Source organism: Rhodococcus cercidiphylli, assembly GCF_033042225.1.
Classification (GTDB): Bacteria; Actinomycetota; Actinomycetes; order Mycobacteriales; family Mycobacteriaceae; genus Rhodococcoides.
Window position 1 is genome coordinate 56149 of the sequence record NZ_JAWLKE010000004.1, and the last position, 89737, is coordinate 145885.

At 64.6% G+C, this 89737-nt stretch carries 93 protein-coding genes (1 of these 93 cut by a window edge); 52 read left to right on the plus strand and 41 right to left on the minus strand.

The genetic code is table 11. The annotated features are described in order from the left end of the window. The 3 genes from groL to R3P95_RS10705 all read left to right on the plus strand — a co-directional run. Nucleotides 1-861 carry the 3' portion of a chaperonin GroEL gene (groL, locus tag R3P95_RS10695; protein WP_094641012.1) on the plus strand. It extends 765 nt beyond the left edge of the window, so 861 of the gene's 1626 nt are visible here — the last part of the coding sequence; its start codon lies off the left edge, out of view; its stop codon occupies nt 859-861. A gap of 154 nt (nt 862-1015) precedes the next feature. Further along, the gene (locus R3P95_RS10700) at nt 1016-1807 is read left to right on the plus strand and encodes an RsiV family protein (RefSeq protein WP_317548336.1); all 792 of its coding nucleotides are present in this window, start codon (nt 1016-1018) and stop codon (nt 1805-1807) included. Nucleotides 1808-1837: 30 nt separating this feature from the next. Further along, nucleotides 1838-2740: an alpha/beta fold hydrolase gene (locus R3P95_RS10705; protein WP_317548337.1), complete on the plus strand. Its 903-nt coding sequence runs from the start codon at nt 1838-1840 to the stop codon at nt 2738-2740. Here the strand turns inward: R3P95_RS10705 and R3P95_RS10710 are convergent. The 4 genes from R3P95_RS10710 to R3P95_RS10725 are packed head-to-tail and all read right to left on the minus strand — an operon-like array spanning nt 2737 to nt 5965. After that, nucleotides 2737-3060, minus strand: a complete 324-nt coding sequence (locus R3P95_RS10710) for a putative quinol monooxygenase (RefSeq protein ID WP_068048178.1) — start codon at nt 3058-3060, stop codon at nt 2737-2739. The two genes, R3P95_RS10705 and R3P95_RS10710, sit on opposite strands and share 4 nt — an antisense overlap. A 46-nt stretch (nt 3061-3106) precedes the next feature. Continuing rightward, nucleotides 3107-4132: an NAD(P)-dependent alcohol dehydrogenase gene (locus R3P95_RS10715; protein WP_094641432.1), complete on the minus strand. Its 1026-nt coding sequence runs from the start codon at nt 4130-4132 to the stop codon at nt 3107-3109. Between the two features lie 5 nt (nt 4133-4137). Then, nucleotides 4138-4920: an iron-sulfur cluster assembly protein gene (locus R3P95_RS10720; RefSeq protein WP_262498440.1), complete on the minus strand. Its 783-nt coding sequence runs from the start codon at nt 4918-4920 to the stop codon at nt 4138-4140. A gap of 1 nt (nt 4921) precedes the next feature. Continuing rightward, a complete protein-coding gene (locus R3P95_RS10725; RefSeq protein WP_317548339.1) occupies nt 4922-5965 on the minus strand; it encodes an amidohydrolase family protein in 1044 nt (347 codons plus the stop codon). 153 nt (nt 5966-6118) lie between these two features. Between R3P95_RS10725 and R3P95_RS10730 the strand changes: the two genes are divergently transcribed. Both R3P95_RS10730 and ligD read left to right on the plus strand, forming a co-directional pair. Then, a complete protein-coding gene (locus R3P95_RS10730) occupies nt 6119-7579 on the plus strand; it encodes a helix-turn-helix domain-containing protein (RefSeq protein WP_317548340.1) in 1461 nt (486 codons plus the stop codon). An 18-nt stretch (nt 7580-7597) separates the two neighbouring features. Then, complete coding sequence (ligD, locus tag R3P95_RS10735) at nt 7598-8554, plus strand: non-homologous end-joining DNA ligase (protein WP_317548341.1); 957 nt, start codon at nt 7598-7600, stop codon at nt 8552-8554. Between the two features lie 106 nt (nt 8555-8660). Here ligD and argG read toward each other — a convergent pair whose 3' ends face one another. Together argG and R3P95_RS10745 are read right to left on the minus strand one after the other, a co-directional pair. After that, nucleotides 8661-10076, minus strand: a complete 1416-nt coding sequence (gene argG / locus R3P95_RS10740; RefSeq protein ID WP_068048189.1) for an argininosuccinate synthase — start codon at nt 10074-10076, stop codon at nt 8661-8663. 123 nt (nt 10077-10199) lie between these two features. Next, on the minus strand, nt 10200-10907 hold the full coding sequence (locus tag R3P95_RS10745; protein WP_317548342.1) for a FadR/GntR family transcriptional regulator: 708 nt from the start codon (nt 10905-10907) through the stop codon (nt 10200-10202). Between the two features lie 99 nt (nt 10908-11006). Between R3P95_RS10745 and aspA the strand changes: the two genes are divergently transcribed. From aspA to R3P95_RS10760, 3 genes are read left to right on the plus strand one after another with little or no spacing between them, the layout of a single operon-like run. Beyond that, nucleotides 11007-12446 (plus strand): aspartate ammonia-lyase, encoded by a 1440-nt coding sequence (gene aspA / locus R3P95_RS10750; protein WP_149406593.1) that lies wholly within the window; start codon nt 11007-11009, stop codon nt 12444-12446. A 4-nt stretch (nt 12447-12450) separates the two neighbouring features. Beyond that, nucleotides 12451-13890, plus strand: a complete 1440-nt coding sequence (locus R3P95_RS10755) for an amino acid permease (protein WP_317548344.1) — start codon at nt 12451-12453, stop codon at nt 13888-13890. Further along, the gene (locus tag R3P95_RS10760) at nt 13883-14767 is read left to right on the plus strand and encodes an asparaginase (RefSeq protein ID WP_317548345.1); all 885 of its coding nucleotides are present in this window, start codon (nt 13883-13885) and stop codon (nt 14765-14767) included. Before R3P95_RS10755 ends, R3P95_RS10760 begins: the two co-directional genes overlap by 8 nt. A gap of 45 nt (nt 14768-14812) precedes the next feature. On the opposite strand, the gene R3P95_RS10765 is transcribed toward R3P95_RS10760, so the two are convergent. Beyond that, nucleotides 14813-15619 (minus strand): MOSC domain-containing protein, encoded by an 807-nt coding sequence (locus tag R3P95_RS10765; RefSeq protein WP_149406596.1) that lies wholly within the window; start codon nt 15617-15619, stop codon nt 14813-14815. Nucleotides 15620-15640: 21 nt separating this feature from the next. Between R3P95_RS10765 and R3P95_RS10770 the strand changes: the two genes are divergently transcribed. After that, nucleotides 15641-16213, plus strand: a complete 573-nt coding sequence (locus R3P95_RS10770; RefSeq protein WP_068048205.1) for an isochorismatase family protein — start codon at nt 15641-15643, stop codon at nt 16211-16213. On the opposite strand, the gene R3P95_RS10775 is transcribed toward R3P95_RS10770, so the two are convergent. The 3 genes from R3P95_RS10775 to R3P95_RS10785 form a co-directional block, all read right to left on the minus strand. Continuing rightward, nucleotides 16210-16545 carry a cupin domain-containing protein gene (locus R3P95_RS10775; RefSeq protein WP_149406597.1) on the minus strand — a complete coding sequence of 112 codons (336 nt, stop codon included), beginning with the start codon at nt 16543-16545 and terminating at the stop codon, nt 16210-16212. The genes R3P95_RS10770 and R3P95_RS10775 overlap by 4 nt on opposite strands. Further along, complete coding sequence (locus R3P95_RS10780; RefSeq protein ID WP_317548346.1) at nt 16542-17783, minus strand: globin domain-containing protein; 1242 nt, start codon at nt 17781-17783, stop codon at nt 16542-16544. Before R3P95_RS10780 ends, R3P95_RS10775 begins: the two co-directional genes overlap by 4 nt. A gap of 83 nt (nt 17784-17866) precedes the next feature. Further along, nucleotides 17867-18469 (minus strand): hypothetical protein, encoded by a 603-nt coding sequence (locus R3P95_RS10785; RefSeq protein WP_317548347.1) that lies wholly within the window; start codon nt 18467-18469, stop codon nt 17867-17869. A 49-nt stretch (nt 18470-18518) separates the two neighbouring features. Here R3P95_RS10785 and R3P95_RS10790 point away from each other — a divergent pair, with 49 nt between their 5' ends. Both R3P95_RS10790 and R3P95_RS10795 read left to right on the plus strand, forming a co-directional pair. Next, on the plus strand, nt 18519-19931 hold the full coding sequence (locus tag R3P95_RS10790; protein ID WP_317548348.1) for a glucose-6-phosphate dehydrogenase: 1413 nt from the start codon (nt 18519-18521) through the stop codon (nt 19929-19931). A gap of 146 nt (nt 19932-20077) precedes the next feature. Next, the gene (locus R3P95_RS10795; protein ID WP_156516122.1) at nt 20078-20224 is read left to right on the plus strand and encodes a hypothetical protein; all 147 of its coding nucleotides are present in this window, start codon (nt 20078-20080) and stop codon (nt 20222-20224) included. A 68-nt stretch (nt 20225-20292) separates the two neighbouring features. On the opposite strand, the gene R3P95_RS10800 is transcribed toward R3P95_RS10795, so the two are convergent. Next, on the minus strand, nt 20293-20499 hold the full coding sequence (locus R3P95_RS10800; protein ID WP_269595093.1) for a PspC domain-containing protein: 207 nt from the start codon (nt 20497-20499) through the stop codon (nt 20293-20295). Between the two features lie 268 nt (nt 20500-20767). On the opposite strand from R3P95_RS10800, the gene R3P95_RS10805 reads away from it, so the two are divergent. The 5 genes from R3P95_RS10805 to R3P95_RS10825 all read left to right on the plus strand — a co-directional run bounded on the left by R3P95_RS10805 (nt 20768) and on the right by R3P95_RS10825 (nt 27314). Then, entirely contained in the window at nt 20768-22546 is a 1779-nt protein-coding gene (locus tag R3P95_RS10805; RefSeq protein ID WP_317548349.1) for a lipase family protein, read from the plus strand. Next, complete coding sequence (locus R3P95_RS10810) at nt 22503-23120, plus strand: hypothetical protein (RefSeq protein WP_317548350.1); 618 nt, start codon at nt 22503-22505, stop codon at nt 23118-23120. Before R3P95_RS10805 ends, R3P95_RS10810 begins: the two co-directional genes overlap by 44 nt. Nucleotides 23121-23384: 264 nt before the next feature. After that, a complete protein-coding gene (gene ppk2 / locus R3P95_RS10815) occupies nt 23385-24329 on the plus strand; it encodes a polyphosphate kinase 2 (RefSeq protein WP_188078699.1) in 945 nt (314 codons plus the stop codon). Nucleotides 24330-25287: 958 nt separating this feature from the next. Continuing rightward, a complete protein-coding gene (locus R3P95_RS10820; protein ID WP_094668700.1) occupies nt 25288-26121 on the plus strand; it encodes an alpha/beta hydrolase family protein in 834 nt (277 codons plus the stop codon). Nucleotides 26122-26243: 122 nt separating this feature from the next. Further along, nucleotides 26244-27314: an alpha/beta hydrolase gene (locus R3P95_RS10825; protein ID WP_317548352.1), complete on the plus strand. Its 1071-nt coding sequence runs from the start codon at nt 26244-26246 to the stop codon at nt 27312-27314. A gap of 3 nt (nt 27315-27317) precedes the next feature. Here R3P95_RS10825 and R3P95_RS10830 read toward each other — a convergent pair whose 3' ends face one another. Beyond that, entirely contained in the window at nt 27318-29351 is a 2034-nt protein-coding gene (locus tag R3P95_RS10830; RefSeq protein ID WP_283347788.1) for a prolyl oligopeptidase family serine peptidase, read from the minus strand. Nucleotides 29352-29466: 115 nt separating this feature from the next. Between R3P95_RS10830 and lpdA the strand changes: the two genes are divergently transcribed. The 10 genes from lpdA (at nt 29467) to R3P95_RS10880 (ending at nt 39518) form a co-directional block, all read left to right on the plus strand. Further along, on the plus strand, nt 29467-30882 hold the full coding sequence (gene lpdA / locus R3P95_RS10835; protein WP_317548354.1) for a dihydrolipoyl dehydrogenase: 1416 nt from the start codon (nt 29467-29469) through the stop codon (nt 30880-30882). A 225-nt stretch (nt 30883-31107) separates the two neighbouring features. Next, nucleotides 31108-31923: an MlaE family ABC transporter permease gene (locus tag R3P95_RS10840; RefSeq protein ID WP_317548356.1), complete on the plus strand. Its 816-nt coding sequence runs from the start codon at nt 31108-31110 to the stop codon at nt 31921-31923. Nucleotides 31924-32017: 94 nt separating this feature from the next. Further along, nucleotides 32018-32797: an ABC transporter permease gene (locus R3P95_RS10845; RefSeq protein ID WP_231893723.1), complete on the plus strand. Its 780-nt coding sequence runs from the start codon at nt 32018-32020 to the stop codon at nt 32795-32797. 2 nt (nt 32798-32799) lie between these two features. Beyond that, on the plus strand, nt 32800-33837 hold the full coding sequence (locus R3P95_RS10850) for an MlaD family protein (RefSeq protein ID WP_300521118.1): 1038 nt from the start codon (nt 32800-32802) through the stop codon (nt 33835-33837). Beyond that, complete coding sequence (locus R3P95_RS10855) at nt 33834-34841, plus strand: MlaD family protein (protein WP_317548357.1); 1008 nt, start codon at nt 33834-33836, stop codon at nt 34839-34841. Before R3P95_RS10850 ends, R3P95_RS10855 begins: the two co-directional genes overlap by 4 nt. Further along, the gene (locus R3P95_RS10860) at nt 34838-35848 is read left to right on the plus strand and encodes an MlaD family protein (protein WP_317548358.1); all 1011 of its coding nucleotides are present in this window, start codon (nt 34838-34840) and stop codon (nt 35846-35848) included. The genes R3P95_RS10855 and R3P95_RS10860 overlap by 4 nt, the downstream gene beginning before the upstream one ends. After that, nucleotides 35848-36957, plus strand: coding sequence for an MCE family protein (locus tag R3P95_RS10865; RefSeq protein ID WP_317548359.1), 1110 nt, complete (start codon nt 35848-35850; stop codon nt 36955-36957). The genes R3P95_RS10860 and R3P95_RS10865 overlap by 1 nt, the downstream gene beginning before the upstream one ends. After that, entirely contained in the window at nt 36948-37982 is a 1035-nt protein-coding gene (locus R3P95_RS10870) for an MlaD family protein (protein ID WP_317548360.1), read from the plus strand. Before R3P95_RS10865 ends, R3P95_RS10870 begins: the two co-directional genes overlap by 10 nt. After that, nucleotides 37979-38923, plus strand: a complete 945-nt coding sequence (locus R3P95_RS10875; protein WP_317548361.1) for an MlaD family protein — start codon at nt 37979-37981, stop codon at nt 38921-38923. Before R3P95_RS10870 ends, R3P95_RS10875 begins: the two co-directional genes overlap by 4 nt. A gap of 16 nt (nt 38924-38939) precedes the next feature. Further along, entirely contained in the window at nt 38940-39518 is a 579-nt protein-coding gene (locus R3P95_RS10880; protein WP_317548362.1) for a hypothetical protein, read from the plus strand. Here R3P95_RS10880 and R3P95_RS10885 read toward each other — a convergent pair. Continuing rightward, nucleotides 39515-40648, minus strand: coding sequence for a DUF4873 domain-containing protein (locus R3P95_RS10885; RefSeq protein WP_317548363.1), 1134 nt, complete (start codon nt 40646-40648; stop codon nt 39515-39517). The genes R3P95_RS10880 and R3P95_RS10885 overlap by 4 nt on opposite strands. After that, on the minus strand, nt 40645-41427 hold the full coding sequence (locus R3P95_RS10890) for a TetR/AcrR family transcriptional regulator (protein ID WP_317548364.1): 783 nt from the start codon (nt 41425-41427) through the stop codon (nt 40645-40647). The genes R3P95_RS10885 and R3P95_RS10890 overlap by 4 nt, the downstream gene beginning before the upstream one ends. A gap of 165 nt (nt 41428-41592) precedes the next feature. Between R3P95_RS10890 and R3P95_RS10895 the strand changes: the two genes are divergently transcribed. From R3P95_RS10895 to R3P95_RS10905, 3 genes are all read left to right on the plus strand, one after another. Continuing rightward, the gene (locus tag R3P95_RS10895) at nt 41593-42525 is read left to right on the plus strand and encodes an AurF N-oxygenase family protein (protein WP_317548543.1); all 933 of its coding nucleotides are present in this window, start codon (nt 41593-41595) and stop codon (nt 42523-42525) included. Beyond that, nucleotides 42522-43385: a diiron oxygenase gene (locus R3P95_RS10900; RefSeq protein ID WP_317548365.1), complete on the plus strand. Its 864-nt coding sequence runs from the start codon at nt 42522-42524 to the stop codon at nt 43383-43385. Before R3P95_RS10895 ends, R3P95_RS10900 begins: the two co-directional genes overlap by 4 nt. Before the next feature lie 103 nt (nt 43386-43488). Then, complete coding sequence (locus R3P95_RS10905) at nt 43489-44334, plus strand: SDR family NAD(P)-dependent oxidoreductase (RefSeq protein WP_317548366.1); 846 nt, start codon at nt 43489-43491, stop codon at nt 44332-44334. A gap of 46 nt (nt 44335-44380) precedes the next feature. Here the strand turns inward: R3P95_RS10905 and R3P95_RS10910 are convergent, their stop codons facing one another. Both R3P95_RS10910 and R3P95_RS10915 read right to left on the minus strand, forming a co-directional pair. After that, a complete protein-coding gene (locus R3P95_RS10910; protein WP_317548367.1) occupies nt 44381-45145 on the minus strand; it encodes a class I SAM-dependent methyltransferase in 765 nt (254 codons plus the stop codon). After that, the gene (locus R3P95_RS10915) at nt 45142-45702 is read right to left on the minus strand and encodes a carboxymuconolactone decarboxylase family protein (RefSeq protein ID WP_269595107.1); all 561 of its coding nucleotides are present in this window, start codon (nt 45700-45702) and stop codon (nt 45142-45144) included. The genes R3P95_RS10910 and R3P95_RS10915 overlap by 4 nt, the downstream gene beginning before the upstream one ends. 91 nt (nt 45703-45793) lie before the next feature. On the opposite strand from R3P95_RS10915, the gene R3P95_RS10920 reads away from it, so the two are divergent. Beyond that, complete coding sequence (locus tag R3P95_RS10920) at nt 45794-46723, plus strand: ABC transporter substrate-binding protein (RefSeq protein ID WP_149406613.1); 930 nt, start codon at nt 45794-45796, stop codon at nt 46721-46723. Between the two features lie 4 nt (nt 46724-46727). On the opposite strand, the gene R3P95_RS10925 is transcribed toward R3P95_RS10920, so the two are convergent. The 6 genes from R3P95_RS10925 to urtA form a co-directional block, all read right to left on the minus strand. Continuing rightward, nucleotides 46728-47396, minus strand: coding sequence for a GntR family transcriptional regulator (locus R3P95_RS10925; protein WP_149406614.1), 669 nt, complete (start codon nt 47394-47396; stop codon nt 46728-46730). Between the two features lie 11 nt (nt 47397-47407). Then, entirely contained in the window at nt 47408-48100 is a 693-nt protein-coding gene (gene urtE, locus R3P95_RS10930) for an urea ABC transporter ATP-binding subunit UrtE (protein WP_317548368.1), read from the minus strand. Then, on the minus strand, nt 48093-48923 hold the full coding sequence (gene urtD, locus R3P95_RS10935) for an urea ABC transporter ATP-binding protein UrtD (RefSeq protein ID WP_094613984.1): 831 nt from the start codon (nt 48921-48923) through the stop codon (nt 48093-48095). The genes urtE and urtD overlap by 8 nt, the downstream gene beginning before the upstream one ends. Then, on the minus strand, nt 48920-50011 hold the full coding sequence (gene urtC / locus R3P95_RS10940) for an urea ABC transporter permease subunit UrtC (protein ID WP_094687888.1): 1092 nt from the start codon (nt 50009-50011) through the stop codon (nt 48920-48922). Before urtC ends, urtD begins: the two co-directional genes overlap by 4 nt. Continuing rightward, the gene (gene urtB / locus R3P95_RS10945; RefSeq protein ID WP_037186827.1) at nt 50008-50892 is read right to left on the minus strand and encodes an urea ABC transporter permease subunit UrtB; all 885 of its coding nucleotides are present in this window, start codon (nt 50890-50892) and stop codon (nt 50008-50010) included. The genes urtC and urtB overlap by 4 nt, the downstream gene beginning before the upstream one ends. A 90-nt stretch (nt 50893-50982) precedes the next feature. Continuing rightward, a complete protein-coding gene (gene urtA / locus R3P95_RS10950; RefSeq protein ID WP_317548369.1) occupies nt 50983-52260 on the minus strand; it encodes an urea ABC transporter substrate-binding protein in 1278 nt (425 codons plus the stop codon). A 181-nt stretch (nt 52261-52441) separates the two neighbouring features. On the opposite strand from urtA, the gene R3P95_RS10955 reads away from it, so the two are divergent. The 3 genes from R3P95_RS10955 (at nt 52442) to R3P95_RS10965 (ending at nt 53829) form a co-directional block, all read left to right on the plus strand. Further along, a complete protein-coding gene (locus tag R3P95_RS10955; protein ID WP_068046235.1) occupies nt 52442-52654 on the plus strand; it encodes a helix-turn-helix transcriptional regulator in 213 nt (70 codons plus the stop codon). Beyond that, nucleotides 52651-53169 carry a hypothetical protein gene (locus tag R3P95_RS10960; protein ID WP_149406617.1) on the plus strand — a complete coding sequence of 173 codons (519 nt, stop codon included), beginning with the start codon at nt 52651-52653 and terminating at the stop codon, nt 53167-53169. The genes R3P95_RS10955 and R3P95_RS10960 overlap by 4 nt, the downstream gene beginning before the upstream one ends. Nucleotides 53170-53394: 225 nt before the next feature. Further along, complete coding sequence (locus R3P95_RS10965) at nt 53395-53829, plus strand: hypothetical protein (protein WP_068046230.1); 435 nt, start codon at nt 53395-53397, stop codon at nt 53827-53829. An 11-nt stretch (nt 53830-53840) separates the two neighbouring features. Here the strand turns inward: R3P95_RS10965 and R3P95_RS10970 are convergent, their stop codons facing one another. Next, a complete protein-coding gene (locus R3P95_RS10970; protein WP_317548370.1) occupies nt 53841-54887 on the minus strand; it encodes an agmatine deiminase family protein in 1047 nt (348 codons plus the stop codon). Beyond that, nucleotides 54884-55870: a nitrilase-related carbon-nitrogen hydrolase gene (locus R3P95_RS10975; RefSeq protein WP_317548371.1), complete on the minus strand. Its 987-nt coding sequence runs from the start codon at nt 55868-55870 to the stop codon at nt 54884-54886. Before R3P95_RS10975 ends, R3P95_RS10970 begins: the two co-directional genes overlap by 4 nt. A gap of 82 nt (nt 55871-55952) precedes the next feature. Between R3P95_RS10975 and R3P95_RS10980 the strand changes: the two genes are divergently transcribed. Beyond that, the gene (locus tag R3P95_RS10980; protein WP_317548372.1) at nt 55953-56570 is read left to right on the plus strand and encodes a TetR/AcrR family transcriptional regulator C-terminal domain-containing protein; all 618 of its coding nucleotides are present in this window, start codon (nt 55953-55955) and stop codon (nt 56568-56570) included. Between the two features lie 9 nt (nt 56571-56579). Here R3P95_RS10980 and R3P95_RS10985 read toward each other — a convergent pair whose 3' ends face one another. Genes R3P95_RS10985 through R3P95_RS11000 form a run of 4 tightly spaced genes read right to left on the minus strand, consistent with a single transcriptional unit; the run spans nt 56580 to nt 62346 of the window. Continuing rightward, nucleotides 56580-58097 (minus strand): APC family permease, encoded by a 1518-nt coding sequence (locus R3P95_RS10985; RefSeq protein WP_317548373.1) that lies wholly within the window; start codon nt 58095-58097, stop codon nt 56580-56582. Beyond that, nucleotides 58090-58944 carry a universal stress protein gene (locus tag R3P95_RS10990; RefSeq protein ID WP_317548374.1) on the minus strand — a complete coding sequence of 285 codons (855 nt, stop codon included), beginning with the start codon at nt 58942-58944 and terminating at the stop codon, nt 58090-58092. The genes R3P95_RS10985 and R3P95_RS10990 overlap by 8 nt, the downstream gene beginning before the upstream one ends. Before the next feature lie 28 nt (nt 58945-58972). Then, nucleotides 58973-60910, minus strand: a complete 1938-nt coding sequence (locus R3P95_RS10995) for a primary-amine oxidase (RefSeq protein WP_317548375.1) — start codon at nt 60908-60910, stop codon at nt 58973-58975. Beyond that, nucleotides 60907-62346, minus strand: coding sequence for a gamma-aminobutyraldehyde dehydrogenase (locus R3P95_RS11000; RefSeq protein WP_317548376.1), 1440 nt, complete (start codon nt 62344-62346; stop codon nt 60907-60909). The genes R3P95_RS10995 and R3P95_RS11000 overlap by 4 nt, the downstream gene beginning before the upstream one ends. A gap of 160 nt (nt 62347-62506) precedes the next feature. Between R3P95_RS11000 and R3P95_RS11005 the strand changes: the two genes are divergently transcribed. Next, nucleotides 62507-63502: an MBL fold metallo-hydrolase gene (locus R3P95_RS11005; RefSeq protein WP_262498446.1), complete on the plus strand. Its 996-nt coding sequence runs from the start codon at nt 62507-62509 to the stop codon at nt 63500-63502. Between the two features lie 6 nt (nt 63503-63508). Here R3P95_RS11005 and R3P95_RS11010 read toward each other — a convergent pair whose 3' ends face one another. After that, nucleotides 63509-64297: an LLM class flavin-dependent oxidoreductase gene (locus R3P95_RS11010; RefSeq protein ID WP_317548377.1), complete on the minus strand. Its 789-nt coding sequence runs from the start codon at nt 64295-64297 to the stop codon at nt 63509-63511. Nucleotides 64298-64330: 33 nt separating this feature from the next. Beyond that, a complete protein-coding gene (gene ramB / locus R3P95_RS11015) occupies nt 64331-65743 on the minus strand; it encodes an acetate metabolism transcriptional regulator RamB (protein ID WP_317548378.1) in 1413 nt (470 codons plus the stop codon). Nucleotides 65744-65890: 147 nt separating this feature from the next. On the opposite strand from ramB, the gene R3P95_RS11020 reads away from it, so the two are divergent. Beyond that, complete coding sequence (locus R3P95_RS11020) at nt 65891-66295, plus strand: SPW repeat domain-containing protein (protein WP_317548379.1); 405 nt, start codon at nt 65891-65893, stop codon at nt 66293-66295. Between the two features lie 173 nt (nt 66296-66468). On the opposite strand, the gene R3P95_RS11025 is transcribed toward R3P95_RS11020, so the two are convergent. After that, complete coding sequence (locus R3P95_RS11025; protein WP_317548380.1) at nt 66469-67317, minus strand: DUF559 domain-containing protein; 849 nt, start codon at nt 67315-67317, stop codon at nt 66469-66471. Between the two features lie 531 nt (nt 67318-67848). Here R3P95_RS11025 and aceA point away from each other — a divergent pair. The 4 genes from aceA to R3P95_RS11045 all read left to right on the plus strand — a co-directional run bounded on the left by aceA (nt 67849) and on the right by R3P95_RS11045 (nt 71677). Then, nucleotides 67849-69138, plus strand: a complete 1290-nt coding sequence (aceA, locus tag R3P95_RS11030) for an isocitrate lyase (RefSeq protein ID WP_037186862.1) — start codon at nt 67849-67851, stop codon at nt 69136-69138. 160 nt (nt 69139-69298) lie between these two features. After that, nucleotides 69299-70174, plus strand: coding sequence for a 3-hydroxybutyryl-CoA dehydrogenase (locus R3P95_RS11035; RefSeq protein ID WP_269595133.1), 876 nt, complete (start codon nt 69299-69301; stop codon nt 70172-70174). A gap of 90 nt (nt 70175-70264) precedes the next feature. Next, nucleotides 70265-70540 carry a hypothetical protein gene (locus R3P95_RS11040; protein WP_317548381.1) on the plus strand — a complete coding sequence of 92 codons (276 nt, stop codon included), beginning with the start codon at nt 70265-70267 and terminating at the stop codon, nt 70538-70540. A gap of 96 nt (nt 70541-70636) precedes the next feature. After that, on the plus strand, nt 70637-71677 hold the full coding sequence (locus R3P95_RS11045) for an NAD(P)-dependent alcohol dehydrogenase (protein WP_068046175.1): 1041 nt from the start codon (nt 70637-70639) through the stop codon (nt 71675-71677). 79 nt (nt 71678-71756) lie between these two features. On the opposite strand, the gene R3P95_RS11050 is transcribed toward R3P95_RS11045, so the two are convergent. Beyond that, the gene (locus tag R3P95_RS11050; protein WP_317548382.1) at nt 71757-72614 is read right to left on the minus strand and encodes a PPK2 family polyphosphate kinase; all 858 of its coding nucleotides are present in this window, start codon (nt 72612-72614) and stop codon (nt 71757-71759) included. Between the two features lie 33 nt (nt 72615-72647). On the opposite strand from R3P95_RS11050, the gene R3P95_RS11055 reads away from it, so the two are divergent. Next, the gene (locus R3P95_RS11055; RefSeq protein WP_317548383.1) at nt 72648-73109 is read left to right on the plus strand and encodes a PPOX class F420-dependent oxidoreductase; all 462 of its coding nucleotides are present in this window, start codon (nt 72648-72650) and stop codon (nt 73107-73109) included. A gap of 70 nt (nt 73110-73179) precedes the next feature. On the opposite strand, the gene R3P95_RS11060 is transcribed toward R3P95_RS11055, so the two are convergent. Both R3P95_RS11060 and R3P95_RS11065 read right to left on the minus strand, forming a co-directional pair. Beyond that, nucleotides 73180-74169 carry an iron-siderophore ABC transporter substrate-binding protein gene (locus tag R3P95_RS11060; protein ID WP_317548384.1) on the minus strand — a complete coding sequence of 330 codons (990 nt, stop codon included), beginning with the start codon at nt 74167-74169 and terminating at the stop codon, nt 73180-73182. Between the two features lie 16 nt (nt 74170-74185). After that, nucleotides 74186-74731 (minus strand): type 1 glutamine amidotransferase domain-containing protein, encoded by a 546-nt coding sequence (locus R3P95_RS11065; protein WP_188078704.1) that lies wholly within the window; start codon nt 74729-74731, stop codon nt 74186-74188. A gap of 62 nt (nt 74732-74793) precedes the next feature. Here R3P95_RS11065 and R3P95_RS11070 point away from each other — a divergent pair, with 62 nt between their 5' ends. Then, the gene (locus R3P95_RS11070) at nt 74794-74970 is read left to right on the plus strand and encodes a hypothetical protein (RefSeq protein ID WP_188078705.1); all 177 of its coding nucleotides are present in this window, start codon (nt 74794-74796) and stop codon (nt 74968-74970) included. Here R3P95_RS11070 and R3P95_RS11075 read toward each other — a convergent pair. Then, nucleotides 74967-75707, minus strand: coding sequence for a TetR/AcrR family transcriptional regulator (locus tag R3P95_RS11075; RefSeq protein ID WP_068046163.1), 741 nt, complete (start codon nt 75705-75707; stop codon nt 74967-74969). The two genes, R3P95_RS11070 and R3P95_RS11075, sit on opposite strands and share 4 nt — an antisense overlap. A 73-nt stretch (nt 75708-75780) precedes the next feature. Between R3P95_RS11075 and R3P95_RS11080 the strand changes: the two genes are divergently transcribed. The 5 genes from R3P95_RS11080 (at nt 75781) to R3P95_RS11100 (ending at nt 79847) form a co-directional block, all read left to right on the plus strand. Next, on the plus strand, nt 75781-77055 hold the full coding sequence (locus R3P95_RS11080; RefSeq protein ID WP_188078706.1) for a DUF445 domain-containing protein: 1275 nt from the start codon (nt 75781-75783) through the stop codon (nt 77053-77055). Between the two features lie 73 nt (nt 77056-77128). Then, on the plus strand, nt 77129-77596 hold the full coding sequence (locus R3P95_RS11085; protein WP_052047273.1) for a helix-turn-helix domain-containing protein: 468 nt from the start codon (nt 77129-77131) through the stop codon (nt 77594-77596). Next, the gene (locus R3P95_RS11090; RefSeq protein ID WP_149406630.1) at nt 77589-78377 is read left to right on the plus strand and encodes a heparin-binding hemagglutinin; all 789 of its coding nucleotides are present in this window, start codon (nt 77589-77591) and stop codon (nt 78375-78377) included. The genes R3P95_RS11085 and R3P95_RS11090 overlap by 8 nt, the downstream gene beginning before the upstream one ends. A 67-nt stretch (nt 78378-78444) precedes the next feature. Beyond that, nucleotides 78445-78738 (plus strand): DUF2516 family protein, encoded by a 294-nt coding sequence (locus tag R3P95_RS11095; RefSeq protein ID WP_068046153.1) that lies wholly within the window; start codon nt 78445-78447, stop codon nt 78736-78738. Between the two features lie 77 nt (nt 78739-78815). Continuing rightward, entirely contained in the window at nt 78816-79847 is a 1032-nt protein-coding gene (locus R3P95_RS11100) for an alpha/beta fold hydrolase (RefSeq protein ID WP_188078707.1), read from the plus strand. 3 nt (nt 79848-79850) lie between these two features. Here the strand turns inward: R3P95_RS11100 and purU are convergent, their stop codons facing one another. Together purU and R3P95_RS11110 are read right to left on the minus strand one after the other, a co-directional pair. Beyond that, nucleotides 79851-80735, minus strand: coding sequence for a formyltetrahydrofolate deformylase (gene purU, locus R3P95_RS11105; RefSeq protein WP_094641049.1), 885 nt, complete (start codon nt 80733-80735; stop codon nt 79851-79853). Nucleotides 80736-80748: 13 nt separating this feature from the next. After that, complete coding sequence (locus R3P95_RS11110; RefSeq protein WP_317548385.1) at nt 80749-81591, minus strand: class I SAM-dependent methyltransferase; 843 nt, start codon at nt 81589-81591, stop codon at nt 80749-80751. A gap of 59 nt (nt 81592-81650) precedes the next feature. Between R3P95_RS11110 and deoC the strand changes: the two genes are divergently transcribed. Next, on the plus strand, nt 81651-82304 hold the full coding sequence (gene deoC / locus R3P95_RS11115) for a deoxyribose-phosphate aldolase (protein WP_394855409.1): 654 nt from the start codon (nt 81651-81653) through the stop codon (nt 82302-82304). Nucleotides 82305-82365: 61 nt separating this feature from the next. Here the strand turns inward: deoC and R3P95_RS11120 are convergent, their stop codons facing one another. Then, nucleotides 82366-83112, minus strand: a complete 747-nt coding sequence (locus R3P95_RS11120; protein WP_317533399.1) for an LmeA family phospholipid-binding protein — start codon at nt 83110-83112, stop codon at nt 82366-82368. A gap of 110 nt (nt 83113-83222) precedes the next feature. On the opposite strand from R3P95_RS11120, the gene R3P95_RS11125 reads away from it, so the two are divergent. Beyond that, nucleotides 83223-83810: a type IV toxin-antitoxin system AbiEi family antitoxin domain-containing protein gene (locus R3P95_RS11125; protein WP_149406633.1), complete on the plus strand. Its 588-nt coding sequence runs from the start codon at nt 83223-83225 to the stop codon at nt 83808-83810. A 52-nt stretch (nt 83811-83862) separates the two neighbouring features. Here the strand turns inward: R3P95_RS11125 and R3P95_RS11130 are convergent, their stop codons facing one another. The 3 genes from R3P95_RS11130 to R3P95_RS11140 all read right to left on the minus strand — a co-directional run bounded on the left by R3P95_RS11130 (nt 83863) and on the right by R3P95_RS11140 (nt 85729). Beyond that, nucleotides 83863-84561 carry a class I SAM-dependent methyltransferase gene (locus R3P95_RS11130; RefSeq protein ID WP_262498447.1) on the minus strand — a complete coding sequence of 233 codons (699 nt, stop codon included), beginning with the start codon at nt 84559-84561 and terminating at the stop codon, nt 83863-83865. A gap of 143 nt (nt 84562-84704) precedes the next feature. Continuing rightward, entirely contained in the window at nt 84705-85208 is a 504-nt protein-coding gene (locus tag R3P95_RS11135; protein ID WP_032380350.1) for a DUF2505 domain-containing protein, read from the minus strand. An 11-nt stretch (nt 85209-85219) separates the two neighbouring features. Further along, nucleotides 85220-85729 carry a DUF2505 domain-containing protein gene (locus R3P95_RS11140; RefSeq protein ID WP_068046123.1) on the minus strand — a complete coding sequence of 170 codons (510 nt, stop codon included), beginning with the start codon at nt 85727-85729 and terminating at the stop codon, nt 85220-85222. Nucleotides 85730-85786: 57 nt separating this feature from the next. Here R3P95_RS11140 and R3P95_RS11145 point away from each other — a divergent pair, with 57 nt between their 5' ends. From R3P95_RS11145 to R3P95_RS11155, 3 genes are all read left to right on the plus strand, one after another. Next, the gene (locus R3P95_RS11145; protein WP_317533403.1) at nt 85787-86803 is read left to right on the plus strand and encodes a UDP-N-acetylmuramate dehydrogenase; all 1017 of its coding nucleotides are present in this window, start codon (nt 85787-85789) and stop codon (nt 86801-86803) included. A gap of 62 nt (nt 86804-86865) precedes the next feature. Further along, on the plus strand, nt 86866-88416 hold the full coding sequence (locus tag R3P95_RS11150) for an MBL fold metallo-hydrolase (protein ID WP_317548386.1): 1551 nt from the start codon (nt 86866-86868) through the stop codon (nt 88414-88416). Between the two features lie 84 nt (nt 88417-88500). Continuing rightward, nucleotides 88501-89697 (plus strand): L,D-transpeptidase, encoded by a 1197-nt coding sequence (locus tag R3P95_RS11155; RefSeq protein WP_317548387.1) that lies wholly within the window; start codon nt 88501-88503, stop codon nt 89695-89697. Nucleotides 89698-89737 lie beyond the last annotated feature (40 nt).

The following is an 89737-nucleotide window of genomic DNA, read 5'->3' on the forward strand; positions in this document are numbered from 1 at the left end:
GCTCTCTCCACCCTCGTGGTGAACAAGATCCGTGGCACCTTCAAGTCCGTCGCCGTCAAGGCTCCCGGATTCGGTGACCGTCGCAAGGCGCAGCTCGCCGACATCGCCATCCTCACCGGTGGCGAGGTCATCAGCGAAGAGGTCGGCCTCTCCTTGGAGACCGCCGGACTCGAGCTGCTCGGTCAGGCACGCAAGGTCGTCATCACCAAGGACGAGACCACCATCGTCGAGGGCTCGGGAGATTCCGACGCCATCGCCGGTCGCGTCAACCAGATCCGCGCCGAGATCGAGAACTCCGATTCCGACTACGACCGCGAGAAGCTGCAGGAGCGCCTGGCCAAGCTGGCCGGTGGCGTTGCAGTCATCAAGGCCGGAGCGGCTACCGAGGTCGAGCTCAAGGAGCGCAAGCACCGCATCGAAGATGCCGTGCGCAACGCCAAGGCAGCCGTCGAAGAAGGCATCGTCGCCGGTGGCGGCGTGGCACTGCTCCAGGCAGCGCCCGCACTCGACAACCTCAAGCTCGACGGTGACGAGGCAACCGGCGTGAACATCGTTCGCGTCGCACTGTCCGCTCCGCTCAAGCAGATCGCATTCAACGCAGGCCTCGAGCCCGGCGTCGTTGCGGACAAGGTCTCCAACCTGCCCGCAGGTCACGGGCTCAACGCCGCGACCAACGAGTACGAGGACCTGCTCGCTGCAGGCATCAACGACCCGGTCAAGGTCACCCGCTCGGCACTGCAGAACGCAGCGTCCATTGCGGCTCTGTTCCTCACCACCGAGGCCGTCGTCGCCGACAAGCCCGAGAAGGCCGGAGCGCCCGCTGGCGATCCGACCGGTGGCATGGGCGGCATGGACTTCTGAGTCCCTCGTTGCACTGAAGAAGCCCGGCACCTTTCGAGGTGCCGGGCTTTTTCGTGCTGCGGGGCTTCGAATCGGGTGCAACCAGCCGCGCTCAGCGCGGTCGGCTGCACCCGATTTGCAGTACTACCCGTCGGGTCTGTGGTTAGGGTCGGTCATGACTCGTATTCGCTCGATGACCGTCGCGTTGGCCGTGACCGTGGTCCTCGCGGGATGCTCCACCTCGGGAACTGCAACGCCGGAGCCCGCACCTCCCGCTACCGCGGCGACGACGGTGAGCGTCGAGCCGACCGCCACAGCAGCGCCCGAGCCCACCGAGAAGCCGGACGCCGCCGAGCCCTACGTTCTGGGCAGCACCCGCGTCGCCGGATCCACGGGGAATGCGACGTACGACGTGGCCATTCCGCAGCTCAGTGGTGGGGATCCCGCCGTCACAGCGGAGTTCAACGAGTCGATGCGAGCCGCGCTGCAGGATCAGATCGATCGCGACTACGGATACGAGTTCGCTCTCAGCGACGGCTACTCGACGGGGACGACCCACGTGGGGAGCCGCGTGATCAGTGCCGAACAGATCACCGATTGGATCGCCGTCCCGCCCGGAGCGCATGGCAACTCTCTGATTGCGACCGTGACGATCGACGCGGACACCGCGCAACCGATCTCCCTCGACGATGCGTTCACCGATCTCGACGCAGGTCTGGCTCGGCTCTCCGATCAGGCAGCGAGGATTCTTCCGACCACCCGGGCCGGCGAGAGCTTCGAGCGCTCGGGCATCGAGCCGACCGTGGCCAACTTCGGAAACTGGACGGCGTCACCGGAAGGTATGAACATTCACTTCGGTGACTATCAGGTGGGTTCCTACGGCATCGGCCTCGTCACGATCACCGTTCCATGGACGGATCTGTCCGATGTCCTCGCTCCCGGCATGCAGGATGTGCTGAGCAGCTGACCCTCTGCCCGACAATGCGAACATGGACCCATGATGATTCGCGCAGGGGTGCTGGACGTGGCCTACGACCGCCTCGGTGATCCGTCCGGTCGTTCGGTGGTGCTGCTGCACGGGTTTCCGTACGACCCGCGCTGCTACGACGACGTCGCGAGGCTGCTCGCCGATTCCGGTTACGACGTGGTGGTGCCGTACCTGCGCGGTTTCGGTCCGACCCGGTTCGTCGACGCGGCCACGATGCGCTCCGGTGAGCAGGCTGCGATCGGCCATGATCTCCGTGAGCTGATCCTCGCCCTGGAGCTGAACGAGCCCATCGTCGCCGGTTACGACTGGGGTGGGCGAGCGGCCTGCGTCGTTGCCGCGATGTGGCCGGAGCTGGTGTCGGGCTTGGTGAGCGTCTCCGGCTATCTGATCCAGGACATCGCCGCGGCGGTGTCGACGCCGGTGGCCCCGCACCTGGAGAAGCGGTTCTGGTACCAGTACTACCTGCACTCCGAGCGGGGTCGGGCCGGGCTCGCGGAGTACCGCGCAGAGATCGCACAGACACTGTGGACGGACTGGTCGCCCACCTGGCGGTTCGGGGACTCCGAATTCGCGGCCACTGCACCGTCGTTCGACAACCCCGACTTCGTCGACGTCTCCGTGCATTCCTACCGGCACCGCTACGGCATCGAGGTGGGGGACGCGGCCTACGCAGCGACCCAGGAGTTGCTGACCGAGCAACCGAGGATCACGGTGCCCACGGTCGTGATCGATCCGACCGAGGACACCGTCGCCTCGCTGTACGGCCGCCCGGACCACGCGGCGCACTTCGACGATCTGATCGACGTTCGTCAGGTCGATTGTGGCCACAACCCGCCTCAGGAACTACCTGGGCAGTTCGCCGACGCCATCGTGACGCTGGGCCAGGTGGTCCGGGATCGCGGCTCGAACTAGTCGACCGCGAGCTCGCCCAGTTCGTTCCAGTCGGTTCCGTCCACTTCCTGGCTGATGATCTTCGGCGTCTCCTGCAGGTACGGCGGGAGATCCTTCTGTGCCTGCTTGAAGTGATCCGAATTCACGTGCGTCGCACCGGCATCGGGGTCCTTGAAGGCCTCCACCAGGACGTACTCGGTGGGGTCGTCCAGGGTGCGCGACCAGAAGTACCAGAGGCACCCTTCCTCGGCTTGGCATGCTTCGGTGAAATCGCGTGAGATCTCGGGCCAGTTGTCGGCGTGCTCGGGCTTGATCTTGAACTTGGCGGTGATGAAGATCAACGGTGCTCCTCGTGGTCGAAGTGATGGTTCTTGCTACTACCCGTTTTCACGGTACGAGAATCGCGCGTCCGCGAACACGTCCGTTGTCGAGGTCGTCGATGGCGCTCTGGAAGTCGTCCAACGCATAGGTCTGCGTATGCAGGTTCACCGCGCCTCGCGCGGCGAGCGACATCAGATCGCACAGGTCGTTGTACGACCCGACGAGGTTGCCGACGATGTTCTTCTCCTCGGAGATCAGGTCGATCGTCGGTACATCGATGTTCTCGCCGTATCCGACGACGTGGTAGTCGCCGGCCCGTCTTGTCATCGCCAATCCTTCTGCGGTGGAACCACCTTCGCCGACGAAGTCGAGCACCACCTCGGCACCGAACCCGCCGGTGAGCTCCATGATCTGGTCCACCTGACTGCCGTCGGCGACCACCGCGTGGTCGGCACCCAAGGTGAGAGCAAGTTTCACGGCATCGGCGTTGCGGTCGATGACGATCAGTTCAGCGGGGGAGAGCGCCTCGAGAACCTGGATGCCGATGTGGCCGAGGCCGCCTGCACCGATGACGACACACTTGTCGCGTGGTGTCAGCCGTCGGGCCGCCTTTGCCGCCGCGTGATAGGCGGTCAGGCCGGCGTCGGCGAGTGCGGCCACCGCGGACGGCTCGAGCGAGTCGTCGATCTTCACCACTGTCCTGGCGTTGGTCCTCAGGTAATCCGCGTACCCACCGTTGGTGTCGATTCCCGGGAAATCGCTTGTCTCGCAGTGCACGTCGTCGCCGGATCGGCAGGCGCGGCACAGTCCACACGTGACCAGCGGATGCAGAATCACCTTGTCGCCCTCGGTGACGTTGGTGACGGCCGATCCCACCGCATGCACCCAGCCAGCGTTCTCGTGGCCGATCGTGTACGGCAATGTGACACCCGACTTTTCGGCCCACTGGCCTTCGAGAATGTGCAGATCGGTGCGGCACACGCCTGCTCCGCCGATCTTCACGATCACGTCCAGGGGACCCTGCACTTCGGGAATCGGGACCTCGGTCATCTCCAGCTTCCGGTGGTAGCCGACAACCTGGACGGCGCGCATCGTGCTCATCGTGAATGCTCCTGTGTAGTGCGTTGTGGGACAGCGACAGTGGTCAGGGGAATGAATGCGCCCTCTGCGCGTGGGACTTGCTGTTCCTCGGCACCGGGGTAGCGGGTCTGCAGCAGTCCGCGGCAGAAGTGCGCGTTGCCGTCGATCGACACGCGGGTGGCGCGGGCTCGCCGCATCACCATCGTCAGGTCCCCGGTGTGCGGGCGGCCGGCGTGATCGACCAGCGCCGAGGCGGCCGGATCCGTGCGAAGTCCGAGTGCCTCACGGCGGCGGAGCAATGCGTTCGACGTTCGGTCGTCCGCAAGATCCCCGAGCACGACCGTCGACAGATCGTTCTCGGTCGCATCGGGATTCGCCCGCAACCATGCTTTGAGCGAGCGTTCCATCGCAGCTACGTACGCCTTGCGGCGGAACGTCGCTCGTAGCTCGTCGAGGTTCTCCTCGGCTTCGTGTCCGAAAGTGCCGCGGTAGCCGGCGTCGGCGGCAAGGCCGGCGTTGATCTTGTCCGAGTCGTGGTGATCGTCGAGCTCGACCAGCACTCGCTCGGTCCATGGCAACGCCGTCAGCACGTCCTTGGAGTCTCCCGCCATCAGATACGCGAAGTTCGGTGAACAGAACGACGTCGGCAGCCGGAGATGAACATGCACGACGCCGTCGTCGACCTCGAGGGATCGGACGAACCCGAGATCGGTGATGGGCTCGTCCAATTCGGGATCGAGGACGAGTCCGAGAGCGGCGAACGCCTCGTCGTGCCTCGACAGGGTTGCAACTACCGACACATCACACCCCCGCGAGGTCGGCGCGTTCGGGTTGACGCGGTCCGGTCTCGGTTTCGTCGGCGTCGGGCAGCTGCAGCTCGGTGGGCACCGGGATGTCGTACATCTTCGCGGCGTTGAGCCCGAGCACCTTCTTCTTCTGCTCGATCGTGATGGGCGCGTATTCGTCGAGGGACTCGTGGATCTGGAAATCGACGAATCCTTCGACCAACCACTTGGGCGTCCACAGCGCGTAGTCGGAGGAGAAGAAGATGCGGTCCTCGCCCAGCCAGTACAGCAGCTCGCCCATGATCTGCCCGAAATACTTCGGACGCGTGTGCATGAACGGAATGGCCACGGCAAGTCCGGCGTACACGTTCGGTTCCTGGGTGGCGATCCAGCAGAAGTCTTCGAGCCGCGGCAGTCCGCAGTGCTCGACGACGAAGTTCAGGTCCGTGAAATCGGTGGCCACGTGGTCGACGTCCGCCACGTCGAAGGCATCACGGTCGAGCGGGCGGATGGTCGGGCCCTTGTGCACGTGGATGTTCTTGATGCCGACCTCGCGGCACACGTCGAGGTAGCGCCGCGTCCAGTCGTCGTCGAGCTTGTAGCCGCGGGAATCGCCGTTCCACTCGGCTGTGTAGAGCTTGACGCCTTTCAGCCCGAATCGTTCTGCGTCCGCGCGTAGCTGGTCGAGGCCACGCTCGCCGTTGCGAGGATCGAAGTGGTGGTTGTAGGTCAGCTTGTCCGGGTTGGCCGCAGCCAGTGCCGATGCTTCGTCGGTCTGGCCGAAGCCGCGGTGATAGAACTCGCCGAGGTGGGCCGGCTGGAAGATGGCGTGATCGACGTAGCCGATCTCGAACAGGTCGTGCATCAGCCGCTCACCGCCCTGGTAGAGGTACTCCTCGTAGCTCCACAGCTCGGATTCGGGGGACAGGTTGCGGTGGTAGTCGTAGAAGCAGTCGATGAACTGCTTGCCGTGGATGTTGCGCTGGTTCTCCGCGCGCGCATCCCACAGGGCGATGTGGGCGTCGACGATGAAGTAGTTCTCGCCGTTTTTCGTGTACATGCGGTGGGCCTCCCGAATTGCAGTGCGTGACGTGGGTCACGTTGATCTGTGCACGACGGTAGGGCTGTGGGGCCGCCTCGGGGGCCCCTCGACGTCTCAATTCGAGACGATCGGCGGGGTGAGATTGCGACATGCGAATGTAACGTGGGTCACATGGCTGAACCGGAGGGTCTCGTGCGAGCCCGACTCCACTCCGAGCCCCTCGCTGCCGTCTCCCACCGCCTTCTGGCGTCGTGGCATCGCAGCCAGCGGTACGGGGTCTCGCTCGACGAGGTTGCTCCCGTCTTCTCCGGAACGTACGACGGCGAATCCCTGTTCTATCGCTGCGGCCGGGAGGTGCTCGACGGTCTGCGCGACACGCTGGCGAACGAGCCGGTATCGATGATGCTGACCGACGCCGACGGTCTCGTACTGGATCGCGTCAGCGCGGACCGCGAGTTGCTGGCCGCGCTCGATCGCGTTCACCTGGCACCCGGGTTCTCCTACGCCGAGGATCAGACCGGCACCAACGGACTCGCACTCGCGCTGGCGGATCGGGTACCTGCGGTGGTGAAGGCGGACGAACACTACTCGCTCTCGTTGGCCGGGTACACGTGTGCGGCCGCTCCCGTTCTCGATCCACTGACCGGCCGGGTGGAGGGGTGTGTGAATCTCACGACGTGGTCGCAGTCGTCGTCGGATCTGCTTCTGGCCCTTGCTCAATCGGCGGCCGGAAACACCTCGGCGATGATGCTCGCACGGTCGCAGGGCCAGCAGCCCAGGCCCACACCGCGCGGTGAGGTCTTCCGGGTCGAGACCGCGCACAGCGGAGCAGGATCCGGCATCGTCGACGACCTCTCGCCGGCCTGGCGCAGTGCACTGGGCTCGGCGACATCGGCGCTGGCCGATCACGGTTCGGTGCTGATGGTCGGCGAGGCGGGATCAGGACGAGCTACCGTCCTGGCCCGAGCGCTGCGGACATCTCGGCCCCGCGGCCGCATCCTCAGCGCCGGTGCGCCCGCTGCCCGTGACGTCGAGGCCTGGCTCGACCTGTGGACCCCCGAATTGCCGAAACCCGATACCGCCGTGGTCATCCGCGACGTCGACAGGCTGCCCGCCCGTGCGGCAGACACGTTGGCGGAACTGCTTCGTCGTGCAGGGGCAGGTGTGCCGGTGACCGTCACGGCATCGAACTACGACGACGTTCCGCATGCACTCGCCGGATTGCTGCGCACAGTCGTCGAATTGCCTTCCCTGCGACATCGGCCCGACGACATCGCGCCGCTCGCCCTGCACCTCGCGGGCCGGGTACGCGGCCGGGCCGTCAGGCTGACCACCGCCGCCGAGCGGGCGCTGCGGGAGTACGCCTGGCCGGGAAACGTCGCGGAACTGGCGACGGTCATGCATCGGGCCGCGATCCGCGCAGACGTCATCGGCATCGAACACCTGCCGCCGGAGGTGCTGTCGCACACCACCCATCGACTCACCCGCATCGAGACATTCGAGCGCGACGAGATGATTCGCGTGCTCTCGCAACCCGGCATCACGATGAACGACGCGGCCGAGGAACTCGGCATGAGCCGAGCGACCATCTACCGCAAGCGAGACCGATACGGCATCACGCTGCGTTCGTGATCGCCTACGCTCGATCTCATGGCCAGTAGCTCACCGTCGATCGAGTTACCGGTCGGCGACCGCATCGTACGAATCTCCAACCCCGATCGGGTGTATTTCCCCGACAGCGGTGCCACCAAGCTGGATCTGGTGAACTACTACCTGAGCGTGGGCGACGGCATCGTGCGGGCACTGAGGGAGCGGCCCTGCATGATGCACCGCTTCCCCAAGGGTCTCGCCGGAGACAAGGTGCACCAGAAGCGCGTACCCAACGGAGCGCCGCCGTGGCTCGAGACGGTGCAGGTTACCTTCCCCCGCTACAACCGCACTGCCGACGAATTGTGCGTGACGGAGTTGGCGCACGTGGCCTGGGCGGTGCAGATGTCGACCGTCGAGTTCCATCCGTGGAACAGCCGCCGCGCCGACGTGGAGATGCCCGACGAGTGGCGCATCGACCTCGACCCGATGCCCGACTGCCCCTTCGACCGAGTGCGACGCGTCGCCGGGGTCGTTCAGGAGGTGTTGGAAGACCTCGGAGCCGTCGGCTGGCCCAAGACCTCCGGCGGTCATGGACTGCACATCTACGTGCGCATCGACCCGGCCTACGGATTCAAGGATTTACGAAGGGCTGCACTGGCTTTCGCGCGTGAGGTCGAGCGTCGCGCACCCGAGGACGTGACCACGACGTGGTGGCGCAAGGACCGCGACCCGTCGAAATTGTTCGTCGACTACAACCAGAATGCCCGCGATCACACCATCGCCAGCGCGTATTCGGTGCGCGGAAATCAACAGGCGACGGTCTCGACGCCGATCTCCTGGGACGAGGTCGCGAGCGTCGACCCGCGCGAGTTCACGATGTTCACGGTGCCGGCCAGATTCGCCGAGTTGGGTGACCTGCACGCCGGCATCGACGACGCAGTGTTCGCCATCGACGAGTTACTCGAATGGGCGGAGCGGGACGAGCATCAGGGCTTGGTCGAGCCTGCAGAAGACTGACCCCGCCGAACTCGCAGTTATGTACGGAAATCGGCGGAAATCCGTGCATAACTGCGAGTTCGGGCAGGAGTGGAGCCTGCGGAACGACCCAGTTGCGCAAGCAGTTCTAGTCGGTACCGGACTCGATGGCGGCGTGGTCGAGTGCCGAGGAGTCGACGGAGCTGTCGGGGCCGCTTGCTGCGATGGCGTCGGCTCCGCCTGCGGGCAGTTCGCCGATCAGGTCGCCCCAAGCGGTGAGTTGATTCTGCGCGGCGTATTGCTCGAGTTTGCTGCGTGAATCGGCGATGTCGAGGTTGCGCATGGTGAGCTGGCCGATGCGGTCGCCGGGGAAGAATGCCTGGCCCTGGCTGCGTTCCATCGACAGCTTCTCGGGGTGGTAGCTGAAGTTGCTGCCCTGGGTGTCGACGATGGTGAAGTCCTGGCCGCGGCGCAGCCGCAGTGTCACGCTGCCGCTGACGACGTTGCCGACCCACCGCTGCAGGCCCTCACGGAGCATCAGCGCCTGCGGATCGAACCAGCGTCCCTCGTACAGCAGGCGTCCGAGTCGACGGCCCTCGTTGTGGTAAGAGGCGACGGTGTCCTCGTTGTGGACGGCGTTGACGAGGCGTTCGTAGGTGATGTGCAGCAGCGCCATGCCGGGGGCCTCGTAGATGCCGCGACTCTTGGCTTCGATGATGCGGTTCTCGATCTGGTCGCTCATGCCGAGACCATGGCGACCGCCGATGGAGTTGGCCTCCATGACGAGGTCGACAGCGCTGTCGAAGGTCTTGCCGTTGATGCGGACCGGGCGGCCGCGCTCGAACTCGACGGTGACCTCCTCGGCGGCGATCTCCACCTCGGGGTCCCAGAACTTCACGCCCATGATGGGGTTGACGATCTCGAGCGAGGTGTCGAGGTATTCGAGGCTCTTGGCCTCGTGGGTGGCACCCCAGATGTTGGCGTCGGTGGAGTACGCCTTCTCGGCGGAGTCGCGGTAGGGGAGCGTGCGCTGGCTGAGCCACTGCGACATCTCGTGCCGGCCGCCGAGCTCGGCGACGAATGCCTCGTCGAGCCAGGGCTTGTAGATCCGCAGCTGCGGATTGGCGAGCAGGCCGTAGCGGTAGAACCGCTCGATGTCGTTGCCCTTGTACGTCGATCCGTCGCCCCAGATCGAGACGCCGTCTTCCTGCATGGCGCGGACCAGCATCGTGCCGGTGACCGCGCGGCCGAGCGGGGTGGTGTTGAAGTACGTCTGCAGCGACGAACGAATGTGGAATGCGCCGCAGGTCAGTGCAGCCAGGCCCTCCTCGACGAGCGGCTCGCGGCAGTCGATGAGCCGCGCTTGCTCGGCCCCGTAGGCCAGGCCGCGCTCGGGCACATCGGACAGATCCGGCTCGTCGTACTGGCCGATGTCGGCGGTGTACGCATACGGCACTGCGCCGTGCTCGCGCATCCACGCCACGGCCACCGAGGTGTCGAGACCGCCGGAGAATGCAATGCCGATTCGTTCACCGACCGGGAGAGAGTTCAATACCTTCGTCACGGCAGCAGCCTAGTAGGGGTCGTTCCGCGGGCTCCACTCCCGGCCTAGTAGGGATCGTTCCGCAGGCTCCACTCCCGGCCTAGTAGGGGTCGTTCCGCAGGCTCCACTCCCGGCCTAGTCGTACTACTGATCCGGCCTATCGGCGAGCGACTCCACTGCACCCCGGACCGCATCGAGATGCACGGTCATGGCGCGGGCTGCCGCGTCGTATTCGCCGGATCGGATGCCGTCGACGATCGCGTCGTGTTCGACGTTGGATTGCTGCTGCCGATGTGCGACGAGGTTGAGGGTCTCCGACTGCCGCGTCAACGCATCCCGAATATCGACGATGATCGCCTCGAATACGCGGTTCTTGCTCGCTCGCGCGATCGCCGTGTGGAACTGCGCGTCCAGCAGTACCCAGGCCTCGTGGTCGTCCTCGGAGCGCATCTCGTCGGCCAGACCGGCGAGCACCGTCAACTCCTCGTCGGTGCGACGCTCCGCGGCCCAGCCGGCAGCGGGAATCTCCACGTGCGGGCGGGCCTCCATGAGCTCGCGGGCGGCGTAGTTGCCGATGTCGAGGTCGCTTCCGACGCGGTCGCGAACGACGAAAGTGCCCAGGCCCGTTTTGGTTTCGGTCAGGCCGAGGGCATGGCAAGAACGTAGCGCCTCACGGATGACCGAGCGACTGACGCTGTGCCGGGTGGCGAGCGCGGCCTCGGAAGGCAACTTCTGCCCGACGGGGAGATCGCCCGACGCGATCGCCGAGCGGAGGTCGGCGAACACCCCCTCGGCTGCGCTCATTCGGGCATTCGTGGGCGCACTGACTGCCCAGCTGTCCGACAGGTTCATGACGCAATCCTAGCTTGGGGTTGACCGATGAGGTGTTCTGCGCCACACTCTACCTGTCAGACAGCCGGACAGCTGGACACCCCATCAAGGAGCGCAACCGTGGCCGATACCCGCATCGAGAAGGATCTTCTCGGCGAACGCGACATCCCGACGACTGCGTACTGGGGGATCCACACCCTGCGCGCTCTCGAGAACTTCCCCATCACCGGGCGTCCGATCTCCACCAACGCGCACCTCGTTCGCGGACTCGCAGCGGTGAAGTGGGCAGCTGCGTCGGCCAATCAGGATCTCGGAATTCTCGACGCCACCCGCGGGGAAGCAATCCGCACGGCGTGCCAGGAGATTCTCGACGGCCAGTGGCACGAGGAGTTCGTCGTCGACGTCATCCAGGGTGGTGCGGGCACCTCGACCAACATGAACGCCAACGAGGTCATCGCCAACCGTGCGCTGGAAATCCTCGGGCACGCCCACGGCGAGTACAGCATGCTGCACCCCAACGAGCACGTGAACGCGTCGCAGTCCACCAACGACGTGTACCCGACGTCGGTGAACATCGCGACCATCTTCGCGGTGCACGAGCTCATCGCCTCGATGAAGGTGCTGCGAGATTCGTTCGGCCGCAAAGCAAGCGAATTCGCCACCGTCGTCAAGATGGGCCGCACACAGCTGCAGGACGCGGTGCCGATGACTCTCGGTCAGGAGTTCGGCACCTACGCGATCATGATCGACGAGGACTGCTCGCGGCTCGAAGAAGCAGCACTGCTGGTGCACGAGATCAACCTCGGAGCCACCGCCATCGGCACCGGACTCAACGCTCCTGCCGGATACACCGAATCGGCCGTCGCGCATCTGCGGACGATCACCGGTCTGCCGCTGGTGACGGCAACGGACCTGATCGAGGCAACGCAGGACGTCGGCCAGTTCGTCCACCTGTCCGGTGTGCTCAAGCGGGTTGCGGTGAAACTGTCGAAGATCTGCAACGATCTGCGGTTGCTGTCGTCCGGTCCGCGGGCAGGCTTCAACGAGATCAATCTGCCTCCGATGCAGGCGGGTTCGTCGATCATGCCCGGCAAGGTCAACCCCGTCATCCCCGAGGTGCTCAATCAGGTTGCCTACGAGGTGATCGGGCACGACGTCACGATCACGATGGCGGCCGAGGCAGGACAGTTGCAGCTCAACGCATTCGAGCCGATCATCGTCAAGTCCCTGTCCGACGGTATGGCGCATCTGAGTGCCGCGTGCCGCACCGTCGCGCATCGCTGCGTGGACGGCATCACCGCAAACGTCGATCTGCTGCGTGAGCGCGTCGAGAACTCCATCGGCCTGATCACCGCGCTGAGCCCGTATCTCGGATACGTGGAATCGACTGCGATTGCCCAGGAAGCGTTGGTCAGTGGGCGCAATGTGGTCGACCTCGTACTCGAGAAGGGGCTGCTGGCCCGGGACGAGCTCGATCGGCTCCTGAGTCCCGAGCACCTCGCCAACCTTCGAGTGGCGCCGGTCGAGCATGCAGATGCTCCCGAGACGTCGACGAGGTGACGCGATGAGCACCGAGAACAGGAGTGTCGATACCCGCAAGGCCTTCACCGAGGAAGACCCCGGTTATCGAAAAGAGCTGGCCCCACGTCAGATTCAGATGATCGCCATCGGCGGTGCCATCGGGACCGGGCTGTTCATGGGAGCCGGTGGCCGCCTCCGCGACGCAGGTCCGGCGCTGGTACTGGTGTATGCGCTGTGCGGATTCTTCGCCTTCCTGATCCTGCGCGCTCTGGGCGAACTGGTGATGCACCGGCCGAGCTCGGGCTCGTTCGTCTCGTACTCGCGCGAATTCTTCGGGGAGAAGGTCGCTTTCGCGGCCGGCTGGCTGTACTGGATGAACTGGGCGATGACGGCGGTCGTCGACGTGACGGCCGTGGCGTTGTACATGAACTTCTTCAAGAAGTACTGGGCCCCGCTCGGCGACATCGACCAGTGGGTGTTCGCACTCGGGGGCCTGCTGCTCGTTCTCGGTCTGAACCTGGTGTCGGTGAAGGTGTTCGGTGAGCTCGAGTTCTGGTTCGCGCTCATCAAAGTCGTTGCACTGGTGACGTTCCTGTTGATCGGTACCTACTTCGTCATCTTCGGAACGCCCATCGACGGGCAGGAGCCGGGGTTGAGCGTGCTCACCGACAACGGCGGACTGATCCCCAACGGGCTGTTGCCTGCAATCGTGGTGATCCAGGGCGTGGTGTTCGCGTACGCCTCGATCGAGCTGGTCGGTACCGCTGCCGGCGAGACGCAGAACCCCGAGAAGGTCATCCCCAAGGCGATCAACACCGTCATCATCCGTATCGTCGTGTTCTACGTCGGCTCGGTGCTGCTGCTCTCGTTGTTGTTGCCGTACAACAGCTATCAGGCCGGTGAGAGTCCGTTCGTGACGTTCTTCGGAGCCATCGACGTCGAGGGTGCCGACGCGATCATGAACCTCGTGGTCCTCACTGCAGCTTTGTCCTCGCTCAACGCCGGCCTCTACTCCACCGGACGCATCCTGCATTCGATGGCGATCGCCGGTTCGGCTCCCGCATTCGCTGCGCGGATGAACAAGTCGGGGGTGCCGTACGGCGGCATCGCACTGACGTCGGTGGTGACGCTGCTCGGCGTCGTGCTCAACGCAGTGGTCCCGGCGCAGGCATTCGAGATCGTCCTCAACCTCGCCGCTCTCGGCATCATCAGCGCCTGGGCCGTCATCGTGGCGTGTCAGCTGAAGTTCTGGTCGCTGTCCAAGACCGGTGCGGTCACTCGACCTGCGTTCCGATTGTTCGGTGCCCCGTACACCGGATACGCAACGCTAGGCTTCCTGGCGTGTGTACTCGTGCTGATGGCCTTCGACAAACCGGTCGGTACCTGGACGGTGGCGTCGATCCTGCTCATCGCGCCGATGCTCGTCGGTGGTTGGTTCCTGTGCCGCAAACGAATTCGAGAGGTGGCGGCGCGCAGTGAGTAAGTTTGTCGCCCTGTTGACCACCGGTGGGACGATTGCCAGTAGTCGCGACGAGCACGGGGTTTCTCGTCCGGTCGCCGGTGTCGGGGTGGATGTCGACGGCGTCGCGGTGCGCGAGGTGATGTCGAAGGACAGCTCGGCCTTGGACTTCGCGGATCTCGACACCATCCGGACGGCGGTGGCGGACGCGCTCGCCGAGGACGGATGCGTCGGAGTGGTGGTGCTGCACGGGACGGACACCATGGAGGAGTCGGCGTTGTACGTCGATCTGTTCCACGACGACGAGCGTCCGGTGGTGTTCACCGGCGCTCAGCGCACTGCCGATCATGCCGATCCGGACGGCCCCGGCAACATTGCTGCGGCAGTGGCAGCAGCGCAGTCCGAGCGCGGTGTACTGATCGCCTTCGGTGGGCGCTTGCTGCCGGCGCGCGGTGCGATCAAGAAACACACCACCGAGCTCGACGCGTTCCGCTCCGCCGCATTGTCGCGACCGAAACCGTTGCCGTGGAAGCCCATTGCCGGGATCCGCGTGGACATCGTCGCGCTGTATCCCGGTGCCGACGGCCTGCAGGTCGATGCGTGCCGCCGGGCGGGGGCGTCGGGCATCGTGCTTCAGGCTCTCGGCTCGGGCAACACCAACGCCGGCGTGGTGCATGCGGTGAAAGAAGCGGTGGCTGGTGGGGTGCACGTGGTCGTCACGACGCGGGTGCCGTTCGGTGAGACCTCGCCGACGTACGGCGGCGGCGGGGGTGGACACGATCTGGTCGATGCAGGTGCGGTGTTCTCCCGGGAATTGCGGGCAGGGCAGGCACGGATCCAGTTGGCGGCGCTGATAGCAGCGGAAGCAAGTGCGATGGTTGTCCACAATTCGTTCTCGTAGACGGAAAGCCGTCTGCGAACGCACAGAGTGGACAATCATCGCGAGCTACAGCTCCGACTCGCCCCAACTCTCGACGCGTAGTTCGTCGCCGACGGTCACCGTGCCGTTCTGCAGCACGGAGAATTTCGACCCGAAGGCAACGCCCTTCTGTCGGCCGCGGCGGTAGTCACCCAGGGTGCGCAGCGGCTCGGGCCCGGTGCGCTCACCGGTTGTCTGCTCGACGGTGGTGACGGCGCACCGGATCGCCAGCTTGGTGTACGCGAGACGCGTGGGTCCGATGGTCACTTCCCGCACCTCGTCTTCCCGATGCGGTTCGTCCCAGCCGTCGACGACGATATTGGGACGAAATCGATTCATCGGCAATGCGGCGTCGAGTCGGGAATTGAGCCCGGCGAGCGTGGCGGTCGAGAGAATGTGGACTGCCGCACTGTCGGCGAATTGTGCTGAGCCGGGCGATATTCCGTCGGTGATCCGGCCGAGGTCGCGCGGCGCGGCGACGAGCCTCGACGGTTCTCCGATCACCTCGGTCAGCCAGCCCGCGACCTCGTCGCCCTGATCGATGCCCCGCATCGGCGCGCGGAACATGGTGATGTCGCGCGACTCGGAGTCGCGGTCGATGGCCACGGTCACCGAACCGATCGATGCGTGGTCGAGCGTCAGCGACCCGTCCGTCACCGAGCATCGAACGACCGCGAGGCCGGGGTCGCTCCGTTGACTGCGGAATGCGCCGTCGGCGTCGACGATCATGAATGCGCGATCGTGCTCGAGGCCGGTAGCGCTCACGTGGGCAGAATCCAACGCTGCACCTGCGCATCCCTTGACTGGGTAGGTCAGCAGAGACGACACGCGCACCCGTCGAGGATACTGGGATCCATGACTCGTGCGCTGTTGGTTGTGGATGTGCAGAACGATTTCACCGAGGGCGGCGCGCTGGCGGTGGCCGGCGGTGCGGAGGTCGCGCGCAGGATCAGCGCGTACCTGGCGCGCCAGGGCGACGACTACGACCTCGTGGTGTCCTCGCGGGATTGGCACGACGCGGAGGGCGACAACGGCGGGCATTTCGCCACCGATGCCGCACCGGATTTCGTCACCACGTGGCCGGTGCATTGCGTGGCAGGCACGGTCGGTGCCGAATACCACCCCGATTACGCGACCGGTTCGGTGGACGTGCACGTCTACAAGGGGCAGGGCAAGCCGTCGTACTCGGCGTTCGAGGGCGTCACCGAGGATGGGACACCCCTGGCCGAGATACTCGCCGCCAACGAGGTCACCGACATCGACGTCGTCGGGCTTGCGACCGACTACTGCGTGCTGGCCTCGGCCAAGGATGCCGTCGCCGAGAAATTCGACGTCCGCGTCCTCACCGACCTCGTCGCCGGGGTTGCTCCCGAGACCTCCGCCGCGGCCCTCGACGAGCTGAGAGCATCCGGCGCTTCGGTGGTCTAGGCCGACGCGACCACCGTCGTCAACAGCACGGCTGCGTCGGTCATGGCTCGCAAGGAGTGCGGTGCTTCGGGGACGATCAAGAAATCGCCGGACATTCCGCACCACACATTGCTGCCGCTGACCAATTCGACCCGACCGGACAGGACATGCACGGTGGCCTCTCCTGGGTTGTTGTGCTCGGACAGTTCGGCACCGGCAGCGAGCGCGATCAGTGTTTGTCGGAGAGCGTGGTCGTGGCCCCCGTACACCGCCACCGCCGCCCGACGCGACGAGGCGGCGGTGGCTGCCGCGATCTGCGTGCCGACGAGTGCGTCGAGCGGAACCTTCTTCATTCGGTCACGGTGACGGGAGACCACAGGTCCGGCCCGAACACCTCGTAGGAGGTGCGCTCCGGCGGTACGCCGCGCTGAAGGGCCGCGAGCCGGACGGCGCGCAGGAACGGCAACGGTCCGCAGCTGAGCACGTGGGTGTCCGCGGTGAAGGCGATCCGGTCGAAATTCATCAATCCGGTGAACGACGTCGAATCGTCCGCGTCGACGGTCTCGTACCAGGCGTGATCGACGACGTCGTCGAGTGCTTCGGCCGCAGTGGCGATCGCCTGTCGCAATGCGTGGTCGGCGCGGCTGCGGTCCGCGTGGGCCAGTATCAGCTTGCGGCCGGGCTGGGTTCGAGCGAGATGCTCGACGAGCGGCAGCACGGTGGTGATTCCGGCACCGGCCGTGGCGATCAGCAGCGGTCCTTCGCCGGTAGGTACTCCGAAATCACCTGCAGGACCGCTCACTTCGAGAATGTCGCCGACGTCGACGGCCTCCTGGAGGTGAGTCGAAACCTGCCCGGGCGGACCGTTCCGTACCTGTGCCACCGTGATCTGCAGGCGGGTGTCGGATGCGATGGACGAGACGCTGTACTGACGCGGTTGCCGCGTGCCGTCGGCGAGGTCGACGAACACCGTGACGTACTGGCCGGCCGCGAGTGCGGGAAGGGGAGCGCCGTCCGCGGGTTCGAGGACGAGCGAGACCGTGCCGGGGCTTTCCTGCGTGCGCCGCATCACGCGATACGGGCGCAGCGGATTGTGGGGGTCGATGTCTGCCGCTGCGTAGAGGCGCGCTTCGGTGGCGATGAGCTGCGTGGCGAACAGCCAGTAGACCTCGTCCCACGCGGCAGCGACGGCGGGAGTGACGGCAGCGCCGAGGATGTCGGCCACGGCACCGAGCAGGTGTCGGCCCACGAGGGTGTACTGCTCCGGGGTGATACCGAGGGTGATGTGCTTGCCGGCGATGCGGCGCAACACCGGCTCGAACGACGGTGCGTCCGGGTCGATCAGTTGCACGGCGTAGCCGACCACCGACGCGGCCAGTGCCCGACTCTGCTCTCCGGTTTCCTGATTCGCGCGATTGAACAGACGCCACAGCTCGGGGCGTTCGCCGAGCATCGACTCGTAGAAGCGGGCGCTGATCGTTTCGGAGTGTTCCGCGACCACACCGGCAGTGGCTCGGACGACGGCCTCGGCAGCGGGAGACAGAGCGGGGTGGGTGTCGGACGAGGGGCGGGGTGGTGCAGTGAGGGTCACGTCACCACCCTGGCCGCTGCGCTGCTGTCGCAGCAGCCCTTTACGTCCCGACGTCGAGGGACCTTCGTCCCTCGGGTGGCTTTCTAACTGTCGATCGTCGTGGTGATGGAGGTGACCGACGGTGCCGCCGGGGTGCTGCCGAATCCGAATGTCACCGGGGGAGTGACGGGGGTGAGCGATCCGAGGTCCTCGCCCTGCCACGATGCGGAGACGTCGGTGACGCGATGTTGGTGCCTGGCACCGTAGTACTCGCGTCGGCCCCCGCCTGCGCTGCCGCGGGTGCGGACTCCGCGCAGTACGACTCGGGCGATGGGGTCGCTGATCGCGCAGAACCACGGTGCCGTCGACACCGCGTCGGGGACGAGGCTCAATGCGCGACCGAGCACGGTCGGCCCGGCGACGCGGATCCTGATCGACAGGTCACCGGCCCGTACCGATCGCCATCCATTCGGCTCCGCTGCGAAGGTCACCGGGACCAGTTCGGTGGAGTCGAATGTGTATGTGGCGGTGACGAATTCGCGTACGCCCTCGTTGGGGGCGATCAGCAGGCGCTGTCCGTCCGCGAACTGGACCATGACGTCGGTGAATTCCCCGAGCGGCGAGCGCGTCCAATGTCCGACGACGATCCGCACCCCGGACGTCGTACCTACCCCGTAGATCTCACCGTGAAACCGTGATCTGGTCATCACACCGACTGTAGCCATGCTCGGCCCGGGTCGGTGCATAGTGGAGGTCATGGCGTCCTCGCAACCCACTGTATTCGTCCTGTTCGGCGCAACCGGAGACCTCGCGAAGCGAATGGTCCTGCCGTCGTTCTACCAACTCCATATCGAGGGCCTGCTGCCCGAGAAATGGGTCCTGATCGGCAACGGCCGCAAGGACACCTCCGACGACGAGTTCCGCGATCACGTCCGCAGCGTCCTCGACGAGTTCGCCGAGAACGTGGACGACGGCGATTGGTCCGAATTCTCCGAGCGAATCCGCTTCGCGGGCAACGGCTTCACCGTCGATGACCCCGGTAAGTTGCCCGAGGTCGTCGCCGAGGTCAAGAAGGATATCGGCGACGATGCCCAGCTGGTGCACTACATCGCTCTGCCGCCGAGCACCTTCGTCGATTACACGAAGGCCCTGGGTGCACACGATCTCGCCGAGGGTTCCCGGGTGGTCTACGAGAAGCCGTTCGGCACCTCTCAGAGCAATTTCGAGGAACTCGACAAAGCCGTTCACGAGGTCGTCGAGGAAGAGCAGGTCTATCGAATCGACCACTTCCTGGGCAAGGAAGCGACCCAGAATCTGCACGTGCTGCGGTTCGCGAACGGCATGATCAGCGGCATCTGGAACTCCGAGCACGTTGCGCAGGTGCAGATCGACGTCCCCGAGACCCTCGACATCGACGACCGCGCCGAGTTCTACGACGAGACCGGTGCCGTGCTGGACATGCTCGTCACGCACCTGTTCCAGGTCGCGGCCGAGGTGGCGATGGAACCGCCGGCGTCACTGAAGGCGGAGGATCTGCAATCGGCTCGGGAGACGGTGATCGGGCAGTTCCGGGCGTTGGACACCGACGAGGTGGTTCTCGGTCAGTACGACGGTTACCGCGACGTCGAGGGAGTCGACGACAATTCCGAGGTCGACACGTTCGTGGCGGCCAAGCTGTGGGTCGACACCGACCGCTGGCGTGGAGTGCCGTTCCTGCTGCGCACCGGAAAGATGCTGGGTGTCGGAGCGCAGCGGGTGTCGTTGGTGTTCCGCAAGCCCGCCGACAGTCCGCTCACCGAGCTGCCCGAGGACGGGGCGGTGCTGTCCTTCGACCTGTCCGGAGACGGCAGCATCGACATCGCCATGACGGTGAAGGAGCCGGGCCCGGATTTCGATCTGTCGGTCGGGCATCTGGCGTTACCGCTGAAGTCGGTGCCCGACGCCGAGCCGCTCAGCCCCTACGCGCGCCTGATCCTCGATGTGCTCAGCGGAGACCGATCGTTGTTCACCAGGCCGGACGGTCTGGCGCACGTGTGGGATGTCGCGGCTCCCTTGCTGAGCAACCCGCCCGAGGTGAAGAGCTACGAGCCCGGTTCGATGGGACCCGCCGAGGCGGACGCGCTCGCCGCACCCTGTGGCTGGTTGATCACCGGGAAGACCGAGGGCTGAGTCTGCATCGCGTTTCGGGGCCCGAAACAGTCGGTGGGTCCTTTTTGTCCGAAACGATGGACTGTACCGAGTTGCCGACGATATGTTTCTGACGCTCTTACATCACCCGTCAGACCCCCTCGACGTTTCTCGAAAGGCCTTTACCCATGTTCTTGGACCTCATCACCGATCTCCTGCCCATCCTCGGTGGCGGCGAGGAAGGTGGCCTCGGCGACCTCATCACCGGCGGACTGCTCGACGGCTTGCTCGAGGGACTCCTCGGAGACAGCACCGGTAGCTTCGGCTCCAGCTAGATTCGGTACAGATCGGCCCCGCGTCTCTGATCAGAGGCGGCGGGGCCTTTTCTGTGTCCGTCGCCGGGTCACGCCCGGAGCGGCATCAACATCAACCCCGCCAGGTAGATCAGCACGACGGTGCCGCCGGTCAGGACCGTGCCGGCAACGGTGGCGAGGCGGACGATGTTGACGTCCCAGCCGAAATATTCGGCAACGCCGCCGCATACACCTCCGATCATCTTCTGCGAACTGGACCGGGTGAATTCTCTGGGGGAACCGCTCTCGAATGTCATGGTGAAAAGTCTGCGTCATCAACGGCTTTCGGCGCATCGGGGATATCACCCATATCTACCCCGACAAACGGATCCGTTTGCGTTCCGAGGTGTTCCAGGACCTCGATCTGCGAATCCCTGCGCCCGTAGCCGTACCTGACTTACGCTGTGCGCCATGCGCCGTCGCCTGGGCAAGGCATCTTCTACCACTTCGATGCTGTTGACACTCGTCTTGGTGCTCGCGGCGTGCGGTCGCCACTCGGATGAGCCGTCGACGCCGGAACAGCCCGTGTCACAGGACACCTCGGTGTGCAGTGGTCCGATGGGTGTCGGTTCGCAAGTGCCCGAGGGTGCCGGAACCGGCGATCTGATCAAGTCCGAGCCGTTGAATCCCGTCGGCAAACAAGCCGAAGGGTTTCCGGTACGGGCGACAGTGTGGCGAATTCTCTACGTGTCGATGGGCGTCGACGAGACCGATCTGCAGTTGGTGTGCGGCATGGCGGCGATTCCCGAATCCGGTCCCCGGGTAGTCGATGGAAAGGCCGACATTCTGGCCTGGTCACATGGAACGGTCGGCTTGGATCAGCGGTGCCTTCCATCGAGCAGCCCCGAGAAGCTGTTCTGGGGACCGATGCCGGGCGGAATCGGCGCGGTAGGGATCGGGAACGAACTCGGCGAGTACGAAGGAACGCCCGACAACGGCGCACTGCAGTACGCGCTCGATCAAGGATGGTCGGTTGCCGCAACGGACTATCAACCGAACGACACGTATGTCGTCGGCCGGGTCGCTGCGGCAAATGTCCTCGATTCGGTACGCGCACTTGCCCAACTGGTCGAGGAGCAGCATGCGGACTCGGAGAAGATCGATACGTACGAGATGGTGACCTGGGGCCATTCGCAGGGTGGTCATGCCGCGCTGTGGGCCGGGCAGATGGCCGACACGTACTACTCCAGCACCTCGCCGTCGAAGCCGACTCCGACGATCGAACTTGCCGGCGTCGTCGGGTTGGCTCCGGCCTCCACTTTCGTCGCCGCGCCCGGTTCCGATGCCCGAGGCCTGGCGGACTGGGAGATGCACAAGACGATCGAAGTTGTCGGACTGCCGATACCCGCGCTCGAACTGCAGATCGGACCGGCGCTGTTCTCCTACATATTCGGGTCGTGGTCGAACTTCGCGACATCTGTGCCGATGTCTCCGGACGCCGCACTTCCGGCGTTCCCCGGGATCGGTGCGATCACTCCCGACGCCATTCTCACCGCTCAGGGGCAGCAGAGCGTCCGGACGATCACGTCGTTGTGCTTGGAAACCGAATCGAAGAAGGTACAGGCAGCAACCGCTCCGTACCGGGACGCGCGAACGAATCAGATGCTCGTGCAGTCGATCTGGAATCTGCCCGACCCGTACACGGTCGGTGAGTACTTTCCCGGTGGGCTCGACGCGGCCTGTGCCGCGCCGCCCGACGAAGGCATCGGTGCCTGGTGCGAGTGGATCACTTGGAACATGCCCGGTCCGCGTGGAACCAGCCCGTACCCCGAAGTGCCCATGTCCGAGGGAAAGCCCGTCCCGATCTTGATCGGCCAAGGCATGGACGACTCGATCATCCACTGCATGCCGGCAGAGGACGCAAGCGCGTCCGTTGTTCCGCCGGCATCGGACTGCATGAGTTCGGCGTTGTTCGACGACTTGTCGCCGTACTACTGCGACGCCGCCGGGCCGGTGTCCACTCTGCATCTTCTGGCCTACCGGAAGGACGGGTCGGCAAGCCCCGCCAGTCACCTGTCGATACCCGGACAGTTGTCGGCCGCCGACCTCACCAGAGACGGAACACGGACTCGTTTCGCCGGCTCCCCCGTGCAGGAATTCATGTCCGGGGCCTTCGCGTCGAGTCTCACGCCCGGGTGCGTCGAAACCGTTGTCAACTCCTGGATTCGGGCAACCGAGAGATGGAGCCCGTCGCATCACCGAACCGGTCGGTCACCCGGCCCTCGACAGAAAGCAGGGCCTCGCAATGAAACTCCTCGCCGTGACCGCGATTGCGTTCGCCACCGTGGCGCTCGGTGCGTGTAGCTCGAACAGTGCCGACGAATCCTCGTCCCGTTCGGCCACCGCCGCGTCGTCGACCACTCAGTCGGCTTCGTCGACGACGGCAAGCTCGGTGACGCCGCCACCCGAGCGCACCGGCAGTGCCGACGCGACCAGTGCCTCCGCGATACCGACCACGCAGCCGGAGGGACCGAACAACAGTGCCGACGCTCAGCTGAAGTACCTCTGCTCGACGGGTGAAGCGGACCGATCGCTGTGCGAGCAGTCGCGATACCCCTATCCGGCGTCCGTGGACAATGCATCGTCGGCAGCCGAGGCTCAGCTGAGGTACCTCTGCTCGACCGGAGAAGCCGACCTCGCGTTGTGCGGGCGGTCCGGATATCCCACGCCGCCTGCTGACTCGGGCACCTCGAACGCCTCGGCCCAACTCGAGTACCTGTGTTCACTCGGCGATGCAGATCCGGATCTGTGCGCCGCATCCGGATACCCGGTTTCCCCCGTCCTGGACGAGGGGACCACAGCAGCGGACGCGCAACTCGCCTACCTGTGCTCGACGGGAGAGATGTCCGAGGAGATCTGTCGGAAGGCAGTGGCGTGAAGCCGGCTGCTGTTCGATCGGGGGGGTTCCGGTATCGATCGAATCGGACCGTTCGCCGATCGATCGGTGCCGTACCAAGGTCCTGGACTTTTCTGACTCGAGCGCTGGACCTGGTTGTTCCTCGGTGGCTACGGTCGGTACTCGACGCCGCCGATTCCGTTCCGTCCCCCTTGCGGAGCGGTATCGGGGGCGCTGAAACCGGATGCATCGGGTGTTCACCGAATCGCCATCGGTCGGTCACCGATGAGCACTAACTTTCGGCACATGACCGACAATGATCTGCGCAACGGTGAGGCTCCACGCACGAACCTGAGCGACTTGCTCGACATCACCAAGGCGGTAGATCTTGCCGACACCTCGGGCTTCGCGGTCGACGACTCCGATGACGACGATCCGATTCTGCTGACCGTCCCCGACGGCCACGTCGTCGACACCTGGCGCGAGAACTACCCGTACGACGAGCGCATGACGCGTGCCGAGTACGAGCTCGAGAAGCGTCTGCTGCAGATCGAACTCCTGAAGTTGCAGATGTGGACCAAGGAGACCGGGCGACGGCACGTCATCGTCTTCGAGGGCCGAGATGCCGCCGGTAAGGGCGGCACGATCAAGCGATTCATGGAACACCTCAACCCGCGCGGTGCGCGTGTGGTTGCGCTGGAGAAGCCGTCGGCGCGCGAGTCGACCGAGTGGTACTTCCAGCGTTACATCGCACACCTGCCCGCGGCCGGGGAGATCGTCCTGTTCGACAGGTCCTGGTACAACCGGGCGGGCGTCGAGCGTGTCATGGGTTTCTGCACCGACGAGCAGCACGCCCACTTCGTTCGCCAGGCACCGCTGTTCGAGCAGATGCTCGTGGACGACGGCATCAGTCTGACCAAGTTCTGGTTCTCGGTGTCGCAGCACGAGCAGCGCACCCGTTTCGCAATACGGCAGGTCGACCCGGTGCGGCAGTGGAAGCTCTCGCCCATGGACCTCGCCTCGCTGGACAAGTGGGATGCGTACACCGCGGCGAAGGAAGAGAATTTTCGCGCCACCGATACCGATGTCGCACCGTGGACGGTCGTCAAGAGCAACGACAAGAAGCGGGCTCGCATCAACGCGATGCGTTTTGTGCTCAACAAGTTCGACTATGCCAACAAGGATCCCGAGATAGTCGGGGAAACAGACCCGTTGCTCGTGGGTCGCGCGAAAGACGTGATCGGCGAATAGTTTTCACTGTAGAACCGGTGAGATTTCCGGTGAACCGTTGCGGCATCATCTTTCCGGGGTCTCGAGTTGGTACCGGGTGCTGCGCCGAACCTTAGCGTGCGGTAAGAACGAGGGAGGTCGTATTACCTACGGCTGTACGTACACGCGAGCATCAGGAGTTCTCATGGGTTCAGCAGCACAGTTCATTTCCGACATCGCTTCGGGCGTCTACGACGGCATCGTCGACGCGATCGTCGATCAGATCGTCGGCGTGCTGACGTCGGGTAGCGCCGCTTAATCGTCCGTAGCGCGTCGCGGTCGCAGTCGGGGGCGGCCGCGACGTCTCGGCACCGTCACCGTTTTGTGATATCGCACCAAGATTTTCGACTTTTACTGTCATTTCCGTGTACAGAGCGTGACCTTCTGAGGTAGAAATCTTCTTGCAGAGATCATCGCGTGACACAAGTCACAGCAGATCTGCATACCCCCCTCGATGAAGGAGCAGTTCCATGTCCGCTGACCTCGGTGACCTTTTCGCGATCCTCCTCCAGCTGTTCTCCGGTATCAGTTCCTCTTCGGACTGACGTACCTCGGTTCCGTACCGTCGGCCTCGGTTTCGTGAGCACCCGGTCGGAGCCTCCAGCAAGGTCCACCCGCGACATAGGCGCGGTATTCGTGATGCCGGTTCGGCATCGAATCCCACTCTCTTCAAGGAGAATTCATGGAATTGCTCGCGATCTTGCTTCAGCTGCTCGCGCTGGGTAGCTCGGAAGGTAGCGGCTCGGGCACCATCGAGATTCCCGGTCCGTCCATCTGATCCACGACCATCAGCCGGGCTCGACGCGACGTCGGGCCCGGCTTTCGTGGTTCGAAGTAGTTGGATCGGTCGAGAAGTCCTGCAAGACTCGATGATTCGGTAGCGGTCTGATTCCCAGGGGCATCGGGGCGGGCCGGTGAGTCCTCGGCATAGGGTTGCCCGATGCAGACGGTTCCGATTCAGATGCCCGACGGTTCGACGGTGCCGGTCTCACTGTTCCCCGGTGAAGGCCGCGACGATGCGCCCGTCATCGTCGTTCTTCCCGGCCTCGGCATTCCCGGTGGTTACTACCGACTGTTCGCCGAGGCGCTTGTCGCGCGCGGCTTCCATGCCGCGATCGGCGACCTGCGCGGCCAGGGAGACAGTGTGCCCAAGCCGAGTTCGGCGAGTCGGTACGGGTATCAGGAGCTGGTGTCGGTCGACTTACCGGCGATCTTCGAGGTGGTTCGCGAGCAGTTCCCGGAGGCGACGCCGTACTTGCTCGGGCACAGCATGGGTGGGCAGCTCGGCTCGATGTACGCCGCGCGCATCAGGGGCAGGCTCGGCGGATTGATCCTGGTGGCGTCGGGCTCGCCGTATCACCGCGGTTTCGGTACGACTCGCGGTGTACCGCTGTACGTGGGCGCGGCGGCGATGGCGATCACCAGCAACATCGCCGGGTTCTGGCCGGGGGATCGCATCGGCATCGGCGGATTCGGTCGGCAGTCGCGGGTTCTGATCGACGATTGGTCCCGGTTCGCGCGCAGCGGGTCGATCGAGCCTGCAGGGGCCGACATGGACTACGAGGAACGGATGGGCCGTCTGACGCTGCCCGTGCTGGCGGTGACCATCGAGGGCGACGACCTCGCGCCTCGCGGCTCGATGGACAACCTCGTCCGCAAGCTCGCCCGTGCCGATGTCACCTCGGTACACGTCGACGAGCCACTCGGGCACAACGGTTGGATCCGTAACCCCACGGCGGTCGCCGACCTCGTTGCGGAGTGGATGCACAGGTAATTCGCTCGAACTAAATTTTGGTCGTTTCACACGCTATTCGTCATTTCTACCTACTTTCGGTTCGTTTTGGTGTAGAAAGTTTTTGAACCAGCAATTGTTCGACGACGATAGTGGGCACGACTATGAACGGCCAGGGGGATTCGGTAGGTCGAATCGGTGGTGGGGAGCGGTGTCGCCGATCGCGTGCGCTGCGCAGAGTCGTCGTCCTGTGCGTGGTGGCATGCGTCGCGGCAGTAGCGCACCCACACGCCTCCGCGGCCCCGGCCGACTCGGTGGCCGGTGCGACGGAGTCGTACGTGGTGCGCACCGAGGTGGCCGACGACACCGCCATGACGGCGTTCGTCCACTCCGCCGCGATGAACCGAACGATCCCACTCAAGATCCTGCGATCTCCTGATCGGACGACTCCGAGCCCCACTCTGTACCTGCTCAACGGCGCGGGCGGCGGACTCGACGGAATGGACTGGTACACCCAGACCGACGTCGTGTCGTTCTTCGCCGACAAGAACGTCAACGTGGTGACTCCCGTCGGCGGGGCCTACTCCTACTACACGGACTGGCAGCACGACGATCCGAGGCTCGGACGCAACCAGTGGGAAACGTTCCTCACGGCCGAACTGCCGCCGCTCGTCGACGATCTGTTGGATACCAACGGCCGCAACGCGATTGCAGGTATCTCGATGGCCGCGACCTCGGTCCTGAACCTCGCCGCTCACCACCAGGGGCTGTATCGAGCCGTCGGTTCCTACAGCGGATGCGCGTCGACCACCGACCCGTTGGGACGGGCATACGTCAAGACCGTCGTGTCCATGGCGCTCGGCGCGAACGTGACGAACATGTGGGGGCCGGACGACCATCAGGACTGGGTACGCAACGATGCGGTGGTCAACGCCGAAAAGCTGCGAGGCACAGCGCTGTACGTCTCCAACGGCAGCGGACTGGCCGGGGCATCGGACACCCTCGACGGCACCAATCCCAACGGGCCCGGCTTCGTGTTGCTCAACCAGATGGTCGTGGGCGGTGCCATCGAGGTGGCGACCGGAGACTGCACTCGGAGGCTGAAGACGGCCCTCGAGCAGCTCGACATCCCGGCCCACTTCGAGTTGCGTGAGCGCGGCACCCACTCGTGGGGCTACTGGCAGGACGACCTGCACGATTCCTGGCCGATGTTCGAGGACGCGCTCGCCGGCTGAGCGTCAGCTGCGAGCGAGGTGCCGCCACAGAAATTCGTAGGTCAATGCCGTCTTGAACGCCAACTGCGCATTGTCCGACGCCCCGCCGTGCCCACCTTCGATGTTCTCGTAGTAGCTCACGTCCTGACCGAGTTCGGCCAACCGAGCGGCCATCTTGCGTGCGTGTCCCGGATGGACGCGATCGTCGCGGGTGGACGTGGCGATCAGAATCGGCGGATACCGACGCTCGGATGCGGCGACCACGTTCTGGTACGGGGAGTACTGCGAGATGAACTCCCACTCGTCCGGGTCGTCGGGATTGCCGTACTCGGCCACCCAGGACGCGCCCGCGAGCAGCAGGTGGTACCGCTTCATGTCCAGTAGTGGGACCTGACATACCAACGCGCCGAACAGTTCCGGGTACTTCGTCACCATGATGCCCATCAACAGGCCGCCGTTGCTGCCGCCCTGAGCGGCCAACTGTTCGGTGGTGGTGATGCCTCGGGTGACGAGGTCGCGTGCGACAGCGGCGAAGTCCTCGTGCACCAGATGGCGTCCGGCGCGCAGTACCTGGGTGTGCCACGACGGTCCGTACTCGCCGCCGCCGCGGATGTTGGCGACGACGTAGGTGCCACCACGTTCGAGCCACGCGCGTCCGGTTGCACCGCTGTAGCCGGGTGTCATCGAGATCTCGAAGCCGCCGTAACCGTAGAGCAACGTCGGTCCGGGTCCGGAATCCGCGCGTCGGACGACGAAGTACGGGATGTCGGTACCGTCGTCGGACCGGGCGAAGAACTGCTCCACCGTCAGGCCGTCGGCGTCGAAGAACGCCGGAGCCTGTTTGAGGACTTCGAGCTCGCCGCCCACCGTGCCCACCAGCAGTGTCGCCGGTGTCAGGTAGCCGGACGACGAGAGGAAGTACTCGTCACCGTTCTCCTCGGCGTCGGTGCCGACGATCTCGGTGGACGTCAGGTCCGACAGCCCGTCGATCGTGCTGACGTCCCACTCCTTCGCGCCGGGGGTCAGCACGTGCAACTTCGTCCGTACGTCCTGCAGCGTCACCAGCAGCAGGTGATTCTCGGTCCACGCGTACTGGTGCAGTGACGTGTGCGCGTCCGGGGCGAAGAGAACCGTCAGAGCGATTGTGCCGGAGACGAACTCGTCGAAATCTGCAGCGAGCAGCGCGCCGGCCGGATAGGTTCGGTCGCCGACCGTCCACGGCGTCATCGTGCGGATCAGCAACCAGTTCTCGTGCACCGAGGTCGACGCGTCCGTCGGCGTCAGGATCCGGGTGAGGGCCGAACCGTCCAACACGTAGGTCTCGGAGTTGTAGAAGTCGGTGGCACGCTGGACGAAGTCGCGCTCGAATCCGGGGGTCCGGTCGTGCCAGGCGGAGATCGAGATGTCCTGTGCTGCACCCTCGTACACGGTCTCGGCGTCGGCGAGCGGGGTGCCGCGATGCCACCGCTTGGTGATACGCGGATAGCCCGATTCGGTCAGCGAACCGGGTCCGAAATCCGTTCCCACGAAGACGGTGTCGGCGTCGATCCAACCGACGTCGGTCTTGGCCTCCGGTAGGGCGAATCCGCCGTCCTCCGGGGCGCGAAAGGTGCGGGAGTCGAGATCGAACTCACGGACCACCGTCGCGTCGGCCCCGCCGCGGGAGAGCGTCACCAGTGCCAGTCGTTGATCGGGACGCAGCACCTGCGCGCCACCCCACACCCAGTTCTCGTCCTCACTGCCGGCCAGTGCATCGAGGTCGAGCAGCACGTCCCACACCGGATTCTCGGTTCGGTACTCGTCCATCGTCGTTCGACGCCACAGGCCGCGGACATGTTCGGCGTCGCGCCAGAAGTTGTACAGGAACTGCCCACGACGACGGGCGTACGGAATGCGGGCGTCGGTGTCGAGTACCTCGCGGATGCGGGACTCGGTGGCATCGAACGCGTCTCCGGCCAGTTCCTCGACGGTCACCCCGTTACGAGTGCGGACCCAATCGAGAGCCTCCTCGCCGGTGACGTCTTCGAGCCAGAGGTACGGGTCGTCCGAGATTGCCATTCCACAGTTCTAGCAGCAGATGCGCCGCCGGGTCGGTCGGCGCCCGCGCAGCTACCGGCTGGTAACGAAGACCAGGTCGAGACAGCGTCGGATGGCACGACTACGCTGGGGACTCGTGACCTCACACTATGACGTCGTTGTCCTCGGAGCCGGTCCCGGTGGGTACGTCGCCGCTATCCGCGCGGCACAACTCGGACTCAGCACTGCCATCATCGAGAAGAAGTACTGGGGCGGTGTCTGCCTGAACGTCGGCTGCATCCCCTCGAAGGCACTTCTCCGTAACGCCGAGCTGGCGCACCTCTTCACCAAAGAGGCGAAGCTGTTCGGCATTTCGGGTGAAGCGTCCTTCGACTTCGGCGCAGCGTTCGATCGCAGCCGCAAGGTCGCCGACGGCCGCGTCAAGGGCATTCACTTCCTGATGAAGAAGAACAAGATCCCCGAATACGACGGCAAGGGCACGTTCACCGATGCCAACACCATCGAGGTCGAGCTGACCAAGGGTGGCACCGAGACGATCACGTTCGACAACGCGATCATCTCGACCGGCAGCACCACCAAGCTGCTGCCAGGTACCGAGCTGAGCAAGAACGTCGTCACCTACGAAGAGCAGATCATGACGAAGGAGCTCCCGGGCTCGATCCTCATCGTCGGTGCCGGTGCGATCGGCATGGAGTTCGGCTACGTGCTCAAGAACTACGGAGTCGACGTCACCATCGTCGAGTACCTCGATCGCGCGCTCCCCAACGAGGACAAGGACGTCTCGAAGGAAATCGAGAAGCAGTACAAGAAGCTGGGCGTCAAGGTCATCACCGGCGCAGGTGTGCAGAGCATCGACGACGACGGCTCGAAGGTCACCGTCGAGATCAAGCACAACAAGTCCGGTGAGAGCGAGACCTTCACCGTCGACAAGGTGATGCAGTCCGTCGGTTTCGCGCCCCGCGTCGACGGATTCGGCCTGGAGAAGACCGGCGTGGAGCTCACCGATCGCGGTGCCATCGGCATCACCAACACGATGCAGACCAACGTGCCGCACATCTATGCCATCGGCGATGTCACGGCCAAGCTGCAGCTCGCCCACGTGGCGGAGGCGCAGGCGGTCGTGGCTGCCGAAACCATCGGCGGCGCAGAGACGTTGCCGATCGACGACTACCGGATGATGCCGCGTGCGACGTTCTGCCAGCCGCAGGTCGCGAGCTTCGGTCTCACCGAGGATCAGGCCCGCGAAGAAGCGCAGGCTCGTGGGTCCGACATCAAGGTCGCGAACTTCCCGTTCGCTGCCAACGGCAAGGCGCACGGCCTGGGAGATGCGACGGGCTTCGTCAAGCTCATCGCTGATACCGAGCACGGCGAGCTTCTCGGTGGCCACCTCATCGGACCGGACGTCTCCGAGCTGCTACCCGAGCTGACCTTGGCCCAGAAGTGGGACCTCACGGTCAACGAACTGGCCCGCAACGTCCACACGCACCCGACGCTGTCGGAAGCACTGCAGGAAGCGATCCACGGCCTCGCAGGGCACATGATCAACTTCTGATCTTCACCGCAAGAACCAACGGCGGCGACCACTTCGGTGGTCGCCGCCGTTGTCGTCGGTGCCCCTCGGCCCGGTCGCTTCTCGGAACCTTCACGCGGCCCGGCGAAGTCTGTGACTTGTCATAGCTCGGTAAGTGAAGAAAACGTCACTTGGTCGACGGTCGGCTGGTAATTTCCGTTCCTGCGCGGGGGAGTCGCGCCGAACAGGAAGCCGGGGGGTGGGGAATTGTCGTCGCCTACATCGACGCTCGCACGCGTCAGCGACGGAGTTGCCAATGGATTCCGGACGTTCGGCCGAACTCTGGAGCTGGGCGTACTGGCCTTCGTCCACCTCGTCCGCGACATCCTCACACTGCGACATCCGTGGCGCGACACCATCGATCAGGCCTGGTTCGTCGTCACCGTCACGGTGGTGCCGGCAATACTGGTATCCATTCCGTTCGGCGTCATCGTGTCCGTTCAGGTCGGCAGTCTCACCGATCAGATCGGTGCGACGTCCATCGCCGGAGCCGCGGGTGGCCTCGGGGTCATCCGCCAGGGCGCACCGATCGTCGCGGCACTGCTGTTGGGCGGTGCAGCAGGCGCAGCAGTGGCAGCCGATCTGGGTGCGCGCACCATCCGGGACGAGATCGACGCGATGTCGACCATGGGGATCGACCCGGTTCGCCGGCTGGTCACACCACGGCTGGCCGCCATCCTCCTGGTGGCACCGTTCCTGTGCATCCTCATCATCTTCATGGGACTGGCCGCGGGCTATGCGATCAACGTCGGTTTTCAGAGTGGGACGCCCGGTAGCTACATCAGCTCGTTCGCGTCCTTCGCCTCGGTGACGGATCTGGTCGTCGCCCTGGTGAAGACCGAGATATTCGGGGTCATCGTCATCATCGTGGCCTGCCAGCGAGGGTTGTCCGCCGCCCACGGACCGCGCGGGGTAGCCAACGCGGTCAACGCGTCCGTCGTGCTCGGTGTGGTGTCCGCATTCACCGTCAACGTCGTGATCACGCAGTTGGTTGCGATGTTCATGCCACAGAAGTTGGGCTGAGATGGCAACTCCTTCGCGCTACACCGTGCACGGCACCGCTCACCTCACACGTGGGGTGAGATACCTCGGGCGCAGGCCGTTCGACGTACTCGAAATGCTGGGCCATCAACTGACGTTCTGCGTCAAGGTTCTCGCCGCGATACCCCATACCGTCCGCTCCTATCGGCGTCAGATGCTGCTGATCCTCAGCGACATCACCTGGGGCAGTGGCAAATTGATCGTCGGTGGCGGAACCGTGTCGGTTCTGGTCGTCCTGGGTGTCGCGGTGGGTGCGTCCGTCGGGATCGAAGGATTCAACTCTCTCGGCATGGTGGGGATGGAGCCGTTGACCGGATTCATCTCCGCGTACGCGAGCACCCGCGAGCTGGCCCCGATGATCGCGGCCATCGGATTCGCGACGCAGGCGGGCTGCCGGATGACGGCCGAGATCGGGGCGATGCGCATCTCGGAAGAGATCGATGCCCTCGAAGCTCAAGGGATTCAGTCGATGCCCTTCGTCGTGACCACCAGGGTGATCGCGGGAATCGTCACGATCGTGCCGCTCTACCTGCTGACCCTCATTCTGAGCTACCTGTCGTGTGCCGTGGTGGTTCGCGTTGTCGGTGGACAGTCCTCGGGCACCTACGACCACTACTTCAGTGCATTCCTGCAGCCGGTCGACGTACTGTTCTCACTCCTGAAAGCCGCCGTGTTCGTCGTGACGATCATCCTGATCCACGGCTATCAGGGGTACTACGCCTCGGGCGGCCCGGAGGGAGTCGGGCGCGCCTCGGGCCGCGCCATCAGGGCCAGCCTCGTTGCCGTGGTGGTACTGGACATGATCATGACGCTCGTCCTGTGGGGATTCGACTCGGGCATAAGGATTTCGGGGTAGAGATGGCAGTTTTCGACGATCTGACGGGACGATCGGCCGGGCCGGCCACGCTACGCCTGCGCGGGCTGGCGGTGGCCGTTGCCGTGGCAGTGTTCGCAGGCGGCCTCACCGCCTACGCACGCGGGGCCTTCGATTCGCCCTTCGAGCTGACACTCGACGCAGCATCGGTCGGGGACGGTCTGACGCCCGGTTCGGAGGTGAAGTTCCGTGGTCTGTCCATCGGCACGGTCGACAACATCGAGACCGTCGGCTTCGGACGGCAGCGGCTGCAACTGGAGATCGATCCGAGCCAGGCCGGCGAGCTCACCGACACCATGCAGGCCCAATTCTCGTCGTCGAACGTATTCGGTTCCACTGCAATAGAATTGGTCTCCGACGGCACGGGTGCACCCCTGGCCGACAACTCGACCCTCGAAGTGTCGAAAGACCTGCGAGGCGCAACGGTGACCGGAGTCTTCCGGCGAGTCGCCGACCTCACCGAGGTTCTCGACACCGAGCAGGTGGACCATCTCCTGGACCTCATCGCGAACACTTCCGTCGAGGTGAGTCGAAACCTGAAGCCGTACTTCGACACTGCTCAGATGATGGCGAACAACCAGATCGACCCGCTGGCCTGGAAGCTGCATCGCGGTGCCGAACTGGGCGAAGGAATCGGCAACCTGGTTCCGCCCTTGCTCGATCTGGTGGTGGGAGTGGTGGACAAGAGCGTGTACGTCGAGGCACCCGCCGACCGAGCGCGAACCATCGCCGCCAACGACGGTCTGAGCGATCAGCTGATGATTCCGGTGGGCGACTTGCTGAAGGCGAACAATCCCAACCTGTCCAAGCTGCTGTCCACCGTGCTGGACCTGCTGGTGCCCATCACCGCGTCGATCGGCACATTGGCGCCCAGCTACGACCGAGTGCCGCAGGTGCTCGACGGTATCTCCGACGCATTTCCCGTCGTCGACGGGAAGCCTCAGCTGCAACTCGACCTGATAGTCGAAACCATGCCCAATCTGGCCGGAGCCGTTGCCGCACACGAGGAGGCGAACGGATGAAGAAGGTAGCGGGCCCAGCGGTCAAACTGCTCGTCTTCTTCACGGTGACCGCGGTGTGTGCGGTGATCATCGTCGCTGCTCTTCGCACCCCGGTCGGCGGACCGCTGTCGTCCTACGGCGCGGAGTTCGACGACGTGTCGGGCTTGTACGTGGGCGACGACGTGCGCATGTCCGGGGTGCAGATCGGCAAGGTGTCGTCGGTCGAACTCGACGGTGCCCTCGCGCGGGTCGAGTTCGAGATCGAGGACCGACGGCCGATTTTCGCCAACACCCAGGCTGCGGTTCGGTATCAGAATCTTCTGGGGCAGCGGTACGTCGAACTCGTGCAGAAGGATTTGGCGACCGGAGCCCCGTTGGCGGTCGGGGCAACCATCTCCAGGGATCGAACGATTCCGTCCTTCGACATCTCGAAGCTGTTCAACGGTTTCGAGCCGATCTTCGACACCCTCGACACCGCACAGCTCAATCAGTTCACCGAAAACATTCTCCGGATGGTTCAGGGTGACGGGTCCGGACTCGGTCCGGTCCTGCGCGACGTGGATCGCATCACCCAATTCGCAGTACAGCGTGAATCGATCATCGGGCTGCTGATCGAGAACCTCGGCCAGATCTCGGACTCGATCGGCGGCCAATCCGCCTCGGTCGCAGACCTTCTCGAACAACTGCACGGTCTGGTCTCCAAGCTCAGCACCCAGATGGACGGCGTGCTCGCGTCGCTGGATCAGGCCAATTACGGACTGCGACCGTTCGTGGGACTGATGGAGGGTCTCGAGCGGGCATACGACAACAGCTACGCGCCGGTCGACGGGGCACTGCGTCGAATGCTTCCGCAGACCGAACAGGTGACCGAGATGTTGGCACTCGCGCCGGGATTGCTGACGGGACTCAATGCGAGCATTCCAGACCCGGACGCACAGACGTACTCCTGCAGTCGCGGACAGCAGGACATCCCTGGGATCGGGCAGATCGTGCTCGGTGGACAGAATTTGGTGGTGTGCCGATGACCCGCGTACTACGCAAGGGCGTTCGTGACGAGCAATCGGAGAACAAAGCGCACTTCTTCTGGGGCGCGGTCGGTGTCGCGGCCTCTCTGGTCCTGCTCCTGATCGCGGCGGCGTTGTACACGATTCCGTTCGGCGAGCGGACCTACACCGCGGAGTTCGGCTCGGCAGCCGGGGTGAAGCCGGGCGACGAAGTGAGGATTGCCGGTATCGCGGTCGGGTCGGTGCGCTCCGTCGAGCTGGCCGGTGCTCATGTCGACGTCGAATTGAGCGTTCGCTCCGATGTTTTCGTCGGCGATGCGTCGACCGTCACGGTGAAGTTGTTGACCCCCATCGGCGGTCACTACGTGATGCTCACCTCGCACGGTGACGGCGAGCTCGGTTCGGCACCGATTCCGCCGGAGCGGGTCGAGCTGCCCTACGAACTGTCCGACGCGATCGAGTCGGCAACACCGCTGGTTCGCGACATCGACGGTTCGACGCTGCGGGAGACCGTGGCAGAGTTGGACAAGGCCGTCAGCGAACAGCCGCAGTCCACTCGCGCGATCGTGGACAACCTGTCTGCGCTCACCGACACGCTCGCCACGCGGTCCGATCAACTCGAGCGCGGGCTCGTCGTATCCGACGAGTATGTCGGTGCGTTGGCCGCCGATCGGGTCATGCTCACCGAACTCGTACGCGAGCTCGGCACTCTGACCAAAGGGTTCGGCGACAAGCGCGTCGAGGTCGTCAGTGCTTTCGACCTGCTCGGGAGAATGTTCGAGCTCTTCCACCGTCCCGTGGTCGCATTCGAGAAGGGGCTCGAGCCGTCGATCGTCCAACTCGAGGAGATCACGCAGAAGCTCTTCGCACAGCTGGGTGACGTGGACGGGGCGATCACGACCATGAAGGAAAGCTCGGACGGTCTCGCCGCTCTGATCGGCGGCGGGCAGGGTCCCGTGATCGACCAGTCGCAGGACACGGTCGTCGGTGTCGGCGTGTGCATTCCGTTGCCGGGGAGGGTGTGCTGATGAGACGCAGATCGGTACGCATCGCCGTGGCGGCAGCAGTCGTCGTCACGCTCGTCGGTTCGGTTGCGTCCGCCACATCGGTCATCGACCCCGGTGCGGGCAACTCCTCGCTGTGTGCCGAGTTCACCGACACGGTGGGGTTGTACGAGGGTAATTCGGTCATGATGCTCGGTGTGGTCGTCGGAACGGTGACACGCATCGAGAACAGCGACGCCGCGGTGGTGGTCACCATGGATATCGACGACAGCCTCAGGCTGCCCGCCGAGGTGGGGGCCGTGACACTGTCGAATTCGATCGTCACCGACCGGCACGTGGAATTCACACAGCCCTACATCGACGGTCCCGAGTTCGACCGGTCGAGTTGTATTCCGTTGGATCGCACCAGAACTCCACTGGGAATCAGCGACACACTCGACGCCGTGTCGGGTCTGGCGTCGGATCTGCTCGGTCCGGCCGACGCCGAGGGCAACCACGACGAGATCCTCGGCGACACCTTGCGTTCGGCCGACGATTCGCTCCGTGGCTCCGGTGCCCAGCTCAACGACAGTCTTCGGCAACTGGCGCAGCTGGTCGGCGATCCTGCCGACAAGGACACCACCGTGCGGCGTCTGATCGACAACCTCGACGGCCTGATCGACACGTTCGTGGTGAGCTGGCCCGAGGTGGCGAAGCTGCTCGACAATCTGAAGCGGGGGATGATCACGCTGTCGGAGTTCACCCAGTCCTTCGGCACCACGGTCGCTCTGACCACCGAGTTCATTCCGCCGCTGGCGCGCAACGTCGCGAAGTACGACGAGAAGGTCTACGCATTTCTCGACCAAGCGGTGCCGGTGGTCGACGTACTACTCGGGCGGGTGGGCGATATCAAGGACATCCTGGCGCAGGTGCCGACCGTAGGCGAGAACTTGATGACGATGTACGACAACGATTCCAGGAGCGGTCGGGTGATCTACCACCCGCCGCAGTTCGAGATCGACACCAATTCTCCCAACGAGGTCTGCGCTCTGCTCAACAAGTACAGACCGACGTGTTCGGCGGACCAGCAACGAGGCGATGTCATCGATGTCGGTTTGGTGCAGCTGATACTGGGTTCGGCGGGATGGCGATGAGGCGCGCGATCACCGGGCTGTGCTGTGTCGCCCTGCTGTCCGGGTGCAGCGTCGACCCGGCCGACCTGCCGATTCCCGGCAGCTACGTGGCAGGCGACAAGTACTCCTTGCGAATCGAATTCGCGAGCGTGCTCAATCTTCCGGAAAAAGCGAAGGTGATCGTCGAAGGCGTCGACGCGGGTGTCCTCGACACCGTCGAGCTGGTGGGGTCGACCGCCGTGGCGACGGTGGACCTGTCCACCGATGTGCAGCTGCCGTCCGACACCGTCGCCGAGCTTCGGCAGTCGTCGATTCTGGGCGAGATCTACATCTCGCTGCAGCCGCCGGCGGATTCGACTCGCGCCGGAGGGGGCGACGCCGGGCCGTACCTTCGAGACGGCGATGTCATTCCGGTCGAACGTACGGTTCCGGCCGACAACGTCGAGGACGTGCTGCGAGGAGTGTCGAATCTGGTGACCGGTGGTCACTACGTTCAGCTGCAGGAGGCGGTGAACAACGTCAACGCCGCGATTCCTCCCGATCCGGCGGAGATCGACAAGGTCAACAACGCGGCGCGGATCGCACTGACCGACATCGGCGACAACACCCCCGAGATCGATCGAATCCTCGGAGCGGCGGAGAAGGTGTCGAACACCGTCGTGACACAGCGAGACGGCGTCGAACGTGTCCTCGAACTCGGTCCGAGACGATCGGACGGACTGGCCGAGGTGCTGTTCAGCGTCGTCCACATGATCTTCACGCTGGGGTACATGTCGCAGAACATCGGTGACGTCCTCGCCGGTCCGTACCCGGAACTCGAGGGCGCGGTCGAGACGATCTCACCGGCACTGATCGCGATCTCCAATTCCGACTCCTCGGTACCGATGAACATGGAGAAGGCGAACACCCTGTTGCGCGAGCGGTTGATTCCCTACTTCGAGTCGACACCGAACATCGCAGTGCGCTCGGTCTCGACCGACGGCGGAGCCGGTGCACTGGCGGACGACATGATCGAGATCCTGCGCGGGATAGGAATCGTGCGATGAGGCCGGGCACAGTCGTTTCACTCCTCGCATTGATGGCCATGACGGTTGTCGGTGTCGTCTACCTGACGGTCGGCGTACTGGACATGAACCCCACACGGAGTACCAACCGCGTTGTGGTGCACATGGATACGTCGGGCGGTTTGATGGACACCTCGCAGGTGACCTCGCGCGGAATCCACGTCGGTCGGGTCGAGAGCATCGCGGTGGTTCCGGGCGGACTCGACGTCACTCTCGCCCTCGACGCCGACCATCGAATTCCCGCGGACTCGGAGGTGGTCGTTGCGAATCTGTCCGCTGCCGGGGAGCAGTACCTGGATCTACGCCCGCGAGGAACCGGGGGTCCCGACCTGGCGGACGGGGACGAGATCGGCAACGAGCAGGTTCGCGCGTCGATCACCGTCAGTGAGGCCCTGAGCCTGGGTGATTCCCTTGCTGCACAGCTCGATACGAACGCCGTGAAGGGGCTGACCGAGACCGCGTCGGCAGCGATCGACGGTCGCGAAGGAGATGTCGATCGCCTGGTGGAGGCCTTCCGATATCTGTCGGCGACACTGCGTGACAAGAGCGGTGAGATTCGAAGGCTCTACGACAACGCTCAACAGGGCGGACGCAACGCCTACGGTTACGGCCCGGTCATGACCGACGCGGCGCCGTGGGTCGGTGCGACGGGTTCGGGTGTGGCCAATCTGCTCGAGGGCTTCAACGACTACTCGTACGTCGGCGCGGACGTCTGGGACGATCCACTCGGCAAGATCGGCCCGAAGATCGATCAGTATCTGACGCCCCTGTCACCCGACCTTGCCCTCATCGCAACGCTTCTCAAGCCGTACACCGCGCCCATCAAGCCGATGCGAGTGGACGCCGGTTCCATCGTCGACATGTTGCAGGCCGTCTTCCCTCCGGGCGGACCGGCCGAACTGTCCGTCCAGATTCCGAACTGATTGGAGTGACCCCCTCATGGTCGAAGTAGATGCATCCGAAAAGAAGACAGAAGCAGTGCCCGAGGACAAGACAGCGACTGCGCCCGAGAACCCGACGCGGCGACGCCGAATCCGGTGGTCCGTCGTGGGTGCGGCAGTACCGGGGGCAGTGCTGGCGGTGGTCTTCGGCGTGCTGTGGCATTCTGCGGCAGGCGATCTGGCAGCCGAACGTGCACACGAGCAGGACCGGCAGATGGCACTGAACACGGCCACCGAGTACACCGCACGGTCGTTGACGTACGACTACCGCAACCTCGACGCATTCTTCGAAGGAGTCGACCAGGGGGCGTCGCAGTCACTGCAGGACAGGTACGACGGTGTCCGGGAAGCACTCACCGCGATCATGAACGAGTCCCAGGTGGTGGCGACCGGTGAGGTTCTCTCGGCGGCAATCGATTCCGAATCCGGTGGAGAGTACAAGGTGGCGGTGTTCGCCCAGCAGACGACGCAGAATGTACAGCAGCCCGACCCCGGCAACGTTCCGAATCTTCTGCTGGTGACGGTCACCGACCAGGACGGTCAGTGGATCGTCAGCGACTACGGTCCCAAGACCTAGATTCTCTGCGATGCGCGGGCATTGGTAGCGCTGACGAACTGCGCGAGGCCGCGCACCTCCTGCTCGATCTCGGTCATGCCGCCGGCCGAGAAGATCGACGTGAACTGGTCCTTCTCGAACATGCGCACGCCGAGACGCCCCGATACGGCACCGAGCACCGACTTGACCGGGGCGGCGCTGCGGCCGTAGCTGGTCATGATCGCGATGCGGCCGCCCGGTCGCAGAACACGGACGAGTTCCTCGACCACGTCGAGCGGTTGCGGGATCAGATACAGTGCGGCAAAGCAACATACGGCGTCGAACGTGTTGTCCGCGAACGGCAGCGTTCGTGCGTCTCCCCGCACGTAGGCGGCATGAGGCCCGCGGTTGTCTCGAACGGCGCGGCGGATCATCTGTTCGGAAATGTCGAACCCGACGGCGACACCCTCTCCGCTGAGGTGGTTCGAGAGGTACCTGGTGAAATTCCCGGGACCCGAGGCCACGTCCAGCACTCTCATGTCCCCGGACAGGCGCAGGTCCGCCGCGGCCTTGGCGCGTTCGGCGGACATCGAGATGCCGCCGACCCCCATCATGGCGACACCGGCAGGCCGCCACAGCTTTTCGTAGATGGACGCGACCGCCGGGTTGTTCATGGCGCGACTCGCAGCAGTCGGTGAGGGTGCGGGCGCACCGCCCAGCAGCTCCACGTAGCCGTCGGTCGTGTCGGCGGTGCCGCGCAACTCGGCAGGTTCGATCAGCGCCAGAGCGCGTTGCAGAGGCAGGGATTCGGGAGAGGGCGTACCCGCATCGATGGCACCGACGTCGCTGTCCCGGTCGGTCTCGGGCTCGACGGGATACGGCGGCATTCCTGTGCCCTGCAGGCGATATCGGCCCCAGAAGTCCACGTCGCTCACCAGTACCGCCGCCTCGCCGCTGTCGGTGCTGAGCCGGCCCTTGCGGCTGCTGCCTGCAGCGTCCATGAACTCTCGCAGCTCTTCGTGCGGCCGGACGCGGCCGTACCAACGAAAGATGCCGTCGACGGGTTGAGAGTGCCCGCGTAGATCGATCTGCACCTCGAACTCGGCTGCTGGGGTGTCGAACGCCAGCACTGCCGGGCCTCGGTAGTCGGGCTTTCCGGAAAGATCGCTCACAGGTTCTCGTTTCCTTCCTCGCGAACGAACGCAACGTGCAGGGGTCGATCGGATCGGATGTCGATGCCGGTGAGTGCACACGAGGACTCGACGAGACCGCGCACGATGGCGGCCAGATGTGTGGTGAACGCGTCGATGGACATGGCGGGCCGATGGTCGTCCGAACCTCCGAGCCACCAGTCCGTCGCAGTCGCCACGGCACCGAACGTCGAGTACGCGATCATCTCCACCGTCGCGGTGTCGACGCCCGGTCCTCGGACGGCGTCGGCCAGAGCTCGCGCCACGGTGTCGGATGCGGCACGCGCGGACTCCAACGCCGGGTCCGACGACGACGCCTCCGACTTTCGGCCGCTCGTGCGGGCCAGAAAGTGGCCGTGGACGAGGAAGCGAAACAGGTTGGGGTGGTCTGCGACCACCGAGGCATAGCCGGCGGCACTGCGATCGATGAGCTCGGTGACCGAATCCTCGAGCAGGTCCACCGTGCTCATGATGGTCTCCCACAGCATTGTCTGGACATGCTCGACTATTGCGGCGTAGAGATCGGACCGGTCGGCGAAATGCCGATACAGCTTGGGCTTGGCGGTGCCCGCAGCCTTCGCGATGTCGCCCATGCTGACGTTCGGACCGTGCTCGTCGATGGCGACCAGAGCGGCGGCGACGAACTCTCGTCGCACCGCGAGCCGGTGCTCACGCCAGCGTTCGGTGCGCGCATCGATCTTCTTGCACGGTGTCGAGCGCCGCCCATTCTCGGGGTTGACACGTCCGGTGACTTGAACCACACTTCGTACATTACCTACTACCGCCGGTACTGGCTACCGTGAGTTTCGGATAGATGTGGTCTCGGGGGAGTCGTCGATCGCGAGGGGGGATCGGTTGTGAAGCGTGCACTGTTCGGTGACGGAGTGGATGGCTCGGGGTCTGCGGCGGCAAGGCCGTCGACCAGGTTGGCGACCGAGGACTTGTCTGCGGCGGGGGCGCGGACGGTGGGACCACGGGACAAGACCGCGAGTCGGCTGCTGAAGTCGACTGCCAACAAGTTCTACGACGCCGAAGTAGACATCGACTGGGATTCTCCGGTGGTCGAAGGCCTTCGATGGATGCCAGAGCACCGCATCTCGCTCTACCGAACCAGGTTGTGGGACAAGCTGACCGAAGAGCAGCGTCGCGAACTGGGCCGGCACGAGATCGTCAGCATTCTCTCGTTCGGGATCTACGCCGAAGGGATGCTCAGTGCGAACCTGCTGCGAGTTTTCGGCAGAGGCACGTTCTCCAATCATTCGTTGTATTCGATAGCCGAGATCGGCGAGGAATCCCGCCATTCGATCATGTTCGGGAAGCTGATCGAGAAGACCGGGCTGACTCCGTATCTGATGCCCAAACCCGCCCTGCTCATGGGTAAGTTGGGGCAATTTCTGCCGCTGGGACCGGCAACCTACGGTGGAGTGCTGCTCATCGAAGAGGTGCTCGATCGGGCGCAGCGGGAAGCCCAGAACGATCCCGAGATGCAGCCGCACCTACGCCAGATGATGCGAATCCACGTCATCGAAGAATCACGTCACATCACTTACGCGCGTGAGGAAATGGTGCGCGCGATGAACGCGACGAACCGGGTGAACCGTGCCGTCCACCGCGTCATCCTCGCGACGATCGCCAATTTCACGTACTTGGCCCTCATCAACCCCAAGGTGTACAGATCCGTCGGTATCAACCCGATTCGCGGAATCGTCACCGCGATGGCCAGCCCCACCTACAAGACCAACATGCAGTTCTTCTCCGAGCCCATGATCCGCTTCTTCGCCGACGCCGGAATGTGCGACGGTGTCGTCACCCGTCGACTGTGGAAGATGACCCGCGCCATGCCGGACGATCTGGCATGAGTCCGAGATCGTCGGCGGTGCAGTACGATCCCCATGTCGATATCGACTGGGAATCCCCCTGGCAGAGTGAGGATTTCGCACTTCCTCCCGATTCGGTGACGTTGCACGGCACTCGGCTGTGGGCCAGGCTGGCCCAGCAGGACAAGCGCACCCTGGCCCTGCACGAGGCGGTGAGCAGATGGAGCACGGTGGCGTACCTGACGGCGATGCTGACCGGTAACCAACTCAGACGGGCAGCGGAGGAGGGGCTCAACAGCGCTGCGTCTCGCAATGCATTCGACGAGGTCGCGGGCAGTTCACGAACCACGATCACTTTCGGACGGCTGGTGCGCGCCACGGACGTGGCACCCTACAAGCCGCCACGGGGCACGACCACTGCCGTCAAACTGTTGGGCTTCCTGCCGCTCGGTGCGGCGTCGCACGCATCCACCCTGCTGGTCGAGGAGACCTTCTCCCGGTCGATGGCCGCTGCGGTGACGGATCCCGGCATCGAACCCCACGTTCGGCAGGCCGTGAAGATCCACCGGCTCGAGAGTGCCGACCGTTTTGCCTTCGCCCGCTCGGAAGTGGTTGCAGCTCAGAGCAAGTCGAATGCAGTGGCGCGCGCGTACAACCGCGTCCTCCTGGCCGTCCTGGCCAACGTGATTCTCCGTCTCGGTGTGTCGTTCGAGGTGTACCGCTCCATCGGCATCGGCCCCGTTCGGGGCGCGTTCGCGTCGCGGCGTCGACGAGCGGAGATCCGACGACGGGACTCCGCGAACACCGTCGCCTTCCTGCAGTCGGCCGGCATGCTCGACGGCACCGTCACCGCGGCGCTGTGGAGGCTGACCGGAGTTGTGCCGCCGAACCATCGACCATGACGAGTCACTGGCTCGGCACGGAGAAGTTCGACCCGGCCGAGTATCAATCCCTGCTCCCGACCGGAGCCGGTACCGACAAGCAGAACGCGGAAGAAGTGCGGACATGAAGAATTTCGAGAACAAGGTAGCCGTCGTATCCGGTGCAGGTTCGGGGATCGGTCGGGCGCTCGCGCTGAATCTGGCGAACCGTGGAGCACAACTCGCGCTGTCCGATATCGACGGAGAAGGACTGGGCGAGACCGTGGTCCTGTGCGAGAAGATCGGGGCCAGGACGGTGCCGTACCAGTTGGACGTATCGGACCGGGCTGCGGTCTACTCGCATGCCGACGCCGTCATCGCAGATTTCGGTCGGGTCAACTTCGTCGCCAACAATGCCGGTGTCGCGCTGGGTGCCGACGTGGTTGACATGACCTGGGACGATTTCGAGTGGGTCATGAACATCGACTTCTGGGGAGTGGCCAACGGCACCAAAGCTTTTCTGCCGGCGTTGATCGATTCCGGTGACGGCCACCTCGTCAACGTCTCGAGCGTGTTCGGCCTGATGGGTATTCCCGGCCAGAGCGCGTACAACTCGGCGAAGTTCGCCGTTCGAGGCTTCACCGAGGCGTTGCGTCAGGAGATGAAGGTCGCCCGACATCCCGTCGGAGTGACGTGCGTTCACCCGGGCGGCATCAAGACCAACATCGTGGCCAACGCCCGCGGAATGGACGATCTAGGCACCCCGGACGAGGCCTCGCGCCGCTTCCAGCAAATCGCGCTCACCACCCCGACGCGAGCCGCCAAGGTGATACTCGCAGGAGCCGAGCGAAACAAGCCCCGGGTGCTGATCGGCCCCGATGCCCGTGTGTTCGACGCGATTCCGCGCGTCTTCGGTCCGCGGTACCAGGACTTGCTCGCACCGCTCAATCGCCTCGGGGCGGCAGCCGGCAAAAAGGCCGCGAGAAGATGACCCCACCGGCCGGCTGAATTGGGGTCGTCCGGTTCGTCTCTGCCCGTTACTTTTTCGTGGCACTGACGAACTGGGCCAGCCCCCGGACGTCCTGCTGGACCTCGGTCAGTCCCGACGCCTCGAACACGTCGACGAACAGGTTCTTCGGGAACATCCTGACACCGGCCAGGCCGGTTCCGAAGCCGACGACGGTACCCAGCGGTGCCGGGCGAGGCTCGCAGCTGGTCATGATCGCGATGCGTCCACCCGGGCGCGCGACGCGAATCAGCTCGTCCAGCACCGTCATCGGCTGCGGAACGAGATACAGGGCGGCGTAGCAGCACACGGCGTCGAACGCGCCGTCGGCATAGGGCAGTCGGGCGGCATCTCCCCGCACGTACGCAGCGCGGGGGCCGCGGTTGTCTCGCACGGCGCGGGCGATCATCGCCTCGGAGATGTCGAATCCGACGGCGAGCCCGTCGCCGGTGAGAGCCTCCGAGAGGAACCTGGTGAAGTTGCCCGGGCCGCACGCGACATCGAGTACCCGTTGCGGTCCGTTCAATCGAAGGTCGGCAACGGCTTTCGCACGTTCGGCCGACATGGACATGCCGGCGACGCCCATCATCGATACACCGAACGGGCGCCACACCTTCTCGTAGATCGCCGCCACCACGCGGTTGTTCATCGCAATGCTGGCCGGCGACGGATTCGGTGCGGGCACGTTCGGCAAGAGTTCGACGTACCCGCCGTCGGTGCGCGCCAGCCCCCGCAGCACCTCGGGCTCGATCATCTCGAGTGCGCGGTGCAATGCGGTCTCGGCAGAGTCGATCATGGTCGCGGAGGCCGGTCGCCGTAGTCCCGCTCCACTCGCAGAACGCCGAGAGTGGTTGCCAGGCCGTCGTATTGAGTGACCAGCAGGACGAATTCGATGAGTCGTCGCTCGTCGAACTGGGTGGCGAGTTGGTTCCAGGTCGCGTCGGAGAGAATTTTGGTGGCGATGAGTTCGTCGACCGCAGTGAGGATGGTCCGATACCGCGTCGAGAGTCCCGGTGCGTCCGGTCCGGTCTTGATCAGCTCGAGCAGATCGCGGTCGATGCCCGCCCGCTTGCCCAGCCGGATGTGATGGTCCATCTCGTAGGCGGAATCGCGCAGGTGCGCCACGCGCAGGATCACCATTTCGGTTTCCTTGCGTGAGATCTTCCCGCCGGGCATCAGGTGGCCGCTGTAGAACAGCCATGCCCGATACAGCCCACCGGTGCGCCCGAGGGTGGTGAACAAGTGAGGATTGGGCACCCCCGCACCCTTGGCGATCACCTTGCAGATGACCCAGTTGATGGGCCCGAGGGTTCTGGCGGTACCGGACGGAATGCGTGGTGTGGTCACAGCCACACCGTACCGATTGCCCGGCCGGACGTCACCGGGTCGTAAAAGGCTAGGCTACCCTTCTTGTCATTCGGCACAACTTTTCCTCGGAGGACCCTTGACGAAGTCCCAGGCCCGCATCACGGCCCTCGCGCTCACCATCGCCGCCCTCGGAGTGACTGCGACGGCGTGCTCGTCCACCGACGCTGCCCCCGACAGCGCAGGCAGCGCCACGAGATCGATCGAGACCGTCCGGGGAACGGTCGAGGTTCCCGAGACCCCGCTGCGCATCGTCACCCTCGAGCCGGTCGAGCTCGACACCACCGTCGCCCTCGGCGTAATGCCCGTCGGCACCGCCGTGCTCAGCGAGACGAGCGGCGTGCCGTCGTACCTCGGTACCGAAGCGGCGAACATCGCGACCGTCGGTACGGTTGCCGAACCGACCATCGAGGACATCGCGGCCCTGCAACCAGATCTGATCCTGGGCACGGAGACTCGACACGCCGAGTACTACGACCAACTCGCCGCCATTGCACCGACGGTGTTCATGGCATCCCAGTCCGATCCGTGGCGCGAGAACGTCAGGTTCGTCGGGCGCACTCTCGGCAAGGAGAACGACGCCGAGGAACTGCTCACCGACTACGACGACCGGTGTGTGGAGATCTCCGAGGAATTCGACACTGCCGGGCAGACGGCACAACTGATCAGGCCGCGCAACGGTGAGCTGACCCTGTACGGGCCGTCGTCGTTCGCCGGGAGCACCCTCGAATGTGCCGGCTTCACCACTCCGCCGCGGCCGGAATGGGCGGACGAGATCTCTGTCGACATCTCGCCGGAGCTGGCGGCTCAGGCGGCAGCGGATCTGATCGTCGTCACCGCCACCGACCCGTCGGACCCCGCGGCAATTCCGGCGTCGATCACCGCCAACGCCTCGATCCTGCCGAACCCACACGCGGTGGACATGTCGTACTGGATCACCGGGGTCGGGCCCATGGGTGGGCAGACCGTGCTCGACGACATCGATCGGATTCTCTCGGGTCGCGGCTGACGCATCAGATCCGGACCGCGCCAGCCAGCGCCGCCGCCTGCTGCGCCCGCGCGACCACTCGATCGCGTGATGAATCGATATGGGCGAGTAGCAGTTCCAGTGCCGAGTCCAGGGTCCCGGCGAGCACGCGTTCGACGATGTCGATGTGTTGATCGATGGCCGAGACCACGGCTGCGGCGTCGAGTCCGCCGAGTATCCGAACCGGACGTACCTTGGCGTTCACGGTGCACAGCGCCTCGGTCAGAGCCGGATTACCCGACGCGGCCAGCAAGGTGACGTGGAAGTTCTCGTCCAGGGACACCAGATCGTCGGTGGTGCCGGGAGGGTCGTCCCGCAAACCGTTCCAGGTGTCCAACAGGTTCGACAGCGACGCCCGGTCGACGGACTGGGATGTCGAGCGCGTGATGCCGCGAGCCTCGAGAGTGGAGCGGAGCTCGTACAGATCGGGCAGGTCGCTCAGTCGCGGACGATAGGCGTGCAGCCCGGCGTCGTCGCGAGTGACGAGACCATCGGCCTGCAATCTGGCCAAGGCCTCACGCACCGGAGTGCGCGAGACACCGTACAGCTCGGCGAGACGCTCCTCGCCGAGCCGTTCGGTGGAACTGATGGCACCGGAGATCAGATCCCGGCGCAGTGACGAATAGACCTTCTCGCGAAGGTCCCTGCGCGGCACGATGTTTCCGGTCAGATCGCCATGGCTGCGCGGACGTCGGCCTCGGACTCGGCTCCGCCCACGCCGGTGGACGTGATGCGGCCGGCCTCGAGGATGTAATAGTTCTGCGCCGACTCCAGAGCGAAGCCGATGTGCTGCTCCACCAACAACACTCCGAGACCGCCGCGTCGAGTCAGTTCGATGACGGTGCGTTCGATCTCGGCAACCACCGACGGCTGGATACCCTCGGTGGGCTCGTCCAGGATCAACATTCGCGGTTCGGTGATCAGGGCCCTCGCGATCGCCAGCTGCTGGCGCTGCCCACCCGAGAGCAATCCCGCTCTACGACCGAGCAATTCCTTCAAAGCCGGAAACAGATCGAGTGCCTCGTCGATCAGCGCCTTGCCGCGCTTGCGGCCGTCGGCGACCACCTGCAGATTCTCGGCCGTCGTCAGCTGGCCGAACGACTGCTGGCCCTGCGGCACATAGGCGAGCCCGCGGGCGACGCGGGCGCTGGGGCGCAACGCGCTCACGTCCTCGCCGTCGAACATGACCTTGCCGGAATTGACCTTGAGCAACCCGACCGCTGCCCGCAGCAGGGTGGTCTTGCCGGCACCGTTGTGTCCCATCACGGCGGCGACACCGTCGGCCGGAACCGTCAGCGACGCACCGTGAATGACTTCGCTGCGGCCGTAACCGGTACGCACATCGACCAGTTCAAGCATGACCGGCTCCCTCTTCTGCGATTTGATCGAGTTCCTCGCCCGCAGCCGCGGTACCGAGATAGACCTCTTGGACCTTCGGATCCGCCTGCACCTCGGCCACCGTGCCCTCGGCCAGGACCCGTCCGGCTGCCAACACCGTCACCGAGGTGGCGAACATGCGCATGAAGTCCATGTCGTGCTCGACCACCACGACCGTCCGCTCACCGCCGATGCGCTGCAGCAGCTGTCCCGTCTCTTCACGTTCCTCGTGACTCATGCCGGCGACCGGCTCGTCGAGCAGCAGCACGTCGGCGTTCTGCACCAACAGCATTCCGATCTCGAGCCACTGCTTCTGACCGTGCGCGAGAATTCCTGCCGGCTTGTCCCGCTCGGCCGTCAGGCCGATGGTCTCGAGAGCCTCCTCGATCTGCGGCAGTACCGATCCTCGACGACGCAACATCGTCAGCACGGACCGACCGGACCCGGCGGCGATGTCCAGGTTCTGCAATACCGTCAGATTTTCGAAGATGCTGGCCGTCTGGAAGGTTCGGCCGATGCCCAGGCGGGCGATCTGATGCACCTTCTTGCCGAGCAGTTCCACGCCGGATTTGGTGACCGAGCCGGTCGCCGGGACGAGGCCGGTGATGGCGTCGATCAGCGTGGTCTTGCCTGCGCCGTTGGGCCCGATGAGGAAACGCAGATCGCCCTGCATCAGCGTCAGATCGACGTTGGTGTTGGCCTTGAAGCCGTCGAAACTGACTGTCAGGTCTCGGACTTCGAGGTACTGACTCGACATGCCGGCGTTGCCGCCGAACGTGGGTTGTGGACCTTCGACGTGGATCATCGTGCGAGTTCCTTCTCTGGCTCGTCGCTCGACTCGGGTTGGGGATCGGGTTGCTTCTTGCGTTTGCGCAGCGCGAACACACCGGCGACACCCGCCGGGAAGAACCCGACGACCACCACGAACAGCAGCCCCTGCGCGTACGTCCAGCCGGACGGGAACTGCTCGGACAGCGTGGTCTGAGCCCAGGCGACACCGAGCGCGCCGAGGACCGGGCCGAGAAGGGTGGTACGACCGCCGATCGCGACACCGATGAGGAACGCGATGGACGGGACGATGCCGACGTCGTTGGGGGAGATGATGCCGACGATCGGAACGAACAGCGCGCCTGCGAGACCCGCGAAGAACGCCGCCGCCACGTAGGCCACGATCTTGACGTTGGCGGGGTCGTAGCCGAGGAACCGCACTCGCTCCTCCTGGTCGCGTACCGCCACCAACAGTTCGCCGTAGCGCGAGTACATCAGCTGGCGGGTGATGGCGACGACGACGAGGAGTACGCCTGCAGCGATGAAGAACAGCATCTGCTTGTTGGCCGGGTCGTTGAGGTTGAACCCGAAGAAGGTGCGGAACCTGTTGAGGCCGTTGGATCCACCGGTGGTCTGCTGGCCGATGAGCAGAATCGCGAACGCTGCAGCCAGTGCTTGGCTGAGGATCGCGAAGTACGCGCCCTTGACCCGACGCTTGAACACGCCGAGACCGAGTACCAGCGCCACCAGGGCCGGCACGAACAGGATGCCCAGGATCGTGGTGATGGGTGAGGTGAACGGCACCCAGTACGAGGGCAGTTCACGAATTCCGGCGATCGACATGAAGTCCGGTACGTCGTCGCCGCGGAGATCGGCGTCGGAGATCTTCAGATGCATGGCCATGATGTAGGCACCGATACCGAAGAAGACACCCTGACCGAGGGTGAGCATTCCGCCTCGGCCCCATGCCAATCCGATTCCGACGGCCACGATGGCGTAGCAGATGAACTTGCCCAGCAGGTTCAGCCGGAAGTCGCTGAGGACGGCCGGAGCGACTGCGAACAACAGAATCGCGGCGAGCGCGAATCCCAGTAGAGCGCCGCGCTTGGCGATGAACTCGCTCATACCAGGCTCCTTGTCTTGACGGCGAACAAGCCCTGCGGTCGGGCCTGCAGGAAGATCACGATGAGCACGAACACGATGACCTTGGCGATCGAGGCCGTGGTGCTGTACTCGATGAACGAGTTGAGAATTCCCAGAGCGAAGGCCGCGATGACCGCGCCCTTGATCTGGCCGAGACCACCGACGACGACCACCAGGAAGGCGTCGATCAGATAGCTCTGTCCCACAGTGGAACTGGTGGAACCGATCAGGGTGAGTGCGACGCCGGCCACGCCGGCGAGTCCGGAGCCGAGGAAGAACGTCGAGATATCGGTCCTGCGGCTCGAGATGCCCGAGGTCTCTGCGAGATCGCGGTTCTGCACCACCGCGCGGATGCGTCGACCCATCGCGGTCTTCTTCAGCGCGATCGACAGCGCAACAACGGCGACGACCGCGAGGACGAGGATGAAGATTCTGGTCTTGGGCACCACGGCACCGAGGATGTCGACGCCGCCGGTCAGCCAACCCGGGGACACGACGTTGACCGCCGGTGCCCCGAAGATATCGCGAGCGAGCTGCTGCAGGATGAGCCCGACGCCGAACGTGACGAGCAGGGTGTCCAGTGGTCGGTGGTACATGCGCTGAATCAGCGTGACCTCCAACAACACTCCCATGGCGCCGCCGACGAGGAAGCCGACGATCAGAGAGATGAACAGTGATGCGCCGCCGGTGGAGACGATCTGCTGCACCACGTAGGCCGTGTACGAACCGGCCATGATGAACTCGCCGTGCGCCATGTTGATGACGCCCATCTGACCGAACGTCAGTGAGAGCCCGAGGGCGGCGAGCAAGAGAATGGATCCGATCGACAGGCCGGTGAACAACTGTCCGATCACGACGTCCATAGGGGAGCTCCTTCGGTGGTGCCTACGGCAGTGGTGCGGTTAGGTGCCCCAGAGGGCGCTCAACCGCACCACTGCCGCAGGCACTCTCGGTCAGTTGAGGTCGGAGGCCCAGTCGTAGGTCTCGAGGAACGGGTCGGGTGCAATGGGCTCGGGGGACTCCCACACCGTGTAGATCAGTCCGTCGGCGCGGATCTCACCGATGCGGGCGGTCTTGGAGATGTGGTGGTTGTCGCCGTCGATGACGACCTCGCCTTCGGGAGCGGCGAAGCTGACTCCGTCGGCCGCGGCCTGAACGTCCGCCACGGCAAAGGAATCGGCCTTCTCGACGGTGTTCTTCCACAGGTAGACCGAGGTGTACGCGGCTTCCATGGGGTCCGAGGTGGGCTTGTCGGCACCGTACTTCGCCTTGTAGTCGGCGACGAACTTGGTGTTCTCGGGGCTGTCGACGGTCTGGTAGTAGTTCCAGGCGGTCAGCTGGCCCTCGATGTTGCCCGCACCGATGCCGGCGACCTCTTCCTCGGCGATGGAGACCGAGATGACCGGCATGTCAGCAGCTTTGAGGCCGGCGTTGGTGTACTCGCGGAAGAACGCGACGTTGGAATCGCCGTTCAGGGTGTTGAACACCGCGTCCGCATCGGCCGAGCGGACCTTGTTGACGATGGTGGAGAAGTCCGTCGAGCCGAGCGGGGTGTAGTCCTCGCCCTTGATCTCGATGTCGTTCGCCGCGGCGTAGGCCTTGATCTCGCGGTTGGCGGTCTGCGGGAACACGTAGTCGCTACCGACGAGGTACAGCGACTTGACGCCCTGCTCCTTGAGATAGTCCAGCGCCGGAATGATCTGCTGGTTGGTGGTGGCTCCGGTGTAGAAGATGTTGTCCGACGCCTCGAGTCCCTCGTACTGCACGGGGTAGTAGAGGAGAGCGTCGTTGTCCTCGAACACGGGCAGCATCGCCTTGCGGCTCGACGAGGTCCATCCACCGAAAACCGCTGCGACACAGTCGCTGCTGATGAGCTTCTCGGCCTTCTCGGCGAACACCGTCGGCTCGGACGCGCCGTCCTCGGCGACGACCTCGATCTGCTTGCCGTTGACGCCGCCCGCTGCGTTGATCTGCTCGACGGCCAGTGCGATCGAATCACGCACCGTCACTTCGCTGATCGCCATGGTGCCGGACAGGGAGTTGAGCGAGCCGACCTTGATGGTGTCACCGGAGGTGTCGACACACGAGGCGGCAGAACTGCCGCCGCCGTCGGCAGAGGCGGTATCGCTCGCCTTGCTTCCGCAGGCGGTGGCAACGAGGCTCAATGCAGCCAGCGCTGCGGGAACGACCATGACGCGCTTGAAGGACATGCGCTTCGAGACAGCAGGCATCTACGGCCCTTTCGGAGGTTTTGTATACGGAGTTGTATTCGCGATTGCGAACAGTAAAGGGAAGATATTGCGTCGGTATGTTCTGCGGTCACGAGTCTGTTTCCCGCGTTACGTGGACGTAAATGCCGCAGGATGACAACTCCTCTTGACATTCTATGACAAGCAGAGTTGACTTTCTGGCATGTCCGGAACGAACAACGTTCGCGCACATCGCAAACAGGCACGGATCACCCAGGCAGAACTCGGCAAAATCTGCGGGGTGAGCCGACAGAGCATCGTCTCCGTCGAGGGCGGCGACTATGCGCCGAGCGTCTACCTGGCACTGCGATTGGCCCGTGCACTCGATACGACGGTGGAAACACTGTTCGGAAACGAAGGAGAGGCAGAATCATGAGCGCATTCGTCAGAGCAGCCCGATTCGTCGGCGACCTCGACGACGAGTTCTACGCCGACGAACTCCAACGCGACATCTGGAACGAGGCCTCGGCCGTCGGATTCCAGTCGCTGCTGTGGATCGGATTGATCTCGGCGGCAATCCTGCCCTATGCGGCGGGCGTGACCGGAGCGTGGGTGGCGTTGGGGATTCTGCTCGCGTTGATCGTCGCGTCGACGGTAGTGCAGGGATATGCCCGATCGAGGGGCGTCGAGGTGTATTCGGCGCAGGAGTTTCGTCGCCCGCGCCTCGCGATAGCCGTCGTTCTCTACCTCGTCGGTAGTCTCGGTGCAATCGTTCGACTGTTCGACACATTCGGCGACGGCAGTCTGGCGACGTGGGTGGGTCTGGCAACCGGTGCGGCCGCAGGAGCCTGCGTGTCCATCGTGATCGTCAAGCTGAGGCAGCGTCGGGTACGCAAAGCCGAGCTCGCCGCCGAGAAGGCCGAACTACAGGGCTTCGAGGAAACGGACTGACTCTCGTGTCCTTGATCACTCGCGCCGAGTATTACACGGCGCAAGGATACGTAAAGATATCGTTTCGAACAGTCCGCTCGCAGATCGGAGGAGCGAGAGGTATGTTCTGACCGATGACATCGAGATTCCCTGGATGTTCGCGGCTGTGGGTGGGCTGGTCGGAGGCGGGTTCGTAACGCGGACGATTGCGCCCCCGATGTAAAGAGAGGCTCGGGGTCGAGGCCGATGACGACGTGTGAAACCAATCCGTCTTCCATCGCGCCACGAAGCACCAACGAGACCACGTCGGACGTCCACCTTCTGGTGGAGCACGCTAACAGGGAAGTCGAGGCCGTGCGCAGAGACAAGAGTTACCTCAGACTCGTCGGGTCGAGCACGCCGCAGCCCACCATCGAGGCACTCGGCGGACCGAAGGCCATCACGGTCCACGTCGACAACGTCCTGCCGGGGCAGATGTGCGAAGTACTGCACAACGGGATGTTGTCGTTGAGTCAGCGCGTGATCGTGGACGAGAACGCCACCAGCATCACCATCACCACGTTCAACCTCAAGCCGGGCGAATACAACGTCTCACTGCGTCTCGACGGACGCCTGGACTGCGTGACCGAATCGCTCACCGTCACCGTCGGCGAAGAGCTCGAGGTTCGTCGCAGCTCGTAGGGCCCCACTTCTCACTCGAGATTCCTCGCCGCAGGCTGATGCTGGGTGATGCAGTGAATCCCGCCGCCTCGCTCGAACAGTGGCCTCGCATCCACGGTCACCACATCCCGGCCCGGGTACGCGTCGCGCAGGATCGCAGCCGCTTCGGCGTCGGACGGGTCGTCGTAACTGCAGGCGATCACGCCGCCGTTGACGACCAGATGATTGATGTAGCTGTAGTCGACGAAACCGTCGGCATCACGCAATGTCCGCGGAGCCGGCACCTCGACGATGTTCCAGTCCGCACCCGAGCCGTCGTGGGTGGCCCGCAAGGTGTCGACGATCAATGAACTGACCTCGTAGTCGGGGTGAGCCCGGTCGTGTTGCCGATGCACCAGCACTGTTCCCGGTGACGGAATGGCCGCGACGATGTCGACGTGTCCTCGGGTACCGAAACGCATGGAATCGCGCGTCAGTCCGCGCGGCAGCCAGATGACGTGCTGCGCACCGATGGTTCGTGCCAGTTCCGCTTCGATGTCGGCTTTCGACAGCCCGGGGTTGCGCCCCGGATCGAGCTGTACGGTCTCGGTCACCAGCACGGTGCCTGCGCCGTCGACCGCGATGCCGCCGCCCTCGTTGACGATCGGCGACGTGATTCGCTGCACAGCGGCGTGATTCGCAACGAACTCGCCGATACGACTGTCCTTGTCCCACTGCGCCCAGTCCTGCGCACCCCAGCCGTTGAAGACCCAGTCGACGGCCGCGACCGAACCGTCCTGTGCGTGAACGAATGTCGGACCGATGTCGCGCATCCAGGCGTCGTTCAACGGTGCTTCGACGATGTCGATGTCGCGCGAGAGGTATGTCGACGCGACGGCGCGTTCGGCCGGATCGACGACGACGGTCACCGGCTCGAACGCGGCAACAGCGTGTGCGACGGCCGCCCACGTGGAGCGGGCCTCGTGCTTGGCCGCCGGGTCGTCTCCGAGGGAGTAGCCCTCGCACGGGAACGCCATCCACACCTTGTCCTGCGGAGCGGTCTCGGACGGCATCGTGAATGTTCTTGCAGTGGTTGTCATTTGATCACCGGAGTCGCGGGATGTCCGTCACCGTACGGGGCGTCGGTGTTCACCGGCTCGGTGAGGCGGCTGTACGTGTCGGGTCTGCGTGTCAGTAGGAACGGAAAGAGCTCCAACCATTCTCGACGCTGATCGAGGTCGAGATCGGCGACGAGGACGGCTGATTCGTCTCGGGGTGCCTGAATCAGGATGCGGCCGAACGGATCGGAGATGAACGACGAGCCGTAGAAGGTGATCTCGCCTTCGTTGCCGCAGCGGTTGGGTACCACCATGAACAGGCCGTTCGAGATGCCGTGGCCGACGATGACGTGTTGCCACAGCGGTTGGGTGTCGAAGGCCGGGAACGACGGCTCGGACCCGATGGCCGTCGGATACGCGAGAATCTCTGCGCCGCCGAGCGCGTAACTGCGCGCGACCTCGGGGAACCATTCGTCCCAGCACGTGGGTAGGCCCACTCTCGCTCCACCGAGTTCCGCGGGGGAGTACACGGGATACGGGTCCTCGGCCGGACCGGCCCGGAAGTAGGTGTCCTCGTAATAGCCGGCCGAGATGGGGATGTGCAACTTGCGGGTTCTCGCCAGCAGTTCTCCCGTCGGCGAGACCATGATGGCGCTGTTGAACCCCAATCCGTCTGCGGCTTCGGACTTCTCGTACAGCGAGGCATGGACGACGATCCCGTTCGCGGCTGCGGCCTCGGCGGCGAGAGTGAACGTTGGCCCGGTCAGCAGATCCTCGGCTTCACTGCCCGGGTTGGCTCCGGCGCGGGTGTCGGCGGGGTAGCGCAACAGGGTGATCTCGGGCAGGAAGACGATCTTCGCCCCGAGGTCCGCGGCAGCGGCGATGGCGTCGAGCAGTTCGGCTTTCAACGCTGCGGCATCTGGGTTCCAGCGATGCTGCACCAGTCCGACGCGGAGCGGCGCGCGATCGGTCGGGGTGGTGCGGGTCAGAGCCTCGGGGGCGGAGAGGTTGGTGAGTGTCAGCATGCTGATCTCCTGTTAAAACGAATGTGATTCGTTAAGTATCGTGGATGTCTGCCTCGAACGCAACAGATACGGGAGAAATGCTGTGGGACGACCGTCGGCACCCCTGCTCGACCTCGATCGCATCACGACGGCGGCACTGACTCTCGTCGAAGAGTCCGGTGGATTCACCATGCCTCAGCTGGCCAAGAAGCTGAAGGTCAGTCCGTCCTCGCTCTACAACCACGTGTCCGGACGTGACGAGATCATCGAGTTGCTGCGGGGCCGGGCGATGTCCGAGGTGGCGATGCCGGAGGTCGGTGTGCCGTGGCGTGAGGCGCTCGCTTGGATCGCACGCGGCTACCGAAACAGTTACGGACGCTACCCGCGGCTGATTCCACTGCTGACGGCTCAGGCTGTGAACAGCAGCGCTGCGTTCGGGATGTACAACACGCTGGCGCGGGTGCTGACAGACGCCGGCTTCGTGCCGGGCGACGTGCTCCGCATCATCACCGTGCTCGACAGTTACGTGTTGGGTTCGGCGTTGGATCTGGCAGCTCCCGAGGCACCGTGGCTCAGCAGCCGCGACGTGGAACCGGAACTGAGAGCTGCCCTGGACACCGCGGGAGATCTGCGCGAGCGATCCGAGGACGCCTTCGAATACGGACTCCGAGCGCTGCTGGCCGGATTCGATCCCACGCCTGCGGACATGCTCGACGGCTGACCGAGGCCGCTAGTCTTCGACGATCAGCGACGGAGTATCACGGCGGAGAATGTTGCCCTTGAAGAATTCCGGCTTGCGCAGTGCAACCACTGCCATGACGACCATGCCGAGCACGATGATGCCGACGCCGATGAGGAACACCATACCGACGCCGAACAGTGATGAGCCACTGCCGAATTCGGGGTCCCAAGCGTCGACCGAGGTCTGTACGAACACCACTGCCATGCCGACGCCACCGAGCAGCGGAGCCAAGAACTTGAAGAACACGTTGCGGGTGCTGGTGAACAGCTCTTCACGGAAGTACCAGACACAGGCGAATGCCGTGATGCCGTAGTAGAAGCAGATCATCAGGCCGAGCGCGGCGATGGTGTCGGTGAGAACGTTGTCGCTCACCACCCGCATCACGGCGTAGAAGCCTGCGGACGCTCCGCCTGCGACCAGCGTCGCGAAGCCTGGTGTGCTGAATCGCGGTGTGATGGAGGCGAACCGCTTCGGTAGTGCCTGGTAGTGACCCATCGCGAGCAACGTGCGGGCCGGCGAGATGAACGTGGCCTGCAGCGAGCTGGCGGAGCTGCTCAACACCGCCAGTGACAGCAGGATCGCGAACGGACCCATCACCGGCCCGGCGAGGGCGGCGAACACGTTGTCCGTGGTGTCGGGGTTCTGCAGTCCGTTTCCGGTATCACCGGTGCCGGCGAAGAGCAGGGTTGCCACTGCGGTGAGCAAGTACAGCACGATGATGAAGAACACCGTGACCAGCGCAGCGCGTCCGGGAATCTTTGCGCTACCGGAGGTTTCCTCGTTGACGGTCAGACAGACGTCCCAACCCCAGTACATGAAGATCGACAGTGACAGGCCGGCAGTGAAGGCGGAGAAGCTCGGAATGCCGAACGGGTCGAACCAGTCCAGGCTGAACGAGATGTCCTCGGCCCCGTCGCCTGCACCGACCTTGACGAACGCGGCCACGATGAACCACGCCATGACCAACAGCTGGAAGCCGAGCATCGTGTACTGGACACGCTTGGTCTCCTGCATGCCGCGATAGCAGAGCCACGCTGCCAGCGCCATGAACACCAGGCACGTGACGATGTTGACGAGCTTGTTACCGGTCAGGTCGGCCAGCGAGTCGTTGCTGGTGACCTGGGCGAGAAAGAGATAGAAGAAGTCGACGGCCACTCCCGCCAGGTTCGAGAGCACGATGATGGTGGCCGCGATCAAGCCCCATCCGCCCATCCAACCGACGTACGGGCCGAAGGCCTTCGACGCCCACGTGAACGACGTGCCGCTGTCGGGCTCGGCTGCGTTGAGTTCTCGATAGCCCAACGCCACCAACAACATCGGGATGAAGCCGACGATGAAGATTGCGGGCAGGTGCACCCCCACCTCGGTGACCGTCGGCCCGAGCGAGGCGGTGAGCGCGTACGCGGGTGCGATGGTCGAGATGCCCAGGACCACACTCGCGAGCAACCCGAGCTGGCCGGCCGACAGGCCCTTGGACTCGACGTCCACTACCTTGTGCTCATTCATCGCCGGCCTCTCTCGGAACAACGATCATCGGAACGGGAACGACCCGAAGCATCTTGGCGGCAACAGATCCCAGGAACAGGCGGTGAGGTTGGGCCAGTCGCGACGACCCCACCATCAACACGTCGCCGTCGTGCCAGTCGAGCGAGGAGGCGGCCTTCTCGATGCCGGAGCCCTCCGCCACTCGCAGCTGCACGTCCGATCCCGCGGGCATTTCCGCCTGCACGGTGCGCAGCACTTCCTCGGCCTTGGCGAGACCACTCTGTCCCCGTGCCGACTGTTCTTCGGCGGACACGAGGGAGAGCAGGCGCAGTGGCAACTCTGCGGTGACGGACAGGTCGGTGGCTGCCTCGATGAGTTCCGCTGCCCCCGGACGATTTCCGATGGCGCAGGTGATCTCCCGAATGCGTTGCGGCGGAGAATGTCGATACCCCCGCGGAGCCAGCGCGAGCGGCACATGCGCCACGTGCAGCAGATCGCTGGTGACGGTACCGATCGAATGGCGTCCGAGCAGACCGTCACCGGCCGCACCGACCACGATCATGTACGCGTCGAACTCTCGGACGGCGTCGAGCAGGCCCTGGGCGAAGGACTCGTCGAACAACAGGTGCGCGCGTGCCTGCACGTCCTCGGGTACGAGGGTGAGTGCCTCGTCGAGCCAGCCGGTGGCTCGATCGATCAGGATGTCGTCGTATCCGGCCTCGACCGGCGCTTTGGACGGCACCGGACGCTCCTGCGGCAGCACCAGACAGATGTCAAGCGACGCCTGCAGCGAACGCGCAAGCGTTGCCCCCAGGGCGATTCCGTCAGCGCCACTCGGTGTTGCCTGGTACCCCACGATCAGACGCATGGGCGGACCTTCCCTGAGGTTGGGCGAGCTAATGGCAGGTGCTACCGGGATCGGTGTGGCACGACTTCGGTTCCGACGGTGCGACGTCGAGCGAGGGGTTGCGATCGAAGAACCCGAACGGCTTGAGCCAGAACGAGACCGTGTCCGCGGGCATCACCGGCCAGTCCTCCGGCCGAGTGATGTGGTGGATGCCGAAGGTGTACCAGACGACGACATCGGTGTTCTCGATGCTGCGATCCTTCTCGGTCCACTCCGGAAGCCCGTGGTCGACGCCGCTCTGATTGACGAACTCGCCGCTGGGCCAACGCTCGTCGGGTGAGTTCGGGGTGACCCAGACGGTGTGGCCGATCACCTGGGCGCGCTGGAAGATCGGCGACGCGGGATCGAACATCGACGGAATCGCCGCTCCCGGAACCAACTTGTAGGCGGGCCGGGTGCCGAGGCCGTTGGTGACGTTGTCGTTGACGACCTTCCACGCCCTCTGGGTGTTCCAGTCGTAATCCTGCTTGCCCTCGGACTCGGTGGTCAGGGGAGTGTTGACCTGAGTCAGTGCGAGACCGTAAGGATTGTCCGGACCCATCGGAACTCGTTGCGTCTCACTGGCATACACGGTGTTCTCGGTGCCGTCGATGTCCAGATCGAGTCGGGCGACCAGGAAGTGCTGGTGGTAGGGCGCGTAGGTCCGGTTGTCGACCAGAGTTCCCGACGGATGCGTGCCGCCCTCGGCAAAGTGCGTGACGACCATGATGCCCGTAGCACGAACCTCGCACTCGATGTTGCCGTCCTGATAGAACCGCCAGTAGACGAGGTACTCGTAATTCGCCACGGTGGCATGGAAGCTGACCGTGAGGCGACGCATCCGCCGCACCTCGGCTCCGGCGTCGTGATCAACGTGCTTCCACAGCACGGCGTTGTCTTCCTCGTGGATGCAGATCGCGTTGGTGATCGTGTACGGCTCACCCTTGCTGTTGTGCAGCACCGCGTCGAGGTAGCGGATCTCGCCGAGGCAGTCGCACCCGAGCTCGAGGGAGGTGGTCATGAAACCGAGACCCCACTCGCCGATGTCGAACGCGGTGCGTCGATAGTGATCCTCGGTGTGATCGCGATAGGGAACCACCATCTCCGCGAACGACATTCGATTGGCGACGGACCGCACGTTCCCGTTGTCGTTGTAGCTGACGGCGTGCAGCGTCATGCCCTCGCGGTAGTTGAAGCCGACTCGCAGCGACCAGTTCTGCCACGTCAACTTGTTGCCGTCGAGCTCGAACGAGGGCCCGTCGGACTGAGTGATCTCGAGGCGCTTCAAGGGCGGGCGTGTACTCGCGTCCCTGATTCGCTCCGGGATATGGCGAGGGACGTACTCGCCCATGATCTCCGGACGCTCGACGCGATACGTGTCCTCGATCTCGAGCAGCTCCATCGTGTTCACGTCGATCACGCAGTGAAATCCGCCCACCGGTCCGGCGTAGGGATTGGCACCCTCGGCAGCTTTGACCCACGTGTCGGACCAGCCGAGGCGTCGACCCTTGTACTTCTCGGGCGTCACCGCCTCGCCGTAGGTCCAGGTGTCCATGAACACCAGATCCAGATCGGTGATACCGCGATCGGCAAGGGCGGCAATCACATCGGGGTGGGCGCGGAGGGCCGCGTCGGCCTCCTCCCACTCGTCGACGGTGAAGTTGGGCTGCACATCCGGGATGTGCGTCCACGATTCGGTGGTGCGATCGTCCAGCGACACGACGGCCTTGAAGGTCGTGTTCTCGGCGCGGTTCAACACCACCGAGACTGCTCGACGCGCAGGCACGGTCCCGGACGCGTCGAACGCGGCGATCTCGGACTTCGCGGGCTCGATCATCTCGATCGAGGCGTAGCGCCAGCCGTCGCCCACGCCGTGATCGCGGCCGAGAACCTCGGCTACGGCGGCGAATTCGTCGCTGGACAGGGGATCGAGGGGATGAAAGGTCATCGAAGAGTCTCCGTCGAGCTCATGACGTGCTTGATGCGGGTGTAATCCTCGACGCCGTACGCCGAGAGGTCCTTGCCGTAACCGGAGTACTTGAATCCACCGTGCGGCATCTCCGCCACCAGAGGAATGTGGCAGTTGACCCAGACGGCACCGAAGTTCAGAGCCGCCGAGATGCGCAGTGTACGTCCGTGATCGGAGGTCCAGACGCTCGATGCGAGACCGAAATCGACGTCGTTGGCGAGCGCGATGGCCTCCGCCTCGTCGCTGAATTTCTGCACCGTGAGCACTGGGCCGAAGGTCTCCTCCTGCACGATGGGATCGGACTGCTGCACGCCGGTGATGATGGTGGGCTCGAAGAAGAAGCCCTTGTCGCCGATGCGCTTGCCGCCGGTGACGATGGTGGCATGAGCGCCGATGCCGTCGACCTTGGCGCTCACCTGACCGAAGTGGTTGACGTTGTTCAGTGGGCCGAGGAAGGTATCGGGGTCGTCGGGCAGGCCGACCTTCAGCGTCTTCGCCTTGGCGACAAGGGCATCGACGAGGTCGTCGTGCACCGACTCGTGCACCAGGACGCGGGTCACGGCGGTGCAATCCTGGCCGGCGTTGAAGAACGCAGCCTCGGCAATTCCGTCCGCGGCGTTGCTGATGTCGACATCGTCGAACACGATTGCCGGTGCCTTGCCGCCCAATTCGAGGTGGGCCCGCTTGAGCTGCTTGGCGGCGGCCACGGCCACCGCGATGCCGGCGCGGACAGATCCGGTGATCGACACCAGGCCTGGAGTCTTGTGTTCGACGATCGCAGCTCCGGTGCCGCCGTTGCCGAGAACGACGTTGAACACCCCGTCCGGAACGATTCCCTTGGACAGCTTCGCCAACACCAACGTGCTCTCGGGAGTGGTGTCACTGGGCTTGAGCACGATGGTGTTTCCGGCGGCCAGCGCAGGACCGATCTTCCAGATCGCCATCATGAACGGGTAGTTCCACGGCGTCACCTGGCCGACGACACCGATCGGTTCGCGTCGAACATAGGAGGTGAAGCCGTCCATGTACTCGCCCGCCGACTTGCCCTCGAGCATCCGGGCCGCGCCGGCGAAGAATCGAATCTGATCGGCACCGACGGTGACTTCCTCGGCGGCGATGGTGGCCTTGGGCTGGCCGGTGTTGCGGCTCTGCGCTTCGACGATCTCGTCGCTGTGCGCTTCGATGGCGTCGGCGAGCTTCAGCAGCACCTTCTGCCGTTCGCCCGGCGTCGTCTTGCCCCAGGTCTCGAATGCGCTGGCAGCGGCCGACATCGCGGCCTCCACATCGGCGGCGTCGGAAACGGGGGAGTGGGCGACAACCGACTCGTCCACCGGATTCACCACATCGAGCATCTCGGTGCCCGAGGGCGTCACGAACGCCCCGTCGATGTAGTTCTGCAGGACAGGCACCGTCATCACTGAAACCCCTAGCGTCGACTGTTTCGGTTCTGCAAAGCCTGCACCTACGGACGAGACTTCGCCACCCGACAAGATGTCCAATACTTCCCTACGAATCAGGACGAGATGTCGGTCTGTCTCGCACCCGAGCGAGCTGCCCACCGGCTAGCCTGTGGCGGTGGCAGACACAGAGGTGGGGTACCGACAGATCGCCGACGACACCTGGGCATTCATGCGGCCGCCCGGAAGTTGGGGCCAGACGAACACCGGTCTGATCGTGGGGCCGGGTTCTGCGTCGATGCTGATCGACACGGTGTGGGACGTGAACTGGGCAGAACGCGTCGTTGCCGACACCGCCGAGCTGGTGGCCGACGCGCCGATCACCGAAGTGCTCAACACCCACTCCGACGGTGATCACTGGTGGGGAAACGACACCGTCCCCACCTCGGCTCGCATCACCACCAGTGCCGCTTCACTGCACGCCATGAAGGAGGAAACACCTCCGAAAGGTGTGCACGCGTTCGCCTCCCTCGGTGCGAGGATCGGCTGGGTGCCGGGACCGGTCGGTGCAATGGGCTCCTACATGAACCGGGTCCGCGGTGACGCCACCTTCCCCGGCGCTCTGCCGCGGCTGCCGGACCACACCTTCGAGACCACCGAGACCATCGACGTGGCAGGACGATCCGTACACCTGCGATACCTGGGCCCGGCGCACACCGAAGGCGACCTCATCGCACACGTACCCGACGTCGGAGTGGTGTTCGCCGGCGACCTGTTGTTCATCGACGCCACCCCGGTGCTCTGGCACGGTCCGCTGCAGAACTGGATCGACGCCCTCGACCACCTCCTCGAGCTCGATGCCGCCGTCTACGTCCCGGGCCACGGACCCCTGTGCGGCACCGCCGAGATTCGCGCCCTCCGCAACTACTGGACCTGGGTGTCCGAGGCCGGGCGCAGCTGCTTCGACGCCGGACTCGCGCCTACCGAAGCCGCCCAGAACCTGCTGAAGTCAGGCGAATTCGGACAGTATGCGCACTGGGACTCACCCGAACGACTCATCCTGAGCATGAGCACCCTCTACCGCCTGTGGCGAGGTGAGCCGCCTGCGCCACCCACGCTGACGCGTCGAGCACGGGCGTTCGCGGACGCGGGGAGGTTCTTACGAGAGCACTAGGTGTGCTCACCGCGAGTGCGGCTCCGGCGCACCGAACTGCTGTGTCAACGATGCCGCGTGGGCGAACAATGTGGTCGGATCCGGTTCGGCCGCAGAGGGTTCCAGTACGACGGTGGTAGCACCGGCATCGATCCAGCGTTGCAGGTTGCTCGCCGCGGCATCGGAATCGGAGCCTGCGGCCACGTAGACGACCACGTCGTGGGCGGGCCCACCGCCGATGTGCTCGATGGCCGTTCGCACCTGTTCCGGTGTCGTCTCGCTGGTGAGGATCGTTCCCACGGCTGTGCGGCCGCTCAGGGCGAGGGTCTTCGGCCCCGTCGCACCGACGAGCAGCGGCGGTGGTTGCAGCGGAGGCCAATTCAGCTGCACGTTGTCGAGTGAGACGTACCGACCCTGCACGGTGACGCTCTCGCCCGCCAACAGTGCGGTGAGCGCTGTCATCTGCTCGCTCAGCAACGTCAGCGGCGACTGCACGCGCGCCCCGATCTGGCCCATCCACGACTGCACACCGTGGCCGAGCCCGACGCGCAGTCGTCCCGGATGGACTCGGGCGACGGTAGCGATCTCCATGGCGGTGGCTGCCACGTTCCGCATCGGAGTGGGTAGCACCCCGATGCCGACGTTCAGGCGTTCGGTGTTCGCGAGAACCAGTGCAGCGGTGGACAGTCCGCCGGAGTAGAAGCAGTCTTCCCACAACCACACTTCGTCGACGCCTGCCCGGTCGGCTGCACGCGCCGCCTCGACGAGATCCTCCGGCGCAAGCTCGGGTCTGAGTACGACGCCGATTCGTGTCATTGCAGTCTTCCTTTCTTCTCGGCGAACGTCTTCTCAGCGAACGAGGTAGGGGGACACTGAACTTCGGTGCTCGTCGATGTCGAGCTCCTTACCCAATGGCGGGAATGCGCGTTGCGGGCAGTTCGAGCGCTCGCACACCCGGCAGCCCGCTCCGATCGGCGTCGCCGCTGCCGATCCCTGCACGTCCAGACCGTCCGCGTACACCAGCCGTCCGGCATGGCGCAGTTCGCAACCGAGGCCGATGGCGAAGGTCTTGCCGGGCTGACCGTATCGCGCGGCGCGTCGCTCCACAGTGCGCGCGATCCACAGGTAGCTGCGGCCGTCGGGCATCTCGGCGATCTGCGTCATGATCTTGCCCGGATACGCGAACGTCTCGTACACATTCCACAGCGGGCACGTGCCGCCGCTGGACGAGAAGTGAAAACCTGTGGCGGACTGACGCTTCGACATGTTCCCGGCGCGGTCGACGCGCACGAACGAGAACGGCACACCCCGCAACTCGGGTCTCTGCAAGGTGGAGAGTCGATGGCAGATGGTCTCGTAGCTGACCGAGAAAAAGGCCGAGAGCCGCTCGATGTCGTACCGGAAATCCTCGGCCACGTCATGGAACTGGTGATACGGCAACACGGTCGCGGCCGCGAAGTAGTTCGCGAAGCCGAGCACCGCCAACTTCTTGGACGACTCACTGGTGAAATTGCCTTCGTCGGCCATCTTCTGCAGCAGGTCCCCGCATTCGAGATAGGCGAGTTCGGCGGCGTACTTGAACACCTTCTGCCCGCCGGACAGATGCGGTGAAATCTCCAGTACTCGCGTCTGGGGGTCGAACCGGTGCAGCACGTTCTCGCCGAGGTCGATCCGATTGACGATCTGCACGTCGTGGACCGTCCGCAGCCGCTTGGCGATCTCGCCGCCGATATCGGCGCGATGGAACCGGATCCTCGAGGTCAGAGCCTCTGCTGCAGTGTCCAGTTCGTGCAGATAGTTCTGTCGCTGATAGAAGTAGTCGCGCACTTCCTCGTGCGGCTTGCTGATGGAACCGCTGCCACTGCCGTCCGAGAAACGCTCCTCGGTAGCGGCCAACAGCTGAGCCGTCGTATTGCGGTATCGGCGGTGCATGTTGACCATCGCCCGCGCCAGCTGCGGGTGCGAGCTGACCATCTGCGCGATCTCGTGCGCGTCGGCGTCGATCCCCATGTCCTGATCGAGCGCGACCTCACGGAGTTCGGCAACCAGTCTGGTGTCGTCCTCGGAGGAGAAGAACGACGTGTCGACACCGAACACCTCGGAGATCCGCAGCAGCACCGGCACTGTCAGTGGACGTACGTCGTGTTCGATCTGGTTGAGATAACTGGCCGAGATTCCCAGCTTCTGCGCCAGCGACACCTGACTCATGCTGCGTTCGCTGCGGAGCTGCCGAAGCCGCACGCCGACGAAGGTTTTGGACATATCGCCAGGCTACGCCTGCGAAGAATTGCCTTAACAGCATTGGCAATCGGCTGCTGAGTCACAATTCTGCGTTCATCGGGAACATTAGCCGAAGTAAAGGCGTATACCGGTATACGAGCTATTCACCACGCACCACGAGGAGCGGGCATGTCCAACCGTCAACGCACATCCGAAGTTTTCAGGGACGTCGTCGTATTCGTCACCGGAGCCGTACTCGTCGCATCCACCGTCTGGCTTCCCGTCCAGGGCGACCAGGAAGTCACCGGTGCCATCCTGGTGCTCGGCATTCTCGCTGCATCGACCGCGCTGTGGGCCATCGGATCGTCGTGGAGGCAAAGCCACTGGACCCATGTCGGCCTCGGCCTGCTGCTCGCGGTCTCGCCCGCACTGATGGTGTTCCCGTCCGGATTGCTGGCTGCGGACCTGTTCGCCATCATCGGCGGACTCGTGATCGCCGCGATGGGTGCGCTCGGGGTGCTCTCGTCGCGTCGGACAACGACCACGTCGCGAGTGGTTGCGTCCAGCGACGAGCGTAGCGGCGTCCGTATCTGAGCTTTCTCTGCAACCGGTGCTCCACTCCCGAGGGCGTGCGCGATGAATGTCGTGCACAGCTCCGGGAGTGGAGCATTCTGTGCATCCAGGGCCTGGTGCAACGGGTGCTCCACTCGACGCGGCAGATCCGCTGGACCCCGCATACGGGCACGGGAGTGGAGCACCGTGTGCAGTCATCGCCTCGATTCCCGACGTCGTCGGATCACCGACGCAATCTCGCCGGCGATGACGTCCGGTGCGGCCAGTACGTCGAATGCCGAGTAGCGCAGAACCAGCCAGCGATCGAGCACCAGCGCGTTCTGCCTGCGCCGATTCTTGCTGAATACCACAGCTGCACTGTGGAATTCGCGTCCGTCCACTTCGATGATCGTTCGGCTGCGACGGTCGACGAGGTCGCAGATGTACGGACCGACTGCCGCATTCATCTCCAGGTACAGCCCGATCCGGTGCAGCGCACGTCCCAGTGCCCGCTCCGGTTCCGAGGCGAATCTGGTCACTGCGAGCCGAACTTGGCGAGCCAGCTCTGCGTTGCCGCGTCGACCCGGGAATCGTTCGAGCAGGCGGAGCAACGACGCGGGGTCGAGTCCGAACTTCAGGCGTTCGTCGATCAGCAACTCGGCCTCGGCGCGGGGGAGTACCGCCAGGCAATCGAGAATCGTCTGTGCGGGCGTGGTGCACGGCAGGGTCTCGACCTCGTCGACGAGCCTGGAATCGAGTGTCCGACGGTGCAGCCGAAGCCATGGCGGTGGCCGCAATCTCACCGAGCGAGGGACCGTGGCGTCGAGGGTGGTCGGTTCGGTCGTCCAGCCCCGTAGGTATGCGGCCGACCGGTGACTGAGCACGGCGTCCGGTCGCCACAGCGAAACTGCCCGACACCGATCCATCGTCGACGGTTCCCCGCGCATGTGGACCGTCGGCAGAACACGGGTGAAGCGTCGCGAGACGGTGCTGGGGTGGAGTCCGGAGGCCAGGAGCTGCTGAAAAGTGGCGGGGCCGGGAGTGGAGCCTGCGTCGGGTGTCATGTTTGCAGCGTCGGGGATGGTGCAGATGTCCCTCGAAGCTCGACCTGGGGGAATGGAATGCCCTGTGGATAGGTGCGTGGCTGTGGATGAGTGCACGTTGCGCTCCACTCGGGGGCGTCGGCGGCGTGATTCCCGAGGCACAGGCGTCGAGTGGAGCACCCCATGCATGTCCACATTTTGAGATAAGAGTACTGTGATGTCGGTCACAGAAGTGTCGGTTTCTGACTCGATTCAGACGGCTGCGTCAAACCGTACAAGCGTCCTGTATGAGTTTTTGTTCATTGCGTTCATCAACTGGGGATTCATCGCTACCGGCGAGTAACCATGGCGTCCGATCCGAGAGGTTTGCGTCGACCAAAACTTTGCAACATTAGCAAGGTGCTCGGGAAAGCTAGCCAAGATTGGCACTAACAACTGGTAGACGCATGTTTTCGGTTGTGCCATTGTTTTGGAGTACACCAGAAGGGCCTGGCAACGATGTGAAGATTCGTCTCGAGGCAGGCCGAGAAGCAGAAGAGACTGGAGCTGAAGATGTCGACCACCGGCACCCCGAAGACCATCGCCGAGATCCAGCAGGATTGGGACACCAACCCCCGCTGGAAGGGCGTCACCCGTAACTTCACCGCACAGCAGGTCTCCGACCTCCAGGGCACCGTCGTCGAAGAAGCGACCCTCGCTCGCCGCGGCAGCGAGATCCTGTGGGACCTCGTCAACAACGAGGACTACATCAACTCGCTCGGTGCCCTCACCGGCAACCAGGCCGTGCAGCAGATTCGCGCCGGCCTCCAGGCGATCTACCTCTCCGGCTGGCAGGTCGCAGGCGACGCCAACCTCTCGGGCCACACCTACCCGGACCAGAGCCTCTACCCGGCCAACTCGGTCCCCTCGGTCGTCCGTCGCATCAACAACGCACTCCTGCGCGCCGACGAGATCGCCAAGATCGAAGGCGACACGTCCGTCAAGAACTGGGTCGCCCCGATCGTCGCCGACGCCGAAGCCGGCTTCGGTGGCGCACTGAACGCCTACGAGCTGCAGAAGGCCATGATCGTGGCCGGCGCCGCAGGCGTGCACTGGGAGGACCAGCTCGCATCGGAGAAGAAGTGCGGCCACCTCGGCGGCAAGGTTCTGATCCCCACCCAGCAGCACATTCGTACCCTGACCTCGGCACGCCTCGCGTCCGACGTCGCCGACGTCCCGTCGGTCATCATCGCCCGCACCGACGCCGAGGCAGCCACGCTGATCACCTCCGACGTCGACGAGCGTGACCGTGAGTTCCTCGACGGAACCCGCACCGCAGAAGGCTTCTTCGGCGTCAAGAACGGCATCGAGCCCTGCATCGCCCGTGCGAAGGCCTACGCTCCGTACGCAGACCTCATCTGGATGGAGACCGGCGTGCCGGACCTCGAGGTCGCCAAGAAGTTCTCCGAGTCGGTTCGCAGCGAGTTCCCGGACCAGCTGCTCGCCTACAACTGCTCGCCTTCGTTCAACTGGAAGGCGCACCTGGACGACGCGACCATCGCCAAGTTCCAGAAGGAACTCGGAGCCATGGGCTTCAAGTTCCAGTTCATCACCCTCGCAGGCTTCCACTCGCTCAACTACGGCATGTTCGACCTGGCACACGGCTACGCCCGCGAAGGCATGACCGCGTTCGTCGACCTGCAGGAGCGCGAGTTCAAGGCTGCCGAAGAGCGCGGCTTCACCGCCATCAAGCACCAGCGTGAGGTCGGTGCCGGCTACTTCGACCGCATCGCCACCACCGTCGACCCCAACACCTCGACGGCAGCACTGAAGGGCTCCACCGAAGAAGGCCAGTTTCATTAACCGCCTCTCCTGACCTTCAGCGCACTAGTCGGGCGGTCCGCAACTTTCGTTGCGGGCCGCCTGTTCTGTACAACGAAGGTTTTGGACGTACCCGGCAAGAGTTACCCTCATCTCACTAAAAGCTGTTGTGCTGCAACATTATTGGCTAGGAGTTTGCTGTATGACGGTCGAGAGGGTGGGGATCGTCGGAGCGGGACAGATGGGGGCAGGAATTGCCGAGGTATGTGCCCGCGCCCATGTCGACGTGTTGGTCCACGAACAGACCCGCGAACTGACCAACGCCGGGCGCACCCGCATCCTGAGGTCCCTCGACCGCGGAGTGAGCAGCGGCAAGATCACCGAACGCGAGCGAGAGCACGCCGCGGCCAGGCTGCGATTCACCTCCGATCTCGCCGACTTCGGCGATCGCCAACTCGTCGTCGAAGCAGTACTCGAAGACGAGAAGATCAAGGCCGACATCTTCGCCGAGCTCGACTCGGTGGTGACCGACCCCGACGCCGTCATCGCCTCGAACACCTCCTCCATTCCCATCGTCAGCCTGGGAGCCGCGACGACGGCACCCGGCCGCGTCGTCGGTCTGCACTTCTTCAACCCGGTCCCGGTACTGCCACTCGTCGAACTCGTCACCACCGACCTGACCGCACCGGCCGTGGCCGACCGCGCCGAGCGATTCGCAGGCGACGTTCTCGGCAAACAGGTCGTGCGCTCGGCCGATCGCTCGGGCTTCGTCGTCAACGCGTTGCTCGTGCCGTATCTGCTCTCTGCGATTCGCATGGTCGAATCCGGATTCGCCACCAAGGAAGACGTGGACAAGGCGACGGTGCTCGGTCTGGCGCACCCGATGGGGCCGCTCGCGCTCGCCGATCTCGTGGGGCTCGACACGGTCAAAGCCATTGCCGACGCCATGTATTCGGAGTTCGGAGAACCTCTGTTCCTGGCGCCCCCGCTGCTGCTGCACATGGTCGAATCGGGGCACGTGGGCAAGAAGGCCGGAGCCGGGTTCTACCGCTACGAGAACGGCCGGATCGCAAAGTAGACGCCGCGGCGGGCGGGTTGCCCCGCGACGGTCGTCGGAGCGCTATTGTCGGTCTGCGAACGCAGTCACTTCGATCACAGGAGCGTGTCAGTGAGCAAGTCCACGAAGTCGAACGGTGTGGTTCCCAAGGCATTCGGGATCGGGTTGGCCGCCACCGGTGCCGCCCACTTCGTGGTGCCGGAGGCGTTCGAGGGAATCACCAAGCTCCCGTTCCCCAAGGACACTCGAACCTGGATCAGTCGCAACGGAGCCACCGAATTGGCCGTCGGCGCGGCGATCGCATACCCCAAGACGCGTAAGATCGGACTGGTCGGTCTGGTGGCGTACGTTGGGTGGCTCGGCATCAATATCGCCAAGAACAGCTGACGTTACTGTTGCGAACGACTCGTTTAGAGCAGGAATAGCCTGGTCGAGGCGGTAGCTGCCTTGCGCTCGCACTGATGCGTAGGTAGCAATATAGATATGACTTCAGCTACCGCTTACCAGGCCACCGCTCCGGACGCCCCGCTCGAGAAGGCGACGATCGAGCGGCGCGCCGTCGGACCGAACGACATCCTCATCGACGTCAAGTTCGCCGGCATCTGCCACTCCGACATCCACACCGCCCGCAACGAGTGGGGCGGCACCACGTACCCCGTCGTCCCCGGGCACGAGATCGCCGGCATCGTGGCCGAGGTCGGCTCCGAGGTGACCACCCGCAAGGTGGGCGACCGCGTCGGCGTCGGCTGCTTCGTCGACTCCTGTGGCGAGTGCGAGGCGTGCAAGGACGGCGACGAGCAGTACTGCACCAAGGGCGTCGTACAGACCTACAACTCGGAGACCTACGAGGGTGAATTCACCCACGGCGGCTACTCCACCCAGATCGTCGTGACGGAGAAGTTCGTCCTCGGCATCCCGGAAGGCGTCGAGCTCGACGTCGCCGCGCCCCTGCTGTGTGCAGGCATCACGCTGTACTCGCCGCTCAAGCACTGGGGAGCCGGCCCCGACAAGAAGGTCGCCATCATCGGTATGGGCGGCCTCGGACACATCGGCGTCAAGATCGCCCACGCCATGGGTGCCCACGTCACCGTCCTGAGCCAGACCGACGCCAAAGAGGCCGACGGCAAGGCCTACGGTGCCGACGAGTACTACGCAACCAAGGACACCACGGCGCTGAAGGATCTGCAGGGCAAGTTCGACCTGATCCTCAACACCGTCTCGGCGAACCTGCCCATGGGCAAGTACCTCGGACTGCTCGCCCGCAACGGCACCCTCGTCGAGCTCGGCGTTCCCGAGAAGCCGCTCGAGGTGCCCGCCTTCAACCTGCTGGCCAACCGTCGTTCGTTCGCAGGATCCATGGTCGGCGGCATCGCCGAGACCCAGGAAATGCTGGACTTCTGCGCCGAGCACCACATCGGTGCCGAGATCGAGGTCATCCCGGCCGAGAAGATCAACGAGGCCTACGACCGCGTCATCAAGTCCGACGTGCGCTACCGCTTCGTGATCGACGCAGCCACGCTGTAACTGTCACCTTGGACGAGTGAATGGTCCATTGACCTGCCCAGACGGGGGTCGATGGACCATTCACGCTTTCGAAGTGGGTTCAGCTCTCGGCCAGTCGCTTCTTCTCGTGCTCGACGTCGAAATCCGCAGCGGGCCAATCGAGATCGAGCTTCTCCAGAGTGTCGATCAGAATCTCCGTGACGGCCAAGCGGCTGTACCACTTGCGGTCGGCAGGGACGACGTACCAGGGCGCATGATCGAAGTCCGTGCGATCGAGAACCCGCTGATACGCCGCCCGGTACTGCGGTAGAAATCCACGCTCGGTGACGTCGCCCGGGTTGTACTTCCAGTGCCTCTCGGGTCGGTCGAGTCGCTCCTGCAGTCGCTTCTTCTGCTCGTCCGCCGAGACGAACAAGGCCACCTTGACCACGACGGTGTCCTCGTCGACCAATTCCTTCTCGAAGGCGTTGATCTCGTCGAATCGCTTCTCCCACACCTGCCGCGGCACCAGATCGTGCACCGCGACGACGAGAACGTCCTCGTAGTGGGACCGATCGAACACCCCGATCCGGCCGGCCCGCGGAAGTGCCTTGCGGATGCGCCACAGGTAGTGGTGCTGCTTCTCTTCCTGAGTCGGCACCCCGAACGAGGCGAGGTCGACGCCCTGCGGATCGACCATCCCGATGACGTGTTTGACCATGCCGCCCTTGCCTGCGGTGTCCATGCCCTGCAGCACCAGCAGAACCGACTTGGTTCCGCCTGCGCGCCCGTGGGCATAGAGCTTTTCCTGCAGCGCTGCCAGCACTGCACCGCGCTGCTCGAGCACATCGTTGCCGTGCGCTTTCGCGCCGTCGAAACCCGGAGTTGCCGTGAAGTCGATGTCCTCCACACGGGGAGAGGAACTGGCCCGCAGCACATCGACGGGAGAAAGAGTCCACAGTTTCGACTTGTCGGCCATAGGCGAGAAGACTACTTCTCTACCATGGGATTCATGGCCCCTACCATTGCAAAAGCAGAGACCGTGTCGCGTGAGCAACTGCTCGAATTCGTATCTCCGCGGCACCACCACACCCTGATCACCCGCAAGCGCGACGACGGTCTGCAGGTCTCCCCGGTCTCGGCCGGAGTGGACTCGCAAGGCCGCATCGTCATCGCCACCTACCCCGAGCGCGCGAAGGTGCACAACATCCGCCGCAATTCCGCCGTCACGGTGCTGGTGCACAGTGACGACTGGAACGGCGACTACGTCCAGGTCGACGGCACCGCCGAGATCATCGATCTTCCCGACGCCGTCGAGCCGTTGGTGGAGTACTTCCGCAGCATCGCCGGCGAGCACTCGGACTGGGACGAGTACCGCGCGGCGATGGTGAAGCAGGGAAAGTCGTTGATACGCATCGTGATCGACACCTGGGGCCCGATCGCCGCGGGTGGATTCCCACCAGGGAGAGTTTGAACAAGCCCCCGGGAAGGGTGTGACAAGCCCGCCCGGGAGAGTGTGACAAGCCCCCCGGGAAGGGTGTGATCTAGCCCTTCAACGGTGCCGCGAACAGTGGCACCGCGTTTTCCAGTGCGTATCGGGTGCCTGCGACCGAGGCGGCCGAGAAGGCGTTGGACAGGTTCGTGTCATCGAGCACCACGAGGCGTCCGTCGCGTGCCGACGGCAGGCCCTGGATCGACGGGTTGTCGGTGATCACCTCGGGTCCGGTGCCGATGGGAAACATGACGGTGAGGTCGGCGTCGAGAGCGGAGATGTTCTCCTCGGACAGTTCGATGCTGAACGCTCCGGGCTCGGCGCGGTCCTGGACGGCCGGTGTGTTGGTCAGGCCGAGCGATTCGAGGAAGTCGACGCGGGTGTCGCCGCGGACGTAGGCACCGACCTGTCCGCTGTAGAGCGTGCCGACGGCGACGGTCTTGTCGGCGAATTCGGGGTTGGCCGCGATGGTGTTTTCGAACAATGCCTCGGTCTCGTCGACGAGCTGCTTGCCCTCGTCGACCTTGCCCAGTGCCTGCGCGACGATCTCGGTCTGTCCGTCCCAGGTGGTGCCGTAGGCGACGTCGGTTCCCGGAGGCGCCGCGACGGTCGGTGCGATGTCGGACAGGTCGTCGTAGACAGCCTTGTCGTTGGTGCTGCGCGTCCACAGAATCAGGTCCGGTTCCAGAGCCGCCACCGATTCCATGTTCACGTCGAAGGTGCCGACGATCGTGGGGTCGGTGTCGTAGGACTCGTCGACCCATGGGCCGAGGCCGTTGCCGCCGACGCCGAGCCAGTCACTGGCTCCGACGGGTTGCACTCCCAGTGCGAGCGCGGTTTCGGCATCGGACCAACCGAGTGCCACCACCCGCTGCGGGTTCGCAGGGACTTCGACGTCGCCGAACATGTCGGTCACGACGACACCGCCGGCCTCGGAAGGGTCGGTGCTGTCGCCGTCGCCGGCGTCGGAGCTGCATGCGGTCAGGGTGAGAGCGAGGGCGAGGACTGCCGCAGGCAGAGCCAAGGAACGAGAAGTGCGCATAGGGCACGCTAACCTATCAAGCGCTGAAATGCTCCACGATCTTCGCGCAGAAGGCGGGCAGGTCGTCCGGGTTCCGGCTCGAGATCAGATTGCCGTCGACGACCACTTCCTCGTCGACGACCGTGCCACCGGCGTTGCGAATGTCGGTTCGGATGCTCGGGTAGGACGTCAACGTCCGGCCCTTCAGAACGTCGGCTTCGACGAGTGTCCAGGCACCGTGGCAGATCACGCCGACGGGCTTGCGGGCTTGTACGAACGAGCGGACGAACTCCACGGCGTCCGCATCGACGCGAAGTTGATCGGGGTTGGTGGTTCCGCCGGGCAGGATCAGCGCGTCGAAGTCGTCGGCCGAGACGTCGGCGACGACGCTGTCGACGGTGAAGGTGTCTGCGGCATTGACGTCACCCTCCATGGCTTGGATGTCGCCGTGGTCGAGCGAGACCAATGTGACTGAGGCCCCGGCCTTTTCGACGGCTTCGCGGGGCTGCACCAGCTCGACCTGCTCGACGCCGTCGGTGGCGAGAATCGCGATGCGGCGGCCGGTCAATGTTTCGGTAGTCATACCTTCTCGGATGTCCGACCGGGCCTGATCTCAAACTGACGAGCGATGGTACGAATGGAGACATGAGCGACTCACCCATCGAAACCCCGACCGAGGATCGCGTCGAACAGAATCTCCCGGTCGCAGACGAGCCGGACGAGCCGAACGTCGACGATCTGCCCATCGAGGCCGACGCCCGTGACGTGCTGGATCAACGAGCAGAAGTGCCCGTGGACGACGACGGGTACGACGAGCGCTAAGGCGTGTTCGGCTCCTCGTCGACCAACGGATGTGGCTGTGACTTGAATTTTGCGGGGGAGCCGTCGGCCATCGCGACCCCGTGGATTCCGCCCCACATCATCATGCAGAGGTAATCGATCAGATCGTCCGCGGACATCGACTTGTTGGAGATCCACCAGTGCGTGGCCAACTGGACCGCGCCGACGATGGCGAAGGCCCACGGCACCGAACCACCGGAATCCATTTCGCGTTGCCGTAGGCGTTCGCCCAGCACCGTGGACAGCAACTCGGCGATCATCCGCTCGGACTCGGCGACGACATCGCGGTTGTTGCCGGCGTTGTTCGCCATGACGTAGAGGTAGACCTCCGGATCGGTGGCCACCGTCTCGACGTAGGCGGTCACGACGATGCGGGTGAGCTCGTACTCGTCGAGTTCGTGTGCGATCGCCGAGTAGATGCGCGGGGCAAGCGTGGTCTCGACGTACCGAGACATGGTGGCGCTCGTCAGATCGTTCTTGTCGGTGAAGTAGCGGTAGAGCACCGTCTTGGAGATACCGATCTCCGACGCGATCTCGTCCATCCCGATCTCGCGGCCGCGCAACCGGATCGCGGCCAACGTGCCGTCGACGAGCTCTTCGCGGCGGGCGATCTTGTGCTCACGCCAACGACGTTTTCGGCCGTCCGGCTTCTCGACCTTCGGCTTGTCCTCGCTCGGCTCGGACTCGTCCAGCTTTGCCTCCGTCGTATTTCTCGCCACAGCCCCACCCTATGCGCCTTGTCCGACACCATTGCAGGCTGCGTCCGGTTGGTCTGCCGAGATTCTGGGCACAATGTCGGTTGTGCAGCTCATGAACTTCGACGACGAGACCAAACGTCGCGACCTCCGCAAGATGAAAACAGTGGCGACGGGCTTTCTCGTCTTCGCATCGATCGTCTACCTCTTCTGCCGGTGGCAGGAGTCGACGGGTGCCGGTGCATGGGTCGGCTACGTGCGCGCGGCGTCGGAGGCGGGCATGGTCGGCGCGCTCGCGGACTGGTTCGCGGTGACGGCGTTGTTCAAGCATCCGCTCGGTATTCCGATCCCGCACACGGCCCTGATCAAGAAGAAGAAGGACCAGCTGGGCGCGAGCTTGAGCTCGTTCGTGGGCAGCAACTTCCTCGCCCCCGAGGTGGTGTCCGAGAAGGTCGCGTCGGCGCAGGTTCCGTTGCGGTTGGGTACCTGGCTCGCTCAGCCCGACAACGCCGAACGCGTCGCGGCCGAGGCGGCGACCGTGTTGCACGGCGTCGTCGACGTGCTCAACGACGAGGACATCACCGCCGTCATCGACAGCACCATCGTGCGGCGTCTCGCCGATCCTCAGTGGGGCCCGCCCATCGGCCGGATCCTCGACGAGTTGCTCCGCGAGAACCGTCAGCTGCCGTTGATCGACATGCTCGCCGAGCGCGCCCACCAATGGGCTCTCGGCAGCCAGGAGATGATCGATCGCGTCGTGGCGCGAGATTCCCCGAACTGGTCGCCGAAGTTCGTCGACACGCTGCTGGGGGAGAAGGTCTACAAGGAACTCGTCGAGTTCACCTGGAAGATCAGGTCCAACCCCGAGCACGACGTGCGTCTGGCCGCCAACAAATTCTTGGTCGACTACGCCAACGATCTGCAGCACGACCCGACGACCATCGAGAAGGCGGAGAAGCTCAAGGCGCAGATCATGGGGCGCGAGGAGATCACCGGGCTCGCGGCAGCGACGTGGAAGGTGGCCAAGCGGCTGATCACCGAGTCGGTCGACGATCCGACGAGCACGCTGCGCACCAAGATCAAGGAGAACACCGTCAACCTCGGCGTGCGGCTCCGCGACGACGAGGAACTGCGCGGAAAAGTGGACGGTTGGCTGCTCGGTGGGGCGAGCTACATCGCCGCGAACTATGCCGACGAGATCACCACGATCATCGGTGACACCGTCGCTCGGTGGGACGCCGAGGAAGCGAGCAAGAAGATCGAACTGCAGGTCGGACGCGATCTGCAGTTCATTCGAATCAACGGAACCGTCGTCGGATCCATCGCCGGACTGGCCATCTACACGATCTCGGATCTGATCTTCGGGCACTAGTGCTAGCAGAGTGCTTGCAATAGTTAGCACCCTTCGGTACCGTCCAGTAGGACACCGAAAACAGGAGGCCGAGATGGCCGATGACGAGGGGGATCTGGTCGCCAAGGCGACCGAGGCGACGCAGGTCGTTGCCGAGGCGGGGGATCTTGTCGCCGCAGTCGTGACGACTGCAGCTCAGGACATCGGAAGCTACATCCGGTCGCAACGGGAAGCCGCGCAGGTATCGATGCGGCAACTCGCCAGCCGAGCCGGAGTGAGCAACCCCTACCTGAGCCAGATCGAACGCGGACTGCGCAACCCGTCCGCAGAAGTGCTAGCGCAGATAGCCAAGGGTCTGCGCGTCTCCTCGGAGGTGCTGTACGTCCGGGCCGGGATCTTGGAAGCGCGTCCCCACGGTCCGGTGCGCGAAGCTCTGCTCGGCGATGAGCACATCACCGAACGGCAGAAGCAAGTGCTGATCGAGATCTACGACTCGTTCTGTCGTGAGAACGAGTCGACGCAGGAGCCCGAACCCGACGAACAGGAGACACCCGATGTCTGATTCCAAGAACTTCGAGAACGTCAAGACCCCCATCTTCGCCGCCGTCGGCGCAGGCGACGCCGTCGTCCAGGCAGTAGCGGACGTTGTTGCCCAGGTGCGTTCGCGCGCCGAGAGCCGCACCAGCGAGGTCAACGCCCGCATCGCCGACCTCTCCGAGGACGTCACCGAAGGCGTCGAGAGCCTGCGCGAGCGGCTGGCGAACCTGCCCGCAGAGCTTCCCGACGAGATCGCCGAACTGCGCGAGCGCTTCACCCCCGAAGAGCTCCGCAAGGTTGCCGAGGCGTACCTCAAGGTCGCCTCCGACCTCTACACCTCGCTCGCCGAGCGCGGCGAAGAGACCGTCGAGCGCATCCGCCGCACCCCGGCCGTCGAAGAGGGCCTCGAGCGCGCCAACACCGCAGCCAACGACGTCGTCGACCTCACCGAGCAGGCCCTCGGAACCGTCGCCTCGCAGACCCGCGCAGTCGGCGAGCGCGCCGCTGCTCTGGCCGGCATTGCGTCGGACAAGGTTCGTGAAGGTGCCGAGGAGATCTCCGAGGCCGCCGACGAGCTCGCCGAGAACATCGACGAAGCAGGCGACGAGGCCAAGGACAAGGCCGTCGAGGCTTCCGACAAGGTGAGCGGCGTGGCAGGCAAGGTCGAGGCCAAGACCCGCAGCAGCGCGAACTCGCCGATCAAGAAGACCCCGGCTCCGGCCAAGAAGACGGCTCCGGCACCGGCTGCCAAGAAGACCGCACCGGCTCCGGCCAAGAAGGCTCCGGCGAAGAAGACCACTCGCTAAAGCATTCGTAAAGAAAACGACCCCTGCGCCGCGCGGCGCAGGGGTCGTTTCTCGTACACTGGCGCACGTGAGCATCGCCGGCAGCTTCAGCTACTACATCCTGACCTTTCTCCAGATCCTCGGAGTGGTGGGCGCAGGATTCGCGATCTTCCATGCACTGCGCCAGCGCCCCGACGCCTTTCCGGCAGTGGACAAGCTGACGAAGACCAAATGGCTGGCCATTCTGTTCATCGGTCTACTGCTCATTCTCGTCTCGGGTGTGATCGGCTTCCTGGGTATCATCGGCGTCGTCGCCGTGTGCGTGTACCTCGTCGACGTCCGTCCCAAGGTCGACAGCATCCAGCGCGGACCCCGCTGGTAGGTAAGTCGCATCGACGCCAACTCCTGTGTGGGCGTACCCTCTACCGCACCCGCTCGGGGGGACACAGGTGGAGGGGAATGTCAGTGGTTTCACGCAAGGTAATCGAACGCGCGCTGCTCGGAGTGGGCAGCGCGGCCGCGGCGGCCTCTGTCGGTGCATTCGTCGTCCGGCGGCGTCGCCTGCACTCGTTCACCAAGACGACCGACGTGCAGCCCGACGAGTTGCTGGAGCGTCCCACGTTCGAACCGCACATCACCGAGGTGGTCACCGACGACGGTGCGCACCTGCACGTCCGTAGCTACGGGGACGCCGATGCCGAACCGATCGTCTTCAGCCACGGGTGGACCTGCTCGGCCGATTACTGGTACCCACAGATCAATGCACTTGCCGGCCGCTACCGCGTCGTCACCTACGACCAGCGCGGCCACGGTCGAAGCGACGTCGGGACGCGACCGCTGAGCCCCGACGTGCTGGCCGACGACCTCTCCGCGATCCTTTCCGCCACGGTGGCCGAGGACAACAAGGCCGTCATGGTGGGTCACAGCATGGGCGGCATGTCGATCATGGCCTGGGCCGGCAACTATCCCGAACAGGTCGACCGACTCGTCAGCGCTGTGCTCCTCGCCAGCACCGCGACCGACTCCCTGATTCGCGAAACCACCGTCATCCCGCTGCCGCAACGCTTTCCACGGGTCCCTACCCCGGTGGGGCGCGCAGTACTCGGCTCGGCACTTCCGTTGCGGCCGTCACCGGTGGTGCGCCAAGCCATCAAGTACATCTCGATGGCACCCGGAGCGACACCCGCCGAGGTGGCGTTCTGCGAGAAGATCGTCCTCGAATGCGCCCCGCGCACCCGCGGTATCTGGGGTGCAGCGCTCACCGACCTCGACATCCGCGAGGCCCTGGCGAACATGTCCGTCCCCACCAGCGTGCTCGTCGGATCTGCCGACCGCTTGACCCCACCGGTGCACGCGCGCAAACTCGCCCGCGCCCTGGACGATCACGATCACCTGAGCAGACTGATCGTCATCCCCGGCATCGGACACATGAGCTCCGTCGAGGCAATCGACGAATTCAACACCGAAGTGGTTCGGCTCCGGAATCTCTAGATTTCAGCTGAACACCACGGTCTTGCGGCCGTGCACCAGGACACGATCCTCCAGGTGCCACCGCAGACCGCGGGAGAGCACCAGTTTCTCGATGTCGCGTCCCTGACGCACCATGTCGACCACCTCGTCGGAATGATCGACGCGGATGACGTCCTGCTCGATGATCGGACCCGCGTCGAGCTCGGCCGTCACGTAGTGGCACGTCGCACCGATCAGTTTCACGCCCCGCGCGAATGCCTGGTGGTACGGACGAGCGCCGACGAACGACGGCAGGAAGCTGTGATGGATGTTGATGGCCCGGCCAGCCCAGTGCGCGCACAGCGACTCGGGGAGAACCTGCATGAACCGTGCCAGCACCACCGCGTGCGGGTCGTAGGAATCGACCAGCGACCGCACCTCTTCGAAGGCAGGACCGCGCTCGGCCGGATCCTTCGCGAACTCGACGTGATGGAACGGTGTGCCGTGTGCGGCGGCGATCGGCTCGAGTGACTTGTGGTTGCCGATCACCGCGGAGATCTGAGCGGGCAGCTCGCCGCCCGCGGCGCGGCCGAGGAGGTCGTGCAAGCAGTGTGCTTCCTTGCTGACGAGCAGGACCACGCGCTTGGGCTCGCCCGAATCATGAAGTGTCCATTCGGTTTCCGGGCCGAGTTCGGCGGCCACCGCGGCGAAACGTGTGCGCAGCTCCTCGATGCTCATGTCCACTGAGGACGCGCGTACGGCCTGCCGGGTGAAGAACCACCCGGTGTCGGGATCGGCGTGATAGGCGGCCTCGACGATCCATCCACCGACCTCGGCGAGGAAGGTCGAGATGCGGGCGACGATGCCCGTCTTGTCGGGGCAACCGAGCGACAGAACGTAACGGCGATCCTCGGATACGGAAGAACTCATAGCGCCGATTGTCTCAGGGCGTCCGCACCCCGGTTGCCACCAGTGTCCCGAGATCGATCGAGTCGATTCCACGCTCGGTCAGCAGCGCGGAGAACTCGGCACGGATCTGCGTCCGGGTCGCCTCGTCGAACGGTGTCAGCGCGCCCCGCATCGCGCTGCCCAGCACGAGATCCCACACGAACGACTCCGTCGCGGGAACGTGGTTGGACAGCTCCACGACCTCGACATCGGTGGTGCCTGCCGCGGTGAGCCATGCGGACAGAAGCTCTGCCGTCTCCATCCGGCGGATCGGGTGCTTGTCGTAACCGTCCTGCGCGAGTGGCCCGTCGTGCTCGCTCGGCTGCGAATGCGCGCCGATCACCTCGAAGTACGTGCCCGCGAACGCCTCGATCGCACCCTTGCGCCACACCGCCACCCCGACGCGACCGCCCGGACGAACCAGGGACACCAGACGAGCGAAATCCCCCTCGGGATCGGGCAGAAAGAAGATGCCGTACGAACAGGCCAACGCGTCGTAGCCGGCATCGGGAACCGTCGACGGCGGCTCCCACTCGGTGGCGTCGGCGAGGACGAAGTCGATGTTGCGCAGTGCACGGTCGGTGGCTTTCACCCGGCCCACCTCCAACAGGTCGTCGGCGAGATCGATGGCATGCACGAGACCGTCGGGGCCCACGGCCGCCGCCGCGGGAATCGCCGACGCCCCGGTGCCGGAACAGACGTCGAGAACCGCGTCCCCGGTGGCCAATTCGAGCGCGAAGGCGAGCGACTGCCCGGCCGGGCCCCACACCTGCGGCGTCAGGCCGTCGAACTCCCTGCTGGTGGCGTTGAAGGTGGCGGCGAGCGACGCTGCGGTCATGACCGAAAATCGTAGACCGACAGGGTTACGAATGGCAGAGCTGTGAAAAGCTGGACCGCATGACACTCACCCGCGCCGCCCTCGCCGGAATGGTCGACCACACGCTGCTCAAGCCCGAAGCCACGCAGGCCGACGTGGCCGCCCTCATCGAGGAAGGCCGCGAACTCGGAGTGCTCGCGGTGTGCGTATCGCCCTCGATGCTGCCGATTCGCGCCGAAGGAATGCTGACCGCCGTCGTCGCGGGATTCCCGTCGGGCAAGCATCACTCGTTGATCAAGGGATCCGAGGCCAGGCTCGCGGTGCAGCAAGGTGCCGACGAGGTCGACATGGTGATCGACGTCGGCGCGGCCATCGCAGGCGACTACAACGCGGTGCTGGCCGACATCGTCACCGTCCGTGAAGGGATCGCCGGAAGCGCTGTCTTGAAGGTGATCATCGAATCGGCAGCACTGTCCGACGAGGCGATCGTCGAGGTGTGCCGCGCCGCCGAGAAGGCCGGTGCCGACTTCGTCAAGACGTCCACCGGATTCCACCCGGCCGGCGGCGCGAGCGTCGAGGCCGTGCGATTGATGGCAGAGACCGTCGGCGGGCGACTGGGCGTCAAGGCCAGCGGCGGCATCCGCACCACGGACGCCGCCCTGGCCATGATCGACGCGGGCGCAACACGATTGGGACTGTCGGGAACACGCGCAGTGCTGGACGGATTGGGCTAGAGCGACTGCGTCGCACGTGCGCGGTAACTCGTAGCAGGCTACGAGTTACCGCGCACGTGGGTTACGCGACGAGCGAGCAACCCTCGGGAGTCGGCTGACTCTGATCCTGCTGGGTCACCGGAATCGTGTACTGCCCGCCCTCGAGGGTGAGCTCGATGCCGGAGTCGGTGACGGTCAGCGACGTCGGAGCCATGTCCAACGGGTAGGCCTGCAGGCTGTCGGTCAGCACGCCGACGACCGAGTCGACCAGATCGGTGGGAATGCCGAGACCCAGGATCGACGCGTCGACGGTCTGGAAGTCGACCCTGCCGTCCACGACCTCCGGCTTGACGGTCAGATTCGCCAGAGCGCCGACGGCGAAGTCGAGGGTGCCCGCCGATGCGTCCGAGGTGACGCCGGAGACGATCGCGCCGATGCCCTGGCTCTGCAGGGTGCGGGTGATGCCGTCGGTGGACCACGAGATGTCCGCACTCGAGCTGCCGATGGTGCCGCCGGAGTCGGCGGTCTGCGTCAGATTCAGGTCACGTGCCTCGGCCTGGACGACCATGCCCTCGGCGGGTCCGAAGCGCGCGTCGTTGCTGTCGACGGTCACCGAGGAGACCTTCTTGTCCACCAGTGAGAGCAGGACCGGCTTCAAGCCGAGACCGACCTCGACCTGGCTGCCGAGCTCGGATTCGAGCTGACCGGCGAGGCAGGATTTGATCTGCTGACGCACGAACAACTCGCCACCGATGACGGCGACGAGGAGGACGACAACGACGGAGACTGCGATCAGCGGTGCTGTGCTGCGCCTGGCTGTGGATGACATTCCTGGCAGTCTTCCCGATGATTCTGAGCAAGCTCTGTGAAACTCGCCGAACCTGTGTAGCCGGTACCAAACTTTGTGACCTGTAACACATTGTGACGTACTCTTGCGTTATGAGTACGACAGGACCGAGCGTGCACGAGCTGCACTCGTTGGCCACTCGTCAGGACGGCTATTTCACTGCCGAGCAGGCCGCTGAGCTCGGCTTCGATTCTGCGATGGTGCGCGTCAATCTGGCCACGAACACGTGGACTCGCGTCGAGCGCAACCTGTTCCGACTCGGCCAGTGGCCCCACAGCGAACTCGAAGTGTTCGCCATGTGGTGCGCCTGGTTCGGCGGCGAGGCCGTGATCTCGCACCAGAGTGCGGCCGAGCTACACGGATTCGGGCACCTTCACCCGCAATTCGTGCACGTCTGCGCATTCGGCGACCTTCGACTGACCGACACCAGGCTGGCGGTTCATCGTCTGAGGCTCGAGCCGCGGGACGTCGAATCGGCTGGCACGTTCAACCTCACCACCCCGGTGCGCACGGTGCTCGACCTCGCCGCAGGTGGCATCTCGCAGATCACCCTCGACGAGGTGGTGTGCGACGCCGTCGCGATCGGTCGCGTCGACCCGCACACGCTGTACACCGAGGCCGGAAACAGCACCGATCGAGTGGCCGAACGCGTCGAACTGGCACTGTCCGCCTGTACGTAGCCGCGAAATCGGGTGCAACCGACCGCGCTCAGCGCGGTCAGCTGCACCCGATTCACGGTGCAGGTGCGACCGACGACCACGGGACCGTGAGCACGTTGTCTCGCATTCGTCGGCGGGGGAGTGTGATCGGAAGGCCTTGTTCGGCAAGCACTTTCATGGCCGCGCGCCATCGAATTCGAGGCCCGAACGGTGCCAGCGGTGCCGACACCGACCACGCTCTGTCGGCCCGTCGAAGCAGATCGTGCACGAGCTCACCCTCGATGTTGCGATGAATCAACACCTTCGGTAGCCGCTCCGCGATGTCCGACGGCATCTCGACGTCGAACGGATCCCATGCCAGCGTCAGTGAACGTGGCCCATCGGCGTCGAGCAACACCCAGGCGCAGCGTCGACCGAGCTCGTCGCAGGTGCCGTCCATCAGCAGGCCGCCCGGTGCCAGACCCGACAGAATGCGTTGCCAGGCAGCAGGTACCGCGTCCTCGGGATACTGCCGCAGTACGTTGAACGCCCGGACCAGGTTGGGGCGCAATCCCGCCAGCTCGAAACCGCCGCGGGCGAATTCCACGCCGTCACTCCCCGGAACGACGCGTGCGGGGTCGATCTCCAGACCGGTGACTCGAAGATCGGGCCGGACGGTGCGCAGCCGACCGGCCAGCTCGAGGGTCGTGTTCGGCATCGCCCCGTACCCGAGGTCGACGACGAGGGGATCGGGCGAGCCCTGCAGAACGCGTCGAACATCGGGGCTGTGCATCAGCCACCGGTCGCTACGACGCAACCGATTGATGCCGGTGGTGCCGCGAGTGATGGCGCCTTCGGGGGCAGGAGTGGAGCCTGCGGAACGACCCAGATGGGGAGTGGAGCCTGCGGAACGACCCCTGTTCGGCTTGCTCAGGGCTAGGCGTTCTTTTCGAGCCAGTCGGCGGTTACTTCGCCTTCGCCGCGCCACAGGTCGATGAGGTTGACGAGCATGAGCTGCTCGAGCTTGCCACCGATGAACGGTAGGAAGACCTTGGCCTCGGAGGACGTGCGCAGTGTCGAACCGCCATTGGTGGGGAAGAGCGAGGTGGTGCCCTTCAGTGAGCCGGGTCCGGCCGGAATCGATGCGTCGTAGTGGCCCGCGGTGACTTCCTCGTAGGCGTCGAAGTGCACGTTGCGGGTGATGACCATGTCTTTCTTCATCACCGTCTGCGCGATGTCGGGCAACTCGGTGCGCGGGATGACGTGGTGCATCACGATGTCGATTCCGGCGTCGGACACCTCGAAGCTCTTCAGCTCGTTCTCCGAGTACTTACGCATCTCCTCGATGCGCGCATCCCAGTGATCGCGACTGGAGAGCGCTGCATAGACCTGCTGCGTCGAGTGGGTGAACCGGGCGGAGTAGTTCATTCGGCGAGCCATAGTGCGCCAGGCTAGCCGTTGCCCTGCGCGGCGATCCAGTTACCGGTGAAGTCCTGCTCGTTGTCGATGAGCGAGAGCACCTGCTCGCTGATCATCGCTTCGATCTTGCCGCCGAAGATCGGGACCTTGACCTCGGTGGTGCCTGCCAGCGCGATGGTCGTCGTCTCGCCGGTGGCGTCGAGCGTGGTGGTGCCGGTGATGCGGGCCGGTGCGCCTTCGACGGTCGCTCCGAAGGTGCCGGCGGCGTGGGTACCGTCGAACGGTCCCCAGCTCTCGGTGCGTTCGATGATGAGGTCGCCCTTCTTGAACGCAGTCACCGCGGCCGGTAACTCCTCTTCGGGGACGGCCTGGGTCATGACGACGTCGATGGTGCCGTCGCCGACGGTGATGCTCTTCACGCTGGCGCTGGGGCCGCCGATTTGCTCGATGCGGTCCTTCCAGTACTGCTCGGACGTCAGTGCGGCGTGGACCTTGTCGGCGGAGGCGGGCACAGTCGAGCTGTGCTCAATGGGGCGAGGCATCCCCGCAGGTTACCGGGTGGGTCCGACGCTTGTGCGCGACCGGTAGCGTGAGAGTCCGTGCCTACTGCAATTTCGGAGCTCACCACCATTCGGGTGGGCGGCCCGGCCCGTGAATTCTGCGTCGCGACGACCGGCGACGAGTTGGTCTCCCTCGTGCGCGACGCGGATCGCGCGGGGACAGATGTGCTGGTCGTCGGCGGTGGATCCAATCTGGTCGTCGGCGACGAGGGGTTCGACGGCCGGGTGATTCGGGTGACCGGTTCGCGGCTGGAGATCGACGGCGAGATCGTCACGGTCGACGCCGGCGTCGAGTGGGATGCCGTCGTGCAGGCGACGATCGATGCGGGATTGTCCGGCATGGAAGCGCTGTCGGGCATTCCAGGAACCACCGGCGCGACGCCCATCCAGAACGTGGGCGCGTACGGCGCGTCGACGTCGGAGTTGCTGCACGCTCTCACCGTCTACGACCGACAGACCCAGGAGACTTCGGTGTGGACGCCGGAGCAGTGCGGATTCGGAACGCATCGATCGTCGGTGTTCAAGCGGTCCTCGCGGTACGTGATCTTGGATGTGACGTTCGCGCTGAAGAAGACGACCGAGTCGCTTCCGGTGCGCTACGCGGCGTTGTCGGAGCGTCTCGACGTGCAGATCGGCGACGTCGTACCGGTGCCGGACGTGCGCGCGGCCGTGCTGGCTCTGCGCGGCGAGCGGGGCATGGTGCTCGACGCGAGCGATCACGACACGTGGAGCGTCGGATCGTTCTTCCTCAACCCGGTACTGCCCGAGGTGCCCGAGGCCGCAGCGCACGCGCCCAGCTTCCCCGACCCCGCGGGAACCAAGATTCCGGCCGCATGGCTGATCCAGAACGCGGGCTTTCCGCGCGGTTACGGCACCGAATTCGGGCGCGGCACTGCGGCGTTGTCGTCCAAGCACGTGCTTGCCGTCACCAACAGGGGTGGGGCCACCGCGTCGGACATCATGGCGCTGGCTGCGCACGTGCGAGACGGCGTGCAGGAGAAGTTCGGCGTCACGCTCACGCCCGAGTGTGACCTCGTCAACTGCGCGCTCGGTTAGGGCAGGTCGAAACGGCGCATACGATGGAGCTTTGCAAGTGAAAGCTCGTAGGAGGTAAATCAGTGCAGGTCACCAGCGTGGGACATGCGGGATTCCATATTCGGACCGACGCCGGAAGCATCCTGTGCGACCCGTGGGTGAACCCGTCGTTCTATGCGTCGTGGTTCCCGTTTCCCGACAACTCGGGCCTGGACTGGGACGCTCTGGGTGATTGCGATTACCTCTACGTCTCGCACCTGCACAAGGACCATTTCGACCCGAAGAACCTGGCCGAACACGTCAACAAGGATGCGACGGTTCTGCTGCCGGACTATCCGGTGCTCGATCTGAAGCACGAGCTCGAGAAGCTCGGGTTCCACAAGTTCTACGAGACGACGGACTCGGTCAAGCACACGATCTCCGGGCCCAAGGGCGATCTCGACATCATGATCATCGCGCTGCGTGCGCCCGCCGACGGTCCCATCGGCGACTCGGGCCTGGTCGTCTCGGACGGCAAGACCGTCGCGTTCAACATGAACGACGCGAGGCCGGTGGACCTGGACGTGATGACCGAGAACTTCGGTCCCGTGGACGTGCACATGCTGCAGTACTCGGGCGCGATCTGGTACCCGATGGTCTACGACATGGTCTCGCGCGCGAAGAAGAACTTCGGCATCCAGAAGCGTCAGCGTCAGATGGATCGGGCGCGCCAGTACATCGAGCAGGTCGGCTCGACGTGGGTGATCCCGTCCGCGGGCCCGCCGTGTTTCCTCGACGACGAGCTGCGCTCGCTCAACGACGTCTACGGCGACCCGGCCAACGTGTTCCCGGACCAGATGGTGTTTCTCGAGCAGCTGCGCCTGCACGGGCACGACAAGGGCCTGCTGATGATGCCCGGAACGACGGCGACGTTCGAGGGCTCGGACCTGAAGTCGCACGAGCACCCGATCCCGACGGCCGAGGCCGAGGCCATCTTCACCACCGGCAAGGCCGACTACATCGAGGCCTACGCCCAGCGTCAGGCGTCGGTCATCGCTGCGGAGAAGGCAGCCTGGGCTCCGGCCGAGGGCGAGCCCCTGCTCGAGCCGATGCGAGGCCTGTTCGAGCCGATCATGGCGCAGACCGATCTGATCTGCGACGGCATCGGCTACCCCGTCGGAATCACGATGGGTGACGAAACCGTCGTGCTCGACTTTCCGAAACGGATTGTGCGCGAACCGATCTCGGACGAGAAGTTCCGCTACAGCTTCACGATCCCGCCGGAGCTGGTACGCACCGCCATACGCGACCAGGAGCCGGACTGGGTCAACTCGATCTTCCTGTCCACCCGCTTCCGGGCCCGACGCGTCGGCGGCTACAACGAATTTCTCTACACGTTCTTCAAGTGCCTCACCGACGAACGCATCGCCTACGCCGACGGTTGGTTCTCCGAGGCGCACGACGACACCGCCACGATCACGATGGGCGGCTACGAGATCCAACGCCGCTGCCCACACCTGAAAGCGGACCTGACGAAATTCGGCATCGTCGAGGGAAAGAAGCTCACCTGCAACCTGCACGGATGGGATTGGAACCTCGAGACCGGCCGCTGTCTCACCTCGAAAGGCCACGAACTGCGCACGCGCAAACTCTGAGTCATTCCGCAGGCTCCACTCCTGCATCTGTGAGACTGCCCCCAAAAATCGGGGTAGTTCGCAGACGCAGGTACGTTGGACAACGTGCATGAGCAGGTAGAACAGACAAAACGGACGCGCACGGTGTGGTTGATCGCCGTGCTCGTCGCCTTGGTGGCACTCGTGGCAGGCTGCACCGTCGGATCGGGCGAGGGCGGCTCGGGTGCCGCGGCCCCGACCACCGAGGCAGCTCCCGTCGCCCAGGTCACCGAGAACCCGGTCGCAGGTGCTGTCGACGTCAGTCCCGTTGCACCGATCTCGGTCTCGGTCGCCGACGGAACGCTCACCCAGGTGGCGTTGACCAACCCCGACGGCAAGGTCGTCCAGGGTGCGCTCTCGCCCGACAAGACCTCGTATGCCGTCACCGAGCCTCTCGGCTACGGCGTGCAGTACACGTGGTCCGGCACCGCCCTCGGCAGCGACAACAAGACCGTCGACATCACCGGGGCCTTCACCACCGTCGAACCCGACAGTCGAACCTCGGTGAGCACCAACATCGGCGACGGCCAGGAAGTCGGCATCGCCGCGCCGATCATCCTGCAGTTCGACTCGGCGATCGAGGACAAGGCGGCCGTCGAGAAAGCGTTGACGGTGACCACCAACCCGCCGACGCCCGGCGCGTGGGCCTGGTTCCCGGACGACAACGGCTCACGCGTGCACTGGCGTCCCACCGACTACTGGGCTCCCGGCACGACGGTCTCGGTGGTCGCCAAGCTTTACGGCGTCAACTACGGCGGCGGCGCTTACGGTGCCGACGACGTCACCCTGAACTTCAGCATCGGACGCAGCCAGGTCGTCGTCGCCGACGCCACCAGTCACCGCATGCAGGTGGTCCGCGACGGCGAGACGATCATGGACATTCCCGTCAGCTACGGCGAGGGCAACGAGGACCGCAACGTCACCCGCAGCGGCATCCACGTCGTCACCGAGAAGCACGAGGACTTCCTGATGTCCAACCCGCCGTTCTACGAGAACGTTCGCGAACGCTGGGCGGTGCGCATCTCCAACAACGGCGAATTCATCCACGCCAATCCGCTGACCACCGGAGTGCAGGGCGCGTCGAACGTCACCAACGGGTGCATCAACCTCTCCGACGCCGATGCGCAGGAGTACTTCCAGACGGCGATGTACGGCGACCCCGTCCAGGTCACCGGAACTCGTATCGACCTCTCGGCAGCCGACGGTGACCTGTACGACTGGGCCATCGACTGGCCGACGTGGGAGTCGATGAGTGCGGCGTAGCCGCAGTGGTGCGGTTAAGTGCCCCCTGCGGCACTTAACC

Bases quoted from the DNA above. Each gene is read 5' to 3' on its own strand.
- R3P95_RS11065 (WP_188078704.1), bottom strand. From the start codon at position 74,731: ATGACTACCGAAACATTGACCGGCCGCCGCATCGCGATTCTCGCCACC.
- R3P95_RS11000 (WP_317548376.1), bottom strand. From the start codon at position 62,346: ATGACGGTGCCTGTCCTGCAGAACTACATCGACGGGGCGTTCGTGACG.
- R3P95_RS10975 (WP_317548371.1), bottom strand. From the start codon at position 55,870: ATGCTGACACTCACCAACCTCTCCGCCCCCGAGGCTCTGACCCGCACC.
- R3P95_RS11135 (WP_032380350.1), bottom strand. From the start codon at position 85,208: ATGGCTCGCCGAATGAACTACTCCGCCCGGTTCACCCACTCGACGCAG.
- R3P95_RS11010 (WP_317548377.1), bottom strand. From the start codon at position 64,297: ATGACACGAATCGGCGTCGTACTCAGACCCGAGCTTGCGCCGGAGGAT.
- ppk2 (WP_188078699.1), top strand. From the start codon at position 23,385: ATGACCGACAATGATCTGCGCAACGGTGAGGCTCCACGCACGAACCTG.
- ramB (WP_317548378.1), bottom strand. From the start codon at position 65,743: ATGTCCAAAACCTTCGTCGGCGTGCGGCTTCGGCAGCTCCGCAGCGAA.
- R3P95_RS10990 (WP_317548374.1), bottom strand. From the start codon at position 58,944: ATGCGTCTGATCGTGGGGTACCAGGCAACACCGAGTGGCGCTGACGGA.
- R3P95_RS10910 (WP_317548367.1), bottom strand. From the start codon at position 45,145: ATGATCGACTCTGCCGAGACCGCATTGCACCGCGCACTCGAGATGATC.
- R3P95_RS10800 (WP_269595093.1), bottom strand. From the start codon at position 20,499: ATGACATTCGAGAGCGGTTCCCCCAGAGAATTCACCCGGTCCAGTTCG.
- R3P95_RS11140 (WP_068046123.1), bottom strand. From the start codon at position 85,729: ATGCCTCGCCCCATTGAGCACAGCTCGACTGTGCCCGCCTCCGCCGAC.
- R3P95_RS10860 (WP_317548358.1), top strand. From the start codon at position 34,838: ATGACCCGCGTACTACGCAAGGGCGTTCGTGACGAGCAATCGGAGAAC.
- R3P95_RS11090 (WP_149406630.1), top strand. From the start codon at position 77,589: ATGTCTGATTCCAAGAACTTCGAGAACGTCAAGACCCCCATCTTCGCC.
- R3P95_RS10985 (WP_317548373.1), bottom strand. From the start codon at position 58,097: ATGAATGAGCACAAGGTAGTGGACGTCGAGTCCAAGGGCCTGTCGGCC.
- R3P95_RS11060 (WP_317548384.1), bottom strand. From the start codon at position 74,169: ATGCGCACTTCTCGTTCCTTGGCTCTGCCTGCGGCAGTCCTCGCCCTC.
- R3P95_RS11125 (WP_149406633.1), top strand. From the start codon at position 83,223: ATGAGTACGACAGGACCGAGCGTGCACGAGCTGCACTCGTTGGCCACT.
- R3P95_RS11020 (WP_317548379.1), top strand. From the start codon at position 65,891: ATGTCCAACCGTCAACGCACATCCGAAGTTTTCAGGGACGTCGTCGTA.
- R3P95_RS10850 (WP_300521118.1), top strand. From the start codon at position 32,800: ATGGCAGTTTTCGACGATCTGACGGGACGATCGGCCGGGCCGGCCACG.
- R3P95_RS10965 (WP_068046230.1), top strand. From the start codon at position 53,395: ATGACGACGTGTGAAACCAATCCGTCTTCCATCGCGCCACGAAGCACC.
- R3P95_RS10855 (WP_317548357.1), top strand. From the start codon at position 33,834: ATGAAGAAGGTAGCGGGCCCAGCGGTCAAACTGCTCGTCTTCTTCACG.
- R3P95_RS10970 (WP_317548370.1), bottom strand. From the start codon at position 54,887: ATGACAACCACTGCAAGAACATTCACGATGCCGTCCGAGACCGCTCCG.
- R3P95_RS10775 (WP_149406597.1), bottom strand. From the start codon at position 16,545: ATGAAGAAGGTTCCGCTCGACGCACTCGTCGGCACGCAGATCGCGGCA.
- ligD (WP_317548341.1), top strand. From the start codon at position 7,598: ATGGCCAGTAGCTCACCGTCGATCGAGTTACCGGTCGGCGACCGCATC.
- R3P95_RS10875 (WP_317548361.1), top strand. From the start codon at position 37,979: ATGAGGCCGGGCACAGTCGTTTCACTCCTCGCATTGATGGCCATGACG.
- R3P95_RS10960 (WP_149406617.1), top strand. From the start codon at position 52,651: ATGAGCGCATTCGTCAGAGCAGCCCGATTCGTCGGCGACCTCGACGAC.
- R3P95_RS10880 (WP_317548362.1), top strand. From the start codon at position 38,940: ATGGTCGAAGTAGATGCATCCGAAAAGAAGACAGAAGCAGTGCCCGAG.
- R3P95_RS11045 (WP_068046175.1), top strand. From the start codon at position 70,637: ATGACTTCAGCTACCGCTTACCAGGCCACCGCTCCGGACGCCCCGCTC.
- R3P95_RS11055 (WP_317548383.1), top strand. From the start codon at position 72,648: ATGGCCCCTACCATTGCAAAAGCAGAGACCGTGTCGCGTGAGCAACTG.
- R3P95_RS10825 (WP_317548352.1), top strand. From the start codon at position 26,244: ATGAACGGCCAGGGGGATTCGGTAGGTCGAATCGGTGGTGGGGAGCGG.
- R3P95_RS10820 (WP_094668700.1), top strand. From the start codon at position 25,288: ATGCAGACGGTTCCGATTCAGATGCCCGACGGTTCGACGGTGCCGGTC.
- R3P95_RS11035 (WP_269595133.1), top strand. From the start codon at position 69,299: ATGACGGTCGAGAGGGTGGGGATCGTCGGAGCGGGACAGATGGGGGCA.
- R3P95_RS11085 (WP_052047273.1), top strand. From the start codon at position 77,129: ATGGCCGATGACGAGGGGGATCTGGTCGCCAAGGCGACCGAGGCGACG.
- R3P95_RS10730 (WP_317548340.1), top strand. From the start codon at position 6,119: ATGGCTGAACCGGAGGGTCTCGTGCGAGCCCGACTCCACTCCGAGCCC.
- R3P95_RS11080 (WP_188078706.1), top strand. From the start codon at position 75,781: ATGTCGGTTGTGCAGCTCATGAACTTCGACGACGAGACCAAACGTCGC.
- R3P95_RS10790 (WP_317548348.1), top strand. From the start codon at position 18,519: ATGGCGTCCTCGCAACCCACTGTATTCGTCCTGTTCGGCGCAACCGGA.
- urtE (WP_317548368.1), bottom strand. From the start codon at position 48,100: ATGCTTGAACTGGTCGATGTGCGTACCGGTTACGGCCGCAGCGAAGTC.
- R3P95_RS11110 (WP_317548385.1), bottom strand. From the start codon at position 81,591: ATGACCGCAGCGTCGCTCGCCGCCACCTTCAACGCCACCAGCAGGGAG.
- R3P95_RS10830 (WP_283347788.1), bottom strand. From the start codon at position 29,351: ATGGCAATCTCGGACGACCCGTACCTCTGGCTCGAAGACGTCACCGGC.
- R3P95_RS10845 (WP_231893723.1), top strand. From the start codon at position 32,018: ATGCTGGGCCATCAACTGACGTTCTGCGTCAAGGTTCTCGCCGCGATA.
- R3P95_RS10795 (WP_156516122.1), top strand. From the start codon at position 20,078: ATGTTCTTGGACCTCATCACCGATCTCCTGCCCATCCTCGGTGGCGGC.
- R3P95_RS10900 (WP_317548365.1), top strand. From the start codon at position 42,522: ATGAGTCCGAGATCGTCGGCGGTGCAGTACGATCCCCATGTCGATATC.
- R3P95_RS10865 (WP_317548359.1), top strand. From the start codon at position 35,848: ATGAGACGCAGATCGGTACGCATCGCCGTGGCGGCAGCAGTCGTCGTC.
- purU (WP_094641049.1), bottom strand. From the start codon at position 80,735: ATGAGTTCTTCCGTATCCGAGGATCGCCGTTACGTTCTGTCGCTCGGT.
- R3P95_RS10755 (WP_317548344.1), top strand. From the start codon at position 12,451: ATGAGCACCGAGAACAGGAGTGTCGATACCCGCAAGGCCTTCACCGAG.
- R3P95_RS10700 (WP_317548336.1), top strand. From the start codon at position 1,016: ATGACTCGTATTCGCTCGATGACCGTCGCGTTGGCCGTGACCGTGGTC.
- R3P95_RS11050 (WP_317548382.1), bottom strand. From the start codon at position 72,614: ATGGCCGACAAGTCGAAACTGTGGACTCTTTCTCCCGTCGATGTGCTG.
- urtC (WP_094687888.1), bottom strand. From the start codon at position 50,011: ATGAGCGAGTTCATCGCCAAGCGCGGCGCTCTACTGGGATTCGCGCTC.
- R3P95_RS11070 (WP_188078705.1), top strand. From the start codon at position 74,794: ATGAGCGACTCACCCATCGAAACCCCGACCGAGGATCGCGTCGAACAG.
- R3P95_RS11130 (WP_262498447.1), bottom strand. From the start codon at position 84,561: ATGCACAGCCCCGATGTTCGACGCGTTCTGCAGGGCTCGCCCGATCCC.
- urtB (WP_037186827.1), bottom strand. From the start codon at position 50,892: ATGGACGTCGTGATCGGACAGTTGTTCACCGGCCTGTCGATCGGATCC.
- R3P95_RS11025 (WP_317548380.1), bottom strand. From the start codon at position 67,317: ATGACACCCGACGCAGGCTCCACTCCCGGCCCCGCCACTTTTCAGCAG.
- R3P95_RS10770 (WP_068048205.1), top strand. From the start codon at position 15,641: ATGACTCGTGCGCTGTTGGTTGTGGATGTGCAGAACGATTTCACCGAG.
- R3P95_RS10725 (WP_317548339.1), bottom strand. From the start codon at position 5,965: ATGTACACGAAAAACGGCGAGAACTACTTCATCGTCGACGCCCACATC.
- R3P95_RS10745 (WP_317548342.1), bottom strand. From the start codon at position 10,907: ATGAACCTGTCGGACAGCTGGGCAGTCAGTGCGCCCACGAATGCCCGA.
- urtA (WP_317548369.1), bottom strand. From the start codon at position 52,260: ATGCCTGCTGTCTCGAAGCGCATGTCCTTCAAGCGCGTCATGGTCGTT.
- R3P95_RS11120 (WP_317533399.1), bottom strand. From the start codon at position 83,112: ATGTCATCCACAGCCAGGCGCAGCACAGCACCGCTGATCGCAGTCTCC.
- R3P95_RS11100 (WP_188078707.1), top strand. From the start codon at position 78,816: ATGTCAGTGGTTTCACGCAAGGTAATCGAACGCGCGCTGCTCGGAGTG.
- deoC (WP_394855409.1), top strand. From the start codon at position 81,651: ATGACACTCACCCGCGCCGCCCTCGCCGGAATGGTCGACCACACGCTG.
- aceA (WP_037186862.1), top strand. From the start codon at position 67,849: ATGTCGACCACCGGCACCCCGAAGACCATCGCCGAGATCCAGCAGGAT.
- urtD (WP_094613984.1), bottom strand. From the start codon at position 48,923: ATGATCCACGTCGAAGGTCCACAACCCACGTTCGGCGGCAACGCCGGC.
- R3P95_RS10705 (WP_317548337.1), top strand. From the start codon at position 1,838: ATGATGATTCGCGCAGGGGTGCTGGACGTGGCCTACGACCGCCTCGGT.
- R3P95_RS10785 (WP_317548347.1), bottom strand. From the start codon at position 18,469: ATGACCAGATCACGGTTTCACGGTGAGATCTACGGGGTAGGTACGACG.
- R3P95_RS10995 (WP_317548375.1), bottom strand. From the start codon at position 60,910: ATGACCTTTCATCCCCTCGATCCCCTGTCCAGCGACGAATTCGCCGCC.
- R3P95_RS10905 (WP_317548366.1), top strand. From the start codon at position 43,489: ATGAAGAATTTCGAGAACAAGGTAGCCGTCGTATCCGGTGCAGGTTCG.
- R3P95_RS10870 (WP_317548360.1), top strand. From the start codon at position 36,948: ATGGCGATGAGGCGCGCGATCACCGGGCTGTGCTGTGTCGCCCTGCTG.
- R3P95_RS10955 (WP_068046235.1), top strand. From the start codon at position 52,442: ATGTCCGGAACGAACAACGTTCGCGCACATCGCAAACAGGCACGGATC.
- R3P95_RS10715 (WP_094641432.1), bottom strand. From the start codon at position 4,132: ATGCGCGCCGTCCAGGTTGTCGGCTACCACCGGAAGCTGGAGATGACC.